Source organism: Pantoea sp. YR525 (assembly GCF_900116775.1).
In the GTDB taxonomy this organism is placed as follows: Bacteria; Pseudomonadota; Gammaproteobacteria; order Enterobacterales; family Enterobacteriaceae; genus Pantoea; species Pantoea symbiotica.
This window is the reverse complement of sequence record NZ_FPBU01000013.1, coordinates 1-115343: the sequence shown is the minus strand read 5'-3', so window position 1 is coordinate 115343 and position 115343 is coordinate 1. Positions and strand designations below refer to the sequence as shown.

Here is a 115343-nt window from a genome sequence, read left to right as displayed (position 1 = left end):
GGCCAGCCACGTCGGCACCCGCTGCGCTGAGCAACGGACGCACCGATCCGCCTTCCTGATTGAGCAATGCGCTCATCAAATGAAGGGGTTCAATGAATTGATTGTCATGTCCCAGAGCAAGGGACTGTGCATCGGCAAGTGCCAGTTGAAATTTATTAGTAAGACGATCCAGACGCATAATTCCTCCCATTACAGGTCAAAATGCTACTGGAGATTAAATGAGGTCATCCCTCAAATTTTTCAAGGTTAATGACCTGAGTTGTGAGCAAAAAATACGCTAACTGGACCGTCTTGTGGCGTAAGGTTATCTCAGCCAAATCAAAGTTGCCATACGCCCGGTGATTCCGTCGCGTCGGTAGGAGAAAAAATCATCGCGCTCATGGAAGGTACAACGCGTTGAACCACTGATGGAATGTACGCCGGCAGCTTGTAACCGCTGGCGAGCCAGCAGCCAAATATCGGCGAAGTATTTGTTACCAGCCGGGCGGAAAGCTTCTTCCGCTTGTAAATTATGCGCCATAAATGCCGTTCTGACTTCCGGGCCAACTTCAAATGCCTGTGGCCCAATTGCCGGACCAAGCCATGCATGAATGTCATGTGGCGAGCAGTGAAACTGTGACAACGTCTGTTCCAGCACGCCATTACAGAGACCACGCCAACCCGCGTGCGCTGCAGCGACTTCACTACCATCCTTGCTACAAAACAGCACCGGCAAACAATCCGCCGTCATCACTGCGCAAACAACCCTGCTTTCACGCGTGATTGCGGCATCAGCGCGTGGTAGCGGATCGCTGGCGGGTAAACGCGCAACCACTTGGCCATGGATCTGATCCAGCCATTGCGGCATTGCTGGCAGCGCCAGTTGTTCAACCAAGCGTTGACGATTCTGAGCAACATGCGCCTCAGCGTCGCCAACGTGCCCACCAAGATTCAAAGAATCCCAGGGGGCGGCGCTGACGCCGCCGTATCGCGTGGTGGAGCATGCCCGAACATGCTGCGGAGCAGGCCAATCCGGGATGATCCATTCACTCATAGCCAATCCATCTGATCGCGGAATTCAAGGGTATCGGCTTTCAGCGCATCAATTAAATCGACCATATCCTGCGGCAACGGCGCGTGCCATTCCATCTCAATACCGGTAATGGGGTGATAGAGACGTAACATCGTGGCATGTAGCGCCTGGCGATCAAAACCACGTAGCGTAGTGATGAACGCTTCTGATGCACCTTTTGGCGGACGCGGACGACCACCGTACAGCGGATCGCCCACCAGCGGATGGTTGATATGCGCCATATGCACACGAATCTGATGCGTACGACCGGTTTCGAGGCGTAAACGCAAACGCGTATGGGCACGGAAGTGCTCCATGATGCGATAATGCGTGGTGGCCGGTTTACCCATCGGATGCACCGCCATGTGTGTGCGTTTGGTTGAGTGGCGCGCCATTGGCTGATCCACAGTACCGCCTGCGGTCATGGTGCCGATCGCTACCGCTTCATATTCACGCGTAATTTCGCGCAGCTGCAGCGTTTCAACCAGGTGAGTTTGTGCAGGAACGGTTTTCGCTACCACCATCAAGCCGGTGGTATCTTTATCCAGACGATGAACAATCCCTGCGCGAGGCACGTCAGCGATCGGTGGATAGTGATAAAGCAGTGCGTTAAGCACCGTGCCATCCGGATTACCGGCGCCGGGATGCACCACCAAACCGCGAGGTTTGTTGATAACCAGAATGTCGTCATCTTCATAGACGATGTTCAGCGGGATGTTTTGCGCTTCCCAGCGTTGCTCTTCTTCGATCTCAGCATCAATCGAGACATGCTCACCGCCAAAAACTTTTTCTTTTGGTTTATCGATGATAGTGCCGTTGACGCTGACTCGGCGCTCAAGAATCCATTCTTTTATGCGAGAACGTGAATAATCAGGGAACAATTCTGCCAAAGTCTGATCTAAGCGTTGTCCAAGTTGTGCTTCGGACACCGTTGCGGTGAGTTGAACTTGTTGTGCCATATACAGCTTCTTCGTTAACGTTGGGTTTTCACGGCGATGCCGTTTAATATAATGTGCTATCGTACCTGGTCATAACTGGGAGCTATACGGACAGCTTCTGCTACAACACTTTGAGGATAATCATTTCGTCATGACGCGTATGAAACATCTGGTGGCTGCTGCCACACTGAGCCTGAGCCTGGCGCTTGTGGGTTGTTCTGGCTCATCAGATCCAGTCCCGGACAGCCCGCCGTCTGAAATTTACGCCACGGCCCAGCAAAAGCTGCAGGACGGTAACTTTAAAGCGGCGATTAAGCAACTGGAAGCACTGGATAACCGCTATCCATTTGGTCCTTACTCGCAGCAAGTACAGCTGGATTTGATCTACGCGTATTACAAAAATGCCGATCTGCCACTGGCGCAAGCCGCTATATCTCGCTTTATGCGTCTCAATCCAACCCATCCAAATATCGACTATGTCATCTATATGAAAGGTCTGACGGATATGGCGCTGGATGATTCTGCACTGCAGGGCTTCTTCGGTATCGATCGTTCCGATCGTGATCCGACGCACGCTCGTGATGCTTTCCGTGACTTCTCGCAATTACTGCGCGGTTATCCAAACAGCCAATATGCTGCGGATGCGCAGAAACGTTTGGCATTCCTGAAAGAGCGCCTGGCGAAGTATGAACTCTCGGTGGCGCAATTCTATACCAAGCGCGGTGCCTATGTCGCTGTTGTTAACCGCGTGGAAACCATGATGAAGGATTATCCGGATACTGAGGCGACGCATGAAGCGCTGCCGTTGATGGAAAATGCTTACCGCCAGCTGCAGTTGACGGCTGAAGCCGACAAAGTAGCAAAAATCATTGCGGCTAATAATCAGTCCTGATTATGACACCCACAAAAAAGCAGCCCATGAGGCTGCTTTTTTTATGTGATTTAGTAGATAACTCAACAATTTTAGAGATTTATCGCTGCGGTTATCCATTCAATCATGCGCCCTTCCGCACTCGTCTTCAAGCATTTCCGGCTACTTTCCCGGCCTTTCTCACAATTAAGCGGCATTGACAAAAAGTGACATTTCAATGTGATTTAGATCACACATTTTCTTAATATCCGCGGTATGCTGGTCCTACCCAGACGGAAATGACAGAGAGGTTTAACTATGATTCTGAACATTACCAGCAAACAAATGGAAATCACCGAGGCCATCCGTAACCACGTTGAAGAGCGTCTCGCCAAGCTGGAAAAATGGCAAACACATCTGATAAACCCTCACATTGTGTTATCGAAAGAGCCGAAGGAGTTTGTGGCTGATGCCACTATTAATACCCCTAACGGAACGCTGGTTGCCAGTGCGAAACATGATGATATGTACACGGCCATCAATGACTTGATTGCTAAGCTGGAGCGACAACTTAATAAAGCGCAACATAAACCCGAAGCACGTCGCGCCAATAGTAGTGTGAAAGATTTTCTTCCTACGGAATAAACAAACATCTTTAGTAACGCGCCTTCGGGCGCGTTTTTTATTGACAGCTTTAAATCACTGCGGTTACTCTCAAGCCACTTCATTTATGGAAACAACCATGAAACATCTGCCGTTCTTCTTCGCATTCTTTTTTACCTTCCCCTGATTGGGAGGCGATTCGTCATGTGAAAATGAATGCGAAGACGAACAACAAAGCCTCCCAAATGGGAGGCTTTTTTATTGGACATTTTACAGGTGAGCCCTATGAATCCCGAAAATCCGCTGCTGGCCTTACGCGATAAAATCAGTGCCGTTGATGAAAAACTGTTAGCGCTTTTGTCGGAGCGTCGCACACTGGCTGTTGAAGTTGCTCAAGCTAAACTGGCAACGCATCGCCCTATCCGCGACGTAGAACGTGAACGCGCACTGCTGGAAAACCTCATTTCTCTGGGTAAAAAGCATCAGCTTGATGCGCATTACATTACCCGCCTGTTCCAACTGGTGATTGAAGATTCGGTTCTTACCCAGCAAGCCCTGCTGCAAAAGAATCTCAACCATCCGCATGCTCACGCACCACGCATTGCATTCCTTGGCCCGAAAGGTTCTTACTCACATCTAGCGGCGCGTAAATATGCCACCCGACATTTTGATTCGATGGTGGAGATCGGCTGCCTGAAATTCCATGACATTATTCATCAGGTCGAGAGTGGTCAGGCGGATTACGCGGTAATGCCGATTGAAAATACCAGCTCTGGCTCGATTAACGACGTTTACGACCTGCTTCAGCAAACTACGCTATCGATCGTGGGTGAACTGACCATTCCAATTGAGCACTGTGTGCTGGTCAACGGCAGCACCGATCTACAGCAGATCGAAACGGTGTACAGCCATCCACAGCCATTCCAGCAGTGCAGCCAATTCATCAATCGCTTCCCGCAATGGAAAATCGAATACACCGAAAGCACCGCTGCAGCGATGGAGAAAGTGGCCGCGATGAATTCCCCGAAGGTTGCCGCATTGGGTAGTGAAGCGGGCGGTGAGCTGTATGGATTGCAGGTACTGGAACGCAATCTGGCCAATCAACAGCAGAACCATACGCGCTTCATCGTGCTCGCACGTAAAGCGATTGAGGTTTCCGGTCAGGTTCCGGCAAAAACTACGTTGATCATGGCGACTGGTCAGCAGGCGGGCGCATTGGTTGAAGCGCTGATGGTATTGCGCAACCACGGCCTGATCATGAGCAAACTGGAAAACCGTCCCATTAACGGCAATCCATGGGAAGAGATGTTTTATATTGATGTGCAAGGCAATCTACAATCAGAGAATATGCAGTTGGCGTTAGCGGAGTTAAGCGGCTTAACCCGTTCATTAAAAGTTCTCGGCTGCTATCCAGGCGAGAATGTGGTGCCGGTTGAGCCGCGCCTCTAAGCAAAAAGGCATCCTCGCGGATGCCTTTTGTTTTTACTGCCGGCTGTCGTTAGCCGATCGCAGCATGCTTCTGCTTTCGACCAGGAAGCGTTTCGCGTAATCACCAAACCAGTGTTCAACCCGCTCGAAGCTATCGATGAAGGCTTGCTTATCGCCTTGCTCGAGCAGTTTGATCGCATCGCCAAATCGTTGGTAGTAACGTTTGATTAGCGCCAGATTACTCTCCGAGGACATAATGATGTCCGCGTAAAGTTGTGGATCCTGCGCAAACAGACGTCCAACCATCGCCAGTTCAAGGCGGTAGATCGGGGAAGACAACGCCAACAGCTGATCCAGATTAACGTTCTCTTCCGCCAGATGCAGGCCATATGCGAAAGTCGCAAAGTGACGCAGTGCCTGAATAAACGCCATATTCTGGTCATGCTCAACGGCACTAATACGATGTAACCGCGCGCCCCAAACCTGAATCTGCTCAAGGAACCACTGATAAGCTTCCGGCTGACGTCCATCGCACCACACCACAACCTGCTTCGCCAGGCTGCCGCTGTCTGGGCCAAACATCGGATGCAAGCCCAGAACCGGTCCGGTGTGCGCGGCTAGCATCGCTTGCAGCGGGCGATTCTTCACCGAGGCCAGATCGACCAAAATGCAGTCTTCTGGCAATTTCGGCAGCTCACCGATAATTTGCTCTGTGAGATGGATTGGCACACTGATGATCACCATGCCCGCATCTTTCAGCAGCTCGTCTGAACGATCCCAATCGCCTTTATCCAGAATGCGGACCTGATAGCCAGAAAGTGTCAGCATCTTTTCAAACAGACGCCCCATCTGGCCGCGGCCACCCACAATCACCACCGGGCGCAGCGTCGGACACAGCGTTTTGAAGCCTTTGTCATTTTCATGCGCATAAGATTCACGCATTAAACGACGCAATACATCTTCAATCAAATCCGGCGATACACCGAGCGCTTCAGCTTCCTGACGGCGAGAAGCCAACATGCTGGCCTCACGCTCGGGAACATAGATCGGCAAACCGTAGCGGCTTTTAACTTCCCCTACTTCGGCTACCAGCTCCAGTCGTTTTGCCAGTAACCCAAGTAGTGCTTTATCTACTTCATCGATTTGATCGCGTAACGCGGTCAGTTCAGCCACCATGACTCATTACACCTCGTGTGACAGACGCGCCGACAGCACTCCCTGCAGATCCTGATGGATTTCACGCAGCAACATTTCAGTGGTTTCCCAGTCGATGCAAGCATCAGTGACGGATACACCGTATTTCATTTCGCTACGTGGCTGTTCAGAAGACTGGTTGCCTTCATGAATGTTGCTTTCCAACATCAGGCCAATGATGGAACGGTTTCCATCTTTAATCTGCGCGATAGCCGATTCGGCTACGCCAGGCTGGCGGCGATAGTCTTTGTTAGAATTACCATGGCTGCAATCTATCATTAAGGCCGGACGCAGTCCCGCTTTCAGCATCTCTTTTTCACACTGAGCGACATCTTCTGGACCGTAGTTTGGTGCTTTACCGCCGCGCAGAATCACATGTCCATCTGGGTTACCCTGGGTTTGCAGTAAGCAAACCTGACCGGCCTGATTGATACCTACAAAACGGTGCGGCATCGCAGCGGCGCGCATGGCGTTAATCGCGGTACCAAGGCTGCCATCCGTACCATTTTTAAAACCAACCGGCATGGAAAGGCCTGAAGCCATTTCACGGTGGGTTTGTGATTCGGTGGTACGCGCACCGATCGCTGACCAGCTAAACAGATCGCCAAGGTATTGTGGGCTATTGGGGTCCAGCGCTTCGGTCGCCAGCGGTAATCCCATCTCGACGAGATTAACCAACAGCTGACGTGCGATATGCAGGCCGGCTTCCATATCAAACGAGTTGTTCATGTAAGGATCGTTGATTAACCCTTTCCAGCCGACGGTGGTTCGAGGTTTTTCAAAATAAACGCGCATAACGATGTACAGCTGATCCTTCAACTGTGCAGAGAGAGATTGCAACTGACGGGCATAGGCAAGTGCGGCTTCGGTATCGTGAATCGAACAAGGACCACAAACCACCAACAGGCGCGGATCGCGGCCCGCAATAATGTCGGCAATGGTCTGGCGAGAAGACGCAATTTGCGCTTCCTGCGCCGCAGTGAGCGGGAATTTGGCTTTCAGCTCTTGCGGGGTAATCAAAATTTGTTCGTCGGCGATATGCACATTGTTCAGCGCGTCTTTTTGCATGATTGCGATCCTTTTGTACTCGTTTATGCGGTTTGGGATCCTCTGTGAGGATGGCGCTTACTTTACCACACCCTGTACATCTTGCAATCCACGCATGTACACTTTTATTACCACCAAAATAAAAAAGCACTCAAAAATAAATATAATTTATTAATATCATTAAGTTAAATAAAAACACCAAAGCACTAATGTGTAAATAAATAATTACACACCAATAAATCTCAGTAATGATTTTTGCCAGCAGCCGAGCTAACATTCTGTTATTCATTATTTTTCAGGGATCGGGCGATGTCCATTTCGCTTGTCACACTGCGTCCTTTCACGTTGCAGGATATCGACGCTTTTGCCCAGGCCGTCAACGAATCGCTAAGTACGCTAAAACCCTGGATGGGTTGGGCCCACGACGATTATCATCCTGATGAAGCTGCCAGCTGGATCGATTTTACGCGCATTCAACGCAGTAAAGGCGAAGCGGAAGAGTTCGCTATTGTGGATGTTGCTGGGAAGCGCCGGTATTCGTTTCGCAAAGAATCCGGGCGAAAGCAGTGCATTAGGATATTGGGTGCGCAGCGATGCTCAGCGGCAAGGCGCTGCGACGCGTGCAGTGGCGCAGTTGGTCGAATTTGGCTTCCAGTATCCACATATCAATCAGCTAGAGATTCTGGCAGCAGAAGAGAACTACGCCAGTCGCGCGGTTGCCTTACGCAGCGGCTTCACATTGGTTGATTATTGCTTTGGGCTGATCATTCTGGAGAGCGGAGCGGTGAACGCCGCTATTTATCATTTACAGCGGCCATAAAAAAAGGGGCTGGCCAAATGGCCAACCCCTTGTTTGCTATTAACTTTGAGAAGTCGCTTACGCGCCAAGACGCTCTTTGATACGAGCTGACTTACCGGTACGCTCACGCAGGTAATACAGTTTGGCTTTACGCACAGCACCACGACGTTTAACAGCAATGCTGTCAATTACTGGAGAGTGAGTCTGGAAGACACGCTCAACACCTTCGCCGTTAGAAATCTTACGAACAGTGAATGCAGAATGCAGACCGCGGTTACGAATAGCGATAACCACGCCCTCGAATGCCTGCAGACGCTTCTTAGAACCTTCTACGACCCATACTTTCACTTCCACGGAATCACCCGGACGGAATGAAGGTACGTCCTGCTTCATCTGCTCTTGTTCAAGTTGCTTGATAATGTTGCTCATAATTAAATCTCTTATCCTGGGTAAACTGATAGTGAGGGAAGATTACTCTCCCGCCTCATCGTTTTGTTGCTGCTGATGTTCACGCTGGAACTCATTTAGCAACCGTGCTTGCTCTTCAGTCAGAGCCAGGTTTTCCAGAAGTTCAGGTCTTCTTAGCCAGGTACGGCCTAACGACTGTTTCAGGCGCCAGCGGCGAATATCGGCATGGTTGCCCGACAGTAAAACTGGCGGAACTTCCATCCCTTCTAACACTTCAGGTCGGGTGTAGTGCGGGCAATCCAGCAAACCATCCGAGAACGAATCCTCATCGGCTGACGCCTGTTTCCCCAGTACGCCGGGAATAAACCGGGCGACCGAGTCAATCAACGTCATGGCTGGCAGTTCACCGCCACTGAGAACGTAATCACCGATTGACCATTCTTCATCAATCTCTGTGTGAATCACGCGCTCATCTATCCCTTCATAGCGACCGCATACCAGAATCAACTTCTGATTAGTCGCCAGTTCGCAAACGCCCTGTTGGTCCAGTTTGCGTCCCTGAGGTGAAAGATAAATCACCTTAGCGCCTTCTCCCGCCGCCGCTTTCGCTGCGGAGATGGCGTCCCGTAAGGGTTGCACCATCATCAACATTCCCGGTCCGCCGCCGTAAGGACGATCGTCCACGGTACGGTGCCGGTCATGCGTGAAGTCACGAGGACTCCAGCTTTGAATGTCGAGCAGGCCATTTTTTACTGCCCGGCCAGTTACCCCGTACTCGGTAATAGCGCGAAACATCTCTGGAAACAGGCTAATAACACCAATCCACATCGCGTTCGCCGTTACGTTACCGGATTGTCCGGAGATCAAAAACCAGGATCCCAATCTACTTCAATAAGGCCAGTAGAGAGATCGACTTTCTTGATAACCTGTTCATCAAGAAACGGAATTAACCGCTCTTGCGCACCGAATGCATCCTTCAGGTTTGCCTTAACGACGAGAACGTCGTTCGATCCGGTTTCCATCAAATCAATGACTTTGCCCATCTCGTAGCCTTCGAGGTTCACTACTTTCATACCCATAAGGTCTTTCCAGTAGTAATCACCTGCTTCCAGCGCTGGCAGCTGCGTGGAGTCGACCGTAATTTCGCAATTGGTCAATTGTGCCGCAGCGTCCCGATCGTCAATGCCTTTGACTTTGATGATCAGGTCCTGATTGTGGTGCTTCCAGCCCTCGAGTTCGACCTGCTGCCATTTACCGGCGCGCTGGATGAACCAAGGTTGGTAGTCGAAGATGCTTTCAGCGTCTTCAGTGGAGGAAAACACTTTGAGCCAACCCCGAATTCCGTAAGCCGCGCCCATTTTTCCCAATACAATCGGGTTAACGGGAGGCTGCCCGGCAGGTTTAATGCTCATGCTCACCACCGTGACAGATTAAGCTGCTTTCTTTGCTTCTTTGATCAGCGCGTTAACGCGATCAGAAAGCGTTGCGCCCTGGCCAACCCAGTGCTCAATACGGTCCAGATCCAGACGCAGACCTTCAGCCTGACCAGAAGCGATCGGGTTGAAGAAACCTACGCGCTCGATGAAACGACCGTTACGAGCATTGCGGCTGTCAGTTACGACGACCTGATAGAACGGACGCTTTTTAGCGCCGTGACGTGCCAAACGAATTGTTACCATAACATCCTCATTAGTTAATAAAGCGCTCGGGCCCCATCGAGGAACGGGGCCCGAGCGCGATATAAAAAGCCCGAAAATTTTACTCATTTTGGCGCAAAAAGCAACCTGAGTGTGTCAAATAACCGGCTTTCTGTGCGGCCGCCTTAGCGACCAGGGAATCCAGGCGGCATCATACCTTTCATGCCACGCATCATTTTGGCCATGCCGCCTTTCTTCATTTTCTTCATCATGCGCTGCATATCATCGAACTGTTTCAGCAGTCGGTTGACGTCTTGCACCTGCATGCCTGAGCCCAGCGCAATACGACGTTTGCGCGAACCCTTGATAATTTCTGGCTTTTCACGCTCTTTACGCGTCATCGAATTGATGATGGCTTCCATGCGAACCAGCACTTTGTCATCCATCTGTGATTTCACGTTGTCAGGCAGTTGTCCCATGCCCGGCAGTTTGCCCATCAGACTCGCCATGCCGCCCATGTTGCGCATCTGCTTCAACTGCTCAAGGAAGTCGTTGAGATCAAAACCGTCGCCGGTTTTCAGTTTCTTCGCCAGTTTCTCCGCCTGATCGCGGTCAACTTTGCTCTCAATATCTTCGATAAGCGACAGAACATCGCCCATGCCAAGAATGCGCGACGCGATACGCTCTGGATAGAAAGCTTCCAGCGCTTCGGTCTTCTCGCCCATCCCCATAAATTTGATTGGCTTGCCGGTAATGTGACGAATCGACAGCGCTGCACCACCGCGCGCATCACCATCGACTTTCGTCAGGATCACACCGGTCAGCGGCAGCGCTTCGTTGAAGGCTTTCGCCGTGTTGGCGGCATCCTGACCGGTCATAGCATCGACCACAAACAGGGTTTCTACCGGATTGATCGCGGCGTGGACCTGTTTGATTTCGTCCATCATCGCTTCGTCGACGTGTAAACGACCGGCGGTATCCACCAGCAGCACATCGTAGAATTGGACTTTGGCTTGTTTCAGCGCGTTCTGAACAATGTCGACCGGCTTTTGACTCAGATCTGACGGACAGAAATCAACGCCGACCTGCTCAGCCAGGGTTTCCAACTGTTTGATCGCCGCAGGGCGATAAACGTCAGCAGAAACCACCAACACTTTCTTCTTGTGCTTCTCGCGCAAGAATTTACCCAGTTTTGCCACGCTGGTAGTTTTACCGGCACCTTGCAAACCGGCCATCAGCACTACGGCTGGCGGCTGAGCATTCAGATTGAGCGCATTATTTTCAGCGCCCATCGCCGCAACCAGTTCGTTGCGCACGATTTTGATGAACTCCTGGCCTGGCGTCAGGCTTTTGTTCACATCGTGGCCAACGGCGGCCTCTTTCACGCGATTAATAAATTCACGCACCACCGGCAGCGCAACGTCAGCTTCCAGCAGCGCCATGCGAACTTCACGCAGCGTGTCTTTGATGTTGTCTTCGGTCAGCCTTCCGCGGCCGCTGATATTGCGCAGGGTTTGCGACAAACGATCGGTTAAATTATCAAACATGCTCTCTCACTTAGAACCGTAGCGAGGCCGCCATAGGCGACACAATGCGCCGGATTATAACACGAAGACGAAGCGATCTCTGCAATTGACCGTCAGATCGTTTGGAGCCTGCTGCTGCTGGCGCTATACTGCTTTTTTCCTTATCTGACCGATACCTGAAAGGATCTATGTTCGTTTTCGCGATCGTGGCGCTGTTCGCCTACTCCCTCAGTCTTGCATTGATCATTCCCAGCCTGCTTAAACGCAACGGTGGCTGGCGTCGTTTTGCTGTGCTTTCCGCCTGCGTGGCGCTGATTGCGCACGCCGTTGCCCTGCAGCAGCGCATTTTTGCTGTTGATAACGGGCAAAACCTCAGCCTGCTCAATATTGGCTCGCTGGTTAGCCTGCTGATCTGCGCCATCATGACGATTGTCGCCTCGCGTAATCGTGGTTGGCTGCTGCTGCCGATTGTTTACAGCTTTGCGTTGATTAATCTGGCCTTTGCTACCTTTGTGCCTAATGCCTTTATTACGCATCTGGAAACCACGCCGGGCATGATGGTGCACATCGGCCTGTCGCTGTTTGCCTATGCCACGCTGATCATTGCAGCACTGTATGCGCTGCAGCTGGCGTGGATCGATTACCAGTTGAAAAATAAGAAACTGGCTTTCACTCAGGATATGCCGCCGCTGCTCAGCATTGAGCGCAAAATGTTCCACATCACGCAGATTGGTGTCGTGCTGTTGACGCTGGTGCTGTGCACCGGTTTGCTCTTCATGCATAACCTGTTTAGCGCGGAGAATGTGGATAAAGCGGTTCTCTCCATCATTGCCTGGTTTGTCTACATCGTTCTGCTTTGGGGACACTATCGTGAAGGCTGGCGCGGACGCCGCGTCGTGTGGTTTAACTGTGGCGGCGCATTGCTGCTAACCATGGCCTATTTCGGCAGTCGCGTGCTTCAGCACCTGCTCACCTCTCACTAAGGATTTTGTGTTGGAACACGTTTCAACCACCACGCTGATCATTACGCTGGTCATCATGGTGCTGGTCTCTGCGTATTTCTCCGGTTCAGAGACCGGCATGATGACGCTCAATCGTTACAAACTGCGCCATAAAGCCAAAAGCGGCAATCGCGGCGCGCGTCGGGTGGAAAAACTTCTGCGTCGTCCCGATCGCCTGATCAGCCTGGTTTTAATCGGCAACAACCTCGTTAATATCCTCGCCTCCGCTCTTGGCACCATTGTCGGTATGCGCCTATATGGCGATGCCGGCGTGGCGATTGCCACCGGTATTCTGACTTTTGTGGTGCTGGTATTTGCTGAAGTGCTGCCGAAGACGGTCGCAGCACTCTATCCAGAAAAAGTCGCCTATCCCAGCAGCGTGTTACTGGCTCCGCTGCAATATGTGATGTTGCCGCTGGTGTGGCTGCTGAATACCATCACCCGCATTTTGATGCGCATGGTGGGTATTAAAACCGACGGTTCAATCAACTCGGCGTTAAGCAAAGAAGAGTTGCGCACCATCGTGCATGAATCACGTTCGCTGATGTCGCGCCGTAATCAGGATATGCTGCTGTCAGTACTCGATCTGGAGAAAGTCAGCGTGGATGACATCATGGTGCCGCGCAATGAGATCGTTGGCATCAACGTCAATGATGACTGGAAATCTATTGAGCGCCAGCTGAGTCATTCGCCGCATGGACGCATCGTCCTGTTCCGCGATTCTCTGGATGACTGTGTTGGTATGCTGCGTGTGCGTGAAGCCTGGCGCATGATGACCGAAAAGAAAGAGTTCAACAAAGATCGCCTGCTGCGTGCTGCTGATGAAATTTACTATGTGCCAGAAGGCACCCCGCTTAACGTGCAGCTGGTTAAATTTCAGCGTAATAAAAAGAAAGTCGGCATGGTGGTTGATGAATATGGCGATGTTAAAGGCTTAGTGACGATCGAAGATATTCTGGAAGAGATCGTCGGCGATTTCACCACCTCAATGTCGCCATCGCTGGCCGAAGAAGTGATGCCGCAAAACGATGGTTCGGTATTGATTGAAGGCAGCGCCAATGTGCGTGAAATCAACAAAGCCTTCAACTGGACGCTGCCGGAAGAGGATGCGCGCACCATTAATGGCATGCTGCTGGAAGCACTGGAAGAGATTCCGCTGGTTGATACCCGCGTTACCCTTGGTGCCTACGATATCGATATCCTCGATGTGCAGGACAATATGGTGAAGCAGGTGCGCATCACGCCGCACCACGCACTAAAATCCTCCATCGGCTCCTGAAGCCTGCAAACAAAAACGCCGCGATAATCGCGGCGTTTTTCATTGTGTCTCAACTAGATGTGCAGCTCTTTCAGCTTTTCAGCTGGCAGCTTCAAATCTTCGTTGCGGTTCACGCCAATGTCGTGAGCCAGCACATTGCGCGCGATCTGCTGCGCTTCATCCAGTGAGTGCAGTTTGTAGCTGCCGCACTGATATTCGTTCAGCTCTGGAATCTGGCCCTGCTCTTTGACTTTCAGAACATCTTCCATCGCGCCTTTCCAGGCTTTCGCTACACGCTGCTCGTCAGGCGTACCAATCAAACTCATGTAGAAGCCAGTACGGCAACCCATCGGAGAGATGTCGACGATTTCAACGCCGTCACCATTCAGGTGATTACGCATGAAGCCAGCAAACAGGTGCTCCAGCGTATGAATGCCACGCTCAGTCAGAATTTCAATATTCGGACGGCAAAAACGCAGGTCGAAAACGGTGATGGTATCGCCATGCGGAGTTTTCATGGTTTTTGCTACGCGTACTGCAGGTGCGCCCATGATGGTGTGATCAACAGTAAAACTATCCAGTAGTGGCATACGTCACCTCCTGTTTTGAGATTTTTTTTAAAACGATGAAACTTTTCTGTTCGTCCAGCGTCTGAATATATGAAAGACGCGCATTTGTTATCATCATCCCTGACAACAGAGATGTTTATTTTGGCCACATTGATGTGGCCATTTTCTTTTCTAGCCTTCGCGACCCGCGAGGTAGCTTTCGAAATCCAGCGTATCGCTCTGTTCCAGCTTCTCTTGTGCCTGCACCGACTCCAACGCCTGACGACTAAAGTCCTCTTCAGTCAGAATCTCTAACGACTCCTCGCATAGCAGATGACGATACTGTTCCGCCAGGGCCACGCCAGCGCCGGTCAAACCGTTTTCTTTGATCGCATGCAGAATGCGCGCCGAATAGGTTAGCTCAGGATCGTCGAAAGATGCCACCAGTTGATCGCAAACCTGTTGATATTGCGTGTTGCCGTGATTGCTGTCGAGCACTTCCGCCACGCGACGCAGATCGGCAAACAGCGCTTTACCCACTTCAACCAGCGTATGTTCGGTTTCGCTGCAACCCACAGCAATAACCTGGCCGGGTTTACGCCCTTCCATCACCACGCGGTTCCAGTTTTTACGCGTACACAGCAGCTCATCCGCGCTCATTTCCGGCGCGTCAGCCAGCGTACACCAAATCAGGAACAGATCGAGGAAGCGCGCCTGATCGGCATCTACACCAATCGCTGAGAATGGGTTGATATCCAGCGAACGCACTTCAATGTATTCAATCCCGCCGCGCAGCAGCGCATCAGATGGCGCTTCACCTGAACGCGTAACGCGTTTCGGACGAATCGGTGCATACAGCTCGTTTTCAATCTGCAGCACGTTAGTGTTCAGCTGCAACCAGTTGCCATCGGCATCTTTGGTGCCCATGGCGGCATACTCTTCCGACGGCGTTTTGATCGCCGCTTTCAGTGCCGCAACATAACCTTCCAGCGAGTTAAAGGTGATACCCAACCCGCTCTGCGATTTATTGGTGTAACCGAGGTCACTCAGGCGCAGCGAGGTGGCGTGAGGCAGCCACAGCGTGCCTTTGCCGTCAGTTTCAAACGGCAGATTGCTCTCGCGCCCTTGCAGGAACGAGGAGCAGATCGCTGGCGATGCACCGAACAGATAAGGAATGACCCAGCCAAAGCGATAGTAGTTGCGAATCAAACGCAGATAGCCGGCAGAGATGGTCTCTTTGCCGCTTTCGGCATCTTTCACATCCGCCCACTCCTGCCAGAACGACAGCGGCAGCGAGAAGTTGTAGTGCACGCCAGAGATAATCTGCATCAGCGCGCTATAGCGATTCTTCAGCCCCTGACGATACAGCGTTTTCATTTTGCCGATGTTGGAGCTGCCATACTGCGCCAGCTCGATGCTATTAACATCATCAATGAAACCAGGCATGCTGAAAGGCCACAAGCGCTCATCGCCCAACTCACGCGCCACATGGCGGTGAATATCGCGCAGGAACGCCAGTGAACGATCGATGCTTTGATCAACCGGTGTGATGAACTCCATCAGCGTTTCAGCGAAATCGGTGGTAATCCAATCATGCTTGAGCGCCGAACCGAGTGACTCAGGATGTCCTGTGGTTGCCAGGTGACCATCGGGTTTTACGCGTAACGATTCGCGCTCAATACCACGGCCGATACCCTTTAACGCGTCAGGATGCGCTTCCAGCCAGGAAAGTGCCTTAGATACGTCCGGGATCACATTAACCTCCCGCTGTGTGAATAATTTATTTTTGTTCAGCATAATGTTAACCGTAGCCTCGAATCTGTGCGAATCAATGCCACCATTGCATTGTTTGTAATGTGGCGGTCGCGATAACGATATAACGCAGCGTTTTACCGATGGCGAGGAACAGTACCGAAGGCAGCCAGGCAAAGCGCAACCATCCTGCGAGCACGCAGAGTAAGTCGCCCAGTACCGGCAGCCAGCTGAAAATCAGTGCTGCAGGTCCCAATCGGTGTAACCACGTCATTGCTGTGTCGTGCCATCGCCCTTGCCCTTTTGGCGGCATCAGGCGACCAAGAAGAATGTTGGTCAGGCCACCCAGCGTGTTTCCCACTGATGCAGCCAATAACAATCCATAAACCGAACCCTTTTGGGCGATCAGCAGTGCAACCAGCACCGCTTCCGAGCTCCCCGGTAACAGAGTCGCACTTAGGAAGCTGCTGCCGAATAACGATCCATAGGTCAGAAATTCATTCACAGTAAACGGACATCAACCACGTCCATGCCTGCTGCTTTGGCGGCTTGTACGCCGAAGTCAGCATCCTCAAACACCACACAGCGCTCGGGCGCGATGCCCATCAATTCAGCGCAGCGTAAAAAGGTATCCGGCTGCGGTTTATGACGCTGTACGTCATCCGCTCCGACAACCGCATCAAACAGGTGGTAAACGCCTAACTCTTCGAGCAGGGCTTTTGCCAGGCTGTGTTCACTGCCGGTGCCCACCGCCATCGGACGGCGACCATGATAGGCTTTGACCACGTCCATCAACGGCAGCGGACGCACGTCATCCAGCAACATCGCTTTCAGCGCAGCGGTTTTTTCCGCCGCCAGCAGATGTGGATCGTGCGTTGCATTGTTCTGCTCAAGAATGAACTGAGCCAGTTGCCAGGTTGGAGCGCCGTTGAAGCCCACCATTTTTTCTTCATCCATGGTGAAACCATAGCGGCCAAGCACCTGTTGCCAGGCTTTTCGATGTGTCGGCTCAGTATCCAGAATTGTGCCGTCCATATCGAAAATCAGGGCGTCATATTGGTCGTACATTGTCACTCCATCGAGCACCACAAAATGAGCCATTACTTTAGCGTAATGCGGTCAGGTTGTCGCCAGGCGCGCTTAACCGCAAATGCTTTGAAAGCATTAGTTTTTTTCGTTTTCGGAAAAAGGTCAGAGTGCAATACCGGGGTTAAACGCCGGTTTATTCAGCAATTTTTTTGCAAGTGGATTTGATTGGCGCAGGATTCAGAAACTGAGAGTCAAAAACAGAAAGGTAATGAAGAAGAGATGGTGCATCCAGGAGGATTCGAACCTCCGACCGCTCGGTTCGTAGCCGAGTACTCTATCCAGCTGAGCTATGGATGCATCGAGTTACTGCTGAAGTCAATTTTGAGAAGTTTGAAGAGGAATGGTGCATCCAGGAGGATTCGAACCTCCGACCGCTCGGTTCGTAGCCGAGTACTCTATCCAGCTGAGCTATGGATGCATTGAGGTTTTCTTACAATGGACTAACTGAAACAACCTGAGGATGATACGAAGAATGGTGCATCCAGGAGGATTCGAACCTCCGACCGCTCGGTTCGTAGCCGAGTACTCTATCCAGCTGAGCTATGGATGCATCGAGTTAATTCTTGTACAACGCAGGGTGCTAACAACTCACCATGAAAGGAACTGCTCGTTCACTCTTACTTCACCATTCCGAATGGTGCATCCAGGAGGATTCGAACCTCCGACCGCTCGGTTCGTAGCCGAGTACTCTATCCAGCTGAGCTATGGATGCATCGGAAATGGCGGTGAGGCGGGGATTCGAACCCCGGATGCAGCTTTTGACCGCATACTCCCTTAGCAGGGGAGCGCCTTCAGCCTCTCGGCCACCTCACCTTACGCGTTCTTCCGAACCGTGCTTCTGAACTTGTTTCTGCTCATCGGCACTGCGTGGCGCACATATTACTTTCCCGGACTTATAAGTCAAACATTTATTTCCAGCCTTTTGTTTGATTGCACAAATGACGCTCAATTCGGATGCTTTAACGACAAAAAGAGTGATTTATCAACAAAGAAAGGCTACTGGAGAACACAAATGAGGATTAAAAGACTGGAGGGATTGAGAAAGAAAAACGGGAGATGTGCGGGACTGGAGGGGAAAAACCGGTAGCGCCTCGCTCAGGAGCGAGGCGCTGAATCCGTTAGTAACTCGAGGCTTGAGTTTTTTCGGCTTGAATACGCTGATAGATCTCTTCGCGATGAACCGAAACTTCTTTAGGCGCGTTAACACCAATGCGGACCTGGTTACCTTTAACACCCAGCACCGTTACAGTCACCTCATCGCCAATCATGAGGGTTTCACCAACTCGACGAGTTAGAATAAGCATTCTTTGCTCCTTGAAAGATTAAAAGAGTCGGGCTTGTTCGGTCTCCCGGCCGTATCCATCATATAACGCTGAACAATGCCTATGACAAATACACCATTGTGCTTCGCCATGCCAATACATTCTGCTGATAGTTAGTTTAGCCGAAATACACTACATCAACCGGACTTTGTCATTACCTGGTGTGCACCGCGTTAAAAAAGCGCCAGAAAACGGGCTTCTGGCGCTTATCACAATGCGAAGTTTTATACGTTACAGTCGGTTACTGACCCATTCCTGCACGCCAGCTAGCGCGCCAGCCAGCGCCTGCGGATTTGTACCGCCGGCCTGAGCCATATCTGGGCGACCACCGCCTTTACCGCCAACTTGAGAGGCAAGTTCGCCAATCAGCTCGCCAGCTTTTACGCGGTCAGTAAGATCTTTGGTCACACCTGCAATCAGTGAAACTTTGCCATCATCAACCGTTGCCAGCACGATGATGGCAGACGTTAATTGATTTTTCAGATCGTCAACCATGGTACGCAACATTTTTGGCTCAACGTTGCTCAGTTCACTGACCAGCAACTTCGTGCCTTTAACGTCAACCGCTTTGCTACTCAATGAAGCGCTTTCCTGCGCAGCTTGCTGATCGCGCAGTTGTTGCAACTCTTTTTCCAGCGCACGCACGTGATCAACCAGTCCGCGCACCTTCTCATTCAAATTACTGCTATTGGCTTTCACCAATTGCGCCACATCCAGTAGCTGTTGGCTCTGCGCATTTACTTGTGCCAACGCACCTTCGCCGGTTACGGCTTCAATGCGGCGTACACCTGCAGCAGTACCCGATTCAGACTGAATGCGGAACAGGCCAATATCACCGGTACGCAGCGCGTGGATACCACCACAGAGTTCGGTAGAGAAATCGCCCATGGTCAACACGCGTACGCGCTGATCGTACTTCTCACCAAACAGCGCCATTGCGCCCTTCTGTTTTGCGTCATCGAGATCCATGATTTCGGTCTCAACGGCAAGGTTGCGGCGAATCTGTGCGTTAACAATATCCTCAACCTGACGGATTTCCTGCGGCTTCATGGCTTCAAAATGAGAGAAGTCGAAACGCAGATACTTATCATTAACCAGCGAGCCTTTCTGTCCTACGTGATCACCCAACACCTGACGCAGTGCGGCATGCAGCAAGTGCGTGGCGGAGTGATTCAAGCGGATGCGCGCGCGGCGGGTTTCATCAACCTGGGCATGCAAACGGTCACCAACGCGTAACTGACCGCTGCTCAGCTTACCGATATGACCAATCGCTTTACCATACTTCTGCGTGTCCTGAACGCTAAATTCAGCATTCTGCCCAGCCAGCACGCCAGTATCGCCAACCTGTCCACCTGACTCGCCGTAGAACGGCGTTTCGTCAAGCACGACCACCGCGTCCTGACCTGCGTTGATCTGCTCGACTTGCTGACCGTCGACGAACAGTGCTTCGACTGTCGCATTCAGTTCCAGATGGTCATAGCCTTTGAAGTCGGTTGCGGCATCAATGCGAATGACATTGTTATAGTCGGCACCAAAACCACTGGCCTCACGCGCACGCTGACGTTGCTGCTCCATCGCGGCTTCAAAACCGGCTTCATCAATCTTCAGATTGCGCTCGCGGCATACATCAGCAGTCAAATCCGCCGGGAAACCAAAGGTATCGTACAGACGGAACACCGTTTCGCCATCAAGCGTATCGCCCTGCAGCTTCGCCAGTTCTTCATCCAGCAGCGCAAGTCCACGCTCCAGCGTTTTAGCAAACTGCTCTTCTTCGTTCTTCAGCGCGTTTTCAACATGCTTCTGCTGACGCTTCAGATCTTCACCTGCGGCACCCATCACCTCGATCAGTGGCGCAACCAGCTTGTAGAAGAATGCCTCTTTCGCACCCAGCATATTGCCGTGACGCACTGCGCGACGAATGATGCGACGCAATACATAGCCGCGGTTTTCGTTCGATGGGATTACGCCATCGGCGATAAGGAAGGCACAAGAACGAATATGGTCAGCGATAACGCGCAGCGACTTGTTATCCAGATCGGTTGCGCCAGTTACCTGCGCAACAGACTTGATCAATTTGGCAAACAGATCGATTTCATAGTTGGAGTTAACGTGCTGCAGCACGGCAGCAATTCGCTCCAGACCCATGCCGGTATCCACTGACGGTTTCGGCAGCGGCTCCATGGTTCCGTCGGCCTGACGGTTGAACTGCATGAAGACGATGTTCCAGATCTCGATGTAACGATCGCCATCTTCTTCCGGGCTGCCCGGCGGGCCACCCCAGATATGATCGCCGTGATCGAAGAAAATTTCGGTGCATGGACCGCAAGGACCAGTGTCGCCCATCTGCCAGAAGTTATCTGAAGCATAAGCGCTGCCTTTGTTGTCACCGATACGGATAATGCGCTCGCGCGGCACACCAATATCGTTAGCCCAGATTTCGAAGGCTTCATCGTCTGTTTCATAGACGGTCACCCACAGGCGCTCTTTAGGCAGCTTAAACCACTGCTCACCCGTCAGCAGTTCCCATGCATAAGCGATCGCTTCTTTCTTGAAGTAATCACCAAAGCTGAAGTTGCCCAACATTTCAAAGAAGGTGTGGTGACGTGCCGTGTAGCCCACGTTTTCGAGGTCGTTATGCTTGCCGCCGGCACGCACACAACGCTGAGACGTCGTTGCACGCGCATAGTCGCGCTTATCCTGACCGAGGAAAACGTCTTTGAACTGGACCATCCCGGCATTGGTAAACAGCAAAGTCGGGTCGTTGTTCGGTACGAGGGAGCTGCTGGCTACAACCTGATGTCCCTTGCTATGAAAAAAGTCGAGAAACGCTTGACGGATCTCAGCAGTGCTCTTGCTCATAAAATTCCTGGAATCACGCTAACGAACGTTCCCTTTCGCTGGCAAACCCTATCCATCCGGCCTGCCGCTGACTGAGGAACAAAAAGTGGGAATAAGATAAATTTTCTTCAGTGGGAAGTAAAATCACATCGCCTTTCAGTCGTCACTATTTCTGAAAACAGCCTGAATATCTTCCATCATAAAGCCTTTCGACATCAAAAAACGCTGAACCTTGCTTTTCTCGGCCCAGGTTTGCGGTAAGGGTTCGCCAAATTTGCGTTTGGCAAGGTCGGCTGCGCACTGGCTCCAGTCCATTTCGGTATCGAACAGCGCCTGATTGATTTCATCGCGGCCAATGCCTTTTTGCTGCAACTCCATACGCACGCGCTGCGGACCATATCCCTTACGCGCACGGCTTTGAATAAAGCGTTCGGTAAAGCGCTCATCGTTGAGCCAACCGCTCTCCTGACACCAGTCGAGCACTTTTTCCAGTAACTCGTCGGGAATCAGCGTGTTTTCCTGCTGCTGCAGGTAGGCCGCGCGTTGGGAAGAGAGCTGCAACTTACGCTTCAGCTCTGCGCGGCTGTGATCGCGCTGCGAGAGGATACGCATAGCACGGTCCAGCAAACGGGAATATGTTGGCACAGGTGCCGCAGATAGTGACGATGACATAGGATTTACCTTGTTCTAACAGTCGTGCAGGGACGCAGGGTAAAGCAAGAAGGCAGAGAGGAAAAGCACTGGCGGGGAAAAGCAAAACGGGAGCATCTCTGCTCCCGTTAATATTTTAGAAATCTTCGTTGGTTTCGCTGGCTTCTTCGCGATCATCAGCGGAGATTTTCGCGGTGTCTGCAGCGGCGACTTCACCACTTAGCAGCAAGTCACGCAGCTTCTTGTCGATTTCATTCGCAATCGCCGGGTTCTCTTTAAGGAAGTTGGTGGAGTTAGCTTTACCCTGACCAATCTTCTCACCGTTGTAGCTGTACCACGCACCGGCTTTCTCAACCAGCTTGTGCTTCACGCCAAGATCCACCAGCTCGCCAAAGGTGTTGATACCTTCGCCGTACATGATTTGGAATTCAGCCTGCTTAAACGGTGCCGCAATTTTGTTCTTCACGACTTTCACGCGGGTTTCGCTACCCACCACTTCGTCGCCCTCTTTAATCGCACCGATACGGCGGATATCCAGACGAACAGAAGCGTAGAATTTCAGCGCGTTACCGCCGGTTGTGGTTTCCGGGTTACCGAACATCACACCAATCTTCATACGAATCTGGTTGATGAAGATCAGCAGCGTGTTGGACTGCTTCAGGTTACCTGCCAGCTTACGCATTGCCTGGCTCATCATACGAGCGGCCAGACCCATGTGTGAATCGCCGATCTCGCCTTCGATTTCCGCTTTCGGCGTCAGCGCCGCCACGGAGTCGACGATGATGACGTCCACCGCGCCTGAACGCGCCAGCGCATCACAAATTTCCAGTGCTTGCTCACCGGTATCCGGCTGTGAACACAGCAGGTTATCGATATCCACGCCCAGTTTTTTTGCGTATACCGGATCCAGTGCGTGCTCAGCATCGATAAAGGCACAGGTTTTACCTTTACGCTGTGCAGAAGCAATAACCTGCAGCGTCAGCGTGGTTTTACCCGAAGACTCCGGTCCGTAAATCTCAACGATACGTCCCATCGGCAAGCCACCCGCGCCCAGCGCGATGTCCAGTGACAGTGAGCCGGTAGAGATGGTTTCGACATCCATTGAGCGGTCTTCACCCAAGCGCATGATGGAGCCTTTACCAAATTGCTTCTCAATCTGGCCCAGTGCGGCAGCTAAAGCCTTCTGTTTGTTCTCGTCGATCGCCATTTCCACTCCTAATCATGCTGGGTGAGTCGACATCAAGTATGTCGCTCGTTCTGTTGCCGCTAATTATACTGTATGGTCATACAGTATCAAGTTTAATTTATCAGAAATTCATCAAGCAGCGTTTGCAGCGCCCAGACCACTGATTGACGGCGCACCGCATCACGGTCGCCAGCAAAGATCTGGCGCTGCGCTAGTACGCGCCCCTCTGGTCCCGCAATTGCAAACCACACGGTGCCCACCGGTTTATCGGGCGTGCCACCATCTGGACCGGCAATACCGCTTACGGCGATGGCGTATTCCGCCGCCGCAGCTTTAGCTGCACCGGTCGCCATCTCACGCACCGTCTGTTCACTTACGGCGCCATACTGCTGTAGCGTTGTGTCCTGTACGCCCACCATCTGCTGCTTAGCTTCATTGCTGTATGTGACGAAGCCGCGCTCAAACCAGGCGGAGCTGCCGCTGATATCGGTAAAGACTTTCGCAATCCAGCCACCGGTGCAGGATTCCGCTGCGGTCACCGTTGCCTGACGTTTCTTCAGCTGCTCGCCAATGCGGCGACTTAGCTGCTGTAACTGTTCATCGTTCATCGCCTTCTCCCGTTGTGGCGCTTCACGTTAGCAGTAAATGGTGCGCTGAAAAGCCCTTTTCAACCTTCAGCCATCATTTCTGCGTAGTGGCTTACAGATACCTCAGCCTGTTTTCACTGCAACCATAAACAGGCGCGGGAAGGCTAACAAAACCTGGCCGTTACTGCGTGCGGGGTAAGCCGGAATGAGTGCCTGATGATAGTCATGGAGAAATGCTGCCTGCTGGGTTTCATCAAGCCCCGCAAGGAAAGGACGCAGCCCAGTGGCACGCAACCAGGTAATGATGCCCTGCGCATCTGCCATCGGGTGATAATAAGTGGTGCGCCAGATATCAACCTTGCAACCCGCATCGGTCAACAAGTCGTAATAATGATCGGTAGTCAGCAGACGTTTGCGATCCGCCGCCTGAGGTGAAATCAACGCCTGCCACTTTTCATTCGCCGCCACTTCACGCATCAAGCGGTGCGACGGTTCTTCAAGATTATCGGGCATCTGAATCGCTAACGCGCCACCGATGGCCAATTGATCAACCAGATGCGGCAGCAATGTGTGATGCTCGGTCAGCCACTGCAGCGAGGCATTGGCATAGATAACCTGCTGCGGCTGTTCGGCCTGCCAGCGACGAATATCGGCCTGCTGGAAATGGCAGTTGGGCAGACGTTCGCGCGCCTGCTCTAACATTGCGGCAGAGCTGTCAATGCCGGTTATCTGCGCCTTCGGCCAGGCTTGCGCCAGTAGCTCGGTACTGTTGCCGGGTCCGCAACCAAGATCAGTGGCAAAGCGCACATCATCGAGCGGAATGCGCTCCAATAGCTCACGCGCCGGGCGGGTTCGCTCTGATTCGAATTGGCGATACAGCTGTGGATTCCAGTCTTGCATGGCAATGCTCCTGTCTTGGCTGAGGGGCTAAACACTACCTGCTTTTCTCGCCTTAATAGAAAGAGAAAAGTGCGATATCTCACCTTTTTATCCTCGCTAGCTGGTTAGCCTACGCAGATAGCATTAAGTTAAAACGATGTTTCATTTTCCAACTAAGGAGCTTGTTATGTCTGCACAACCCGCATTGCCCGGCGTATGGTGTCCGTCAGTAACGCCCTTCGACAGCAACAATAATCTGGATATTGATGCGCTTAGCCGCCATTTTTCGCGCCTGAATCAATCAGGCATTGATACCTTGCTGTTGATGGGCAGCATTGGCGAGTTTGCCTCGCTCTCGCAGCAGGAGCGCCTGTTACTGATCCGCGAGGCGCGCCAACTCTCACCACTGAGCATGGTGGCAAACGTCTCCAGCACCTGTATTGCGGATATGCTGCAGCTGGCGGATGCGGCCTGGCAGAACGGATTTGATGCTGTGATGGTGCTGCCTCCCTACTATTACGGGCAGACACATAAACAGCTGCTGAGCTATTTCAAAGCGCTTGATACACAGTTGGGCGGCAAATGGTTTGCCTATAATTTCCCCGCGCGTACCGGCTGCGATTTAACGCCTGCACTGGTCGCAGAACTGGCGGCAGAGTTACCCAACTTTGTTGGCATCAAAGACACCATGGATTGTTTGTCGCACAACCGCGCGATGATTGAAGAAACGAAGAAAGTGCGCAGCGATTTCACCGTGCTTTCCGGTTATGACGAATATCTACTGCCCAATCTGCTGGCTGGCGGTTCAGGTGTGATTTCCGGCTTAAACAATATTGTGCCGGAGCTATTTGCTCGTGCGATGCAGGCCTGGCGAGCGGGCGATTTAGCGCAGCTCAGTGAGATTCAGCAACGCATTGGTAAACTGATGGCGATTTACACCATTGGCGATGATTTTGTTACCACCATAAAAACGGCCGTTGCACGCCGATTTGATTCAATGCGCAGCTACTCGCGCAATTATGGTGGCGAGCTAACAGCGGAACAGTGCGAGGAAGTGGATCGTTTGCTGAATTGAAACAAGCAGGACGGCGCCGAGCCGTCCTGTGATTAGTTCTTTTTGACGAACTCAGATTTGAGTTTCATCTGACCAAAGCCATCAATCTTGCAATCAATGTTGTGATCGCCTTCGACCAGGCGAATGCTTTTGACTTTGGTACCAATTTTCAACGTGGAAGAGCTGCCTTTAACCTTGAGATCTTTCACGACAGTTACGCTGTCGCCATCCGCTAGCAGGTTGCCGTTGGCATCACGTACCATTAAACCGTCAGCTGCTTCATCGGCGCTTCCCGTCCAGATGTGGCCGCAAGATGGGCAATTCAGGTTCTCGCCATCTTGCCAGGTGTAATCGGCCTGGCATACAGGACAGGCAGGTAAGGTACTCATAAGCGCTCCTCAGAAGTCGGATGCGGTGAAGATGGCACCGCAAAAGGGGCGCCATCTTATACCCTCACACTTTATATGGACAGCATTAAAACATGCCGCCCTGACGTGCTTTAGCCACGGCTTCACCCAACTGCCACACCGCCATTGCATAGTGGGTGCTGTGGTTGTAGCGCGTAATGGCGTAGAAGTTGGGCAGTCCGTACCAATATTGATAACTGGTGCCGAGATCCAAACGCAGCAAGCTTACCTGAGAGTTACCATCCAGCGATCCCTGTGGCGTTAAACCACTCGCGGCTAAGGTGCTTACCGGGTACTTGGTTTTAAAGCCATTCTCCAACGCTGGAGCCTGACCGCTGGCTGGCACTGCAACGTTTTCGCCCGCACGCCAGCCGTGTTCTTTGAAGTAGTTGGCTACGCTGCCAATTGCATCAACCGGATCCCAAAGGTTGATATGACCATCGCCATTAAAATCGACCGCATATTGCTTATATGAGGATGGCATGAACTGTCCATAACCCATCGCACCGGCAAAGGAGCCGCGCAGATCCAGCGGATCGTCTTGCTCTGTACGCGCCATCAGCAGGAAGGTCTCCAGCTCACCGCTGAAGTAAGCTGCACGACGCGGGTAGCTAAATGACAAGGTTGCCAGTGCATCCAACAAGCGCGTTTTGCCCATTACCCTGCCCCAGCGCGTTTCAACGCCGATAATGCCAACAATGATTTCCGGCGGCACACCGTAAACTTGCTGCGCACGTTGCAGCGCATCCTGATACTGATTCCAGAATGCCACGCCATTCTGCACGTTATCCGGCGTAATGAACTTATTGCGATAGCGAATCCATGCACCGTTCGGTCCGGTTGGCGGCGTATAGCTCGGCGCTTGCTGGTCCATCAGGCGAAGTACGTAATCCAGACGCTTCGCCTGGCCAATCACCGCGTGCAACTGTTCACGGTTAAAACCGTGTTTGGCCACCATTTGATCAATGAACTGTTCAGCGGCAGGGTTACCCGCAAAATCGCCAAACATCGGTTGAACCGCGTGTGAAGGTTCCAGCAAAAAACCGCCTTTAGGTACAGGCACAACGGCGGGCTGCTGGTGGGATGCAGGCTTACTGCTGCAGGCAGCAAGCAGAGTAATAAGCGGAAGAAGAGCAACCTTAAAACGCATTGGATATCCATAAGCCAGGTGAAACCGTAAGCACTCATGGTAATCGTTCATCGGAGTGACATACAGAGCAATATCTTAAAATTTAACCGTTTCTCGCCAGTTTCAGCCGGTTACAACGTGAATTTGCGAAACGGCTCCACACTTTACCTTTTTCATTAAATTTTGCTTTTTACCGTTTGCAGCAATTTGTTATGTTCGGCAGCCATAAAGCCCTGCTGGCGGATGAAGGTCCGGTGGCAAAAATGGTAATATCCCGCTTTCGTTATCCATCCACACGATAACGACACTTCCGGGCTGCATTGACCCAGCCTCAGGTAATTAAAAGAATGAACGTTGAGTGAGAATGAGATGAAAGGAGCAGAGCAAATGGACTTTAGTGGCCATACGCCGATGATGCAGCAATACCTGCGCCTGAAGGCCGATCATCCTGACATCCTGCTGTTTTACCGCATGGGCGACTTCTACGAGCTGTTTTACGATGACGCGAAACGCGCCTCGCAACTGCTGGAGATCTCCCTGACTAAACGCGGTGCTTCTGCCGGTGAACCGATTCCGATGGCGGGCGTGCCTTACCATGCAGTTGAAGGCTATCTGGCGAAACTGGTCCAGCTCGGCGAATCGGTGGCGATCTGTGAACAGATTGGCGATCCAGCCTTGAGTAAAGGCCCGGTTGAGCGAAAAGTGGTGCGTATCGTTACACCCGGCACCATCAGCGATGAAGCCCTGCTGCAAGAGCGCCAGGATAACTTGCTCGCCGCTATCTTTCAGAGCCAACGTGGTTTTGGATATGCAACGCTGGACATCAGTTCTGGCCGCTTCCGCCTGAGTGAACCCGGCGATCTGGAGACGATGGCAGCAGAACTGCAGCGCACCAACCCGGCTGAACTGCTCTATCCTGAAGATTTCCAGGCAATGACGTTGATCGATCAACGCCGTGGCCTGCGTCGCCGTCCGCTGTGGGAATATGAAATCGATACGGCGCGCCAGCAGCTTAATCTGCAATTTGGCACCCGCGACTTAAGTGGTTTTGGCGTTGAGCAGGCGCATCTGGCGCTGCGCGCTGCAGGATGCCTGCTGCAATATGTCAAAGACACGCAACGTACTTCGCTGCCGCATATTCGCTCGCTGAGCATGGAGCGCCAGCAGGATAGCGTGATCATGGATGCTGCTACGCGCCGCAACCTGGAAATTACGCAGAATCTGGCTGGCGGCATTGAAAACACGCTGGCGGCGATACTGGATAAAACCGTTACGCCTATGGGCAGCCGTATGCTGAAACGCTGGCTTCACATGCCGCTGCGTGATGTCACAACCATCGCGCGTCGTCAGGAGTCTATTGCCGAACTGCAATCGCTCAGTCAGGAGCTGCAGCCGGTACTGCGTCAGGTGGGCGATCTTGAGCGTATCCTGGCGCGACTGGCACTGCGCACCGCGCGCCCACGCGATTTGGCACGTATGCGCCATGCCTTCCAGCAGTTGCCAGAGTTGAACCAGCAACTGGAAGGCGTTGAAGCTACCCAATTAATCAATCTGCGATCGCAAATGGGCGAATTCAACGAGCTGCGAGAGTTGCTGGAACACGCGATCATTGAGTCGCCACCGGTGCTGGTACGTGACGGTGGCGTGATCGCTCCCGGATACAACGCTGAACTCGACGAATGGCGTGCGCTGGCTGATGGCGCCACCGATTATCTTGATCGTCTGGAAATCCGTGAACGCGAGAAACTCGGGCTGGATACGCTGAAAGTTGGCTTTAACGCGATTCACGGCTACTACATTCAGGTCAGTCGTGGTCAAAGCCATCTTGTGCCGATTCACTATGTTCGCCGCCAGACGCTGAAGAATGCTGAACGCTATATCATTCCTGAACTGAAAGAGTATGAAGATAAGGTTCTGACCTCGAAAGGCAAAGCGCTGGCACTGGAGAAAGGTCTTTACGATGAGCTGTTTGACCGCCTGCTACCGCATCTTGAAGCCCTGCAAATCAGTGCGGCAGCACTCTCTGAACTGGACGTGTTAGCGAACCTGGCCGAACGCGCCTGGACGCTGAACTATTGCCGTCCTGTGCTGCAAGAAAAAGCGGGCATCCGTATTACTGCGGGCCGCCATCCGGTGGTCGAACAGGTATTGAAAGAGCCGTTTATCGCTAACCCGCTTTCACTTTCACCGCAGCGGCGCATGCTGATTATCACTGGCCCCAATATGGGCGGTAAAAGTACCTATATGCGTCAGACAGCGTTGATTGCATTGATGGCGTGGATTGGCAGCTATGTGCCAGCGGAAGAGACGGTCATTGGCCCAATTGATCGCATCTTCACGCGCGTCGGTGCTGCTGATGATCTGGCTTCCGGACGCTCAACCTTTATGGTGGAGATGACGGAAACCGCCAACATCCTGCATAACGCCACCGAAAACAGTCTGGTACTGATGGATGAAATCGGACGCGGCACCTCAACTTATGATGGTTTGTCGCTGGCATGGGCCTGCGCTGAAAGTCTGGCGAATCGCATTAAAGCCATGACGCTGTTCGCCACCCACTATTTCGAGCTGACCACGCTGCCGGAAAAGATGGAAGGCGTCGTGAATGTGCATTTGGATGCGGTCGAACACGGAGACACCATCGCATTTATGCACAGCGTGCAGGATGGCGCTGCAAGCAAGAGCTATGGTCTCGCGGTGGCGGCACTGGCGGGCGTGCCGAAGGACGTGATTAAGCGCGCGCGTAATAAATTGAAGGAACTTGAAGCGTTATCTGGCAGCTCTGCCGCATCCACGGTGGAAGGTTCGCAAATGCAGTTGCTGGTGGCAGAAAGCTCACCGGCGGTTGATGCTCTCGAGGCTCTGGACCCAGATAGCTTAACGCCCAAACAAGCGCTGGAGTGGATCTATCGCTTGAAAACGCTGGTGTAGTCAATCGCCCGCCCATACTTCAAATTCTGGGCGGGCGATTTTTCTGTATTACAATTCCCTGGTGTTAAGCAATATCAGCAGGCTCATCCCAATCAACTCGCCCCGCTTTAAATCACGCTATATCCCCCATCGATCACTAAATTCTCACCATTGACCATGGCCGCTTCATTGCTGCTGAGATACAGCACCGTGCTAGCAACTTCGTCAGGCGTGGCAAAACGTCGTGCAGGGATTTTTGATTTCATCTGCTCGGCTCGCTCCCCATGCCAGTAACGCTTACCTAATTCCGTCTCAACCACCGTGGGTGAAATGGCATTGGCGGTAATACCAAACGGCCCCAATTCTGCTGCCAGCACACGCGTAAAAGAAACCATGCCTGATTTGCTGGTGCAGTATGCCGCGTGCTCATTGAGCGCGATGACGCTGGCCTGTGAGGAGATATTAATCAAGCGGCCAAAACCTTGTTCCTTCATATAGCGGGCACAATGCTGAGCGAGGAAGAATGGCGTGGTCATGTTAATCAACATCGTTGTATTCCAACTGGCGAGTTGCACTTCACCCACGGCTTCCAGCATGCCAATACCGGCGTTATTGACCAGAATATCGATACGGCCAAAATCCTGGTGAATTTGCTCTACCAACTCGCCAAGCGCCTCGACGTTAGCCAGATCGAAAACGTAACCTCGCGCAGGTTTGTCCATCTTGCTGGCAACCGATTTGACCTCTTCTGCGCGATCAATCATCGCAACTTGCGCGCCGGCAGCACTTAAGCAGCGAGCAATAGCGTAACCAATTCCCGATGCGGCGCCGGTGACAATGGCGACTTTATTTTTCAGTGAAAAGAGTGTTGTCATGTTGTTGTCCTTTAAATTGAAGGTAGTTATTCGGGTTCGGTAGCGGTTATCTTCAATGGCGTGTTACGCTCTATCTTTGGTTGGGGATTACGAATAAAGAATGTCATGACGCCGCCGGCAAAATAGAGCAGAGAGAAAGTAATAATCACGTGCTCTATTTCAAATGACAGACCGAACATCAGTGCGGCAACCGCCGGGCCAATAAGATTGCCGAAACCGCCGCCCAGATTTTGTACCGAGACAGCCGCACCTTTATGTTGCGGCGCCAGCATCGGGAATATCGCCCCCATCGGCACAAAGGATGTGAGTGTTAAAGCTAATAACAGCGCGCAGACGATGGCCAAAGCCAGATTACCAGGGAAAAGCGAGGGTAAATAATAGAAAGCGGCAGTGGTAATCGTGCATCCGAAGAAACCAAACCAGCGCATTTGAAAAATCCAGCCAATGCGATCACCAATAATGCCCCAAAGTACATTGGTTATCGGTTGCACGAGGAAAAATACGCCCCAAATAGTCGCCCACTCTTTAGTAGAAAAACCTAATTCACGGGTAAAATAAATCGGCATAAAAACCGGCAAACCAAATAATGCCACATTACATAAGATGCGCGTTATCAGTGCAAAGAACATACTGCGATCTTCAAAGACTAAGGTTATTCCACGTGATATTTCACGTAATTTCTCTTTGCGGCTAACGCCTTCACTATTTAGATTCTCTTCACTCTGATTTTTAACCGTGAGGAATATAATCAAGCCGCCCATCGCAGCAAACAGCAGTGAAAGCCAAAGCGTATTAATGAAGCCAATTTCAGGTACCAGAAGGCCGGAAAGGAAGGACGCCGTGATGCCATAACCAATGGTAAACATCGACCATATCCAGCCGGTAGCAGAGGCAAGCCGATGCTCAGGCGTGCGCTGCACCACTAATACGTAGAAACCATAAAAGAACAGCGGATAAGCGAAGCCACGCAGCGTATAACTGACCAACATCCAGATAAAGTTATTTTCACTCACACCGAAGTAAACAAATACGGCATGTAGCACCATCCACCAAATAGCGCCGGTGAGCATAATTTTCTTAGGACCATAAATTTCACTGACCGCACCAGAAAGCCAACTTGAGACCGCAGCAGTTAATGCATAAACGGTGAAAACTAATGAGACTTGTTTTTCTCCATAGCCAAGATCGTAGAGATATCGGGAAAGATGAGCCAGTTCAATCCCATCACCGGTCATGAAGATGGCCATCGCAATATATCCCCATAGCAGAGATATTGGCATCCCGAAAACCACTCTGGAGTATTGTGACTTTGTACTGCTGCTTTGCACACTCATTGTTCTTCTCACTCCCTTTTAATTATTCATTACCTGAATATCCTGGTGATACAGCGAGCAAGAAAATGGCATAGCATCGAGCTAAAAACTTTTATGGGAGTGACACAAATAAAGGAATAATGGCAATATCGCAAAGAAAGTCGTGCGCAGCATTACAATTTATTAAATGAGAGCAAGATAAAAATCGCATTTATTAGATGTTTAATTAACATCTACTGCGTTTAATTTACGTTTATCTTTATATTACGTAGGAAAGGGATTACGTGATGGCGTTAAAATTTTTCATAATGAGATAACAGAATCAGTGTATTTATTTTTATCCAATAAAAAAGCGATGGTTTTCACCACCGCTTCTTGTGTTACCCACGTATTCTGTTATTCGCGAAACAGTGCTTCGATGTTCAAACCTTGTGTCTGCAGAATCTCACGCAGACGACGCAGTCCTTCCACCTGAATCTGACGTACGCGTTCACGGGTCAACCCGATTTCACGGCCTACATCTTCCAGCGTTGCCGCTTCATAGCCTAACAGGCCGAAACGACGTGCCAGCACTTCACGCTGCTTGGCATTCAGTTCAAACAACCACTTGACGATGCTCTGTTTCATATCATCGTCTTGCGTGGTGTCTTCCGGACCGTTGTCTTTCTCATCGGCCAGGATATCCAGCAGCGCTTTTTCGGAATCGCCACCCAAAGGTGTATCGACCGAGGTAATGCGCTCATTGAGACGCAGCATACGGCTCACGTCATCAACAGGCTTGTCTAGCTGCTCGGCAATCTCTTCGGCACTTGGCTCATGATCGAGCTTGTGCGAAAGTTCACGCGCGGTACGCAGGTAAACATTTAACTCTTTAACGATGTGGATGGGCAGACGGATGGTACGGGTTTGATTCATGATCGCCCGTTCAATTGTCTGACGAATCCACCACGTGGCGTAAGTTGAGAAACGGAACCCACGTTCTGGGTCAAACTTCTCTACGGCGCGAATCAAGCCGAGATTACCCTCTTCAATCAGATCCAGCAGCGCCAGACCACGATTGCTGTAACGACGGGCAATCTTTACTACCAAGCGTAAGTTACTTTCAATCATGCGGCGACGAGAAGGAATGTCACCCCGCAGTGCACGGCGCGCAAAGAAGACTTCTTCTTCTGCCGTCAGCAGCGGTGAATAACCAATCTCGCCGAGGTAAAGCTGCGTCGCATCCAAAACGCGTTGCGTCGCACCCTGTGACAACAGCTCTTCTTCCGCTACGTCGTTGTTATCACCAGGTTCGTTCTCAACGAGAGCCTTCTCATCAAAAACCTCAGCTCCGTTGTTTTCCTCGAATTCCGCATCTTCATGTAAATCGTTAACTTTCAGCGTATTCTGGTTCATTAGCGGCTCCTACCCGTGATCCAAGGGCAGAACCAAGGTTCTGCCGGATTATCGCTGCGGTAAATAACGCAACGGGTTTACGGATTTCCCCTTGTAACGAATTTCAAAGTGCAATCGTACTGAACTGGTACCGGTGCTACCCATGGTAGCGATTTTTTGCCCCGCCTTAACTTCCTGTTGTTCCCGGACCAGCATAGAGTCGTTGTGGGCGTAGGCGCTCAGGTAGTCATCATTGTGTTTGATGATGATTAAATTACCGTACCCACGGAGCGCGTTGCCTGCGTACACCACTCTTCCCGAAGCTGTGGCGACAACAGGTTGTCCACGCGAACCGGCGATATCGATCCCTTTGTTTCCGCCTTCCGCAGCGGAGAAGTTATCGATGATCTTCCCATCAGTCGGCCAACGCCAGCTTCCCACTGGAGTTGTGCTGTTAGTCGTGCTGCTGACTGTAGGTGGTGCGACAACCGGAGCTGTGGTCGTTGCCACATTATTTGCTCCTTTCGACGGCAGCAATTTGCTACCCGACGAATTACCCGAATCATCAGAATACGTAATAACAGGTTGCTGTGCAACAGGGGTGGATTTAATTTGCGTCTGGCTCGGGGTAACTGGCACGCCGCCCTGAGTTGCATCAGCTACGGTGATAGCGTTTCCACCGGTGATGGTTTGGCCGTTGCCGTTGCCCACCTGCAGCGTTTGCCCGGCATTCAAGCCATACGGGGCTGCGATGTTGTTGCGCTGTGCCAAATCGCGGAAATCGTTGCCGGTAATCCAGGCAATATAGAACAAGGTATCGCCACGTTTTACGGTATAGGTTTCGCCGCCATAGCTACCTTTAGGAATATTCCCATAATTGCGATTGTACACAATGCGACCATTTTCTGTGGCCACATTATTATTGTCACTTACCATTCCACCTGACGGTTGTGTCGATGGTGTGCCGCCGCTTAACATTCCGCCATGCGGCATCGCTGGCACAGTGCTGTTTTGCGAAGAGATCATGCCGCCACTTGGGGCTGAAGCCATACCGCTATCACCGCTGTTACCACCAATCTGGCTAATAGGTGCCTGTGTATTATCACCAGAACTACAGCCCGCCAGCCAAAAACCTACCAAAGAAAGTGCCGCCAAACGGCGTAATTGAAATGCTGTGCTTCCCATGCTAACTGATCCCCCGTGATGGCAACCCTGAATATAAATGTGTAACGGCGTTAACCGCATTATCCACTGCGCGTAACGTTAAAAACGGTTTTTAGCATTGATAAACAAGGATAGTAACAATATCAACTGTGCCGTGCCATGTAACAGTTGTGAAGAATTGCGTAAGGGTGGCTTAGGCCAGATCGCCCTGAACCAACGGCACAAAGCGCACGGGCTCGATGATTTCTTCAATCAACTCATCGCCCTGACGACGCAAACGCTTCAACACCTGCTGATCCTCGCCAACCGGTAGCACCATTTTGCCGCCGTCACCTAATTGCGCTATCAGCAAAGTCGGAATTTCAGGTGGTGCGGCGGTCACGATAATGGCATCAAACGGGCCACGCGTCGCCCAGCCCTGCCAGCCATCGCCATGTCGGGTAGAAATATTGTGCAGATCGAGTTGCTTGAGGCGGCGCTTCGCCTGCCACTGCAAGCCTTTGATGCGTTCAACGGAATAAACATGATTAACCAGATGCGCCAGAATAGCGGTCTGATAGCCAGAACCGGTGCCGATTTCCAGCACGCGCGATTCCGGCGTCAGCTCTAACAAGGCGGTCATGCGCGCTACCATGTAAGGCTGAGAGATGGTCTGGCCGTTGCCAATTGGCAGCGCGACGTTTTCCCAGGCTTTATGTTCAAACGCCTCATCGATAAAACGCTCGCGCGGCACATCAGCAATGGCTTTCAGCAGGTGTTCATCATGAATGCCCTGCGCGCGCAGTTGCTCCAAAAGCGTTTCGATGCGGCGATTTACCATGCGAGTTTCACCTCAGCCTGGATCAGCCAGTCACTTAATACGCCTTGTGCTGCATGCGCGGTCAAGTCCACATGCAGCGCGGTCAGCGAAACATAGCCCGCATCCACCGCAGCGAAATCGGTATCCGGGCCTGCATCCAGCTTTTGCCCCGGCGGGCCAATCCAGTAGAGCGGCTGGCCGCGCGGATCTTCGGTGCAGATAACCTGATCGGCGGGATGACGGCTGCCGCAGCGGGTAACGCGGAAACCTTTGATCTCCGCTAACGGCAAATCAGGCACATTGATATTGAGAATGCGGCCAGTACGCAGCGGAGCACGCGACAGCGCGCGCAACAGCGTACAGGTGATGGATGCGGCGGTGTCGTAATGCTGATGTCCGTTGAGCGAAACGGCAAGCGCAGGCAAGCCCAGATGGCGCCCTTCCATCGCCGCAGCGACGGTACCGGAGTAAATCACATCGTCGCCAAGATTTGGACCGGCATTGATGCCGGACACCACGATGTCGGGACGTGGCTGCATCAGCTTGTTAACGCCGAGGAACACACAGTCAGTCGGCGTGCCCATCTGCACCGCAATATCACCGTTTTCGTGCGTAAAAGTACGCAGCGGCGTTTCCAGCGTTAACGAATTTGATGCGCCGCTACGATTGCGATCGGGCGCTACAACCTGCACCTCGGCAAACTCACGTAAAGCACGCGCCAGCGTCTGAATACCCGGCGCATGAATTCCATCATCGTTACTCAGCAATATCCGCATCGTTACCTTCTTGTTGGAGAAGCTCACGCACCACGCTGGTGGCAAAACTGCCGGCGGGCAGCCAGAACTGCATCTCCAGCGTCACATCATCCCACCATTCCCAGCGCAGATCCTTTGGCACCACCAGCATTGCACGGCGTGCGGCATCAACGCGCTCGCGCTCAAGCAGTGTAATCAATTCTTCTGCGCCTGCCAGGCTCTGCTGCTCAAAAAGCAGCGCATCGCCTTGTGGACCCGGATCGCCGCGACCCGGCAGCGGCGCAGTGATGCGTAGTTGATGATTATCAACGCGCTGCTGCACGTCAGGCAACTCTTCCGCCTGCGCCACAAACCAGCTGCCGCGTCCGGCCAGCTGCACCGCATCGCCTACCTGCACCACATTCAGAGCGCCATCACGCTGCAAACGCGCGCTGGTCACCTGATTAAACAGATGACTGCGGGTCGCTGACAACAGCAAACCTTTCATATTGCGATCGCGCGGACGGAATGTCTCTTTCGCCCACTGTTTCGCCTGCGTCAGGTTGTTGCCGCCGCGACCAAAGCGCTGCTCACCAAAGTAGTTCGGCACGCCGCGCTGTTGAATCTGCTGCAAGCGTGCGTCGACTTCATGGCGATCGGAAATCTGACGCACCACTAAGCGGAACGCATTGCCCGCCAGCGCGCCGGTACGCAGTTTACGTTTGTGACGAATCACCTGCAGGATTTCAACGCCTTCCAGCTGGAAACCCGCCAGATTCGGCATGCCATTGCCGGGCACGCGGAAACAGAGCGTTTGCTCGGTGACCGCATGACGATCTTTCATGCCGGCATAGCTGAGATCGCGCACCGGCACGCCGAGAAACTTGGCAATGGCTTCGGCGACAAAGCGCGTATTGCAGCCAATTTTACGGATGCGCACCAACAGCTGCTCGCCTTCGCCATCGTAGGGATAGCCGAGATCTTCAATCACCACAAAATCTTCGGGATTGGCTTTGATAACGCCGGTGGCAGTGGGCACGCCGTGCAGGTAATGCAACTCACTCATACCTGATCGGCCTTTATCAGCAGCGCGACCGCTTCACAGGCAATGCCTTCGCCACGACCGGTAAAGCCCAGTTTTTCGGTGGTGGTGGCTTTGACGTTAACGTCGTCCATATGGCATCCGAGATCTTCGGCGATATTGACGCGCATCTGCGGCACATGCGGCAACATTTTCGGTGCCTGCGCAATGATGGTCACATCGACGTTACCGATGCGATAGCCTTTCAGCTGAATACGACGCCAGGCTTCACGCAGCAAACCGCGGCTGTCAGCGCCTTTAAACGCCGGATCGGTATCCGGAAATAATTTGCCGATATCGCCCATCGCTACCGCGCCGAGCAAAGCGTCTGTCAATGCATGCAGCGCCACGTCACCATCAGAATGGGCAATAAAACCGTGTTCGAAGGGAATACGCACCCCGCCAATCACTAACGGACCTTCGCCGCCAAAAGCGTGAACGTCAAAACCGTGACCGATACGCATCATGCGCTCTCCTGTAACTGAATCTGGGTAAGATAGAAGGCCGCCAGCGCCAGATCTTCTGGCCGCGTCACCTTAATATTGTCGCTACGTCCGCTCACCAACACCGGGTGATAACCGCAATACTCCAGCGCCGACGCTTCATCGGTAATGGTAGCGCCTTCATGGAGTGCACGCGTCAGGCAAGCAGTGAGTAGTTGATGCGGGAAAAATTGCGGCGTTAACGCGTGCCATAAATCCTCGCGTTCAACGGTGCGAGCAATGGCGGTTTTTCCGGGTTCGGCGCGCTTCATGGTGTCGCGCACCGGCGCGGCCAGAATCCCGCCAACCTTGCTGTATTCACGTACCGCTAACAGGCGCGCTAAATCGTCCGGATGCAGGCAAGGACGCGCGGCGTCATGCACCAGCACCCATTCGCTGTGTTGAATAGCGTTTAAACCCGCCAGCACCGATTCGGCGCGCGTGTCGCCACCGGTCACTCTGAGAATGCGGGAATCCTGCGCCAGCGGCAGCGAGTCGAACCAGCCATCGTCATTGCTGACCGGCACAATCACCTGTTTTACCGCAGGATGTGCCAGCAGACGTGCGACGCTGTGTTCAAGAAGGGTGAATTGACCAATGGTCAGATACTGTTTTGGGCAGGCAGCCTGCATACGGCTGCCCACACCTGCGGCGGGCACCACGGCAATCACATCCGCAAGGATCGGGCGCTTGTTCATGGCTTATCGTTGTTGATTTTGCGCAGCTTGTTGCGCGTTACGTTTGTTCTGGTCTGGCACCAGACGATAGAAAGTCTCACCGGGCTTAATCATGCCCAGTTCATTACGTGCGCGTTCTTCGATCGCTTCCGAGCCGCCATTGAGATCGTCAATTTCGGCGAATAGCTGATCGTTACGCGCTTTAAGCTTGGCGTTATTCGCCTGTTGTGACGCGACGTCTTCGTTGACGCGCGTATAGTCATGAATACCGTTCTTACCCAGCCACAGGGAATATTGAAGCCATCCCAGCAACACGAGTAGCAGTAACGTCAGTTTTCCCATCCCCGCCCCCTGAAAAACGGCCCAATCATCCCATAACTTGACGCTGGACTCCACAGCGGCGGCGAAAATGCCGCGCACGGGCATTTAGCCGGACAAATAATGCCAGAGTAGGAGGTGAGACGGCAGGTAAAGTTTTGTAACCTGCCGATGCGTTTGCACATCAGCTGGGCGTTACCAACCAGAGAGAAATGAGAACAGCAGCCAGAACAGACATATCACCACCATCGCCGTGGCGATACCGCTCCAGAATAAGTGAGTGCGGATCATCAGGCTGAGCACGATGCCAATCAGCACCGAAACCGGCAGCAGCGCGAGGAAGAATGGCCAGGTGTAGAGGAAGAAGAACAGCGTGTTGGAGCCGTAGAGCATGAACGGAATCGCCAGCGCGCACCAGTACGAGAGAAAGCCAAACACGCCGCCCGGCAGTGACGAGCGAGGCTCATCCGGGGTGCGTTCATCTTTACGGGCTAGCATGGGCGTTACGTTCTGCATAGAGGTCCTGTTGACGCTAAGCGCGGCAAACCCAGAGGGATTTGCCGCTGTCGGTTCAGGATCTGATGATATCGCGGTGACGCAGCAGGTCTAACAATTGGCCGGCGAGTTTTGTAACCAATTGTTCGCCATCAAGGTGGATTTCCGGGGCGTCTGGCGCCTCGTAAACGCTATCGATACCGGTGAAATTACGCAGCTCACCGGCGCGGGCTTTTTTGTACAAACCTTTGGGATCGCGCGCTTCGCACACCGCCAACGGCGTATCGACAAACACTTCGATAAACTGCCCTTCCGCGAGCAGATCGCGCACCATGTTACGTTCCGCGCGATGCGGCGAGATAAAGGCGGTCAACACCACTAAACCAGCATCGACCATCAGCTTCGCCACTTCGCCGACGCGGCGAATGTTCTCTTTACGATCGTCATCGCTGAAGCCGAGGTCACGGCACAGGCCGTGACGTACGTTGTCGCCATCCAGCAGATAGGTATTCACCCCCGCCCGATGCAGCGCCTGCTCCAGCGCGCCGGCCACGGTAGATTTCCCCGAGCCGGACAGCCCGGTGAACCACAGCACCACGCCTTGATGGCCGTGCTGCTGTTCGCGCTCCTCGCGCGTTACCGGATGATCGTGCCACACCACGTTTTCATCGTGCTGCGCCATTACTTGCCACCCAGCAGATCGCGCGCGTTCCAGTGTGGGAAGTGACGACGTACCAGCGCGTTCAGTTCCAGCTCGAAATCGCTGAACTGGCCCGCTTGTGCACGCACATCGGTTAGCGGCTGATTGATCATGCCCGCGCCAACCGTCACGTTGCTTAGGCGATCGATAAAGATCATGCCGCCGGTCACCGGATTCTGGCGATAAGCGTCCAGCACCATCGGTTCGTCAAAGGTCAGCTCGACCAAACCGATACCGTTAAGCGGCAGGCTGTCCACCGTGCGCTTCTCCAGCGAATTGATCTCCACCTGATGGATCACTTTCTCAACGCGTGCGCGGGTTTTCTTACCGGCGATCTTCACTTCGTAACTTTGGCCCGGCTGCAGCGGCTGTTCCGCCATCCATACCACGTCAACGTTGGCGGATTGCACCGCCTGCAGTTCGGCTTCCGCATCCACCAGCAGATCGCCACGGCTGATATCGATCTCATCTTTCAGCACCAGCGTAATCGCTTCACCGGCGCCCGCTTCAGGCAGGTCGCCATCAAAGGTGACGATGCGCGAAACGGTGGATTCCACGCCTGAAGGCAGCACTTTCACGCGCTGACCGACTTTCACCACGCCCGAAGCCAGCGTACCGGCATAACCACGGAAATCGAGATTCGGACGGTTGACATACTGCACCGGGAAACGCATCGGCTGATGATCCACCACGCGGTTCAGTTCAACGGTTTCTAATACGTCGAGCAGCGTTGGGCCGCTGTACCACGGCATGGTGACGCTTGGCGTTGCCACGTTATCGCCTTCCAGCGCCGACATCGGCACAAAGCGAATATCGAGGTCTTCCGGCAGTTGCGCGGCGAAATCGAGGTAATCTTGTTTGATCTGCTCGAAGGTCTCTTGCTTGTACTCCACCAGATCCATCTTATTGATGGCGACCACCAGATGCTTGATGCCCAGCAGCGTGGAGATAAAGCTGTGACGACGCGTCTGATCCAGCACGCCTTTACGCGCATCGATCAGCAGGATCGCCAAATCGCAGGTCGATGCACCGGTCGCCATGTTGCGGGTGTACTGCTCGTGTCCCGGCGTGTCGGCAATAATAAATTTGCGCTTCTCGGTCGAGAAGTAGCGATACGCCACATCAATAGTGATGCCCTGCTCGCGCTCGGCCTGCAAGCCATCGACCAGTAATGCCAGATCCAGCTTCTCGCCTTGGGTGCCGTGACGTTTGCTGTCGTTGTGCAGCGAGGAGAGCTGATCTTCATAAATTTGACGCGTGTCGTGCAGCAGGCGACCAATCAAGGTACTTTTGCCGTCGTCGACGCTACCGCAGGTGAGGAAACGCAGCAGGCTTTTATGTTGTTGCGCGGTCAGCCAGGCTTCTACGCCGCCCTGATCGGCAATCTGTTGTGCAATAACGGTGTTCATCTGCGTCTCCTTAGAAATAACCCTGACGTTTCTTCATTTCCATCGAACCGGCCTGGTCGCGGTCAATCACGCGGCCCTGGCGTTCACTGGTGGTGGAGACCAGCATCTCTTCAATAATTTCCGGCAGCGTCTGCGCTTCTGATTCCACCGCGCCGGTCAGCGGCCAGCAGCCGAGGGTACGGAAACGCACCATGCGCTGTTTGATCACTTCGCCTGGCTGCAGATCGATACGGTCGTCATCGATCATCATCAGCATGCCATCACGCTCCAGCACCGGACGCGGCGCAGCGAGATACAGCGGCACGATCTCGATATTCTCGAGGAAGATGTACTGCCAGATATCCAGCTCGGTCCAGTTGGAGAGCGGGAACACGCGAATGCTTTCGCCTTTGTTAATCTGGCCGTTGTAGTTGTGCCACAGCTCAGGACGCTGATTTTTTGGGTCCCAGCGGTGGAAGCGATCGCGGAAGGAGTAGATACGCTCTTTCGCGCGCGACTTCTCTTCATCACGACGCGCGCCGCCAAAGGCCGCATCAAAGCCGTATTTGTTCAGCGCCTGCTTCAGGCCTTCGGTTTTCATGATGTCGGTGTGCTTGGCGCTGCCGTGTACGAACGGGTTGATGCCCATCGCCACGCCTTCCGGGTTGCGATGCACCAGCAGCTCCGCGCCCATCGCTTTCACGGTGCGATCGCGGAACTCGTACATTTCACGGAATTTCCAGCCGGTATCAACATGCAGCAGCGGAAACGGCAGCGTGCCCGGATAGAAGGCTTTGCGCGCCAGATGCAGCATGACCGAGGAGTCTTTACCGATGGAGTACATCATCACCGGATTGCTGAACTCGGCCGCCACCTCGCGGATGATATGGATACTCTCTGCCTCCAGCTGGCGCAGATGAGTAAGTCGATTTTGGTCCATAATTTTTCCTCAAGCCAAATTGACAACGGCGGACTCGCGAGCCCCCTGCTGTGCCGAATGTTGGAACCAGGCCAATTGCCCGTGCAAATTCACTACTTCGCCAATTACTAACAGTGCTGGCGTGGGCGCGGCGGCTGCCAGCGCTTCCAGTTGATCTAAGGTTCCGGTCAGCACCTGCTGATCCTGACGCGTACCGCGCCCGATCACCGCAACGGGTGTGGAGGCCGCGCGGCCATGTTTGATAAGCCCGGCGGCGATTTCCGCTGCTTTCACCGTGCCCATATAAATCGCTAAGGTTTGACGTGCGCGCGCCAGCGACGGCCAATCAATGCCGTCGCCATCAGCGCGGCAGTGACCGGTAATAAACAGCACGCTCTGCGCGTGGTCGCGATGGGTCAGCGGGATACCGGCATAGGCGGTTGCGCCGGCTGCTGCGGTAATGCCCGGCACCACCTGGAACGGAATGCCTGCCGCCTGCGCCGCCTGCAACTCTTCGCCACCGCGGCCAAAGATAAACGGATCGCCGCCTTTCAAGCGCACCACGCGTTTGCCCTGTTTAGCCAGCGTCACCAGCATCTGATTGGTCTCTTCCTGCGGCACCGAATGCGCACCGGCGCGTTTGCCGACGCAGATGCGGTCGGCATCACGGCGCACCAGCTCAAGCACTTCGTCGCTGACCAGATGGTCATACAGCACCACATCGGCCAACTGCATCACCTGCAAGCCACGTAGCGTCAGCAAACCGCTGTCGCCCGGACCGGCGCCTACCAGTGTGATTTCACCCTGATTGTCGCTGTCGTTCTCCAGTTCGTGATCCAGCGTGCGCCGCGCTTCATTGACGTTGCCCGCCGCCATCTGGCTGGCGAACCGACCATTAAAGGCGCGTTCCCAGAAACGACGGCGTTCAGACATGCGGTGATAGCGCTGCTTCACCTTATCGCGCCACTGGCCAGCCACTTCCGCCATCTGTCCGAGATTGGCCGGCAGTAAAGCTTCAATTTTTTCACGTAGCAAACGCGCTAATACCGGCGCGGTGCCGCTGGAGGAGATCGCCACCACCAGCGGTGAACGGTCAACAATCGACGGGAAGATAAAGCTGCATTTCGGCTGATCGTCCACCACGTTCACCAGCTTGTGGCGCGCGTTGGCAGCATCGAACACCTGCGCGTTAAGCGCGTTGTCATCGGTAGCGGCAATCACAAGGAACACGCCATCCAGCTGAGCCGGATCGAAGCTGTGGGCGATCCATTCAATCGCCTCAATTTCCAGCAGCGCCTGCAGCTCATGGCCGAGTTCGCGCGCGGCGACCAGCACGCGCGCGCCGGCACGCCGCAGCAGTTCTATTTTGCGCGCAGCGATTTCGCCACCGCCGACAACCAGCACCGGACGGCTTTTGAGATCGGCAAAGAGAGGCAGATAATCCACGTTAACCTTGCTAGTTTTACAATAAGTTAACGCGACTATACGTCCCGCCCTTCGGACAGATGAAATTACGAATTGGAATGAGTAGTTACCGAATGGAATAACGACCCAGGATTGCTGATAACATTTTGTGCTTAACAAATGATATTGCTGGTGTTTCGGAGCAAATCAAATTGTGCAAGCGTCATCACAGTTTCATACTATCTCGGAATTTTTTTAGCATCACTGGATGTCAGAAAAGGACTATCACTATGTTTGCCACTTTCCGCCGCTGCGTGCTGGCAGCACTGCTTGCGGGCGGTTTGCCTTTCTTAGCTCAGGCTGCGAGCACTTCTACCGCGCCGGGGCATTTTGCCGAACAGCAATTACGCCATATCGCCACCTATTTTCCCGGCCGCTTGAGCGGCAGCCCGGCCGAGTTGCTGACTGCCGATTATCTGCAACAGCAGTTCAGCCAGTTGGGATATCAGAGTAATACCCGCCAGTTTAAAACCAGCTATAACTGGCTGGAGAAAAAGGGCGAGAGCCGCACGCACAAAGTGACTGCCACCTCGGTGATTGCCGCGCGTGCCGGTGAAGTGCCGCAGGAGATTCTGATCGTCACGCATCTGGATACCTGGACGCCGCTCAGCCGCCATGAAGCGGATAACAATCTTGGCGGCCTGCGTTTGCAGGGCGTGGATGACAATGCCTCCGGGCTGGGCGTGATGCTGGAGCTGGCGCAGGCACTGAGTAAGACGCCGCTGCATTACGGCGTGCGCTTTGTGGCGCTGAGCGCCGGTGAAGCCGGTTTGCACGGCATGGATGATTATCTGGCGCGCATGAGCGTGCAAGAGAAGAAGAACACGCTGCTGGTGATCGATCTGAATAGCCTGATCGTCGGCGATCATCTCTACTTTAATAGCGGCATCAATACGCCATCGGCGGTACGCAAGCAGACCAGCGCGCGCGCCGTGCAGCTGGCGCACCGCTACGGCATCTCAGCGGCCAGCCACGCGATGACCGCACGCGATTATCCCGGCGTGAACCCGTTCGATAAAGCTGGCATGCCATTGCTGGATGTCACCGCCGCCAACTGGGCGCTGGGCAACAAAGATGGGCAGCAACAGCGCGCGCGCTCCAGCCACTTCCCGGCAGGCAACGTGCGCCATCAAACCGAGCGCGATAACCTCAACTATCTCGATCACTGGCTGCCAGGCCGCATCACGCAACGCACGCGTGACAGCGTGAAGATTTTGCTGCCGCTGCTAACCGAGCTCGCTAATCCGACAACCTGAGGATTCACTATGTACGTGGTATATCTGAACTATTTTCGTCCGGTAGAAGAAGTGGAAGCGTTACTCGACCCACATGTTGCGTGGCTTAATCGCTATTTTGACAGCGGCGTCTTTATTGCGGCGGGACGTAAAGATCCGCGCACCGGCGGCGTGCTGCTGGTGAAGGATATTGATCGTGCGCGGCTGGACACTATCCTGGCGGAAGATCCGTTTGTGGCAGTGGCGCATTATGAAGTTACAAAAGTGAATGTGACGCGTGCGGCGGAAGAGTTTGCAGTGTTGAAAGGGATTTGATTGTGCTGGCTGTCCCCCATCCCGGCCTTCCCCCGCGAGCGGGGGAAGGAGATGCTGCCACATGCAGCTTCAGAATTAACATATGGCAGCATCTTCCTCCCCCATTCATGGGGGAGGACCGAGGAGGGGGAAAGCGAGCACCAACCGAGGTGGGGGACAGCCAGCACTTACCAATCAACCCTCATGCAACCCGCACTCGCGCTTCAGGCCGAAGAAGCGTGTCTCTTCTTCTGCCATGCCCGGTTCCCACTTTTTGGTGGTATGCGTATCGCCCACTGACAGATAACCTTCATCCCACAGCGGATGGTATTTCAATCCGTGTTGGGTCAGATATTGATGCACCTGACGGTTATCCCAATCAATGATCGGCAGAATCTTGAACACGCCGCGCTGCACCGCCAGCACCGGCAAGCTGGCGCGACTGCCAGATTGATCGCGGCGCAAGCCAGCAAACCAGGTTTGCGCGCCCAGCGTTTCCAGCGCGCGGTTCATCGGTTCCACTTTGTTGATCTGGTTGTACTGCTCAATCCCTTCGACGCCCTGCTCCCACAGTTTGCCGTAACGTGCTTCCTGCCATGCCGCTGAGGTATCAGCACGGAAAATCTGCAGGTTGAGATTGAGCTTATCAGTCAGCTCATCAATGAAGCGATAGGTTTCCGGGAACAGATAACCGGTATCGGTCAGGATCACCGGAATGTCCGGCTTCTGCTGCGTCACCATATGCAGCAAAACCGCCGCCTGAATACCAAAGCTGGATGACAGCACAAATGCGCCTGGCAGCTGTTCTAATGCCCAGCCCACACGTTGTTCAGCGGAGAGTTTCTCCAGCTGCACGTTGCTTTCAGCCAGCGCCATAATGCGGTCAACTTTTGATGAACCATTCAGTGCTGCGAGATCGAGTACCGTCATACTGCCTCCGAGTCCCAGAAATCACGGGCGGGATCAACCACGGCTTTAATGATGCCGGTGCGAATCACGAAGTCGCCGAAGCCTTCATCAGCCTGACGCTCGGTTGCCCAGCGCGCCACTAGCTCATCAATGCTGGCAAGGATTTCACCTTCGTTGATGTTCTCGCGGTACATGCGTGGGATGCGCGTGCCTTCGCGGTTGCCGCCAATATGTAAGTTGTAACGGCCCGGCGCTTTGCCCACCAGACCTAACTCCGCCAGCAAAGCACGGCCACAACCATTTGGGCAACCGGTAACGCGTAACACTATGTGCTCTTCGCCGACGCCGTGCTTGTGCATGATCTCTTCCACTTTGGTGACGAACGACGGCAGGAAGCGCTCGGCTTCTGCCATCGCCAGCGGACAAGTCGGGAACGCCACACACGCCATGGAGTTTTCACGCTGCGGCGTGACCGCTTCCATCAAACCGTGTTCACGAGCGATGGCTTCGATCTGCGCTTTTTGCTTCTCCGGCACGCCAGCCACAATCAGATTCTGGTTGGCGGTCAGGCGGAAATCGCCCTGATGCACTTTCGCGATTTCAGCGATGCCGCGTTTCAGCGGACGGCCAGGATAATCCAGCAGACGGCCGTTCTCGATAAACAGCGTCAGGTGCCACTTCTTATCGATGCCTTTCACCCAGCCAATACGGTCGCCGCGCGAAGTAAACGCATACGGACGAATCGGTTCGAATGTCAGACCGGCACGCTTTTCCACTTCCGCTTTGAAGGTCTCAACGCCGACGCGTTCCAGCGTGTACTTGGTCTTGGCATTTTTACGATCGGTACGGTTACCCCAATCGCGCTGCGTGGTGACCACCGCAGCCGCCACGTCGAGGATCTTCTCAACCGGCAGGAAACCAAACTCGCTCGCGGTGCGCGCGTAGGTCGCTTTGTTGCCGTGATCAATCGACAAGCCGCCGCCAACCAGCAGGTTAAAGCCAATCAGCTTGCCCTTCTCGGCGATGGCGATGAAGTTCAGGTCATTGGCGTGCAGATCGACATCGTTATGCGGCGGCACCACAACCGTGGTTTTGAATTTACGCGGCAGATAGGTTTCCCCAAGAATCGGCTCTTTGTCTGTGGTCGCGACCTTCTCTTTGTCCCACCAGATTTCAGCGTAAGCGCGGGTTTGCGGCAGCAGATGCTCTGACAGCTTTTTCGCCCATTCGTACGCTTCCTGATGCAGCTCTGATTCCACCGGATTCGAGGTGCACAGTACGTTGCGGTTAACGTCGTTGGCGGTCGCCAGCGCATCCAGCCCGACTTCGTGCAGCATCTGGTGCGTCGGCTTCACGTTCTTCTTCAGAATGCCGTGAAACTGGAAAGTCTGACGGTTAGTCAAACGGATGCTGCCGTAAATGGTTTTATCGGTGGCGAATTTATCAATCGCCAGCCACTGCGTTGGCGTGATAATTCCGCCCGGCAAACGGCAGCGCAGCATCATGGCGTGACGCGGTTCGAGTTTCTGCGCTGCGCGCTCGGCACGAATGTCGCGGTCATCCTGCTGGTACATGCCGTGGAAACGGATTAGCAGGAAGTTGTCGCCGGTGAAGCCGCCGGTCAGACCATCGTCGAGATCGTCGAGGATGGTGCCGCGCAGGTAGTTGCTCTGTTTTTTCAGACGCTCAGCGTCGACCAGCTTGCCTTCAACGACCAGCGGTCCAGGATGTTTTTCGCTCATTAGTAAACGTCTCGCTGATAACGGCGCTCAATGCGCAGCTCACTTAAAAATTCGTCAGCCGTTTCACGATCCATGCCGCCGTGTTCGACCACCACATCCAGTAATGCCTGCTCAACGTCTTTTGCCATACGATTGGCGTCGCCGCAGACGTAAAGGTGCGCGCCTTCCTGTAACCAGCTCCACACCTCCGCACCTTTGGCGCGGATTTTATCTTGTACGTAAACTTTCTCGGTCTGATCGCGTGACCATGCCAGATCGATATTGGTCAGCAGGCCATCTTTGACGTACTTCTGCCACTCCACCTGATAGAGGAAATCATCGGTGAAGTGCGGGTTGCCGAAGAACAGCCAGTTTTTGCCGCCTGCGCCATCGTTGTCACGCTGCTGCATAAAGGAGCGGAACGGCGCGATGCCGGTGCCCGGACCAATCATGATCACTGGCGTTTCCGGATTAGCCGGTAAGCGGAAGTTATCGTTGTGCTCGATGAAGACGCGAATTTCGCCATCCTCTTCGATACGATCCGCTAACCAGGTTGAGGCGCCGCCGCCGCGCTGGCGACCGTCAATTTCAAAGCGCACCGCACCCACGGTGATGTGCACTTCGGTTTCGTTCTCCGCCTGTGATGAGGCGATGGAGTACAGGCGCGGCGTCAGCGGACGCAGTAGGCCAGTTAATTGTTCGGCATTTAGTTCTGTCGGTGCCTGACGCACCATATCGACAATCGGGAAGCTCTGCGCATAGCTCTGCAGCTTCGGCTTGTCACCGGCCAGCGCCAGCAACGCGTCATTGCGGGACAGCGCCGCATACTGCTCAACGATTTGTGGCGTGTTGACCGTCAGCTCGAAATGCGTTTTCAGCGCTTCGGCCAGCGGCAAGGTTTTGCCCTGCACCTCTACCGGCTCGTCACCTTTCAGCCACACCAGCTGCAGCAGTTCCTGCACCAGCTCGTCATCGTTTTCAAACCACACGCCCAGCGCATCGCCCGGCTGGTAGCGCAGGCCAGAATCGCCAAGGTCGATCTCAATGTGACGTACATCTTTATCAGAATCGCGTCCGGTGATCTTCTGGTTAGCCGCAAAGCTGGCCACCAGCGGCTCTTCTTTGGTGTACGGACTGCTGTCGACCAGATTGACGCTGCCCGCCGCAGTAACGGCGGCCTGGGCTGGCGATTGGCTCGGCACACGCGCTTTCAGAATCTCGGTGATCTGCTGACGCCACGCGTTCGCCTGATCTTTGTATTCAACATCAGCATCCACACGATCCAGCAGACGTTCTGCACCCAGCTCAGCCAGACGCTCATCAAAGTCTTTGCCGGCTTTGCTGAAAAACTCATAAGAGGTATCGCCAAGACCGAACACCGCAAACGCGGTACCCTCAAACTTCGGCGCTTTCTTCGACAGCAGGAACTTGTGCAGCGCCACGGCTTCTTCCGGTGGCTCGCCCTCGCCTTGCGTGGAGGTGACAACCACCAGAAGCTTTTCCTGACCGATCTGCTTGAATTTGTAATCGCCGGCGTTAACCAGATTGACGCTCAGCTTGGCGGCCAACAGGTCATCACGCAGCTGCTCAGCCAGGCGACGCGCGTTACCGGTCTGCGAGGCGGAGATCAGCGTAATGGTCGGGGTTTCTGCCTGAACCGGCGCTGGCGCGGCAACCGCACCCGGCGTCTGATTGACCATGCCCCAGAAATAGCCGGAGAGCCAGGCCATCTGAGTGGTGTTGAAATCCGTGGTCGCCGCCTGTAAGCGCGCGAGTTGCTCCGGTGATAACGGAAGCAGTGAACCTGGTGCCTGAGTCGTCATTGCGTTAAAAATTCCAGTGTCAGAAGTCCGGATCAATATGTTGCGAAAGAATGCGTAGGTTACCGGGCTGTATATTAACGATTAAATAAGCCTTCGACATATTAAATAACCAAAATGACTAAGTGGTTTTTCGGGTAAAGTTAACCAGCAAAAGTGGTAAATGAAGGCGATATGATTCAATGAGTTAATTAAGCGTTTGACTTGAGATGCCGCAAAATGCCCTTTTCGTTGCCAGCGGGTGCGAAAAATCTGCAATTCAGGTAGACTTCAGCGGTTTTTAAGTCTGAGAGCCATTATGTCTACCACGTTATTTAAAGAGTTCCAGTTCGAATCTGCCCACCGCTTACCTCACGTGCCGGAAGGCCACAAATGTGGGCGTTTGCACGGCCATTCGTTCCTGGTGCGATTAGAAATTACCGGCGAAGTGGATGCGCATACCGGTTGGGTAATGGATTTTGCCGAACTGAAGGCGAAGTTTAAGCCACTGTATGAACGCCTTGATCATCACTATCTGAATGACATTCCGGGTTTAGAAAACCCTACCAGTGAAGTGCTGGCAAAATGGATTTGGGATCAGATGAAGCCGATTCTGCCGGAATTAAGCGCGGTGATGATTAAAGAGACCTGCACCGCCGGTTGTAACTACAAAGGTTAATTGTGTTTTCGGGCTGCGTTAGTGCAGCCTGACTTTCCTGCTATACGCTTCTTTACTTACCTTTCATCCCACTGTCATCTGTCGCCTCTACGTTGTTGTCTCCTTCATTAAAGATCAAGAGAATCAACAATGAACCTGGTAAAACGCCTTTCCCTGATTGCAGTTTTTGTTTCCGCCTCTGCCGCCGTTCAGGCGCAAAATATTCTCGATTTTCCACAACCGGATAAAGTGCCGGATGAGTTCTTTGCCGTAACCGAAATTCCAGCGGGTGGCATGATCAAATATGAAACCGACGCCAAAACCGGCTTTATTTTTGCAGACCGTTTTCAGTCAATGCCGGTTGCCTATCCTGCAAACTATGGCTCACTGACGCAGTCGCTGGCGGGAGATGGTGATCCGCTGGATGTGATTTTCTATACCCGCGCGCCGCTGCAACCGGGCACGCTGATCAAACTCCGTCCGATTGGCGTGCTGAAAATGATTGATGGTGGCGAAAAGGACGACAAAATCGTCGCGGTGCCAACCAGCAAAATCGACCCGACCTACGACGACATTAAAGAGATGAGCGACCTGCCGAAGATCGAGCAGGAACGTTTGCAGGCATTCTTCCGCGTGTATAAGCAGTTGCCGGATGGCCGGAAGAAAGTTGAGCTGAACGGTTTTGAAGATGCGGCGAAAGCCAAAACTGAAATCAAACAGGCGTTTGATGCTTATAAAGCGAAGCAGTAAAGGTTGCGGTCGCCATGAATGGCGACCCTACATGTTAGGTGCGCATTAATGCGCACCGCGCCAACTCAGGCGATATTCAGATATTTGTGCGTCTGCATCGAAAGCCGCCAGTTGCGGGCGATGCAGGTTTCAATACAGAGTTTGGTGGCCGCATCGCCACGGCTGATCGGTTGCAGCGCCACAATGCGCTTTTTATCGTCGTGCAATCCCGCCAGCAATTCGTCTAACGCTTCCACATCACGCTCACGCGCCACCGGATGCTTGATTTCATCTGCGCGCTGCAATGCCTGCGGCAATACGTCGTAGCCACCACGCATATTCACCTTGGGTGAAACCGTCACCCAGGTTGCGTCAGAACACTGCACTTCGTGCGTGCCGCTGGTTTCGATCTGGCAGGCAAAACCCGCCGCTTCTAATTGTTCCGTCAAAGGGCGCAGATCAAAAATCGCCGGTTCGCCGCCGGTGATCACCACATGACGTGCAGTCCAGCCCTGACGTTGAATGGTGTCGATCAGCATCGCCGCATCGGCGCTGCCCCACGCATCGCTTTCCACGGTTTTAACCAGAATATCGCCGAGCGAGGTCTCCCGATCCGCCCGCTTTTCCCAGGTATGTTTGGTATCACACCAGCTACAGCCCACCGGACATCCTTGTAAGCGGATGAACAGCGCCGGAACACCGGTGTAAAAACCTTCGCCCTGCAGCGTCTGGAACATTTCGTTAATCGGGTAGAACATTTTTCACTCACGTCTAAAATTTGAGGCGCAGATTATGGCAGATCTTGCGCGCTGAGTAACAGCTGCTTCGTGCCAAATAAAAGCAAAAGCCCCGCACAAGGCGGGGCTCTATTCAGACGATGCCGCCCGCAGGCAGCATACTCAGACGATTACGCCTGGCCTTTAACTTCTTTCAGACCGTTGAACGGTGCTTTGCTGCCCAGTGCTTCTTCGATACGAATCAGCTGGTTGTACTTAGCAACACGGTCAGAACGGCTCATAGAACCGGTTTTGATCTGGCCAGCTGCAGTACCTACCGCCAGGTCAGCGATGGTTGCATCTTCGGTTTCACCTGAACGGTGTGAAATCACCGCAGTGTAACCCGCATCTTTCGCCATCTTGATTGCAGCCAGAGTTTCGGTCAGTGAACCGATCTGGTTGAATTTGATCAGGATGGAGTTAGCGATGCCTTTATCGATACCTTCTTTCAGGATCTTGGTGTTGGTTACGAACAAGTCGTCACCTACCAGCTGGAGTTTGTCGCCCAGCACTTTGGTCTGGTATGCGAAACCAGCCCAGTCAGATTCGTCCAGACCATCTTCGATAGAAACGATTGGATACTGATTAGCCAGATCTTCCAGGAAGTGCGTGAACTCTTCAGAAGTGAAGGCTTTGTTGCCTTCGCCAGCCAGCACATATTTGCCGTCTTTGTAGAATTCAGATGCTGCGCAGTCCATCGCCAGGGTGATGTCTTTGCCCAGCTCGTAGCCTGCTGCTTTTACCGCTTCAGCGATAACAGCCAGTGCTTCGGCGTTAGAACCCAGGTTTGGCGCGTAGCCACCTTCGTCACCTACAGCAGTGCTCATGCCTTTCGACTTCAGCACTTTCGCCAGGTGATGGAAGACTTCAGAACCCATGCGAATTGCTTCTTTCAGGGTTGGCGCGCCAACTGGCTGAATCATGAATTCCTGGATGTCGACGTTGTTGTCGGCGTGCTCACCACCGTTGATGATGTTCATCATTGGCAGCGGCATAGAGTATTTGCCTGGGGTGCCGTTCAGTTCAGCGATGTGTGCGTACAGCGGCAGGCCTTTAGAGGCAGCAGCAGCTTTAGCAGCAGCCAGTGAAACCGCCAGAATGGCGTTAGCACCGAAGTTAGATTTGTTCTCAGTACCGTCCAGCTCGATCATGATCTTATCGATGTTCGCCTGGTCTTTGGCATCTTTACCGGTTACCGCGTTAGCGATTGGACCGTTAACAGCCGCAACCGCTTTGGTTACGCCTTTGCCCAGGAAACGAGATTTGTCACCGTCACGCAGCTCCAGTGCTTCGCGAGAACCGGTTGATGCACCTGATGGCGCAGCAGCCAGACCAACGAAACCGCCTTCCAGATGCACTTCTGCTTCTACAGTTGGGTTGCCACGGGAGTCGATGATTTCGCGACCGATGACTTTTACGATTTTGGACATTCGATTTTCCTCAGTACAAGTTAGTCAATCCTAAGACAAACAACGCGCGAAAAGTTCGCGCGTTGTTCGTGAAACTTACTTCGCTAAACGCTTCTGGTGTTCCTGCGCGGCTTTCACAAAGCCAGCGAACAGCGGATGACCATCGCGTGGGGTCGACGTGAATTCCGGGTGGAACTGACAGGCAACAAACCACGGATGGTTCGGGATCTCAATGATCTCAACCAGCTGATCGTCGCCAGAACGACCGGCAATATGCAGACCCGCCGCTTCAATCGGCTTCAGCAACATATTGTTTACTTCGTAACGATGACGGTGGCGCTCGGTAATGATTTCAGAGCCGTACAACTGACGCACTTTGCTTTCCGGCGTCAACTGGCACTGCTGGCTGCCCAGACGCATGGTGCCGCCCAGATCGCTCTGCTCAGTACGCTGCTCAACGTTGCCCTCTTCGTCACGCCATTCGGTGATAAGCGCAACCACCGGATACTTACAGTCTGGCACAAATTCCGTAGAGTTCGCGCCTTCCATACCGGCAACGTTGCGGGCAAATTCCATCAGCGCAACCTGCATGCCCAGGCAAATCCCCAGGTAAGGCACGTTGTTCTCACGGGCGTATTGCGCCGTCATCATTTTGCCTTCCACACCGCGGTAGCCGAAGCCGCCAGGGATCAGAATAGCATCCAGATCTTTCAGTAATTCGACACCGCGCGTTTCAACATCCTGCGAGTCGATCAGTTTGATGTTCACGGTAACGCGATTTTTCAGGCCGCCGTGTTTCAACGCTTCAATCACTGACTTGTATGCATCCGGCAGTTCGACATATTTGCCGACCATACCGATGGTCACTTCGCCGCCCGGATTGGCTTCTTCGTAAATTACCTGTTCCCATTCGGCCAGGTTCGCTTCCGGTGCGTTCAGATTGAAACGCTTGCAGATGTAATCATCCAGACCTTGCGATTTCAGCATGCCTGGAATCTTGTAGATGGAATCCACATCTTTCAGGGAAATAACCGCTTTTTCTGGCACGTTACAGAACAGCGCGATTTTAGCGCGTTCGTTCGCAGGCACAGCGCGGTCAGAACGGCAGATCAGCACGTCTGGCTGAATCCCGATCGACAGCAGCTCTTTCACTGAATGCTGGGTTGGCTTGGTTTTCACTTCGCCTGCGGCCGCCATATACGGCACCAGCGTCAGGTGCATATACATGGTGTGTTCACGACCGACATCGACCGCCATCTGGCGAATCGCTTCGAGGAACGGCAGAGATTCGATATCACCCACGGTACCGCCGATCTCAACCAGAACGACGTCATGACCTTCGCCGCCTTCAATGATGCGCTCTTTGATGGCGTTGGTGATGTGTGGGATAACCTGAATCGTGGCGCCCAGATAGTCACCGCGACGCTCTTTGCGCAGCACTTCTGAGTAGATACGACCGGTAGTAAAGTTGTTGCGGCGCGACATTTTAGTGCGGATGAAGCGCTCGTAGTGACCTAAATCCAGATCGGTTTCGGCCCCATCATCGGTAACAAATACTTCACCGTGCTGCGTTGGGCTCATGGTACCCGGATCGACGTTGATGTACGGATCGAGTTTCATGATGGTCACATTCAGACCACGTGCTTCAAGGATAGCTGCGAGGGAGGCTGCGGCAATGCCTTTGCCCAGAGAGGAAACGACCCCGCCGGTCACAAAAATATAATTCGTTGTCATGCTGAACCTGAGAGTTTAGGTTTAAAGACGGTGGAATAACCAAGACGGGAAAATAGTATACTTGAAGTCGTCTTAAGCCACAATTGATGAATCACACCATCATCCTCCACAGGTAAGCCGGTAACATAGCGGATAGCATGGTATGAAATGTTGATGTACGTCACAAAGTCGCCGCAAGGCTGAATCGAGTAAGCTCAAGCGGCGAATTTATGCGCAGTGATGGAATAATCGTCAGATTTGCTTACTGCTTGTTCTCCAACACTTTCACCTGCTGCCAGGCCTCTTCCATTTGATCCAGGGTGGCATCGCTCATCGCTAAACCTTGTGAGGCGATAATGGCTTCAACCTGACGGAAGCGGCGCTCAAACTTATCGTTGGCTTTCTGTAACGCGACTTCCGCTTTGCTGCCTAAATGGCGTGATAAATTGACGGTCGCGAACAACAAATCACCAATCTCCTCTTCCAGCTTGTCGTTATCCACCACCGCTTGCTGCGCTTCGTGCATCACTTCGTCGATCTCTTCATGCACTTTATCCAGCACCGGACCGAGATTATTCCAGTCAAAGCCCACTGTGCTGCAACGCTTCTGAATTTTGTGCGCGCGCATCAATGCCGGCAGCGCTTTAGGGATGTCATCTAACGCAGAGTGCTGCGATTTTTCCGCGCGCTCGCTGTGTTTGATCGCTTCCCAGTTTTTCAGCACTTCTTCGCTGGTTTCGGCCTGAACATCACCAAAAATGTGTGGATGACGGCGCTCAAGTTTGTCGCTGATGGCGTTGCAGACGTCGTCAAAGTTAAAGCGCTGCTGCTCATCGGCCATCTGTGCGTAGAACACCACCTGAAACAGCAGATCGCCAAGTTCACCGCGCAGATCGGCAAAATCTTCGCGCTGAATGGCATCGATCACTTCGTAGGTTTCTTCCAGTGTGTAAGGCGCGATCGAGGCGAAGGTTTGCTGACGATCCCACGGGCAGCCGCGCTCCGGGTCGCGCAAGGTTTGCATGATGTTGAGCAGGCGGTTTAAGGGCGTCATGAGAGGATCCTTTGGGGCTGATATGTAAAAAGGTCGCCATGAATGGCGACCCTACGGCGTAATTTGTCGGGTCGGCATTTATGCCGACCTGAAAATCAGTGCAAACGGCGCGCGTCGATAATGTCCGGCACCTGATTAAGGCGTGCCAGCACGCGGCCAAGCACTTGCTGGTTATAGATCTCAATATCCATATCAATGGTCGCCAGCTGTTTTTTGGTGTCGCTGCGGCTAGAGACGCCGAGCACGTTGACCTTTTCGTTAGCCAGAATGGTGGTGATATCGCGCAGCAGGCCGCTACGATCGTTGGCGGTGACGCGCACCACCAGCGAGTAACCGCTGGAGTAATCCTCGCCCCACACCGCATCAACAATACGTTCCGGTGCGTGCGAAATCAGCTCGGTTAACTGGTCGCAGTCGGCGCGGTGAATCGAGATGCCGCGCCCCTGGGTGATAAAGCCCACGATATCGTCGCCAGGAATCGGCTGGCAGCAGCGGGCGATGTGGTGCAGCAGATTGCCCACACCTTCCACCACCACGCGACCGCTCTCTTTACGCGCCGAAGGTGCATGTGACTTTTGCGTCAGCAGGCGCAGCGCCTCGCGATCTTCCTCTTCGGCGCTCGGCTTGTTGAGCTTGCCTTGCAGGAAATTGACCATCTGATTGAGGCGAATATCGCCGCCGCCAATCATCGCCAGCAGCTCATCCTGCGAACTGACGTTATAGCGCGGCAGCAGCAGTTTCTCCGCTTCGCGCATGCTGATATCCATCTGATTCAGCTCGTTTTCGAGGATCTGACGGCCAGCGATAATATTTTTGTCGCGATCCTGTTTACGGAACCAGGCGTGAATTTTCGAGCGTCCGCGGCTGGTGGTGATATAGCCGAGGTTCGGATTCAGCCAATCGCGGCTTGGATTCGGCTGCTTCTGGGTGATCACTTCAATCTGATCGCCCATCTGCAACTGATAGGTAAACGGCACGATGCGCCCGCTGATTTTGGCGCCAATGCAGCGGTGACCGATATCGCTGTGAATATGATAAGCGAAGTCGAGCGGCGTTGAACCCGCCGGCAGATCGACCACGTCGCCTTTCGGGGTAAACACATACACGCGATCGTCGAATACCTGGCTGCGCACCTCTTCCAGCATCTCGCCGGAATCGGCCATCTCTTCCTGCCAGGTAATCAGCTTACGCAGCCAGGCGATTCGTCCTTCATGTCCTGCCGCGCCACGCGCATTGCTGGAGGTTGGACCTTCTTTGTACTTCCAGTGTGCGGCGACGCCCAGCTCGGCGTCTTCGTGCATCTGGCGCGTACGGATCTGGATTTCCACCGTTTTGCCTTGCGGCCCCAGCACCACGGTATGAATCGATTGATAGCCGTTGGGCTTGGGATTGGCAACGTAGTCGTCAAACTCACTCGGCAGATGGCGAAACAGCGTATGTACCGTTCCGAGCGCGCCGTAGCAATCCTGCAAGCGTTCAGCCACGATGCGCACCGCGCGCACGTCAAACAGCTCATCGAACGCTAACGACTTCTTCTGCATCTTGCGCCAGATGCTGTAGATGTGTTTTGGACGGCCATATACTTCGGCACGCACGCCCTCTTTCTGCATCTCGGCGCGCAGGTTGGCGACGAAGCTTTCGATGTAGCCTTCGCGATCGATACGGCGTTCGTGCAGTAGCTTAGCAATACGTTTGTATTCATCGGGATGCAGATAGCGGAAGCAGTAATCTTCCAGCTCCCATTTGAGCTGGCCGATACCAAGACGGTTCGCCAGCGGCGCGTAGATATTGGTGCTCTCTTTCGCCGCGAGCACGCGCTCATCTTCTGGCGCGTCTTTCATTTCACGCAGATGGGCGATACGTTCCGCCAGCTTGATGACCACGCAGCGGAAATCTTCCACCATCGCCAGCAGCATGCGGCGCACGTTATCCACTTGCTCAGAGGCCATCGAATCGTTGTGAATCGCTTTCAGCTGACGAATGGCATCCATGTCGCGCACGCCGTGCACCAACATCACAATCTCTTTGCCAAAGGCTTTTTCGAGATCCTCTTCGCTTACCACATCGGCGTTAGCGAGCGGGAACAGCAGCGCCGCGCGCAGGCTGTCGATGTCCATGCTGAGCATGGTGAGGATTTCCACCATCTCAATACCGCGCCACAGCAGCAGAGCTTGATCAGGATGGTTGTGCGTTTCGGCTTCACAGTAGCGCCACGCATCCGCCAGTCGCTGACAGGATTGCGGATTGTTGATACTTAAACTGGCGATCCACTGGTCGAGGGCAAATTCGCCCGCCGTATTTAAATGCGCACTTCTAACCGCAACCATATCCTCTCCTGCCACAGCGATGTGGACATCGCTTATGCTTTGCTAAACAGCACCATGGATTCGAGATGACTGGTATGAGGGAACATATCCAGCATCGCGACCCTTTCCAAATGGTAGCCCGCTGACAGCAATGTCTGACTGTCACGCGCCAGCGTTGTAGGGTTACAGGAAACATAGACCACACGTTCTGGCGCAAGTTTAACCACATGCGTCATCACGCCCGCGGCCCCAGCACGCGCTGGATCCAGTAACACCTTGTTAAATCCCTGCGTCGCCCACGGCTGACGCGATACATCTTCCTCCAGGTTATGCTGGAAGAAGCGAACATTCTCAAGATTATTCTGGGCTGCATTATACGCTGCCTGCTGCACTAATGCTGCAACGCCCTCCACACCTACAGCATTTTGTACGAACTTTCCTAGAGGCAAAGTAAAGTTTCCCATGCCACAGAACAAATCCAGCACACGATCCTCTGGCTGCAAATCCAGCCATTCGATGGCTTTGGCCACCATCTGCTGATTCACAGCATCGTTGACCTGAATAAAATTCTGCGGGCTAAAGGTTAGCGGCAAATTCAACGAGTGATAAAAAGGTTCACGCGCATTCAGCGCCTGCAAACTTTCACTGCCATCAGCCAGATAGAGCGACAGTTGCTGCTCATGCGAAAAACGTTCCAGTTTTGCGTGATCGCCTGCAGAGAGTGCATCAAGATGGCGCAGCACCATCAGCGGGCCATTGTCCGCCAGCACCAACTCAACGTGGCCCAGCCGTTTAACCGCCTGTAAATCGCTGAGACACTGGTGCAACGGCTGCAGTAACGCCTCAAGTTCGGGCACCAAAACCGGGCATTGCTTCAGCTCAACCAGATCGTTGCTGGCGGCCTGGCGGAAACCCATTTGCAGGCGCTGCTGTTTTGGCTGCCACTGCAACCCTAAACGCGCCCGACGACGATAGCCCCACGCGCTGCCGCTGATGATCTCATCGACCTTCACCGGCAGCGGCGCTTCGCGGCTTAGCATGCGGCTTAAGGCGCGCGCTTTACTCTCCTGCTGCAAAGCCACCGACGCATGCTGCTGCTGGCAGCCGCCGCATATGCCGAAATGGACGCAGCGTGGTTTTTCCCGCTGTGGGCCAGGATTGAGGATCTTGTTGGCTTTGGCGCGCGCGTATTTGCTTTTATCCTCGAACACCGTCACTTCCGCCTGTTCACCGGGCAGCGCGCCGCTGACAAACATCGCCTTGCCTTTATGGCGCGCAACACCCTGTCCAAAAGGATCGAGGTCTTCAATGGTGACGGATATGCGAGCCTTAGTCGTCACACGCTGTTTTGCGGAGTAAAATTGCGCCATAGTATTGTGAAATCTCTACTTTAATTGGGTGTGCAGCCATTAACCGCGCTTGCACAGGGATAAAAATGCCAGGAATCGCCAGGCCACAATTATGACCAAATACAGCCTGCGGGCGCGAATGATGATTTTGATACTGGCGCCAACGCTGATGATTGGCCTGCTGCTCAGTACCTTCTTTGTGGTGCACCGCTACAACGAATTACAGCATCAGGTGCACGACGCGGGGGCGAACATCATCGAACCGCTGGCGGTCTCCAGTGAATACGGCATGACGTGGCACAACCGCGATGCGATTCGCGAATTAGTCAGCCTGCTGCATCGCCGCCACTCCAATATTGTCCGTGCCATCACCATTTTCGACAACAACAATCACGTCTACGTCACCTCGAATAACAACCAAAACCTCTCGTTATTACAGAAAGAGGACATCTCAACGCTGGAAGATGGCGTCTCGGTGGAACGGCAAGGCAATGTGATGATTTTGCGCACGCCAATCATCTCCGAACGCTATTCGGTGGATGAGCTGCCGGGCGAGGATGCCAAACCCGCCGGGAATCCGCTGGGTTATGTGGCAATCGAGCTGGATCTGCAATCGGTGCGGCTCGAGCAGTACAAAGAGGTGTTTGTTGCCACGCTGCTGCTGCTGTTCTGCCTGTGCATCGCCATGCTGTTTGCCTATCGCCTGATGCGCGACGTCACCGGCCCGATTCGCAACATGGTCACCACCGTGGACCGCATTCGCCGCGGCCAGCTGGACAGTCGCGTGGATGGCTACATGCTGGGCGAGCTGAGCATTCTGAAAAACGGCATCAACGCCATGGCGATGTCGCTCACCGCCTATCACGAAGAGATGCAGCAGAACATCGATCAGGCGACTTACGATCTGCGTGAAACGCTGGAACAGCTGGAGATTCAGAACGTGGAGCTGGATCTGGCGAAGAAGCGCGCGCAGGAAGCGGCGCGTATCAAATCGGAGTTCCTCGCCAACATGTCGCACGAGCTGCGAACGCCGCTGAACGGCGTAATTGGCTTTACCCGTCAGATGCTGAAAACCGGGCTGAGCACCAACCAGCGCGACTACATGAGCACCATCGAGCGCTCGGCGAATAACCTGCTGAGCATCATTAACGACGTGCTTGATTTCTCGAAACTCGAAGCCGGAAAGCTGGTGCTGGAGTCGATCCCGTTCCCGCTGCGCGCCACGCTGGATGAAACGCTGGTGCTGCTGGCGCCGTCCGCCCACGACAAAGGGCTGGAGATTACCGTGTGCCTGGAAAAACAGGTGCCTGACAATGTGATAGGCGATCCGCTGCGCCTGCAGCAGATCATGATCAACCTGATTGGCAACGCGATTAAATTCACCGAGCACGGACATATCGATCTGCGCGTCGAGCTACGCAGCATCAGCAACACGCGTGCTGAGCTGGAGATTCAGGTGCATGACACCGGCATCGGTATCTCTGAACAGCAGCAGTCGCAGCTGTTCCAGGCGTTTCGCCAGGCCGATGCCAGTATTTCACGTCGTCATGGCGGCACCGGTTTAGGGTTGGTGATCACGCAGAAACTGGTGAGCGAAATGGGCGGCGAAATTGCCTTCCACAGCCGTCAAAATCAGGGCTCGACCTTCTGGGTGCATATTCATCTCGATCTCAATCCGAACGCACCGGCCATTCCGCGCATGCTGGATGATTTGCGTGCCACGCCGCTGGCTTATATCGAGCCGCATCCGGCGGTGGCGAAAGCGGTGCAGGAGATGCTAAGCATCACACCGTTGCAGGTGCAGCACTTCTCCAGCCTGGAAGAGATGCCCGATACGCACTTCCCGCTGCTGCTGATGGGCTTGCCGGTAACCGAACCGCATCCTGCGACGCTGTCGGATGCGTTGATTACTCGTCTGCATGCGCATGCCGATTCGGTGCTGCTAGCGCTGCCGAGTGAAATGATGCTGTTTGCCGACGACTTGCGGGCGCGCGGCATTGCCGGTTGTATCGCCAAACCGGTTTCGTTAACGCGCTTGCTGCCAATGCTGCTCGACTTACATGACTGGCAAAGCGATGTGCTGCCGCGTGGCGCACGTCAGCCATTGACGGTAATGGCGGTAGATGACAATCCCGCCAATCTGAAACTGATTGGCGCGCTGCTGGAGGAGCAGGTGCAGCACATCATTCTGTGTGATAACGCCGAGCAGGCGATTCGCCAGGCGCGCCTACACAAGCTGGACGTGATTCTGATGGACATTCAGATGCCAGATATCGATGGCATCCGCGCCAGCGAAATCATCCGCAGCCTGCCGCTGCACGCCACCACACCGATTGTCGCCGTAACCGCGCATGCGTTGGATGGCGAACGTGCGCAGCTCATCAACGCTGGCATGAATGACTATCTGGCGAAGCCGATTGACGAGGACAAACTGAGCCAGTTGCTGCAGCGTTACGCGCCGAACCGAATCGCGCCGCAACCACAACCGCCGGAAGTTGCGCCGTCGCTGGATTGGACGCTAGCACTGCGTCAGGCCGCCAATAAACCTGACTTAGCCCGCGATCTGCTGCAAATGCTGCTCGATTTCCTGCCAGAAGTGGAAGAGCGCGTTGAGAGTGCGATGGCGAGTAATGATGTGGTGGGATTGCGCGAGATTATTCACAAGCTGCACGGCAGCGCCAGCTACAGCGGCGTGCCGCGCCTGAAACAGCTGTGTCAGCAGCTGGAGAAGAGTTTGCATCAGGAGAGCGATATCGACGCGCTTGAGCCGGAGCTGCTGGAATTGAGCGATGAGATGGCGAACGTAGCGCGAGAGGCGAGGAAGCTGTTGGCGTTGGGTTAGAGCCGTGCGGTGATGGACCAGGTCGGCATAAATGCCGACCCTACGACGGCTATGCGTGCGCATTTGTAGGGTCGCCATTCATGGCGACCAGGCTTACAGCGCTTTACCCACCTTAATCACCGCCGCGACATTGCGCGCCGTCAAACGCACGTTCTGCGCCGCATTGGCCAGCGCGTCTTCCAGCGAACAAATGCTAAACAGCACGCTGAACACCGCATCCAGCCCATGTTGATGCACCACGCCGACATCCGCAGTTAGACTTCCGGCAATGCCAATCACCGGCTTATTAAACTGCTTCGCGACTTTTGCCACACCAATCGGAACCTTGCCGTTGATGCTTTGACTATCAATGCGCCCTTCGCCGGTAATCACCAGATCGGCATCTTTCACCTGCTCAGCCAGGCCTAAGGCTTCGGTGACAATCTCAATACCGCTGCGCAACTCAGCCTGGCAAAACGCATGCAGCGCCGCGCCCATGCCGCCGGCCGCGCCGCCGCCATCAATGTGTAAAACATCAATATCCAGATCGCGATGAATCAGAGTAGCGTAATGTTCCAGCGCCTTGTCCAGCTGCTGCACCAGCTGCGGCGTCGCGCCTTTTTGCGGACCAAAGATCGCCGACGCGCCCTTTTCACCGGTAAGCGGATTACTGACATCGCAGGCCACTTCAAAGCGGCACTCTTTAATACGCGCATCCAGCTGTGCGATATCAATGTGTGCCAGTTGCGGCAATGCACCGCCGCCATAGGCAATTTCCTTGCCGTGCTCATCCAGCAGCTGCGCGCCCAGAGCCTGCATCATGCCGGAACCACCATCATTGGTGGCGCTGCCGCCAATGCCGATGATGATGTGATCGACACCACGATCGAGCGCATCTTTGATCAGCTCGCCGGTGCCGAATGAGGTGGTAATCAGCGGATCGCGCTGTGCGGCGGGTACTAACTCCAGCCCGCTGGCCGCCGCCATTTCGATAAACGCGGTGCGCTCATCGCCTGACAAACCGTAGAACGCTTCCACTGGCTTGCCGAGCGGTCCAGTAACCGTCAGCCGGACAATGTTTCCCTGCGTTGCCGCCACCATCGCTTCAACCGTGCCTTCGCCACCGTCGGCAACCGGTATTTTCACGTAGTCAGCTTCAGGAAAGATCTCGCGGAATCCCGCTTCAATCGCCGAAGCCACTTCCAGGGCGGATAAACTCTCTTTATATGAATCCGGTGCGATGACAATTTTCATAGGCAATCCAGCGCGGTTGATGACGGACATCCGTCCTGCGAAGGCAGCGAGCCGCCCGGCATCCGCAGACGCCGGACGATTGCACTACCGGGTGATCTCAACTTTCGCTAATTTTTCATAATAGCAGGCCAGTGCGCTATGGTCGGAAGTGCCCTGTCCGTCCACCTTGAGCGCCTGCATCATCTCCATTACCGCAGCGGTCAGCGGCAGATGCGCGCCAATCTCGTGCGAAGTATCCAGCGCGTTAGCCAGATCTTTGATGTGCAGATCGATACGGAAGCCCGGCTTGAAGTTACGATCCAGCACCATCGGCGCTTTGGCATCCAGCACGGTGCTGCCCGCCAGGCCACCACGAATCGCCTGATAAACCAGCTCAGGATTAACGCCCGCTTTGGTCGCCAGCGACAGCGCTTCTGACATCGCCGCGATGTTGAGCGCCACGATTACCTGATTCGCCAGCTTGGTGACGTTACCCGCACCAATGTCGCCGGTGTGCACCACCGAACCCGCCATCGCTTTCATGATGTCGTAGCACTGATCGAACACCGCTTTATCACCGCCGACCATCACCGACAGTGTGCCTTCAATCGCTTTCGGCTCGCCGCCACTCACCGGCGCATCGAGCATTTTGATGCCTTTCGCCGCCAGCGCATCATGCACTTCACGGCTGGCTAACGGCGCAATGGAACTCATGTCGATCACGATCAGACCCGGCTTCGCGCCTTCGATGATGCCGTTAGCGCCGAGGCACACCTCTTTAACCTGCGGCGAGTTCGGAACCATGGTGATCAACACATCCACCTGTTCTGCTACCTCTTTTGGCGTCTTCGCCACGGTGGCGCCTAGCTCCACCAGCTCTGCTTCGTTGCCGACATTATGGTCGCGCACCACCAGCGAATAACCGGCTTTCACCAGGTTTTTACTCATCGGTTTGCCCATGATGCCGAGGCCGATAAATCCAATTTTCATTGCCTTTCCTCTCAGTCAGTTATTTTTTAAATTTGTCACACAGCGCCTGCGTGGCGTTACGGAACACGCCCAGATCGCTGCCAACCGCCACAAAGCTGGCGCCCCACTCCAGATAGCGGCGCGCATCGGCTTCCACCGGCGCCAGAATCCCGCTCGGTTTCCCCGCCGCTTTGGCGCGTTCGAATACGTGTTTAATCACTTTCAATACTTCGGGATGCGCAGGCTGGCCGAGATAGCCGAGCGCTGCCGAGAGATCGCCTGGCCCCACGAAGATGCCATCGACACCATCGACTGCGGCAATAGCATCAATGTTGTCCACCGCCTGTTGCGTTTCGATCTGCACCAGCAACGTGATGTTATCGTTGATGGTGCTGTTGTAGTCCGGCAGCGTGCCGTACATGTTGCTGCGGTGCGAAACCGAGACACCGCGAATACCCGCCGGTGGATAGCGAGTAGATGCCACCGCGCGGATCGCCTCTTCCTCGGTTTCCACAAACGGCACCAGGAAGTTGTAGAAGCCGATATCCAGCAAGCGCTTGATGATGATCGGTTCGTTGCACGGCGGACGCACCACCGGCGCGCTGTGGCTGCCCTTCAGCGCCATCAGCTGCGGCACAAAGGTGGTGATGTCATTTGGCGCGTGTTCGCCATCCAGTACCAGCCAGTCAAAGCCCGCCAGGCCCAGCACTTCGGTGGTTAATGGATTAGCCAGCGCGCACCAGCTGCCAATCAGGGTTTCTCCTGCCAGCAAACGGCGACGAAAAGGGTTCGGCCAGGCATTGCTCATTGTCTTCACTCCTGTCGGTTACAGCAGGCTCCCGCGCGGGGAGCCGGAAAAGTTAGCGCACCAGGCACGGACGCTTGTTATCAAAGGTCCAGTTCGGTACGAGGAACTGCATGGCTTGCGCATCATCGCGCGCGCCCAAACCGTGTTTCTGATACAGCGCGTTGGCCTGCATCACCTGATCCATATCCAGCTCGACGCCGAGGCCCGGCTTTTGCGGCACCTGCACCATGCCGCCTTTAATCTGGAACGGCTCTTTGGTCAGGCGCTGATTGCCTTCCTGCCAAATCCAGTGGGTATCGATGGCAGTAATCGCGCCCGGTGCGGCGGCGGCAACATGGGTAAACATCGCCAGCGAGATGTCGAAATGGTTGTTAGAGTGCGAGCCCCACGTCAGGCCGAAGTCGTGGCACATCTGCGCTACGCGCACCGAACCCTGCATCGTCCAGAAGTGCGGATCGGCCAGCGGGATATCGACCGATTGCAGCGACAGCGTGTGGCCCATTTGACGCCAGTCGGTAGCGATCATGTTGGTGGCGGTTGGCATGCCGGTGGCGCGGCGGAACTCCGCCATCACTTCGCGACCGGAATAGCCTTGCTCGGCACCGCACGGATCTTCCGCATAGGCCAGCACGCCTTTCAGCTGCTTACCGAGCAGAATCGCCTCGTTCAGCGACCAGGCACCGTTAGGATCGAGCGTCACACGCGCCTGCGGGAAACGCTTCGCCAGCGCCGTTACCGCTTCAGCCTCTTCACCGCCGCGTAGCACGCCGCCTTTCAGTTTGAAATCGTTGAAACCATATTTTTCATAGGCCGCTTCCGCCAGGCGCACCACCGTATCCGGCGTCAGCGCTTCTTCGTGGCGCAGGCGATACCAATCGCATTTGTCATTTTCCTGGCTCTGATACGGCAGCGAGGTTTTCTTGCGGTCACCGACATAGAACAGGTAGCCGAGCATTTCCACACGATCGCGCTGCTGACCATCGCCGAGCAGCGAGGCGACGTTCACGCCCAGGTGCTGCCCCAGCAGATCGAGCAGCGCCGCTTCAATGCCGGTCACCACGTGAATGGTGGTACGCAAATCAAAGGTTTGGTTGCCGCGCCCGCTGGAATCGCGGTCGGCAAAGGTGCTGCGCACCAGGTTGAGGATGTTTTTGTATTCGCCAACGGTTTTCTGCACCACCAGCGCCGCCGCATCTTCCAGCGTCTGACGAATCTTTTCGCCGCCCGGAATCTCACCCACGCCGGTATGTCCAGCATTGTCTTTAATAATGACGATATTGCGGGTGAAAAACGGTGAATGCGCGCCGCTCAGGTTGAGCAACATGCTGTCGTAACCGGCCACCGGAATGACCTGCAGCGATGTAATTTTCGGTGTCTGACTCATTTCCTGCTCCTTAGACTTAGCCGCGACCAAATGCTGGACGCTTGCGGTCGAATGACCAATTGGGAACCAGATACTGCATAGCGGTGGCGTCATTACGTGCGCCCGCCGGCAGCGATTTGTACAAAGCGTTGGCCTGATGCAGACGATCCCAATCCAGCTCGACGCCGAGGCCCGGCTTATCCGGCACGGCGATTTTGCCGTTGCGGATCTGCAGTGGCTCTTTGGTCAGGCGCTGATCGCCCTCCTGCCAAATCCAGTGCGTATCAATGGCGGTGGGTTTGCCCGGTGCAGCCGCGCCAACGTGGGTGAACATCGCCAGCGAAATATCGAAGTGGTTATTGGAGTGACAGCCCCAGGTTAATCCCCAGTCGTCACACAGCTGCGCCACGCGCACCGCGCCGCTCAGCGTCCAGAAGTGCGGATCGGCCAGTGGAATATCGACGGAATTGAGCATCACCGCGTGGTTCATTTCGCGCCAGTTGGTAGCAATCATGTTGGTGGCGACCGGCAAGCCCGTCGCGCGGCGGAATTCGGCCATCACTTCGCGACCGGAGTAGCCCTGCTCAGCACCGCACGGATCTTCGGCGTAGGTCAGCACATCGCCCATGCCTTTACACAAGCGAATGGCTTCATCGAGCGTCCAGGCACCGTTGGGATCGACGGTGATACGCGCATCGGGAAAGCGTTTTTTCAGCGCCGCCGCCGATTCAATTTCCTGCTCGCCCGGCAGCACGCCGCCTTTGAGTTTGAAATCTTTGAAGCCGTATTTGTCCTGCGCCGCTTCCGCCAGCCGCACCACAGATTCCGGCGTTAGCGCCTCCTGATGGCGCAAGTGATACCAATCGTGGCTGGCATTTTCGCCGGTCAGATAGGGCAAATCGGTTTTGCGACGGTCGCCGAGATAAAACAGATAACCCAGCACCGTGACTTCATCGCGCTGCTGGCCTGGACCGAGCAGTTCCGCCACCGGCACGCCGAGGCATTGGCCGAGCAGATCGAGCAGCGCGGCTTCCAGCGCGGCCACCGCATTGACGCGCAGCTCGAAGGTCCACGCGCCTTTGCCGAAGGTATCGAAATCCGCCGACTGATTGCCTTTGTGCACCTGCTGCACCAGACGATTCATGCGCGCAACCTGCTGACCTTTCACCTGCGGAATCGCCTCAACCAGCGTTTGGTAGATGGTTTCACCGCCCGGCGCTTCACCGACGCCGGTATGTCCGGCGCTGTCAGTCAGCACCACGATATTGCGGGTGAAGCAGGCGCTGTGCGCGCCACCGATGTTGAGCAGCATACTGTCGTAACCGGCAACCGGAATCACCTGCATGTCGGTGATGACCGGCGTACTTTGCGTAGTCATATTCCGTCCTTATGGCCTGGTTTTCAGTTCGACGCGTTTGATATCGCCGGCAATCACCAGGAAGCTAAATGCGGCGACAAAGGCATGGATACCGACATAAATCAGCGCGCCTTCGAAGGAACCGCTGGTGGCGATGATGTAACCGATAGCGATTGGCGTGACGATGCCGGAGAAGTTACCGAACATGTTGAACAGACCGCCGCTCAAACCGCTGATCTCTTTCGGTGCAGTATCTGCCATCACCGCCCAGCCCAGCGCGCCAATGCCTTTGCCGAAGAACGCCAGCGCCATGAAGAACACCACCACCCATTCGGTGTCGGTGTAGTTACACATCACCATCGAAATGGAAAGCAGCATGCCAAGCACAATCGGCGTTTTACGCGCGATATTCAGCGAACCGGTTTTGCGCATCAGGTAATCGGAAATCACCCCGCCCAATACGCCGCCAAGGAAGCCGCATACCGCTGGGATCGAGGCAATAAAGCCCGCCTTCAGAATCGACATACCGCGCGCCTGCACCAGATAAACCGGGAACCAGGTGATAAAGAAGTAGGTTAAGGCGTTGACGCAGTATTGGCCGAGATAGATGCCCAGCATCATGCGGGAAGTCAGCAGCTGTTTGATCTGGAACCACTTCTCGCTCCAGCTCACTTTGCGATCGTCCTTTTTGACGTCCATGTTGATCAGCGCGCCGCCCTGCTCCATGTACTCCAGCTCGGCTTTGTTAACGCCCGGATGATCGGTGGGATCGTGGATTACTTTCAGCCAGATGAAGCTGAGGATGATGCCCAATCCGCCCATGAACCAGAACACGTGCGCCCAGCCCACTTCGGATACCAGCCAACCCATGATCGGCGCGAAGATCACCGTGGCGAAGTATTGCGCCGAGTTGAAGATTGCTACTGCGGTGCCGCGCTCCTGCGCCGGGAACCAGGCCGCAACGATGCGGCTGTTGCCGGGGAAGGATGGCGCTTCAGCCAGGCCGACCAGGAAGCGCAATAGGAACAGCGAAATGATAATGCCAAAGCCGCTGAACAGATCGACGAAGCCCTGCAGCAAGGTGAACAGCGACCAGAGGAAGATGCTCCAGAAGTAGACGCGTTTTGAGCCGAAGCGGTCGAGCAGCCAGCCACCCGGAATCTGCCCAATAACGTACGCCCACGAGAAGGCGGAGAAGATGTAGCCCAGGCCGACCGAATCAAGGCCGATATCTTTGGACATCGCCGAACCGGCAATCGAAATGGTTGCGCGGTCACCGTAGTTGAACGAGGTGACGATAAATAACATCACCACAATCCAGTAACGGGCATTGGTGCGCTTCTGCACCGCTTCCGCTGTCTGGCTGAAACTATTCATGATGCACTCCTGAAATATAGCGAACGCTACATCCACTCTGACTGCATACACATCGCGTTGGGTATCAGAATGATGTTGGGTTAAACACGGCGATTTTTATATTTGGCAATACGATGATGCGTCGTGACGAATAACCTAACGTTGAAGAACGAGAATCAGTATAGGAACAGCCTGGAGGCGAAACACTGGAAGAACGCATGAGGATTAAGGGTGAATAAGAATGATTTTATGGCATCTGCACATAACGCTGCGGCGTGGCTCACGGAACGCTTTTTTCCACCGCGATTTTGCCTGGTAAACGTACAGGCCAATAGCAGTTTGTGAGTCAATTCACTTGCGTTTGGATAAACGAACCAAAATCCTCTGATAAATCTCCTTAAAGCCAGTCAGTTGCACAATGCATCCGGCAAATACCCCTGCATATACTGAGGCTGGCAAAAAACGATGACGTGATGGACGTATTTTAAACCGCGCTGCTAAGTACAGTGCGACGAACTGGAAGGTGAGCAATGAACCGTCCTCTGACAGAAAAACCGCTCTATATCAAAGTGCACGATGCCGATAATGTGGCGATCGTGGTCAACAATCAGGGATTGCCGTCCGGGACCCGTTTCGACGACGGGCTGCAACTGACGGAGCATGTGCCGCAGGGACATAAAGTCGCGCTGAGTGACATTCCGCAAGCGGGCGCAATCCTGCGCTACGGTGAAGTGATTGGCTACGCGCTGCGTCCGATCCCACAAGGTAGCTGGATTGAAGAATCACTGGTGGCGCTGCCCGAAGCGCCACCGCTCAACAGTTTGCCGCTGGCAAACAATGTGCCGCCCGCGCTACCGCCGCTGGAAGGTTATACCTTCGAAGGCTATCGCAACGCGGATGGCAGCGTTGGCACGCGTAACCTGCTCGGTATCACCACCAGCGTCCACTGCGTGGCAGGCGTGGTGGATTATGTGGTGCAAATCATCGAGCGTGATTTGCTGCCGCGCTATCCCAATGTCGATGGCGTGGTGGCGCTGAATCATCTGTATGGCTGCGGCGTGGCAATCAATGCGCCCGCCGCGGTGGTGCCGATTCGCACCATTCATAACCTGGCACTGAATCCTAATTTCGGTGGCGAAGTGATGATCGTCAGCCTCGGCTGCGAGAAATTACAGCCGGAACGTCTGCTGACCGGTACACCGGACGTGCAGGCAATTTCGCTGGATGACAACGACATTGTGCGTTTGCAGGATGAGCGGCTGGTCGGCTTTGGCGCGATGGTGGATGAAATCCTGCAGGTCGCTGAACGCCATCTGAAAAAGCTCAATCAACGCCAGCGCGAAACCTGTCCGGCATCAGAATTGGTGATTGGCACACAATGCGGCGGCAGCGATGCTTTCTCGGGCGTAACGGCGAACCCCGCCGTGGGATTTGCTTCCGACTTGCTGGTGCGCTGCGGTGCAACTGTGATGTTCTCGGAAGTGACCGAGGTGCGTGATGCCATTCATCTGCTGACGCCGCGCGTGGTAGATGAAGCAGTCGGCAAACGGCTGCTGGAAGAGATGGCGTGGTATGACGATTATCTCAGCCAGGGCCAAACCGATCGCAGCGCCAATCCCTCGCCGGGCAATAAAAAAGGCGGGCTGGCGAATGTGGTGGAGAAAGCGCTAGGTTCGATTGCGAAGTCAGGTCGCAGCCCAATTGTTGAAGTGTTATCGCCAGGTCAGCGCCCTACTAAACGCGGGCTAATTTATGCAGCAACACCAGCCAGCGATTTCGTGTGTGGCACGCAGCAGATGGCATCGGGCATTACCTTGCAGGTGTTCACCACCGGGCGCGGCACGCCTTACGGTTTAGCCGCCATTCCGGTGATTAAGATGGCAACGCGCAATGCGCTGGCCGAACGCTGGCATGATTTGATGGATATTAATGCCGGAACTATTGCGACGGGCGAAGAAAGTATTGAACAGGTCGGTTGGCGACTGTTTGAGTTGATTCTGGATATTGCCAGCGGGCGCAAACAGACGTGGTCGGATCGTTGGGGGATTCGTAATCAGCTGGCGGTATTTAATCCGGCGCCGGTGACGTGATGGTTGTTGCCCTCACCCTAGCCCTCTCCCACTTCGCGGGAGAGGGAACAAACCGTGCGGGCTGTACCACCTAAATATTCCCTCTCCCGCTGGCGGGAGAGGGTTAGGGTGAGGGAAAAGTCATTACAGCAACTTACCCCAGCTCTCAACCCAAGGTGACGTCACTGATTCTGGCTCCGGATCTTCCGTCGCATCCACCAGCAGCACCTCGCCGATACGCTGTGCGCTCTGCTCCTGCAAAGTGGCATCGAAGGTTTTACCGGCACCGCAGAAATTGTCATAGCTGCTATCACCCAAGCCAATCACGCCGTAACGCAATTCGGGTTGATAACCCAGCTCATCACGCACCTTAACATACAGGCGGGCAATGTTATCCGGGAAGTCGCCCTGGCCGGTAGTTGAGGTGACAATCAGCACCACCTCTTTGCTGTATGCCTGCCAATCCGCCATCGACGGATCTTCAAACACCTTCACCTCGTGGCCCTGCTCTTCCAGCACCGTCTGTGCTTCTTCAGCCACCAGCAGCGCATTGCCGTAAACCGTACCTGTAAAAATGCCAATCTTTGCCATCTTGCCGCTCCTTTATTCTGTTGGCTTATCCTGGACTGCATCAATGGCAAACTCAACCCTGGGAACATCAGGGATCTGATCCTGCCAGCCAAATTGCTCAAGCATCTGCTGCCAGACGCTATCCAACCCGGCGCGAATCACTAAGGGCTCGCCGGTGACGGGATGAGTAAAGCTGAGCGCGCTGGCGTGCAGCATCAGGCGATTTAGGCCAAAGTGTGCCGCCGCACCACGATTCTGGCGCAAATCTCCGTGCGCGCTGTCGCCAATAATCGGATGACGCAGATGCACCATGTGGCGGCGCAGTTGATGTTTACGGCCGGTGTGCGGTGCCATCTCCACCAGCGTATAGCGCGCGGTGTTATAACGGCTGATAGCGACCGGCATCTCAACGTGTGCCAGCGCCTGGTAATCCGTTACTGCCGGTTGGGCAACAGGCTCCTGAGTGGCGAATTTGTCAGCAATCTTATCCAGCTCTTCCACCAGCGGATAATCCAGCGTCGCGCCGCCTTCCAGCCAGCCGCGCAGTACCGCATGATAGGTTTTCTGCATCTGATGCTGTTCAAACTGCTGCGCCAGTAAATGGGCGACTTCACTCGATAAGGCCATCAGCAACACGCCAGAGGTTGGGCGATCGAGGCGGTGCACGGTGAAGACATGCTGACCAATCTGGTCGCGCACCGTTTGCATCACCACCACTTTTTCGTTGCGATCGAGCCAGCTGCGATGCACCAGCCAACCGGCTGGCTTATTCACGGCGACCAGCCACTCATCTTGATAAAGGATTTCGAGCATCAGGCGGAAGGTTCCTGGAACAGCGCATCAAACTTGTTGAGCGTCAGCAATAACGCCGCATAGCCCGCGGTGTCGGCTGGCAATGCAACTTCATAATAAGGTGTGATAGCGAAATTCTGCGGTAACGGCGCGCCACTTTCGAGCAGCGCATAAAAGCGCGGCATCAATACCCATTGCAGCCATTGCAGCGGCTCCATGGTATCGAGACAGAAAGGTTCGGTACTGGTGAAGGCGCTCGCCTCGGGGGATTGTGACTGCCAATGGCCGTGTTCGCGCATCACCGCTTCGACCTGCTGCAGGCGCTGAAAAATCATTTGCGACGACATGCGCCACCTCCAGAGAAAAATTGGGCGGCAAGCATACCATCAGTCACGCCCGGCGCAAAAATGGCATAAAAAAAGGGAGCACTGTGATTACAGTGCTCCCGGTTTTCGTTTGCAGCATTCCAGCTACTGCTGTGCTCCCTGCTCATCCATGACAACTTTTCCTGCGCTTTCCGTCGCTTGTCATCATGACATTGGTCCTTAGCATCCTGGCCCGCCACATTCCGCGTGGCTCTCATTCTCCGTCCTGGAGGTGTCCCTGACTCAATCCTGAGTGTCCTGCTTCATCCTGAAGCCTTCCTTGTGCCGTAAACTCCGTTACGTTCCTGCCTCATGGCTGACATTCTCCTGAACGTCTCTTAATCCCCAGCATCCTGCCAGTGGTGACTATTCTCCCAGAAACCATCGCAATAACAAGCCAGTAAGAAGCGTTAATGGATTAAGCCCTGTCTTAATTTTCAGATTGATGCCATAAGTTCATGATTCACAATATTTTTACATTTACGGCTTCCAGAAGTCTGCACGATGATCTAGCGATCTCTCACACGAGACGTGAGAGATCTCTCACAAAGCGCAGCCTGAAAATCTGCAAATCACTGAGTAACCGGTTGTAAAGCATTAAGAAATGTCTTAACGGATGGCGCCAACACTTCACGCTTTTTAGTGCCAGGCTCCTCCAGAATGACCTCACCGGTAAGATTGCATAGCGCAATCACATCATTCTCTGAATCGGTGGTAGCGATAAACAAGGTCGGTGCTTGTCTTAAGCGGCGCTTCATAACCAGATGGCCAATCAGGTTCTCTTGCAGGCGGGTGAAATCCGCTTCACTCCATACCTGCAGCAGGGTAATTGGTCGCTGTTCTAAGGTTGCCGTCATATCGCCGGCAAATTGCGTGGTGTAAAACGCACTGATTTCCGGTTGCAGTTGCAGATCCAGTGCACGCTCTACCGCTTCAAGCGTGGCCGGTAACGTAAACGGCTGCGGCTGCCACAACACGCGGTCATCCAGCGTGCTGATGATGCAGTCGGAGGGAACGCCAAGCAGATCGGCGCTGGCGGGAAAATGTCCGGTTTGTTGCTGCCAATGTTCAACGTAGCGGGCGGTAAACTCACGCAGAGCATCTACGGTTTGCTGCATCATTCATATTCTCGCAGGTGTTAGGTTACACTTAACCACTTTGATGAAATTTAGTGGTAACCGTTATGTCTTCTGAAAACCGGGATCAGGCATTAAGCGGCCTGACCTTAGGTAAGCCCACGGCTTATGTCGATCGTTACGATAACACGCTGTTGCAATCCGTGCCGCGCAGCCTGAACCGTGAGCCGCTTGGGCTGTATCCCGATAATCTGCCTTTTACTGGCGCAGATATCTGGACGCTATACGAACTCTCCTGGCTCAACAGTAAAGGCGTTCCGCAGGTGGCGGTGGGCGAAGTAGTGCTGCGCGCCGATAGCCAAAACCTGATCGAGTCGAAGAGTTTCAAGCTCTATCTTAACAGTTTTAATCAGACAGTTTTCGCCGACTGGGGCGAAGTGCGCCAGACGCTGGAGCGCGATCTCAGCGCCTGCGCGAAGGGTCAGGTCAGCGTGGCCCTGTTTCGTCTCAGCGAAGTGGAAGGCCAGCCGATCGGCCACTTCACTGGCGAAGTGATTGATGAGCAGGATATCGAAATCCACGATTACGCCTTCAACGCAGATTATCTGGCGCAGGCTGCTGGCCGCGAGGTGGTTGAAGAAACGCTGGTTAGCCATCTGCTGAAATCAAACTGTTTAATCACCAATCAGCCCGATTGGGGATCCGTAATGATTCGCTACAAAGGCCCGCGTATCGATCGTGAAGCGCTGCTGCGATATCTCATCTCATTCCGTCAGCACAATGAGTTTCATGAGCAGTGCGTTGAACGCATTTTCAACGATGTTCAGCGCTTTTGTCAGCCAGAAGCATTAACCGTTTATGCACGTTACACGCGGCGCGGCGGTCTGGATATTAATCCGTGGCGCAGTAACGTGCCCTTCTCTCCCGGTTTTTCCCGCCTGGTTCGCCAGTAGCAGATTGCGAGACGCCTCGCAGGCCGCTGCACGGATGCGCGGTTCCTCTTGAGCATTCACGGCGGACAACGTTACTCTGTTGAAGGCGCGATTGAAGCATGCGCGACCAGGGATTTTCGTCGCTGCGTTAATAAGTTAAGCGCAGCGTCATCAGCCACGCATTTGCGTGTAAAGGAGTTCTCTTGATTACACATATCAGCCCGCTTGGCTCGATGGACCTGCTCTCCCAGCTTGAAGTCGACATGCTGAAGCGCACCGCCAGCAGCGACCTTTATCAGCTGTTTCGTAACTGCTCACTTGCGGTACTCAACTCGGGTAGCCAAACCGACAGCAGCCAGGAATTACTTTCCCGTTTCGAAAACTTTGATATCAACGTGTTGCGCCGTGAACGCGGTGTGAAACTTGAACTCATCAACCCGCCGGAAGAGGCGTTTGTTGATGGCCGTATTATTCGTTCGCTACAGGCGAACCTGTTTGCCGTGCTGCGCGATATTCTGTTTGTGAACGGTCAACTGGCGGCGACCGAACGCTGCCAGAATGATGAACCGGAAGACTCTGCGCATATCACCAATCAGGTGTTTTCGATTCTGCGTAACGCGCGTGCGCTGCATATTGGTGAATACCCGAATACCGTGGTGTGTTGGGGCGGTCACTCGATCAATGCGGTGGAATACCAATATTGCCGCAACGTCGGCACGCAAATGGGCCTGCGTGAACTCAACATCTGTACCGGTTGCGGGCCGGGCGTGATGGAAGCCCCGATGAAAGGTGCCGCCGTTGGCCATGCGCAGCAGCGTTACCATGACAGCCGTTTTATCGGCCTGACCGAACCCTCAATCATTGCCGCAGAGCCACCGAATCCGCTGGTCAATGAGCTGATCATCATGCCGGATATCGAAAAACGTCTCGAAGCCTTTGTGCGTATCGCTCACGGCATTGTGATCTTCCCTGGCGGCGTGGGCACGGCAGAAGAGCTGCTCTATCTGTTGGGTATTTTGATGAATCCACATAACAGCGATCAGGTACTTCCGCTGATTCTGACCGGACCCAAAGAGAGCGCCGACTACTTCCGCGTGCTGGATGATTTCATCGTCAACACGCTGGGCGAAGCCGCACGCAAGCACTATAAAATCATCATTGATGATGCCGCTGAAGTGGCGCGTCTGATGAAGAAAGCGATGCCGCAGGTGAAAGAATATCGTCGCGAAACCGGCGATGCCTACAGCTTCAACTGGTCGATTCGTATCGCACCCGAATTGCAGGTGCCCTTCCTGCCGACGCACGAGAATATGGCAAACCTGAAGCTGTTTCCGGATCAACCTGCCGAGCTGTTGGCAGCCGATCTGCGTCGCGCTTTCTCCGGCATTGTCGCGGGTAACGTTAAAGAGATCGGGATTCGTGAAATTCGCGAGAAAGGTCCATACAAGCTGCACGGCGATGCCAATCTCATGCACCGCATGGATGAGCTGTTGCAAGGCTTTGTCGCACAGCAGCGCATGAAGCTACCGGGCAGCGCCTACACGCCTTGCTACGAAATCATCAAATAACCCACCAGGAAGGCAGCCTGCGGGCTGCCGCTATCGCTATGTCGTTTCATCTTCTTATCATTGATGCACTCAATCTGATTCGCCGTCTGCACGCCGTTCAGGGATCGCCCTGCCGCGACAGCTGCGTTGCCGCCTTGCATCAGTTATTAGGACATACCCAGCCCACGCATGTGGTGGCGGTTTTTGATAGCCATGAGCGTCAACCTGGCTGGCGCCATCAACTTTTGCCTGATTACAAAGCGGGCCGCCCGCCAATGCCGGAAGATCTGCATCTGGAGATGCCCGCGCTACAGGACGCCTTCCGCGTCGCTGGCGTCAGCTGTTGGGTGGCCGATTTAGACGAAGCCGACGATCTCGCCGCCACGCTGGCGGTGAAAATGGCTGACGCCGGTCATCAGGCAACGATTGTTTCTACCGATAAAGGTTATTGCCAGCTGCTGGCTCCCAACATTCGCATTCGCGATTATTTCCAGAAGCGCTGGCTGGATGTGCCTTTTATCGAGCAAGAGTTTGGCGTTTCGCCCACGCAGTTGCCCGATTACTGGGGATTGTGCGGTATCAGCAGCAGTAAAATTCCTGGCGTGCCCGGCATTGGCCCAAAAAGTGCCCGTGAGCTGTTAATGCAGTTTGGTTCGCTGGATGCGATTTATCAGCAATGGGATCAGGTGCCGAGCAAGTGGCAGGGGAAATTGCAGGAACAGCGGGAAATGGCGGAAATTTGTCGGAAAGTCTCGACGTTAAAACGGGATTTGGTATTGCTAGGCAATCTCAATACATTGAGATATAAGGCGTTGTAGGGTGCGCATTCATGCGCACCAGGTCACCATAAATGGCGACCCTACAAAACACAGCATATCCTGCGAAATAATTTGTGCTACAGCAAGGCGGCAAGTGCGCGAGTTCCCGGGAGCATACATCAGTATGTGACCGGGGCGAGCAAACGCAGCCAACGCCGTTGTAGCGCAAAGTATGAAGCAGGCATCCTGCGTAATAATTTGTGCTACAGCAAGGCGGCAAGTGCGCGAGTCCCCGGGAGCATACATCAGTATGTGACCGGTGCGAGCAAGCGCAGCCAACGCCGCTGTAGTGCAAAGTATGAAGCAGGATTAACGCTCGTCGCGACGGCCGCCAACTGCCGCCCACAACCGGCGTACGTGAACGGTCACTTCTTCGCGGTCGTGATACAGCTGACGCGCCTGAATCTGGGCATTAATGCCCTGCGCTTTCAGCGCGTCATCAATCATCGCCAGGTTCTGCGTCACTTCTTCGTAGCGCCTTTTCATGGGCAGCTTGAGGTTGAAGATCGCTTCACGGCACCAGCCATTAACCAGCCATTCAGTCATCAGGCTCGCTACGCGCACCGGTTTTTCCACCATGTCGCACACCAGCCAGCTAATATTGGTACGCGGCGGACGGAATTTAAAACCATCTTCGCGGCAGTGCGTGACTTGTCCGGTATCCATCAGGCTTGGCGCCATCGGACCATTATCCACCGCAAATACCCACATGCTGCGTTTCACCAGCTGATAGGTCCAGCCGCCGGGGCAAGCGCCGAGATCGACGGCGTACATGCCGCTGGCTAAACGCTCATCCCACTCATCCGCAGGCACAAACACGTGGAAGGCCTCTTCCAGCTTGAGCGTGGAACGGCTCGGCGCATCGGACGGGAACTTCAGGCGCGGAATACCCATGTAGAACGGCGAGTTGTTTTCCGGCAGCGAATAGCCAACGTAGCAGGTGCCCGGCGCAATAAAGAACACATGCACCACCGGACGCTTCGGCGTTTCGTAATTAAGCAGGATTTTGCTTTCCCGCAGGCTGGCACGCAGCGGCACGGTTAATTTACGGCAGAACTTGGTGAGCTCTTTAGCTTCATTGGTATCCGGCACTTCAACCCGCAGTTCTCCGCCCTTCTCCACCACACCGGTCAGCATGCCGACAATCGGCGTGATGCGATCTTCTGGCGGCAAATCGCGCATCAGCTCTCCCACCACCAGCATCTGACGCGCAAAGATCAGCTCGGCAAACGGCAGCGTTTGGATCAGCTTTTCAGCGTCTTCCTGCTGATAGCACTCATACAGCACGTAACCCGAGTCATCTTTGACGCGCGGGAAACCGTAAATCTCGCGCTCAGCTGCTTTCGCGCTGATTTCTGCCGCGCACTCTTTCTCAAATCCCGGACGGCAATAGAGTAAAACTTTATTCATGGCGATCTGCCTTTCGTTTCAGACGCAGTGCGCCAATCAACATCAAGAACCAGCCAATAAGGAAGCACAAGCCGCCCACTGGCGTAACAAAAACCCAAAACTTCATGTGCGACAGCGCCAGACAATAGAGGCTGCCACTGAACAACACGGTACCCAGCGCCATCGCGGCGCTACTCCAGTAAAACCAGATATTGGCGCGGCGCAGCATGGCGGCACCCAAGCCGATCACCGCCAGCGTGTGATACGCCTGATATTCGAGGCCGGTATGTATCCACGCCATTTCGGCCGGGCCAAGCGATTTGCTCAGCACATGCGCCCCGAAAGCACCAAACGCCACCAGTAAAAATCCACTGATAGCAGCAAAAACAAACATGGCACGACTGGACATCAAAGAATCCTCAAGGTAGTGCGCACATCACTGTGCAGCCATCGATGCATTAGTGATCGTAGCGAAAACGGAATTTTTCTTGTTCATTGGCCGCTTTTTCCAGGATCCACTGACGAAAGGCGGCTATTTTACCCAGTTCTGCCTGGCTGTCATGACAAACCAGATAAAAAGCATTTTTACTGACTAATACGTCATTAAAAGGACACACCAGGCGACCGGCTTCAATCTCACTCTGCGCCATCACATTATTCGCCAGCGCCACGCCCTGACCATGAATCGCCGCCTGCAATACCATGGCGCTGTGACTGAAGATCGGGCCCTGTTGCACATTAATGTGCTGCAAACCCAGCTGGCGCGTATAGGATTGCCAGTCGCGGCGCGATGCATCATGCAGTAGCGTGCAGTGCGCCAAATCAGCCGGTGACTTGAGCGGATTGTCGCCGGTCAGCAACATTGGTGAGCAGACCGGCAGCAAATATTCGGCATACAATTTCTCAACCCGCAGGCCTGGCCAATTGCCGCGACCGTAGAAAATCGCCACGTCGACGTCGTCCGCCAATTTCTCCTCATCACGGTCCACCGCCTGGATACGCACGTCGATGCCCGGATAAGCCATATTAAAGCTGGAAAGGCGAGGCACCAGCCACTGAATGGCGAAACTCGGCAGCAAACTGACGGTGAGCGCACCTTTGGCGCTGCGCGCCTGCAACTTGCGCGTGGCATCGTTCAGGGCGGAGAAAATCTCCTTGATGTCTAAGTAGTAGCTTTGACCTTCTTCTGTCAGTAAAAGCGAACGATTCCTCCGGCGAAACAGCTTTAAACCTAAGAAATCTTCCAGAGATTTGATCTGATGGCTGACAGCAGCCTGGGTAACAAACAGCTCTTCAGCGGCTTTGGTGAAGCTCAAATGACGGGCAGCAGCATCGAAGACGCGTAAAGCATTAAGCGGCGGAAGGCGTTTAGACATGGTTTTCCGTATCCGGATTGACAAGGTAATACTTCAACTTATACAAAGTCGCTACGTATTAGTTTTTTTAATCCGAGACATTATAATTTGTCCGTTGAGGAAGCTCCAGCAAATACCTATAGTTGCCGCACTTCCTGAGCCGGAACGAAAAGATTTCTGGAAACGTGCGAGAGATCGCAGACTTTTGGAGAACTTTTGGCTTGTGGTCGTGATGTTGTGTTTGCATTTTGATCTGACGCTTGCAGATCAAGCTTTTAATTCCTGTAGATTTACCCTGTCTGTCCATAGTGATTTTAAATAGCACCGCAAATTGCGGTGCTTTTTTTTATCTCTTACTGCCGTTTACTGCCCCATCTCTACCATCTCTTTGACGTCAGAGCGGTTAATCTGCTGCTTGTTGCCATTGGCATCCTGATAGCTGATCATACCGGTTTCGTCATCAACTTTAGGTTTGCCATCGGCGACGATAGTGCGACCATCGTTAGTGTGCATCACGTAATTGCTGGAACATGCGGACAGGGTAAAGGCCAGAGTACATACGGCCAGCACTGCGGTGAGTTTATTCATCTTCTATCTCCTTGCAGATTGATTGCATTAAACCACCCGCATGCGCTCACCAAAGGTAGCGCCAGTGAAATCGACTGTGAATAGCGATGCGTTATGCGGGTTTCGGTTCAAACCTTGCAATAAATAGCATAACGCGCTTTTCCAGCTTTGCCAGGCAACGGACCAGCTTTCAGCCTGGTCCTAATATGATTAACAGTGGGCTGAGTATGACCATTTTTTCCCCAGGCGCCTTCCGCCAGCAGTTCCCCGCAATGAGCGATGCCGGTATCTACCTCGATAGCGCCGCCACTGCGCTCAAGCCGCAGGCAGTGATCGACGCAACCGCACAGTTCTACAGCTTAAGCGCAGGCACCGTGCATCGTAGCCAGTTCGCTGCCGCTCGCGCGCTGACGGAAAAATACGAACAGGCGCGCGGTTTAGTGGCGCGCTGGCTCAATGCTGTGGACGATCGGCAGATTGTCTGGACGCGCGGCACCACCGAAGCGATCAATCTGGTGGCGAACAGCTGGCTGGCACCGCGACTGCAAGCTGGCGATGAAATTGTGGTTAGCGAAGCCGAACATCACGCCAATCTGGTGCCGTGGTTGATAGTGGCAAAAGCGGCGGGCGCGAAAGTGGTGAAATGGACGCTGGGCGCCGATCGTTTGCCGGATATCGCACAGTTGCCGGCGTTGCTCAATTCACGCACCCGATTGCTAGCCGTTGGCCAGATGTCGAACGTCACCGGCGGCTGTCCGGATCTGGCGCAGGCGATCCGTTTAGCCCATGACGTCGGCGCCAAAGTGATGGTTGATGGTGCACAAGGCGTGGTGCATTGTCCGCCGGATGTGCAGGCGCTGGATATTGATTTCTATGCTTTTTCCGGCCATAAACTTTACGGCCCGATGGGCATTGGCGTGCTGTATGGCAAGGCGGAATTGCTGGAGGCGATGGATCCATGGCAAGGCGGCGGCAAAATGCTGACGCAGGTCGATTTTAACGGTTTCACGCCGCAGCCGGTGCCGTGGCGTTTTGAGGCCGGAACGCCAAACGTTGCGGGCGTGGTGGGTTTGAGTGCCGCGCTGGAGTGGCTGGCGCAACATGATGGCAAAAAAGCCGAAATGTGGAGCCAGCAGCTGGCGAGTCTGGCCGAAGAGCAATTGAGCGAGATCCCCGGTTTCCGCAGCTTCCGCTGTGGCAATGCCAGCCTGCTGGCGTTTGATATTGCCGGTATTCATCACAGCGACATCGTCACGCTGCTCGCCGAGCACGGCATCGCGTTACGCGCCGGACAGCACTGCGCGCAGCCGCTGATGGCGGCGCTTGGCGTAACCGGCACGCTGCGTGTCTCGTTCGCCCCCTATAATAATTTGCAGGACGTGGATGCGCTGGTGCGCGCCATGCGCCATGCCGTCGACTTACTGAGTGAATAAGCCCATGACATCAACTCTGCTCGCCCCGCATCCGTTCGGCGATCTGATTACCGCAGCCAGCCTGACGGAAAAATTCACCCATTTTCATCAGTGGGAAGATCGCTATCGTCAGTTGATCCAGCTTAGCCGCCAGCTGCCTGCGTTAGTGGAGGAGTTGAAAACGCCGGATATCGAGCTCACGGGCTGTGAAAATCGCGTGTGGCTCAGCAGCCAGCTGTTGAACAACGGCACACTGCATTTTTATGGCGACAGTGAAGGACGCATCGTGCGCGGATTGCTGGCGGTGTTGCTGACGGCGGTGGAAGGCAAAACGCCAGCCGACTTGCTGCAGCAAGATCCGCTGGCGTTGTTTGATATCTTAGGTCTGCGTGCGCAGCTTAGTGCGTCGCGCAGCAGCGGCTTACAGGCGCTGGCGGATGCGGTGCAACGCGCTGCACGTCAGCATACTCAGGCCGTTTGACGCGCCGCTTTCGCCAGAAACTTCTTCAACGCGTGGGAAACCGCCACAAACCCAAAAGTGGCGGTCACCATGGTCGCCGCGCCGAATCCGGCGGCACAATCCATCCGTTTCGGGCCTTCTGCGGTGGAGCGTGAAGTACACACGCTGCCGTCCGGCTGCGGATACATCAGCGCTTCCGTTGAAAATACGCAGTCTATGCCGAGCTTGCCTTTGCTGTTCTTCACCACGCCGAAATCCCCTTTCAATCTCTCACGCAGCTTAGCCGCCAGCGGATCCTGAATGGTTTTCGCCAGATCGCTAACCTGGATCTGTGTGGGATCGATCTGGCCGCCCGCGCCGCCGGTGGTAATCAGCGGGATCTTGTTGCGACGACACCAGGCAATCAACGCGGCTTTGGGGCGCACGCTATCAATCGCATCAATCACGAAGTCGAACCCCGCCGATAACAGTTCGGCGGTATTTTCCGGCGTGATGAAGTCATCGATACAGATCACTTCGCATTCCGGATTGATAGCGCGCATACGTTCCGCCATCACTTCGGTCTTCGCCTGGCCCACTTTGCCCTGCAGCGCGTGGATCTGGCGGTTGGTATTGGTGATACAGACATCGTCCATATCAATCAGGGTGATTTTACCGATGCCGGTGCGCACCAGCGCTTCCGCCGCCCATGAACCTACGCCACCAATACCAATCACGCAAAAATGCGCGTCGGCAAAACGCTGTAGCGCGTCCTGCCCATAGAGACGCGCCGTGCCGCCAAAACGTTGTCGCCAGGCGTCGCTTACTACTGTCATAACCAAACCTTTTCGCTAAAACGGGACATTAATTAGAACCTAACAGCAGCGAACCGTTGTTGCCATTTTGTGGGTTGCTGAACACCGGCTGACCGGTGCCCGGCGCGGCTTTCAGCACCCAGACGCGACCATAATGGTTGTAGAAACCGGCCAGATGCGCCGCATCCGGGCCAACGCCCTGATAGATATCGAAGTGCTGGCCTTTAATCGCGCCGCCCACGTCCAACGCCACCATCAGGCGCATCTCATATTTGCCATTGAACTTGCCCTTCTCGTTCAGCTGCGGTACTTCGGCTAACAGCACGGTTCCGGCTGGAATCAGTGAACGATCGGAAGCAACAGAGGCCTTGGCAATCAGCGGTACCGCGCTGGCACCGCGTACCGGCACATACTCTTCCGGCTTAAAGAAGACGAAGGATTGGTTGGTTTCCAGCACCGAACGCACTTCCTGTGGCGAATGCTCTTGCGCCCACTGACGAATCGCCTGCATCGACATATCTTCACGCTTCACTTCACCGCGATCGATCAACTCTTTACCAACGCTGTGGTAAGCCCAGCCATTTTTGCCGCCGTAACCAAAGAAGCGCAGCGGACGACCATCACCAAAATCAACGTAGCCGCTGCCCTGCACATCCATCATGAAGTTATCGATCAGCGAGTTGCTGTAGGCAATGATGTAGCGATCGTCGAGCCCACCACTATATATAGAAGCGCGGCTCGGCAGCTTCTGTCCGCGCGGACGCGGCGGCATACGATAAATCGGATACTGGAACTCGCCCTGACGGGTATAACGCGCTTCCACGACCGGCGTGTAGTAGCCGGTGAATTGCACGTTACCGTAATTGTCGGTGCCTTCCATCTGGTAGGCATTCAAACCAAACTGATTAAGCTGACGCGTATCGGCGCCGGACAGCAGCCAGTTTTGCACTGCGCTGTAGGTGCCGTTGTTGCGCCCAAACAGGCCAGACGAGGCAGTTTGAATCTGCACCACCTGATCGCCAAAGTCTTTGCCGTTCACCGGACGCCCTTTGGCGTTCGGCTGATTGACCAGCCCGAGCGGTTGCTCCAGCTTGCCATCTATATATTGTTGACCGCGATCGGTCGGTTTAGAACTACAGCCCGCTAACAGCGCGATAAATGCGCCAGTAAGTGCATACTTCGCCCAATGTCCTTTCATAACCTTCTCTTTTTATCGATTGTTTGCCCGGCGAAGATAGCAAAGGGACAGAGAGATTGAAATCTGCCCTAAGCGGTCACGCTCACATCTGTACAATAATTCACCCGATGGCGAGTTTATTCATCAACTGACTGTAAATTTGGCGTTTTGTCTCAAAAAGGGGTTGCATCGCCGCGCGTCCAGAGTATAGTGCGCATCCACGGACGCGGGGTGGAGCAGCCTGGTAGCTCGTCGGGCTCATAACCCGAAGGTCGTCGGTTCAAATCCGGCCCCCGCAACCAATTCTTCTTAAATGAAGAGACAATGTGAAGTGTGTGTACGCGTCAAACGGACGCGGGGTGGAGCAGCCTGGTAGCTCGTCGGGCTCATAACCCGAAGGTCGTCGGTTCAAATCCGGCCCCCGCAACCAATTGTCTTAAGAAGAATACAATGTGAAAAGTCGCTTAATGCGACAGACGGACGCGGGGTGGAGCAGCCTGGTAGCTCGTCGGGCTCATAACCCGAAGGTCGTCGGTTCGAATCCGGCCCCCGCAACCAATCATTTAAACACCTTAACGGGTGTTTTTTTGTTTTTAAGAATGCCCTTCATCATCCTCAACACTCCTCTTTTTCTCTTTCTTCAGTTCACTCCAACACGTTTATTATCCTGAAAATTTCTTAAACACTCTGATCTGTTTAATTAAAAACAACATTCTAAACATTTTAGTTAATTTTTATCGGGACAAATCTCAATCTCTCCAGCCTGAATAATTTACATACTGCTGGCATAGATAACACAAAGTGTGTTGTCATGACACAGTGAGAAATAAAAATGGCTTATACTAATGGATACAAATATTCCGGTTATTATCAAACACAGTTCGGTTGGAAGCCATATATTCCAAACGGTACAGTCTATCTTGATGACATTAGCCATAAAGTAGACTCACTATGGTCATCTATTAACCCTGGTGCAGTTGATAACACCGGTACATTATCATTGTCAGGATTTGCCAATGGATATAAAAAAATTGAAATTTATGACAACGGTAAGTTAATCAAAACCGTTGAATCAAACAAGTTAGGCGTGTGGGTTGCTGATTTGTCAGATGTGCTTAATGCTGGATCTCACAACTTCACCATTAAGCAAGAAGGTTTCGGTTTTTCAGGCGGAGAACCTATTCACATTGTGGTTCAGGGAAACAATGGTCCTATTCCCGTTGAAATCACTCAAGTTTATGATGATGTCGGCATTCATAAAGGTATCATTGAGCAAGGTAAAACCACCGATGATTCGCATCCAACCTTTAGCGGAAAAGGTCCTGCAAACTCGCTGGTAACGCTTGTCAATGAAAGCAACAATGTTATTGCCCATGGCTACAGTGATAACTATGGCAACTGGAAGATCACACCAGAATTTGATATTGCTGATGGCAGTCATAATATCCGCGCATTCGTTAATGGCAAATTTAGCTCAGATTTCAATATCACCATTGATACCGCGCCTGCTCAATATCCTGTAACGTTCACGGGTGCCTTTGATTATTTAACAGCAAGCACTATTCCTGAGAATGGTGTCACCAGCGATTCACGCCCAGGTTTTTCAGGTGAAGCATCTCCTAACTCTTATGTTTATTTATTCATTGAAGGCAGTAATGAGCCTATTGGTGGTTCGGTCACTAACGGCTTTGGCAAATGGACCATTACACCATTTAAAGATCTGGCTGCAGGCACACACACTTTTGAAGTTCGAGTGAATGGTGAAACCGCTAAATATACATTGACCATCGGTGCAGATTCTTCAATTGAGCAACCGCTGGTGATTGATCATCTCATTGACGGTCAATCATTCGATATCATCCCTGAGAATGGTCAGTCTTCAGATACCACTCCATGGATCAGTGGTAAAAGTGAGCCTTTCGCGAATGTTGTCTTATTAGAAGGTTCAAAATTCATTGGTTATGCGCAGGCTGATGCCAGCGGTAAATGGATTTATGAAATAAGCAGTGAGCTTGAAGCGGGCCAACATCTCCTGACCGCACACTCAAATAACCAGGTTAGCGAGCCATTCGCCTTCAGCATCGCGGCACCGCAGGCATCCGGTGGTTACTGGGGTTGGGGCAGCTTTAGCGTTAATGCGGTTACCGATGTTTATGACACTAATGACCAGCCAGAAATCGCTGCCGGTAAAGCATTCAACCAATTCTCTCTGAATGAATTGTTGATCAACGAAGAGGCATCGCTCTTCGCCGAGATCAGCGAGCAGCAAGAAGCACCAGCACTGATTCTGACCCAGGCAGAGTTGAGCACAGAAAGCCTTTCTACCGGCGTAGAACTTAACTCAGATTCCTTCACATCATCAATCACGGAAGAACCGCAGTACGCGCAATACGCGTAAGTCCCGGTTTGAATGAAACTCAACGGATGGCATATGCCATCCGTTTTTTTATTATCTATGCGCCAGCGCCGCACCCTTATCAAAATACGCCTTAATACCATGCAGAATCGCCTCAGCCACCTGATGCTGATAGCGCGATGTGCGCAACTTGCGCTCCTCTTCCACATTACTGATAAACGCGGTTTCCACCAGAATCGAGGGAATATCCGGCGCTTTCAGTACGGCAAATCCGGCTTGATCGACTGTGGGCTTGTGCAGGTGATTGATATGCCCCATGCGCGACAGCACCTCTTTGCCAAACTTCAGGCTGTCGCTAATGGTTTGCCGCTGCACCATGTCGAACATGGTGTGGTCGAGATAGCGATCGCCGCTCATGCTGACGCCGCCAATCAAATCGGCCTCATTCTGCGTTTGCGCGAGGAAGCGCGCCGCTGCAGAGGTAGCGCCGCTGGTTGAGAGCGCAAACACCGATGAACCGCGTGCGGCTCGGCTGGTGAAGGCATCGGCGTGGATCGAGATAAACAGATCCGCGCGCTGCTTACGCGCTTTTGCTACGCGGACACGCAGCGGGATGAACACATCCTCATTCCGCGTCATATAGGCTTTCATGTTGCGCTCTTTATCGATCAGCGCCTTCAGATAGCGACCAATCTTCAACACGATATCTTTCTCACGCGTTTTGTATTTGCCATGCGCGCCAGGATCTTCACCGCCATGTCCGGGATCGATCATGATGATAATCGGGCGATCGTGCCCCGCTTTCCCCGGCAGCGCCGCCTGCACCGGCTGATCGCGCTCCAGATCGCCCTGATTGTAATCCTGCAGTAATGCCAGTAGCGGATCCTCTTCCCGTGATTGCTGATTAGGATAGAGATCGACCACTAAGCGGTGCTTGATGCCCGCCACCGGCGCCAGGGTGAAAGTCTTAGGTGCCGTGCTGCGCTTCAGTTCCAGCACCAGTCGCACCGTGTTGGCATCAAACTGGCCGACGCGTGCAGTTTTGATGAAAGGATCGTCCACGCGCACCAGTTTATCGACCCCTTTCAGGACCGGATTGATGTGCATATTTTCAATATCAATAACCAGACGATCGGGATTACTCAGCGTGAACTGCTTGTACTTGAGGGGAACGTTGGATTCCAGTGTAACGCGGGAGTAAGTCGATGATGGCCAGATGCGCACCGCCACAATATGCTGGCTGGCAGCCAGCCCGGTGCGTGTGACGCTCAGCATTAATAGTGCGCCTGCGCCCTGTAATAATCGTCGTCGTGTGAAAGCTTCGGACATGCCGCTCCAACTGCTGTGTTATGTCTAAAAAATCGTCACTTGATGGCAAGAAAGTGAAAACTTTGTTCGATGAGAATTGTCTTGTCTTGCCGGAAAAACCAGATAATGCAGGCTGTTAGCGCGTGTTGCATCAGGAAAATCGTAAAGTAACGTCAGGCCCGGCGCTTGCAATAAGGGGCAAAAGAGCATAAAAATACGAAAATTACGAATAAACATGCACAGAGGGCTTTGCCGTGAAGGAACGCAGTACAGAACTGGTTCAGGGTTTTCGCCATACCGTTCCCTATATAAATACCCATCGTGACAAGACCTTTGTCATCATGTTGGGTGGCGAGGCCATCGAGCATGAGAACTTCTCAAGCATCGTTAATGACATCGGTCTGCTGCATAGCCTCGGCATTCGCTTAGTGGTGGTTTACGGTGCGCGTCCGCAAATTGACGCCAGCATGGCCCAGCAACAGCTGGAACCGATTTACCACAAACACACCCGCGTGACCGATGCGCAGTCACTTGAGTTGGTGAAGCAAGCCGCAGGTCGTTTACAGCTGGATATCACCGCGCGTCTGTCGATGAGCCTCAACAACACGCCGCTGCAAGGTGCGCACATTAATGTGGTGAGCGGCAATTTCATCATCGCGCAGCCGCTGGGCGTGGACGATGGCGTTGATTACTGCCACAGCGGCCGTATTCGTCGTATTGATGAGGAAGCGATTCATCGTCAGCTGGACAACGACGCGATTGTGCTGCTCGGTCCGGTGGCGGTTTCTGTTACTGGCGAGAGTTTCAACCTGACGTCTGAAGAAGTGGCGACGCAGCTGGCGATCAAATTGAAAGCCGAGAAGATGATTGGTTTCTGCTCTGAACAGGGCGTGACCAATCGCGAAGGCGCGATTATTTCTGAACTGTTCCCGAACGAAGCCCAGGCGCGCATCGATGAGATGGAAAGCGATGGCGATTTCCTTTCAGGCACCGTGCGTTTCTTACGTGGCGCGGTAAAAGCCTGCCGCAGCGGCGTGCGTCGCAGCCATCTGATCAGCTATCAGGAAGATGGTGCGTTGCTGCAAGAACTGTTCTCGCGCGACGGTATCGGTACCCAGATTGTGATGGAGTCAGCCGAGCAGATTCGTCGCGCCAACATCAACGATATCGGCGGCATTCTTGAGCTGATTCGCCCGCTGGAGCAGCAAGGTATTCTGGTGCGTCGTTCCCGCGAGCAGCTGGAGATGGAGATTGATAAGTTCACCATTATTCAGCGCGACAACCTGACCATCGCCTGTGCCGCGCTCTATCCGTTCCCGGATGAGCAGATTGGTGAAATGGCTTGTGTGGCGGTGCATCCGGATTATCGCAGCTCGTCGCGTGGCGAACTGTTGCTGGATCGCGTGGCGTTGCAGGCGCGTCAGATGGGGCTGAAGAAGCTGTTTGTGTTAACCACGCGCAGCATTCACTGGTTCCAGGAGCGTGGCTTTACGCCGGTGGATATTGAGTCGCTGCCTGAGAGCAAGAAGCAGATGTATAACTATCAGCGCCGTTCAAAAGTGTTGATGGCGGATTTGGGTTAAGTGCGGTTGGTATGATTGGTCGCCATAAATGGCGACCCTACGAAAAACCATTCACCCGTAGGGTCGGCATTCATGCCGACCTGGTCAATTACCGCACTATTCATGCCGACCTTGTCCATCACCGCACCACATTTACTCCCCCGCTCAACCGCTCCAGTAATCCACTGCGTCGCTGGGTACGCAACTGCACAGCGCGACGGAACACGCTGTCATCGCTATACAACGTCAGCTGCTTACGTGCGCGGGTAATCGCGGTATAAATCAGTTCGCGCGTTAACACCGGCAGAAACTGTGCCGGCATCACCAGCGCCGTGTGATCAAACTCCGAACCCTGCGATTTATGCACCGTCATCGCCCACGCGGTATCGTGGGTCGGCAATCGGCTCGGCTGCACTGCTTTAATGCTGCCATCCGGCAACGGGAAGAACACTTTCAGCAGACCTTCCTCGTCAAACAGTGTGATGCCAATATCGCCGTTAAACAGACCCAACGCACTGTCGTTGCGCGTCACCATTACCGGACGCCCCTGATACCAGCGACTGCCGCCGGTTGGACGACGAATCAGCTGCAGCTGCATCAGCTTCTGCTCAATACGCTGGTTCAATCCCTGCACGCCAAACGGCCCTTCACGCAGCGCACACAGCAGCTGATAACGGCCAAATGCTGCGATAATCTCTGCAGGATCAGCACGCTTGCTTATGAGTTTCAGGAACGGCTGATAACCGGCGGCAATCTCCGTCAGCATCGCCTGATACGCATCCGCATCCTGCAGAGGTTTACGGCTGATATCGCTGAACCCTGCCTGGAATGCCGCTTCAACCGCCTTTGCATCACCGGCATTAACCGCTGCGGCCAGTTGACCAATGCCGGAGTTGGCGTCAAAGCGGTAGCTTTTGCGCAGCAGGCAAATCGCATCGCGCACGGCGGGCGCGCGGATGTCATCAATGCCGGCGACCTCGCTGCCGGTGAGCGCGCTCAGTTGCGCAGCACGCATCGGGCTGTATCCGGCTTCGGCACAGCGACAGATATCACCGAGCACCGCGCCCGCTTCCACCGACGCCAGCTGATCGCGATCGCCAAGGAACACCACGCGCGCCTGCGCTGGCAATGCGGCAATCAGATTCGCCATCATGCCGAGATCGACCATAGAGGCTTCATCCACCACCAGCACATCCAAATGCAGCGGATTTCCGGCGTGATACCGCAGGCGTTGCGTTTCCGGCTGCGCGCCCAACAAGCGGTGCAGCGTGGTGGCATCGGCTGGAAAGCGCTGCCGCTCCGCCTCACTCACCGGCAGCTTTTGCAGCGCCTTGCCCAGCGATTCGGTAAGACGCGCCGCCGCTTTGCCGGTTGGTGCAGCCAACTGAATACGTAACGCGCCTTCACTGAGACGGATCAGCGCCGCCAGCAGTTTTGCTACCGTGGTGGTTTTACCGGTGCCAGGACCGCCCGAAATCACTGCAGTTTTCTGCGTCAGCGCTACCGCAGCGGCAATCTTCTGCCAGTTATCCGGCTCGTTGCCAAACAGCTGATCCAGCACTTGCCGCACCCGCTCAGCCGCAAAAGGTTGCGCTGTCGACGGTGACTGAAAAAAGCGTGCCACCTGCCCTTCGTTGTGCCAAAGGCGATGCAGATAGAGACGGTCTTCGCTCAGCACGATGGGCGCTGCTTGCTCGCTATTACTCAGCGCCGACCAGCCGCTTAAAATTGCAGGCCAATCCTGTGGTTCGCCTGCCGCTTGCCAGATGGCCTGCGCCAGCTCCGCATGACGCCCTTTAAACAGGTTGTCGCAGCTCAGCTGTGATAACGGCAAACAGACATGCCCATCTCCCGCTTCCGCGCTCAGGCACGCTGCCAGCAGCAAACGCGCCGGTTGCTCGTCATCGGCCAGCAGTTGAGCGAACTGGACATCCAGCGAACGCAGTAAACGCAGCTCAGCCGCCTGTGCTAAAAGCGCGGTCATACCGCTCATGCTGTCGCTCCCGGCCCGCGAAACAGGCTATCCAGTTGTGAAACAAAATCGAAAGTCGGGCGGGTGTGGAACACGCCGTTGTCTGGCGAACTGCCGTCCATGCCACGCAGGAACAGATAAAATACGCCGCCGAAATGCTGCTCATAATCGTAATCCGGCACGCGATGTTGTAAATAGCGGTGCAGCGCCAGCGTATAGAGCTGGTACTGCAAATCGTAGCGGTGGTCGATCATCGCCTGCGCCATTGCCTGCGGCGTGTAAGCTTCATGGCTGTCGCCAAGCCAGTTGGATTTGTAATCCAGCAGGTAATATTTGCCCTGCCAGCGGAACACCAGATCGATAAAGCCTTTCAGCATGCCCTGCACCTGACGGAAATCGAGCGGCGGAGCCTGTGCCGATAACGCATCCTGAGAAATTAACGCGCTCAATTCACGCGCGGTCAGCACGTTGTCAATTGGCAGATAGAACGCCATCTCCACCAAACGGTCGCTGCTCTGCACCTGCGCCAGATGAATGCCCTGCGCGTTGAGCGGCGTGCTCAATACGCGCGTAATCCACGTGCTGAGCATCGGCTGCCAGTGCAGCGGATAGCCGTTTTGCTGCAGATGTTGCGCCAGCATCTCTTCAGAAGGCGGCTGCGGGAAATCCAGTGATTCGAACAACTCATGTAAAAACGTTCCCGGCGCAGCACCGCGCGGGAAGTGATGTGGCGTTAGCGCCGCTTCCCCTTCCTCTTCACGATCCTCTTCGCCTGCCGCTTCGACATCAAAATTCGGCATCACCTCAAGCAGACGATGAGAACTGTGCTGCTGCAAACCGGAATAACTGGTGACGCGCCACGGTTCGGCCAGCACGCGCGTTACGCATCGCGCACCCAATTCGCTATCGGCGATAGCCTCAACCTGCCAGCGCTCGGCTTGCATATCTTCTGCCAGCACCACATCGGTGCCTGCCGCGTCCATGTCATGCAGTAACGCACCGAGCTGTTCGGCCGTCGCCGCTTCGCCGCGTTGCAACAGAAAACCGAGCGCGCTTTTATGCAAATCGCTCTCGCCCTCTTTCTTGCGCGTGCCGCGAAACAGCGGTGCCACGCCGACGCTGCAGTGATAGATCGAACGGGTTAACGCCACGTAGAGCAGGCGTAAATCCTCTGCCAGACGCTCCTGTTCGGCCAGCGCCAGACTCTCCTCGTCGGCTTGCAGATCCAGAATCGCGTCAAAGTTCTCACGATCATGATAGAGCGCAGTATCCGCCTCGCGGAAACCGGCGGCGAACGGCAGCCACACTAACGGATATTGCAGCCCTTTGGATTTGTGGATGGTGACAATCTGCACCAGATGGCGATCGCTCTCGAGACGCAGCTGCTGGCTGGCAGACTGGCTGTCCGGACGCGCGATCTGCTGTGCCAGATGGCGTACCAGCGCATGCGGGCTGTCCAGTTGTGCAGCCGCTTCCTGCAGCAGTTCGCCCAAATGCAGTAAATCCGTCAGACGACGCTCGCCGTTCTCCGAGGCCAGCAGATTTTCCGCCAGCTGGCGCTCTAGCATCATCTCGCGCAGCATCGGCAAGACGCCACGCTGCTGCCAAACCAGTTGCCAGCTGGCAAAGGTATCCACCAGTTCGTCCCAGCCGCGCGCATCCTGATCCAGCGCATCCAGCTGCGAGGCATCAAAGGCAAACAGCGAGGTTGCCAGCGCGGTGCGCAGCATACGCTCCTGCTCCGGCGCCAGTACCGCCTGCAACAGCCATAACAGCTCGCGCGCTTCCGGCGTGGTGTAAACGCTATCGCGATTCGACAGGTAAACCGATGGAATCCCCAGCAGATTCAGCGCTTCGCGAATCAGGTTGGCTTCGTTACGGCTGCGCACCAGCACGGTGATGTCAGAGGCTTGAACCGGCCGCAAATTGGGCGCTTTGCCCAACATCGCGCGCTGCTGCTGCCCGGCCTGCAGCCAGCGACTTATATCAGCCGCACACTGCTGCGCCATACGTTGTTGATAATCCCCAACGCTGCAGCCTTCGCCCGGCTGCAGCCAGAAGCGTAACGCCGCTTGCTCAACCTGATCGATGCTAAGAGACAACGGCTGGTTCGGTGGCGCGAACTGCACCGGCAAAAACGGGATCTCGGCGAACAGGAAGGGCGCGTCGAGGCGTGCAAACAGCTGGTTGACGCTATTGACCATCGCTGGCGACGAGCGCCAGTTGGTGTCCAGCGTGTAGTGCGCACTGACTTCACTGCGCGCGCGTATGTAGGTAAAAATATCCGCGCCACGAAATGCGTAAATCGCTTGTTTGGGATCGCCAATCAACAGCAGCGCATGCGCTGGCTGATTGATGTATAGCGTACGGAAGATGCGGTATTGCAGCGGATCGGTGTCCTGAAACTCATCTATCAATGCCACCGGGAAACGCTGGCGAATCGCCTGAGCCAGCTGCTCACCGCTCGGCTGTTGCAGTGCTTCGTCGAGGCGGCTCAGCAGGTCATCAAAACCCAACAGTGCCTGCTGACGTTTCTCTTTGCGCACCGCAGCGCGCACCTCGACCAGCGCGCGCGCAATCACCAGATCGCGCAGCGACAGCGGTTGGGCAAGGAACGTGTCGATGGCGTCAAACAAGGTGTGATGCGGCGGATTGCCCTTTTTGGTCTTCTCTTCAAGCATGCGCTGACCGAAGCGCGCCAGTTCGGCAGGCACCTGATAATCACGCGTTTCGCTCTGCGCCCAGAAGCTGACTTTGTTGACCCAAACCGGCAAATTTTTGCTGCTGTAGCTGCGCTTATCCACATCGGATTGCCCCACCAGCGTCAGCACCTCTTCACCCACCGCCAGCCATTGCGCTTTCATCGCGGCGATACGCGCCAGATTTTCGCAGTGGCGCGAAGCCAGAGTTTCACTGTCGGCAGGCGGCAGACGCAGGCTGGGCGATTCGCCCTGCAACCACGGACGCAAAGTGGAAAGTAACTGCTCCGGGCCGCTCCATTCGCTGACAATCACCCGCGCGACATCCAGCGTCAGCGGATAGCAGTGACGACGCCAGAAATCGGCGGTCGCCTGGCGCAGCAGCAGCTGTTCATCCTCAATCAGCTGTTGTTCAAACAGCATGCCGGACTCAAAGGCGTTGAGATTCAGCATGCGCTGGCAGAAGCCGTGGATGGTGAATATGGCGGCTTCATCCATCTGGCGTTCCGCGGCCAGCAGCAGCGAAGCGGCATCGGCGGGTTGCGGGATCTCCTGCAGTAGCTGCATCAGCATCGGGTTGCTGCTGACGCCGCGCAGGCAGGCCAGCCGCAGCTCGTGGATGTTGGCGCGAATACGCCCGCGCAGCTCAGCGGTAGCGGCCTCGGTAAAGGTCACCACCAGAATCTCTTCTACCGACAGCGGACGCGAATAAGCATGTTGTCCGCCCAATCCCAGTAACAGCCGCAGATAGAGCAGTCCGATGGTAAAGGTTTTACCGGTTCCGGCTGAGGCCTCAATCAGACGCTCACCGCGCAGCGGCAGCGTCAGAGGATTGAGCGATTCAGGTAGCAGACTCATTGCGCGTCACTCTTCACGGGCAACGATTGCTGCAGCTTCTGGACCTCATCCCATGTGGTCCAGCCCGGCAGTTGCGCGTAGTCATCTTTGGTCGCGCCATCATGGCTGCCGCCAATCTGCGAAATCATCGCCATGCCTGTTTGTGCTAAGACCGCCTGATGGAAGAAGTCGGCCAGACCGGCTGGCGTCAGTTGCTGAATTTGCTCAATCGCTTTTTCACGCGTATCGAAGGCAAAGTTCTGACGTTTAAAGTCACGGTTAAAGCGGTTCGCCTCTTCATCCAGCGTTTGCGGGCGCTGCTTCATATCGTTGATTAGCGCCTGCTGATACTGGGCAAAATCTTCCGCTTTCATGCTGCGCAGACGCTGTTCAGCCTGCGGATAAAACGCCTGGAAGCGTTGCAGTAAAAACGCCGGCTGCTTGCTGTTACTTTGCAGCAGGAAACCGATGCCCCATTGGCGTCCAATCGGCATCTGATACGCAAACACCGCATAACCGAGCTGCTCTTCGGTGCGCAATTGGTTGTAGAACCAGGGTTGAACGATCTGGCTCAGCATGGTGCTGTTAGCCATGCTTTGATATTCGCTGTAGCCCAACGGCACATATAGCGCGGCCAGCGCCGAATCAGTGCTGCTGCCGGCTTTTTGCAGATTGGCCTTCATCGCTTTATCCACCGTCACATAATCACTGTGCCAGTAGCCGTGACCATCGCTCTGCAACTGCTGCTGCAGCTCATCGCCGAGCTTTTTCACGCGATCGGCAGAGAGATTGCCCACCACCATCATCTCTGGCGTTGCATGATGAATCAGCGCATCGCGGTAATCGGTGACCTCTTTCAGCGTGATGTCCTTCACCAGTTTGCGGCGCGTTTCACGCTGGGTGTAAGGCAGCTGCGACAACATCTGCATCGGCTGAATCGCCTGCTCAAACGCTTTGCCCTTCTCTGCTGCTTCCAGTCGATCCAGATACCAGGATTTGGCCTGCTCCAGCTGCTGCTGATCCGGCGTAAAGGTGGCGTAACCTTCCACCAGCTTCTTCAGCAATTCCGGCAGACGTTGGGTAAAACCACTGGCGCTAAACACGATGCCATCATCTTCTCCGGTGGAGAAACTGATGCCGCCAACCGAGGCCTGCGAATTTAGTTCATCCAACGCCAGGCTGGAGAGATAGTCATTCAAGCCAAACAGCACCTGCTGGCGCGCATCGCTAATCGCGGATTTGTTGCGCAGCGCCAGGGTGATAGCGGCTTTCGGTTCGCTGGCAAACATCTGACTTGGCATCCAGTAAATACGCATGCTGTCGCCATTGGTCAGTGCTACCGGATGATCGTAGGTTTTGCCATCGGAGGGAATGATGGAGAAATCCGACGGAATGTAGGGATTCAGCGTGGGCATCGATAGCTGGAGCTGTGCGGCGCGTTGCTGCCAGTCGCTGAACTGGGCGTCGCTGATTTTGTCCACCTGATAGGGCGCATTCACAAAGTAGGCCTCTTTGTTATGCGGCTCCTGCGGGCTGATATACCAGATACGCGCGTTCTGCGGCGTCATTTCATCAAGACGCGTTTTTATTGCGGCGGGATCGAACTGATCGGCCAGATAAGGCGCATCCAGCGTATGTTCAACCGGCACCCGCAGCATGGTATCCACCAGCCATTCGATGTAATCCATATCGCGTGTAATTGATGGATAACGGAAATCCAGCGCCAGCACGTGGGAGACTTCATCAAAGTACTCTTTGCTGATGCCTTTGCTGCGCAGCATATCGAGGTAATTAAACACTGCAGCGACCACTTCATCGCGCTGCGCCAGACCTTTGTCGGTTAACGAGACGCTGATAGCAAAGACGCCGCTATTTCGCTCGGTCATTGGGTCAGCACCGGCACTGACGCCATCCGCCAGCCCCTGCTTTTGCAGCCAGTCGTTCAGGGTGTTTTTACTGCGATTGCCGAGAATGTAGCTGATCAGCGTATCGGTTTTGCTGCGGAACTGGCCGCTGTTGTTCGGGATGCGGAACTCAATTTTTAACTGCTTGCGCGGCTGGGCGGGCACGTAATGGATAATGATGCCCTTCTGCGCGTCGGTCACCACCGGCACGTCAATCTCTGGCACGGTGGTCTGATGATTAGCCACTCGACCAAAGGTTTTCGCCGCAATATCGGCCATCTCGGGCAGCGGCTTGTTACTGTAGATCACCGCCTTCATCAGATTGGCGGAGTAGTGACTGTGATAAAAGTCGGTCAGCGCCTGATGTAATTTGCTGTCCGGCTTGTCACTTAACGTATCGAGGTTGCCGCCGGAATAGCGCGAACCCGGATGCGCAGGGTTAAGGGTTTCAGCGCCCACCTGCGCCATGCGCAAGCCATCGCGTGAGCGAGCCATGGTCAGTTCTGCGTTGACCGCATGACGCTCACGATCGGCATTAACCGGATCGAGCAGCGGTTCAGCAATCGCATCGGCCAGTCGGTCTACCGCTGGCTGCAGCGCACTGTTTTCCACTTCCAGATAGAACGCCGTGCGATACGACGCGGTGCTGGCATTGTGGCTGCCGCCATTTTTTTTCAGGAATTCGGCGAGATTATCAGGCTGCGGATAACGCTTTGAACCCATCAACACCATGTGTTCGAGATAGTGCGCCAGACCCAGTTGCTGATTAGGATCGTCCAGCGAACCGATCGGCAAGGTCAGCGCCGCCAATGATTTAGGCGCTTCGGCATCCGAGACTAGCAGCACGGTCATGCCGTTGTTTAACGTAATCGCCTGGTAACTGCGTGGATCGTGATCGCTTTTACGAATGGTGTCATTGATGGGTTGCCAGCCGCGATCGGTATCGGCAAAGGCATTCAGCGCTAACGTGCTCAGCAGCAGCGCTCCAATCCAGCGTGCGTAAATCCGCATTTAAACCCCTTACGTTACCCTTTTCCGCTGGCTGTGTGCCCAGCGGTGAAATAGACAAACTTTCTTATCGTGTCAGGAACAACCTCAAACGAGGCCGTATTCCCTTGCTATTCATCATTTTGATGCGCCAGGCGCACCGGCAAATACCATTGGCGTGCGGCGGCAGTTATCGCCTGCACGGCATCATCATCCAATGAGCGACTCAGGCGTTGCAGATAGGGATCGCTGCCCTCGCCTTCGACCTGGAAACCACCCTGCCAGGCTTGCAGCAATTTGTTAAGTGCCTTTTTCTGCGTTGCTTCGTCCTCCAGCAACTGCTGCGACTTGCTATCAAAGCTGGCTTCCAGCCAGGCGCCGCCGGATTTATTCAGCAGCATCAGCGGCTGGACTAATCCAGCCTGATAACCCGCAACATACTCATTCAGCAGCGACAGCGCCTGTTCAGCAGGCAGCGCCGCGAAGCGCCAGTGACTCTGTTTACGGCCGTACATGCGGCTTTCACCGCTGCCGCCCAACGCGCAATACACCAGATGTTCCAGCCATAACAGCAGACCATCATTCATGTTCAGCACGCCCGGACGCCAGCGCAGCAGGCCATCAGCTTGCACCTGCGTTAGCCAGCCGGTCAATTGCACTGCGCCGAGCGCCAGATTGATTTCCCAACTTTCGGCGGGCTGGCGTTGACCACTCACCTCGGCGGCCACTTCCTGCATCTCTTCGGTCTGGCTCTGCCAGAAAAGTTCCCCGAATGCGCCATAAGGCAGATTACCTGCAGCGCGGTTACGCGCATACAGCTGCGCCGGATCGTCACCGTTGACCAGCGTATTCAGTAATTGGGCGTTGATTTGGTAGCGTTCGAGGCTGTCAGGCGCGAACGGTTCGCTGTCGGGCAATTCGCTCTCTTCCATCCAGAAAGCCACACCCAAGCGCTGCTGGAACCAGGCGCGCACCGGATGACGCCAGAAACGCAGCAGTTGCTCCAGCGACAAGGTTTCTAACGGTGCAGGCAGCAAGGGCTGCACAAAATCAGGTTGTGCCACGCCGCTGCCGCTGGCAGCTGGCAGCCACTCCGCAGCAAAGCTTTGCCCGGGTGCGCCCGGTTGGAAGTTTTCTGCGGCAAACGGCATGCGGCTATGCAGCTTTTGCAGATGTTCGCGCACGCGTTGCTCGCTGATATCGGGTTCAAGTGCCTCATCACCCGGCAGACGGAAGCTTTGTCCCAGATAATCTACCAGCTCGCTCACTAATACCGATGGATAGCGCTCGGTGTTATCCTGAATCGCCCGGCCAATGTAGCTGATATAGAGCTGCTGCTGCGCCGAGATCAACGCTTCGAGGAACAGATAGCGGTCATCATCGCGGCGGCTGCGGTCGCCTTTGCGCATCTGTTGCTGCATCAGGTCGAAACCAAGCGGTGCTAAGGTGCGTGGATAGACGCCATCGTTCATGCCCAGCAAACACACCACTTTGAAGGGAATCGAACGCATCGGCATCAGCGTACAGAAGTTAATAGGACCGGCAAGAAAACGCTGGCTGATACGCTGTTGATCGAGGCGCGAACGCAGCTCATCGCGCAGCAGCGTAACCGGAATTGGCTGTTGATACGCCGCCTGCATGCCCTGTTCGATAATCTGTTTCCACTGGGTTTCCACCAGCAGCAGCGCGGCTTCACTTTCAGCGTCTCCGCTAAAGAAGCACTCAATCAGCTCACGACACAGCGGCTGCCACTCTGACAGTGTGCGTTCTTCTGCCAGACGCGCACGCCACTCTTCCAGTCGCGATAGCAATTCGGCCAGATGACCCGCCAGCTCAGCGATCAAACCGCTGGATTCGTCATACGGCAGAATCCCTTGCCAGTCGCCGTTGCGGCTCTCCAGCGCATAACCGAGCAGCATGCGCTGTAGGCCGAAGCGCCAGGTGTGTTGTCCAGTTACCGGCAGCGCCAGTGCTTCCACGCTGGCATCATCCAATCCCCAGCGAATGCCGGATTCCATCACCCAACGGCGCAGCAGGCGCAGCCCGCTTTCATCCACCGAGAAGCGCTGCGCCAATGCAGGAACCTCAAGCAGCGCCAGCACATCTTCGGAGGCAAAGCGACTTTCAGGCAGCGACAGCAAGCTGAGCAGCGCCAGAATCGCCGGGTGCGCCTGACTAGCGCGACGGTCGGAGATGGCGAAAGGCAAATAGCGTTCGCTCGGCGCGCTGGCAAAAGCGGCCTGAATAAAAGGGGCGTAGCTGTCGATATCCGCCACCATCACGATGATGTCGCGCGGCTTGAGTTCGGGGTTGGCTTCCATCAGCGTGAGCAGATGATCCTGCAGCACTTCAACTTCACGCTGAGCGCTATGACACACCTGCAGCGTGATCGAGCGATCGTCAGGATCAAGCAGGCGTTTCTCGGCGCTGTTCGCCAGCTCACCGGCGTTGAGGCCAATGACCGCTCTATCGTCCAGATTGAGCAGATCTGCTTGCAAGCTGTGCAGCAGATTGTCTTGTGGCATCTCAACGAAGGCATCAATGTCGTTGGCAGCGGATTCCATTTGGCTCAGCAGAAACAGGTTATCGCGCCCCAGTTTGCCCCATGACGCCAGCAGCGGATTGGTCAGCTGCTGCTCGCCGATGTCGTTAAACAATGCCGGTGCGCTAGCCGGATCGCGGAACAGCGGCTGCAGCTCATCCGATTGTATGCGGCGGCGCTGGCGGCTTTGCAGCTTCGCCAGGAAGGCATAATCCTGAATGTCGCCCCAATAATGACGGCAGGGATTGGTGAACAGCAGATGGATATCAATGTGCCGACCCAGCGCTTCCAGCGCCTGCAGATAGACCGGCGGCAGCGCGGAAATACCGCAAATAAACACGCGCTGTGGCAAACCCGGCGGCGGCGTTTGCGCCTGTTCCAGCTTTTGGATGAAACGCGCATAGAGATTGGCGCGATGCCACATCGGCTGACCCAGGCTTTCGGTAAAGTTGACCAGATCGCACCACAGCGGCGCCTGCCACTGCTGCGATTCGCCCAAGCCATCAATCATTTCACCGCGCTCCCAGCTGTTGAGCCAGTCCGAGCGGTACACCAGATATTGGTCAAACAGGTCAGCAACGCGGGCGCTGAGCTGATACAGCTTGCGTTTATCGTCGTCATCATTGAGGTAGTGACGCAGCGGCTGGAATGCATCCTGCTCCAGCAAAGTTGGCAAGCGATGCATCAGCTTCCAGCTCATGCTGGCTTTAGTGAAGGCGCTCTCTTCAGGAATATCGGGCAGCACCTTAACGAACATGTTCCAGATGAAGCTGGCAGGCAGCGGGAAATCGATGTTGGCGGCAATGCCAAAACTGTTAGCCAGCTCCATTTGCAGCCACTGCGCCATACCTGGGCTTTGTACCAGCACCTGCTCAGCCGCCAGCGGATCGGCCAGCGGTTGATTTTCAATCAGAATTCCTGCCAGATTCTTCAACAGATCAAGCTGATTTGAGTGATAGACCCGGAACATATTTCTCCTAAACACAAGACAACAACGCAGCCGAGCCACTCTACCGTTTATCACCTGCAATGCCTACCGCTAGTGGCAATTGAGCTGCGCCAGTGAGGCGGAACGCTGCTGTGGACCCGTAACCTTAATGCGCTCTAGCGTACAGCCGCCCGCCAGGCTCTGCTGCTGGCGCTGACTCTGCCATCCCTCAACTTCACGTCCAAGCAACGCCTGACCGGCAACACGCCACGCCTGACGCTGTTGCCACTGCTGGCTAAAACCCAGCGCCAGCGCACGATGATATTGCAGCAATGTGCTGATGGTCATCGCCAGCAACAGCATCGCCACCAACGTTTCTGCGAGGCTAAAGCCCTGCTGCTTCTGGCTGGCACAGCGCCGGCTGCGACAGCGGACAGTAATCGATCCAGCCATGCGCTTGCCGCTGTGGTTGCGTGTTGGGGATTGATACCCAACGATAGAGCCACAGCCCGCGCCCTTCTCCATGTCCCGATAGCAACGCATTGTCATCCTCCATTCGTAGCAGGCAGCTTTGCCACTGTTCTGCTGTCCATTGCTGACATTGCCAGCCGGTGGCCTGCGGCCAGTGTTGCACGCTGCCCCACTCTAACGCCGCCTGCGCCTGCCAGAAATCCTGACTGTGCAGCTGCTCGTCAGCCACTAATACCATGCTTTGCGAAAGCTGAGTCCGCGTGGCGTGTAGCGTCAATCCGCCCATCAGCAACATCATCAGCACCATGCCCAGCGTGCTATTGCCGCGCTGCTTCACAGATTGATTCCTTCAATCCAGTTTTCCAGCTCCACGCTTTGGCTGTTGGCGTGTCCCGCCAGTTGCAGCACCAGACGCGTTCCTTGTCGTTCAATCTTGAAGGCATCGATGGTGAGAAATGCCGGATCGGAGAGTTTCTCCCAACCGCTGCTGTTGCACTCATCCACGCCACGCTGCATTTCAAGCTGTCCACTGCGCAGCCGATAGCCGTAATAGTCACTTTCGCTGTGGCCCACGCCTTCCCAGCGCCCGTTGCTGTTCTCATCCCAGCGCAGTAAAACGCAGCTGCCGTTGGCGGCAAGTGTCAGCGCCGAACCGCTACACTGGCCGTGGCAGTAGCCGGCACGGCGCAACGCTTTTTGCAGCGTATTGGCGATCTGCTGCAGCTCCTGCTGCAACTGCACGCGCTGTTGCAGGCGCAGATTTTGCTCCAAAAGCAGCGGTAAAAACCGCCCGACGCTGACCATCAGTACCGCGCCTATCGCCATGGCAATCAGCATCTCCAGCAGGCTAAATCCACTTTGCGCTATTCGCATCCTTTCTCTCCCGGCTGACAGGCACGAATGCGTGCTCTGGCGGAGATGATTAAGCGCCAGCGCCCCGCCGCACTGGCGAGATCGATGCTGCCGGGACGTGCGACATCACGCCGACCGTAAAAACCAACGTCACCGGTGATGGCGACAATGCGCACACTGTCGTGCGGTGGTTTAAATAACCAGCGCGAGGGCAATGCGCAGCCCTCTGCCGGTTTGGCTCCCGCGCCCAGACAACCGTTTTCACCGCTTTGTAGCCACAGCGTGAGATCGCGATTGTGCCAGTTTGCGTGGGCGCGCAGTCGCAGCAGAAACCCCTGCAGTTGCAGTACGCTGTCGCGCAGCTGTTGATATTGCTGCCAGCGCTGCCAGCCTTGCAGCGCGCCAACGCTAAGTATGCCGGCGATCACCATCACCAATAACAGTTCGGGCAAGGTGAAGCCGTGGTTATCGTTTCTGTTCATGGCGGGTAATGTCCCCAGCGGCATGAGGTTGAACAAGCAAGGGAAATCAGCGTTGGGAAACGTTGCGCAGGGAATCGATTGAGGTGTGCAGTGGGATACAGCGTTTTGTGAGGCGGATTCAGGATTGGGGTGCGGTTTGGGGAGTGCGATGAGTTGAGGATTGAGGTGCGGGTGAGTAGAGGTCGCCATGAATGGCGACCTCTACGAGAGTGGCGTTAAATTGCGACGGGCGCTTTAATCGCTGGATGCGGATCGTAGCCTTCAATCTCGAAATCATCGAACTGATAATCGAAGATAGAGGCTGGTTTACGCTTGATCACCAGCTTCGGCAACGGACGCGGTTCGCGCGTCAACTGCAGGCGTGCTTGCTCTAAATGGTTGCTGTACAGATGGGTATCGCCACCGGTCCAGACAAAGTCGCCCACCTCGAGATCGCACTGCTGCGCCACCATATGCACCAGCAGCGCGTAGCTGGCGATATTGAATGGCAGACCAAGGAAGATATCGCACGAACGCTGATACAGCTGGCAAGAGAGCTTGCCGTTCGCCACGTAGAACTGGAAGAAGGCGTGGCAAGGTGCCAGCGCCATTTGATCCAGCTCGCCCACGTTCCACGCCGAGACGATGATGCGGCGCGAATCCGGGTCACGCTTCAACTGCTCAATCACTTTACTGATTTGATCAATCTCTTCGCCCGAAGCGCTGCCCCAGCTGCGCCACTGCTTACCATACACCGGACCAAGATCGCCATTCTCATCTGCCCATTCGTCCCAGATGGTGACCTTGTTCTCTTTCAGGTAACCGATGTTGGTCTCACCTTTGAGGAACCACAGCAGCTCATGAATGATGGAGCGCAGATGCACTTTCTTGGTGGTGACCAGCGGAAAACCGTCCTGCAAATTGAAACGCATCTGGTGGCCAAAGATGGAGATCGTGCCGGTGCCGGTACGGTCGGCCTTTTCTGCGCCTTCATTCAGCACATGTTGCATTAGGTCCAGATACTGTTTCATTTTACCTCACGAGTTTGTTGCTGCGGGCGACGACGATACGCCCAGATCATCATAATCACACCGGCCAGAATCATCGGGATCGACAGAATCTGTCCCATGCTGACGCCGCCTTCAAACAGGCCAAGCTGCGCATCCGGCTGACGGAAGAACTCCACGATGATGCGGAATGCGCCGTAACCAATCAGGAACAGGCCCGAGACGCTGCCCATTGGGCGCGGCTTGCGGATAAACAGGTTGAGAATGATGAACAGCACGATGCCTTCGAGGCACAGTTCATACAGCTGCGATGCATGACGCGGCAACACGCCGTAGGTGTTCAGCAACTCCTGGTACTGCGGATTATTGGCCGCCAGCGCGATATCTTCGCTGCGTGAACCCGGGAACAACATCGCGTATTTGAAATCGGGCGCCACGCGGCCCCACAGTTCGCCGTTGATGAAGTTACCGAGACGACCGGCACCCAAACCAAACGGGATCAGCGGTGCAATGAAATCCGCCACCTGGAAGAAGGTGCGCTTGGTGCGGCGTGCGAAGATCAGCATCACCACAATCACACCAATCAGGCCGCCGTGGAACGACATGCCGCCATCCCAGACCTTAAACAGATACAGCGGATTTTCCAGGAACAGCGGCAGGTTGTAGAACAACACATAGCCGATACGTCCACCGAGGAATACGCCGAGGAAGCCCGCATACAGCAGGTTTTCCACTTCCTCTTTTTTCCAGCCGCTGCCAGGTTTGTTGGCGCGTCGCGTCGCCAGCCACATGGCAAATACAAAGCCCACCAGATACATCAAGCCGTACCAGTGAAGCGAAACCGGTCCGATAGAGAAAATTACCGGATCGAATTGGGGAAACGAAATGTAGCCGTCAGTCATCTTTCACCACTGTTTTTTCTGCCCTGAAACGGGTCTGGCTAAGGGTTCACATAATAAAAGGCCGCGCATAATAGCACAGCCACGTTTAACACAGGTCGCGAAGATGTAACCGTTAACGCCCGCCGCGAATCAAACCGCCTAAACCACGGCGCTCCATAAAGGTGGAGACCAGATGGCGCACTTCCGAGGCGGTATGCGCAGCAAGTCCATGCTCGCTGAGCTTCTGCGCCTCTTCAAAGTCGAGGTGACGCAGCAGATATTTCACACGCGGCACGTTCTTGCCGTTCATGCTGAGATGGTGATATCCCATGCCCACTAACAGCGCGACACACATGGGATCGCCGGCCATTTCACCACACAAGCAGAGCTCCAGTTTGGCCTGGCGGGCTTCGCTGGCGATGGTGTGCAGCGCCCGCAGCATCGCCGGATGCAGCGAATCATACAGGTTCGCCACGCGTGTGTTGTTACGATCGACCGCCAGCAAATATTGCGTCAAATCGTTGGTGCCGACGGAGACAAAATCCACGCGATCCGCCAGATGCGGGATCATAAACAGCATCGACGGCACTTCAATCATGATGCCAATGCGCGGCTTAGGAATCACATAGCCGAGCATCTCTTCCACTTCACGGCCAGCGCGGTCGATCAGACGACGCGCATCATCGATTTCGTCGATATGGCTGATCATCGGCAGCAAAATGCTCAGATTGCCAGACGCCACGTTGGCGCGCAGCATGGCGCGCACCTGCACCAGGAAGATTTCAGGCTGATCAAGCGTTAAGCGAATGCCACGCCAGCCAAGGCACGGATTCTCTTCGCTGATTGGCATATACGGCAGCTGTTTATCCGCGCCGACATCCAGCGTACGCAGCGTCACCGGTTTGTCGTAGAACAGCTGCAGCATGCCCTGATATTGCGCCACCTGCTCCTCTTCGGACGGGAAGCCATTGTGCAGCATGAACGGAATTTCGGTGCGGTACAGACCGATGCCATCCACCCAGTTATCCAGCGCCTGCTCGTGTTCCGGGCTGAGACCGGCATTCAGCATCACCTGAATGCGCTCACCGCTTTTCAGCTCGCCGGGCTGCTCGACCACGCCTTCGGCCATTTTGCTCAGCGCGTTCTCTTCGCTGATTAAGCGCTGATACTCCTGCACCAGCACCGGTTCGGGATCGATCAGCACTTCGCCGCGATAGCCATCAACAATCAGCAAGCGTTTGTTGAGCTGCGCCGGCAGGATATCCGCGCCCATCACGGTGGGAATGCCCATTGCGCGCGTCAAAATCGCCGCATGCGAGTTGGCGGCACCGTCGCGCACGACCACGCCCGCCAGACGCTCCTGCGGCAATTCAGCCAGCGTGGTGGCGGTGAGTTCATCGGCGACTAACACGAAGCGTTCCGGCCAGGCATTGGTGCCGACCAGTGAATCATCGAGGTGGAACAGCAGACGTTGGCCGAGCACGCGCAGATCGCCGGCGCGTTCGCGTAAATATTGATCCTGCAAGTTGGCGAACTGCTCGGCGAACTTCTCGATCACCGTTTTAACCGCCCACTCCGCTACCGATCCGCGCTCGATCTCATCAAACAGATCTTTTTTCAGGCGCGCATCGGTGAGCAGGTGCGAATAGAGATCGAAGATCGCCGCGCTCTCTTTCTGCACGCTGGCAGCAAAGCGTTTACTGAAGCGGCGGAATTCGTTGCCGGCCTCGCCCATCGCCAGCACCAGACGCTCGCGTTCGCGCTGCACGTCAAGCGTAGAGGCAGCAGAAACCTGGTCGAGCAGCGGCTGGGTTTCATCCACCCAACCGGGCGCAACCGCCACGCCAGGCGCAGCGGCAATGGCTTTTACCCGTGTCTGACGGAATTGACCGAACAGTTGGCCGAGCTGCGACTGCGACAGCAAGCCCGCCATTTGCGTGGCGAGCGTGACGAGGAAAGACTCTTCGCTTTCATCAAACTGACGGTGTTCGCGCTGCTGGATAACCAGCACGCCAAGCAGCTGGCGACGGCTGATGATCGGGACGCCGAGGAAGGAGCGATAGCGCTCCTCTTTAACAGAAGGAATGTATTTGAAGCTGGGATGACTTTGCGCGTCGGCGAGGTTGATCGGCTCGGCTAAGCGTCCAACGAGGCCAACAATGCCTTCATCAAACGCCAGCGTGACCGTACGACCACGCGGCTTTTTTAGCCCGCGTGTCGCCATCAGGTAGTAGCAACGACGATCGTGATCGGCGAGATAAACCGAGCAAACCTCGGTTTCCATCGCAAGGCAAATTTCGTTTACCAGAATGTCGAGTGCTTCATTCAGACGTGGAGCACTCGCCACTTTCTCTACAATTTCGCGTAACTGAGTGAGCATAAAGGGCGTGGCCTATCCTCTTTTACGTCGTTGGGCGGCATTATTACGCTGCCCCGCACTCTCCTGCATAGACATCACTACGCCCGCGAATTCTTTCATTACGCGGCGATACACATCGCGCTTGAAAGAGACCACCTGACGTACCGGATACCAGAAGCTAACCCAGCGCCAACCATCAAACTCCGGCGTGCTGCTGTGCTGCACATTGATTTCCGCGTCACTACACATCAACTGCAGAAGAAACCACTTTTGTTTCTGGCCGATACACACCGGCTTTGTGTCCCAACGCACCAAACGTTTTGGCAACTTGTAGCGTAACCAGTTTCGGGTTGAAGCAAGTATTCGAACATCTTTGCGGTGTAAACCCACTTCTTCGAACAGTTCGCGATACATCGCCTGTTCAGCAGTTTCACCCGGATTGATGCCTCCCTGGGGAAATTGCCAGGAGTGCTGTCCAAAGCGCCTGGCCCACAACACTTGTCCTTGCCTGTTACAGATTACGATACCAACATTCGGGCGGTAGCCATCATCATCGATCACTGGACTACCTCAAAGCTAAATTTGAATAGCCTGATTGTTTCACACTCCTTACAGGCGGTAAACCACTGGATAGCGGGCCGCGGGCGGAATAAAAACAGGATAACTCACAGAGATTAGCTAAGTTATAAACAGACGACCCCATTTATCGGCGATCTTATTCACGTTTTCTGTGGATAGCTTTGTGCAGAACACGGGAATGAGTTGAATAACCACTTCGGATAAATCTCATCAGTCAGCATGATAACGGCGACAAATGCGATATTTTTCATTGATATAAAACTTATTAACCGTTAAATCACTATCAGGATCAATGGTTATCCTCCGCTCGGTTTTTTCGATCGGTCAAAGATCCATCATCGACGTTTTTATCCACAGAGAATGCCCTAAACCTGGTCAAAGAAAGGAAAAAAAGCGTTCAAAACACGAAAGTCAAGGCTGTAAATGGAAACAGGGGTGCGAACAAAGGGGTGTTACCCCACTTTTCTGTGGATAACTAGGTTCAACACCTGTTCATTGTCGATAACAAGCTGGGATAACCTGGCCATATCATCGGATGTACTCATTCCATTGGAATAAAAAAGCATGCTGAATCATGCTATTATCACAGTTATTCAACTAACTGCCATGTGGACAAACCCGGCCCGCGTTTACTGTTCACTCTTCAACCAATGTGAGTTTTAGCATGCACTCCTCACCGTTATTATCGTCGCCACCTGAAAACGAAGCGGAATTACTGCAGCGCGCACAACAACTGGCGGGACAGACCTTTGCCGCGCTGGCGGCGCAGATTAATCTGCCGATCCCGGCGGATTTGAAACGCGACAAAGGTTGGGTTGGCATGTTGTTAGAGCTGCATTTGGGCGCCAGCGCCGGCAGCAAAGCTGAGCAGGATTTCGCCCATCTCGGTATTGAGCTGAAAACCATTCCGGTGGATGCGCAGGGCAAACCGCTGGAAACCACCTTCGTGTGCGTCGCGCCATTAACTGGCAATAGCGGTGTGACCTGGCAAACCAGCCATGTGCGACACAAACTGGCGCGGGTGCTGTGGATCCCGATCGAAGGCGATCGTACCTTGCCTTTGGCCGAGCGCCGTGTCGGTTCGCCGCTGCTGTGGCATCCGAGTGCAGAAGAGGAGCAACAGCTGCGCGAAGACTGGGAAGAGTTGATGGATATGATTGTGCTCGGCCAGGTGGAGCGCATCACCGCACGTCACGGTGCCTGGCTGCAAATCCGTCCTAAAGCCGCCAACAGCAAAGCGTTGACCGAAGCCATCGGCGAACACGGCGAGCCAATCATGACGCTGCCGCGCGGCTTTTATCTGAAGAAAAGCTTCACCGGTCCGCTTTTAGCGCGACATTTTTTACTGTAAATGCATATTGCTGCCGATAATTTTAGGAATGATGCGATTACTCCTAACGACGAAAGCATTTATTACTACACTTTTGCTGTTGAAGTCGCGAGAAGGAGATAAGAATGAAAGGGTTGGTGAGTGCAGTGGGTTTAGCGTTGGTTGCCGTGTTACTTAGCGGTTGTAGCAGTGATTACGTCATGGCGACCAAAGATGGCCGCATGATCATGACAGATGGCAAACCTGCCATCGATAAAGAGACCGGATTGGTACAGTACACCGATGAGAAAGGCCATCAGATGCAGATCAATGGTGATGAGGTTTCAACCATCATTGAGCGTTAAGTGCCAAATTGCCCTGCCTGCACGCGTTTTCCCTTTGTGCAGGCGATTTCCCGAACTTTCCCCTCTTCCTTCCGCGCCGCTTCACACGCTATAGTCCCAAAGGACACAACATTCCCTTTCATAATGAAAAAAGGATGCCGGCAAATGCACTATCACCGTATTCCCCATAGCACGCTGGAAGTGAGTCAGCTGGGGCTTGGAACCATGACGTTTGGTGAGCAGAACAGCGAAGCCGACGCCCACGCACAGCTTGATTACGCGGTTAGCAGTGGTATTAACCTGATTGATACCGCGGAAATGTATCCGGTGCCGCCGCGCCCGGAAACTCAGGGATTAACCGAACAATACATTGGTAGCTGGCTGAAGAAGCGCGGCAGCCGTGACAAAATCATCCTCGCCAGCAAAGTGGCCGGCCCGGTACGCGGTGCGGATGCATCAATTCGCCCGAACCAGGCGCTGGATCGTAAAAACATCCGCGAAGCGCTGGATGCCAGCCTGAAACGCCTGAACACCGATTATCTCGATCTTTATCAGCTGCACTGGCCGCAGCGTCAGACCAACTATTTCGGCAAGCTGGGTTATCAATACACCGATTCCAGCGTGCCGGTCACGCTGCTGGAAACGCTGGAAGCGCTGACCGAACAAGTGCGCGCCGGGAAGATTCGCTACATTGGCGTGTCGAACGAAACCGCGTGGGGCGTGATGCGTTACCTGCAGCTGGCTGAAAAGCATGAGCTGCCGCGTATCGTCACCATTCAGAACCCGTACAGCCTGCTGAACCGCAGCTTCGAGGTTGGTTTAGCGGAGATCAGTCAGCATGAAGGCGTCGAGCTGCTGGCGTATTCCAGCCTGGCATTCGGTACCTTGAGCGGTAAATACCTGAACGGTGCGAAACCTGCCGGTGCGCGCAATACGCTGTTTAGCCGCTTCACCCGTTACAGCGGCGATCAGTCAAATCAGGCGATTGCTGCCTATGTTGAGCTGGCTAAGAAGCACAATATGGATCCGTCGCAGATGGCGCTGGCGTATGTGCGTCAACAGCCGTTTGTCGCCAGTACTTTGCTGGGCGCCACCACGCTGGAGCAACTGAAGATTAACGTTGAGAGTTTCAATCTGACGCTGAATGCTGATGTGTTAGAGGAACTGGAAGCGATTCATCGCCAGTTTACCTATCCAGCCCCGTAAAACCGTAGGGTCGCCATTCATGGCGACCAGGTGCGCATAAATGCGCACCCTACAATATTCTGCCGTAGGGTCGCCATTCATGGCGACCTTTTCAATTCCCGCCCAATCTACCGCCGCCCTTTCCACCACAATACCGCAATCGCCACGGCGAAAATCGCGCCGAATCCGACGCCGGTCGCCACCGCAGGCGCGCCCAGCTTAATCGCCACGGTATACAATCCCAGCATCAGCAGCATCGCGGTATTTTCACCGAGATTCTGCACCGCAATCGCGTTGCCTGAACCCACGGACTCCTTGCCGCGCTCCTGCAGCAGCGCATTCAGCGGCACCACAAAGAAACCACCCAGCGCACCAATCAACATCAGCACCAGATAGGCATTCAGCAAGCTGGTTTGCAACGCGAACACCACCACCATCACGCCAATCAGCACACCGGCAGGCATGCAGCGACGCACGGTTTGCAGCGTCACCAGTTTTGCCGCCGCAGCCGCGCCAATCACGATGCCAATCGCCACCATTGCATTCAGCGTGGTTGGGGTTTTGTTGTCGCTGATGCCCAGCGCCACCGGCACCCACAGCACCAGCAGGAAACGCAGCGTCACGCCCGCGCCCCAAAACAAGCTGGTGCCGAGCAGCGAGAAACGCGTCTCGCCGTTACGCCACAGCAGCTTGGTGGCCGCGACAAAACTGCGCAGCATGGCAGCAAAATGCCAGCTCTGGCCCGGACGCGCCGCCGTCAGGCGCGGAATAAAGATATTCGCCACCACCGCCATCGCATAGGTCATGGCACACACCACCAGCGCGGCCACCAGGTTCCAGTCCGCCAGCATCCCGCCCGCCACCGAACCCAGCAGAATCGCTGCAATGGTCGAGCCTTCCATCAAGCCGTTGGCTTTGACCAGACGTTCACCGCTAGTGATCTCCGTCAGAATGCCGTACTTGGCTGGCGAATAGGATGCCGCGCCAATCCCTACCAGCGTGTAGCCAAGGAACGGGTTGAAGCCGAAGCAGATGGTCAGCGCGCCCAGCAGCTTGAGGCTGTTGGCGAACATCATCACCCGACCTTTGGCGAAGCTATCCGCCATCTGCCCGACGAACGGCGCGAGCAGAATGTAAGTGGCGACAAACAGCATTTGCAGGATTGGCTGACTCCAGTCCGGATAGAACTGATTTTTCAGCACCGCCAGCGTAACGAACAACAGCGCGTTGTCGCCAAATGCTGAGAAGAACTGCGCCACGATCACTGCCAGCATGTTGCGTGACATTAGCGGTGCATCGTTATTTAACGCCTGGCTCATGCCTGCTCCTGTTCCGCCAGCTGTTTGAGGCTGACATAGTCCGGTTTGCCGCTGCCCAGCATCGGCAGCTGTTTCATCACGCGAATATCGCGCGGTACCGCCAGTTCTGGTGCGCCAATTTCACGCGCCGCTTTCAGCAAGGTATCGCGCCCCAGTTCGCTGTCGGTAGTAAACAGCACCAGAGCTTCACCACGATTACCGTCCGGGCGCAGCGATGCCGCATGCTGCTTCTCGTTGGAGGCTTTCAGCGCAATCTGCTCCACAATCTCCAGCGACACCATCTCACCGGCAATTTTGGCAAAGCGTTTCGCACGCCCCTGAATCTGGCAGAAACCACCTTCATCAAAGCTGACGATATCGCCGGTATCGTACCAGCCTGCTTCCATCTCGCCTTCGCCGTTATCGGCGACCGGCACTTCCAACACACCCGGATTCTCCACGCGCAGATAACCGTTCATCACGTTCGGACCGCGCAGCTGCAGGCGACCGCCCTGCTCAATGCCCGGCACCGAAATCAGACGCGAATCCATGCCCGGCAAAATGCGGCCCACGGTGTGATTTTTCGCCGCCATCGGCACGTTAATCGCCACCACCGGCGCACACTCCGTTACGCCGTAGCCTTCGAGAATACGGATGCCGTATCTCTCCATGTAGACCTGACGTGTCGCTTCCTGCAATTTCTCCGCGCCTGCCACCACATAGCGCAGACGCGCAAAATCGTAAGGGCTGGCGAAACGTGCGTAGTTGCCGAGAAACGTTGAAGTACCAAACAGCACGGTGCAGTTACGGTCGTAAACCAGCTCCGGCACGATGCGGTAATGCAGCGGGCTCGGATAGAGAAACACCTGCGCGCCGGTCAGCAGCGGCGTGAACAAACCAACGGTTAAACCGAAGGCATGGAACAGCGGCAGCGCCGACATAAAGCGGTCGCGCGGGGTGAAATCCGCCACGGTACGAATCTGCTCAACGTTCGCCAGCAGGCTTTTATGCGAATGCACCACGCCTTTGGGATTGCCTTCCGAACCGGAGGTAAACAGCACCATCGCTGCATCTTCCGGCTGCTGCGCAACCTGCGCACGGCGCGGCATCAGCAGATGCGCCACGATCCACAATTTGTCCTGCAACGTAACGGTATCTTTCAGATCTTCCAGATAGATCCACTGCACTTCGTTGAGTCCCTGCGGCAAGTGCCACAGGTTGCCTTTTTCGAGGAACTGACGCGAAGTAAAGACGGTTTTCACCTGCGAAGCGGTCAAGGCCGCACGCATGCCATTTACGCCTGCGGTGTAGTTGAGCATCGCCGGAATGCGGCCGCGCAGCGAGGCACCAAGAATCGCCGCCGCCGTCACCGTGGCGTTCGGCAGCAGCAGACCAACGTATTCACCTTGCTGGCTGTAGCGCTCAAGAATGCGGCCCACGCCGAGCGCTTTCTTCAGCAACCCGGTGTAGCTATCCGGCTTGAAGTTGATGTCTTCGATGCACGGCTTCATCGCGCCATAGCGCTGACGCGCATTGAGGAAAGCTTCGAACAGCGTTTCACGCGGACGCACCGCCATGCGGGCTTCCATCATCACATGGTGCAAGTGTTCGCCCGCCAGCGTACGGCGATCGCGCGCACGCTTGGCTTCAGGCATCGGAATCACCGTTGGCGGCAGCACCGTCATGGTGATGCGTGGGAACAGGCGTCGTTTAAACACGCCCGCCAGACGACCGAACGGCGTATATTCCGCGCCTTCGATACGCATCGGCACCACGGTGGCACCGGATTTCGCCGCCACAAAGCCCGCGCCGCTGTAGATCTTCATCAGCGATCCGGTCACGGTAATGCGTCCTTCCGGGAAAATCACCACCGGACGGCCCTGATTGATCATGCGCACCAGATGTTTGATCGACATCGGCTTGGTGGGATCGAGCGGAACGAAGTCGATAATCGGCTTCAGCAGGCGCATAAACCATTGGTCGCTGATCGACGAATAGACCGCGAACACCGGTTTGATCGGCAGAAACAGCGCTACCAATACGCCATCGAGAAATGACATATGGTTGGGGGTGATCAGCACTTTCTCTTTATGCAGTGCCGCGAGGTCGCCGCGCAGTTCCACACGCCACAGCAGGCGGAACAGGAAACGGAAAAAAGTGAGTAGCATGCCAGCTCCTTAGCAGTCGTAAAAATGGCTCTTACGATGCAGGATCTGGGGATTTTCGACAAGTGGCGCGGTGATTTAAACGCAATTGCGGTCGTAGGGTCGCCATTCATGCCGTAGTACCTATCGGTTAAGCACAGAGCGACTTTCGTTCGCCTCGTGCTGAGGCAGTTGCAGCACCTTCGTGCGGCGACCGAGCAGAGGACGCCTGGCTGCACTGAACCCCAAAACCTGGACACATTTTACATCTCTTTTGATGCCCGGTATTCCACCGGGCTCA

General features: G+C 54.6%; 101 protein-coding genes, 8 tRNA genes, 1 pseudogene and 1 other annotated feature (1 of these 111 running past the window's edge). Of the genes and pseudogenes, 28 read left to right on the top strand and 82 right to left on the bottom strand.

Features of this window, described 5'->3' with window-relative positions; all coding sequences use genetic code 11:
- The 3 genes from clpB to rluD all read right to left on the bottom strand — a co-directional run.
- Window positions 1-178, bottom strand: the 5' portion of a protein-coding gene (clpB, locus tag BM323_RS22225; protein ID WP_008109017.1) for an ATP-dependent chaperone ClpB. 2396 nt of this gene lie to the left of the window's left edge; the window shows 178 of its 2574 coding nt (coding positions 1-178); it begins with the start codon at window positions 176-178; its stop codon lies off the left edge, out of view.
- A 126-nt stretch (window positions 179-304) separates the two neighbouring features.
- On the bottom strand, window positions 305-1033 hold the full coding sequence (yfiH, locus tag BM323_RS22220; protein WP_008109015.1) for a purine nucleoside phosphorylase YfiH: 729 nt from the start codon (window positions 1031-1033) through the stop codon (window positions 305-307).
- Window positions 1030-2010, bottom strand: coding sequence for a 23S rRNA pseudouridine(1911/1915/1917) synthase RluD (gene rluD / locus BM323_RS22215; RefSeq protein ID WP_008109013.1), 981 nt, complete (start codon window positions 2008-2010; stop codon window positions 1030-1032). Before rluD ends, yfiH begins: the two co-directional genes overlap by 4 nt.
- A 130-nt stretch (window positions 2011-2140) precedes the next feature.
- Here rluD and bamD point away from each other — a divergent pair, with 130 nt between their 5' ends.
- The 4 genes from bamD to pheA all read left to right on the top strand — a co-directional run bounded on the left by bamD (window position 2141) and on the right by pheA (window position 4891).
- The gene (gene bamD, locus BM323_RS22210; RefSeq protein WP_008109011.1) at window positions 2141-2881 is read left to right on the top strand and encodes an outer membrane protein assembly factor BamD; all 741 of its coding nucleotides are present in this window, start codon (window positions 2141-2143) and stop codon (window positions 2879-2881) included.
- Window positions 2882-3157: 276 nt separating this feature from the next.
- Window positions 3158-3484, top strand: a complete 327-nt coding sequence (gene raiA, locus BM323_RS22205; RefSeq protein ID WP_008109009.1) for a ribosome-associated translation inhibitor RaiA — start codon at window positions 3158-3160, stop codon at window positions 3482-3484.
- Between the two features lie 96 nt (window positions 3485-3580).
- Window positions 3581-3705: a sequence feature (Phe leader region), on the top strand.
- On the top strand, window positions 3582-3629 hold the full coding sequence (pheL, locus tag BM323_RS24415) for a pheA operon leader peptide PheL (RefSeq protein ID WP_100703679.1): 48 nt from the start codon (window positions 3582-3584) through the stop codon (window positions 3627-3629). Its footprint overlaps the feature before it by 48 nt.
- A gap of 22 nt (window positions 3706-3727) precedes the next feature.
- A complete protein-coding gene (pheA, locus tag BM323_RS22195) occupies window positions 3728-4891 on the top strand; it encodes a bifunctional chorismate mutase/prephenate dehydratase (protein ID WP_008109007.1) in 1164 nt (387 codons plus the stop codon).
- A 33-nt stretch (window positions 4892-4924) separates the two neighbouring features.
- Here the strand turns inward: pheA and tyrA are convergent, their stop codons facing one another.
- Together tyrA and BM323_RS22185 are read right to left on the bottom strand one after the other, a co-directional pair.
- Window positions 4925-6046: a bifunctional chorismate mutase/prephenate dehydrogenase gene (gene tyrA, locus BM323_RS22190; RefSeq protein ID WP_008109005.1), complete on the bottom strand. Its 1122-nt coding sequence runs from the start codon at window positions 6044-6046 to the stop codon at window positions 4925-4927.
- A gap of 6 nt (window positions 6047-6052) precedes the next feature.
- A complete protein-coding gene (locus tag BM323_RS22185) occupies window positions 6053-7132 on the bottom strand; it encodes a 3-deoxy-7-phosphoheptulonate synthase (RefSeq protein WP_008109004.1) in 1080 nt (359 codons plus the stop codon).
- A 288-nt stretch (window positions 7133-7420) separates the two neighbouring features.
- On the opposite strand from BM323_RS22185, the pseudogene BM323_RS22180 reads away from it, so the two are divergent.
- A pseudogene (locus BM323_RS22180) lies at window positions 7421-7931 on the top strand (GNAT family N-acetyltransferase).
- 57 nt (window positions 7932-7988) lie between these two features.
- On the opposite strand, the gene rplS reads toward BM323_RS22180, so the two are convergent.
- The 5 genes from rplS to ffh form a co-directional block, all read right to left on the bottom strand.
- Complete coding sequence (gene rplS / locus BM323_RS22175) at window positions 7989-8339, bottom strand: 50S ribosomal protein L19 (protein ID WP_007893316.1); 351 nt, start codon at window positions 8337-8339, stop codon at window positions 7989-7991.
- A 42-nt stretch (window positions 8340-8381) separates the two neighbouring features.
- Window positions 8382-9146, bottom strand: coding sequence for a tRNA (guanosine(37)-N1)-methyltransferase TrmD (gene trmD, locus BM323_RS22170; protein WP_036649673.1), 765 nt, complete (start codon window positions 9144-9146; stop codon window positions 8382-8384).
- A 35-nt stretch (window positions 9147-9181) separates the two neighbouring features.
- Entirely contained in the window at window positions 9182-9730 is a 549-nt protein-coding gene (gene rimM, locus BM323_RS22165) for a ribosome maturation factor RimM (protein ID WP_008108998.1), read from the bottom strand.
- An 18-nt stretch (window positions 9731-9748) separates the two neighbouring features.
- Window positions 9749-9997, bottom strand: coding sequence for a 30S ribosomal protein S16 (gene rpsP, locus BM323_RS22160; protein WP_007893313.1), 249 nt, complete (start codon window positions 9995-9997; stop codon window positions 9749-9751).
- A gap of 143 nt (window positions 9998-10140) precedes the next feature.
- A complete protein-coding gene (gene ffh, locus BM323_RS22155) occupies window positions 10141-11502 on the bottom strand; it encodes a signal recognition particle protein (protein WP_008108995.1) in 1362 nt (453 codons plus the stop codon).
- Between the two features lie 167 nt (window positions 11503-11669).
- Between ffh and BM323_RS22150 the strand changes: the two genes are divergently transcribed.
- Both BM323_RS22150 and BM323_RS22145 read left to right on the top strand, forming a co-directional pair.
- Window positions 11670-12464, top strand: coding sequence for a cytochrome C assembly family protein (locus BM323_RS22150; RefSeq protein ID WP_008108993.1), 795 nt, complete (start codon window positions 11670-11672; stop codon window positions 12462-12464).
- A gap of 10 nt (window positions 12465-12474) precedes the next feature.
- Window positions 12475-13761: an HlyC/CorC family transporter gene (locus tag BM323_RS22145; protein WP_008108991.1), complete on the top strand. Its 1287-nt coding sequence runs from the start codon at window positions 12475-12477 to the stop codon at window positions 13759-13761.
- A gap of 53 nt (window positions 13762-13814) precedes the next feature.
- Here the strand turns inward: BM323_RS22145 and luxS are convergent, their stop codons facing one another.
- The 15 genes from luxS to tam form a co-directional block, all read right to left on the bottom strand.
- The gene (gene luxS, locus BM323_RS22140) at window positions 13815-14330 is read right to left on the bottom strand and encodes an S-ribosylhomocysteine lyase (RefSeq protein WP_007893307.1); all 516 of its coding nucleotides are present in this window, start codon (window positions 14328-14330) and stop codon (window positions 13815-13817) included.
- A 150-nt stretch (window positions 14331-14480) separates the two neighbouring features.
- Complete coding sequence (gene gshA, locus BM323_RS22135) at window positions 14481-16085, bottom strand: glutamate--cysteine ligase (protein WP_008108989.1); 1605 nt, start codon at window positions 16083-16085, stop codon at window positions 14481-14483.
- Between the two features lie 31 nt (window positions 16086-16116).
- Entirely contained in the window at window positions 16117-16545 is a 429-nt protein-coding gene (locus tag BM323_RS22130) for a YqaA family protein (protein WP_008108987.1), read from the bottom strand.
- Window positions 16542-17108, bottom strand: a complete 567-nt coding sequence (gene yqaB / locus BM323_RS22125) for a fructose-1-phosphate/6-phosphogluconate phosphatase (protein WP_008108985.1) — start codon at window positions 17106-17108, stop codon at window positions 16542-16544. Before yqaB ends, BM323_RS22130 begins: the two co-directional genes overlap by 4 nt.
- Window positions 17109-17349: 241 nt before the next feature.
- Window positions 17350-17426, bottom strand: a tRNA-Arg gene (locus BM323_RS22120).
- Window positions 17427-17470: 44 nt separating this feature from the next.
- Window positions 17471-17547: transfer RNA gene (locus tag BM323_RS22115), tRNA-Arg, on the bottom strand.
- 55 nt (window positions 17548-17602) lie between these two features.
- Window positions 17603-17679 (bottom strand) — tRNA-Arg (locus BM323_RS22110).
- An 85-nt stretch (window positions 17680-17764) separates the two neighbouring features.
- A tRNA-Arg gene (locus BM323_RS22105) sits at window positions 17765-17841 on the bottom strand.
- Window positions 17842-17849: 8 nt separating this feature from the next.
- A tRNA-Ser gene (locus BM323_RS22100) sits at window positions 17850-17942 on the bottom strand.
- Window positions 17943-18247: 305 nt separating this feature from the next.
- Window positions 18248-18433, bottom strand: coding sequence for a carbon storage regulator CsrA (gene csrA / locus BM323_RS22095; RefSeq protein ID WP_008104508.1), 186 nt, complete (start codon window positions 18431-18433; stop codon window positions 18248-18250).
- Window positions 18434-18682: 249 nt separating this feature from the next.
- The gene (alaS, locus tag BM323_RS22090) at window positions 18683-21310 is read right to left on the bottom strand and encodes an alanine--tRNA ligase (RefSeq protein WP_008104511.1); all 2628 of its coding nucleotides are present in this window, start codon (window positions 21308-21310) and stop codon (window positions 18683-18685) included.
- 135 nt (window positions 21311-21445) lie between these two features.
- On the bottom strand, window positions 21446-21901 hold the full coding sequence (locus BM323_RS22085; protein WP_008104512.1) for a regulatory protein RecX: 456 nt from the start codon (window positions 21899-21901) through the stop codon (window positions 21446-21448).
- Window positions 21902-22076: 175 nt separating this feature from the next.
- Entirely contained in the window at window positions 22077-23147 is a 1071-nt protein-coding gene (gene recA, locus BM323_RS22080; RefSeq protein WP_008104515.1) for a recombinase RecA, read from the bottom strand.
- Between the two features lie 92 nt (window positions 23148-23239).
- Window positions 23240-23734, bottom strand: a complete 495-nt coding sequence (pncC, locus tag BM323_RS22075) for a nicotinamide-nucleotide amidase (protein ID WP_008104517.1) — start codon at window positions 23732-23734, stop codon at window positions 23240-23242.
- A gap of 102 nt (window positions 23735-23836) precedes the next feature.
- Window positions 23837-24613 (bottom strand): trans-aconitate 2-methyltransferase, encoded by a 777-nt coding sequence (gene tam, locus BM323_RS22070; RefSeq protein WP_008104518.1) that lies wholly within the window; start codon window positions 24611-24613, stop codon window positions 23837-23839.
- A gap of 166 nt (window positions 24614-24779) precedes the next feature.
- On the opposite strand from tam, the gene BM323_RS22065 reads away from it, so the two are divergent.
- Complete coding sequence (locus tag BM323_RS22065) at window positions 24780-25667, top strand: dihydrodipicolinate synthase family protein (protein WP_008104520.1); 888 nt, start codon at window positions 24780-24782, stop codon at window positions 25665-25667.
- Window positions 25668-25699: 32 nt separating this feature from the next.
- Here BM323_RS22065 and BM323_RS22060 read toward each other — a convergent pair whose 3' ends face one another.
- The gene (locus BM323_RS22060) at window positions 25700-26035 is read right to left on the bottom strand and encodes a zinc ribbon domain-containing protein YjdM (protein WP_008104522.1); all 336 of its coding nucleotides are present in this window, start codon (window positions 26033-26035) and stop codon (window positions 25700-25702) included.
- A gap of 85 nt (window positions 26036-26120) precedes the next feature.
- Entirely contained in the window at window positions 26121-27203 is a 1083-nt protein-coding gene (gene mltB, locus BM323_RS22055; protein WP_008104523.1) for a lytic murein transglycosylase B, read from the bottom strand.
- A 366-nt stretch (window positions 27204-27569) separates the two neighbouring features.
- On the opposite strand from mltB, the gene mutS reads away from it, so the two are divergent.
- The gene (mutS, locus tag BM323_RS22050; protein ID WP_008104525.1) at window positions 27570-30113 is read left to right on the top strand and encodes a DNA mismatch repair protein MutS; all 2544 of its coding nucleotides are present in this window, start codon (window positions 27570-27572) and stop codon (window positions 30111-30113) included.
- A 107-nt stretch (window positions 30114-30220) separates the two neighbouring features.
- Here mutS and BM323_RS22045 read toward each other — a convergent pair whose 3' ends face one another.
- From BM323_RS22045 to cysG, 15 genes are all read right to left on the bottom strand, one after another.
- A complete protein-coding gene (locus tag BM323_RS22045; protein WP_008104527.1) occupies window positions 30221-30967 on the bottom strand; it encodes a GolD/DthD family dehydrogenase in 747 nt (248 codons plus the stop codon).
- A 26-nt stretch (window positions 30968-30993) separates the two neighbouring features.
- Window positions 30994-32301, bottom strand: coding sequence for an MFS transporter (locus tag BM323_RS22040; RefSeq protein WP_008104529.1), 1308 nt, complete (start codon window positions 32299-32301; stop codon window positions 30994-30996).
- 375 nt (window positions 32302-32676) lie between these two features.
- Window positions 32677-33675 carry an RNA polymerase sigma factor RpoS gene (rpoS, locus tag BM323_RS22035; RefSeq protein WP_007893257.1) on the bottom strand — a complete coding sequence of 333 codons (999 nt, stop codon included), beginning with the start codon at window positions 33673-33675 and terminating at the stop codon, window positions 32677-32679.
- Window positions 33676-33723: 48 nt separating this feature from the next.
- Entirely contained in the window at window positions 33724-34839 is a 1116-nt protein-coding gene (nlpD, locus tag BM323_RS22030) for a murein hydrolase activator NlpD (RefSeq protein WP_008104532.1), read from the bottom strand.
- A gap of 172 nt (window positions 34840-35011) precedes the next feature.
- Window positions 35012-35638, bottom strand: a complete 627-nt coding sequence (locus tag BM323_RS22025; RefSeq protein WP_008104533.1) for a protein-L-isoaspartate(D-aspartate) O-methyltransferase — start codon at window positions 35636-35638, stop codon at window positions 35012-35014.
- Window positions 35632-36393, bottom strand: coding sequence for a 5'/3'-nucleotidase SurE (gene surE / locus BM323_RS22020; protein WP_008104535.1), 762 nt, complete (start codon window positions 36391-36393; stop codon window positions 35632-35634). Before surE ends, BM323_RS22025 begins: the two co-directional genes overlap by 7 nt.
- Window positions 36374-37417, bottom strand: a complete 1044-nt coding sequence (gene truD / locus BM323_RS22015; RefSeq protein ID WP_008104538.1) for a tRNA pseudouridine(13) synthase TruD — start codon at window positions 37415-37417, stop codon at window positions 36374-36376. Before truD ends, surE begins: the two co-directional genes overlap by 20 nt.
- A complete protein-coding gene (ispF, locus tag BM323_RS22010; RefSeq protein ID WP_036648403.1) occupies window positions 37414-37896 on the bottom strand; it encodes a 2-C-methyl-D-erythritol 2,4-cyclodiphosphate synthase in 483 nt (160 codons plus the stop codon). Before ispF ends, truD begins: the two co-directional genes overlap by 4 nt.
- Entirely contained in the window at window positions 37896-38612 is a 717-nt protein-coding gene (gene ispD, locus BM323_RS22005; RefSeq protein WP_008104542.1) for a 2-C-methyl-D-erythritol 4-phosphate cytidylyltransferase, read from the bottom strand. The genes ispF and ispD overlap by 1 nt, the downstream gene beginning before the upstream one ends.
- 3 nt (window positions 38613-38615) lie before the next feature.
- Window positions 38616-38933 carry a cell division protein FtsB gene (ftsB, locus tag BM323_RS22000; protein WP_007893240.1) on the bottom strand — a complete coding sequence of 106 codons (318 nt, stop codon included), beginning with the start codon at window positions 38931-38933 and terminating at the stop codon, window positions 38616-38618.
- A gap of 171 nt (window positions 38934-39104) precedes the next feature.
- The gene (locus BM323_RS21995) at window positions 39105-39425 is read right to left on the bottom strand and encodes a DUF3561 family protein (RefSeq protein WP_008104547.1); all 321 of its coding nucleotides are present in this window, start codon (window positions 39423-39425) and stop codon (window positions 39105-39107) included.
- A 55-nt stretch (window positions 39426-39480) separates the two neighbouring features.
- Complete coding sequence (gene cysC, locus BM323_RS21990) at window positions 39481-40086, bottom strand: adenylyl-sulfate kinase (protein WP_008104549.1); 606 nt, start codon at window positions 40084-40086, stop codon at window positions 39481-39483.
- On the bottom strand, window positions 40086-41513 hold the full coding sequence (gene cysN / locus BM323_RS21985; protein WP_008104551.1) for a sulfate adenylyltransferase subunit CysN: 1428 nt from the start codon (window positions 41511-41513) through the stop codon (window positions 40086-40088). The genes cysC and cysN overlap by 1 nt, the downstream gene beginning before the upstream one ends.
- A gap of 10 nt (window positions 41514-41523) precedes the next feature.
- Window positions 41524-42432 carry a sulfate adenylyltransferase subunit CysD gene (gene cysD, locus BM323_RS21980; RefSeq protein ID WP_007893231.1) on the bottom strand — a complete coding sequence of 303 codons (909 nt, stop codon included), beginning with the start codon at window positions 42430-42432 and terminating at the stop codon, window positions 41524-41526.
- Window positions 42433-42441: 9 nt separating this feature from the next.
- A complete protein-coding gene (gene cysG, locus BM323_RS21975; RefSeq protein ID WP_008104552.1) occupies window positions 42442-43857 on the bottom strand; it encodes a siroheme synthase CysG in 1416 nt (471 codons plus the stop codon).
- Between the two features lie 248 nt (window positions 43858-44105).
- Between cysG and BM323_RS21970 the strand changes: the two genes are divergently transcribed.
- Entirely contained in the window at window positions 44106-45131 is a 1026-nt protein-coding gene (locus BM323_RS21970; protein WP_091004313.1) for an aminopeptidase, read from the top strand.
- Window positions 45132-45140: 9 nt separating this feature from the next.
- Window positions 45141-45425 (top strand): YciI family protein, encoded by a 285-nt coding sequence (locus BM323_RS21965; protein ID WP_008104557.1) that lies wholly within the window; start codon window positions 45141-45143, stop codon window positions 45423-45425.
- 174 nt (window positions 45426-45599) lie between these two features.
- Here BM323_RS21965 and BM323_RS21960 read toward each other — a convergent pair whose 3' ends face one another.
- Genes BM323_RS21960 through cysJ form a run of 3 tightly spaced genes read right to left on the bottom strand, consistent with a single transcriptional unit; the run spans window position 45600 to window position 49857 of the window.
- The gene (locus tag BM323_RS21960; RefSeq protein ID WP_008104559.1) at window positions 45600-46334 is read right to left on the bottom strand and encodes a phosphoadenylyl-sulfate reductase; all 735 of its coding nucleotides are present in this window, start codon (window positions 46332-46334) and stop codon (window positions 45600-45602) included.
- Complete coding sequence (cysI, locus tag BM323_RS21955) at window positions 46331-48055, bottom strand: assimilatory sulfite reductase (NADPH) hemoprotein subunit (RefSeq protein ID WP_008104561.1); 1725 nt, start codon at window positions 48053-48055, stop codon at window positions 46331-46333. The genes BM323_RS21960 and cysI overlap by 4 nt, the downstream gene beginning before the upstream one ends.
- The gene (gene cysJ, locus BM323_RS21950; RefSeq protein WP_008104563.1) at window positions 48055-49857 is read right to left on the bottom strand and encodes an NADPH-dependent assimilatory sulfite reductase flavoprotein subunit; all 1803 of its coding nucleotides are present in this window, start codon (window positions 49855-49857) and stop codon (window positions 48055-48057) included. The genes cysI and cysJ overlap by 1 nt, the downstream gene beginning before the upstream one ends.
- A gap of 292 nt (window positions 49858-50149) precedes the next feature.
- Between cysJ and queD the strand changes: the two genes are divergently transcribed.
- Together queD and BM323_RS21940 are read left to right on the top strand one after the other, a co-directional pair.
- Window positions 50150-50512, top strand: coding sequence for a 6-carboxytetrahydropterin synthase QueD (gene queD, locus BM323_RS21945; RefSeq protein WP_085982351.1), 363 nt, complete (start codon window positions 50150-50152; stop codon window positions 50510-50512).
- Between the two features lie 129 nt (window positions 50513-50641).
- Window positions 50642-51241: an inorganic diphosphatase gene (locus BM323_RS21940; protein ID WP_008104567.1), complete on the top strand. Its 600-nt coding sequence runs from the start codon at window positions 50642-50644 to the stop codon at window positions 51239-51241.
- Between the two features lie 65 nt (window positions 51242-51306).
- On the opposite strand, the gene queE is transcribed toward BM323_RS21940, so the two are convergent.
- From queE to rlmD, 6 genes are all read right to left on the bottom strand, one after another.
- Complete coding sequence (gene queE, locus BM323_RS21935; protein ID WP_008104569.1) at window positions 51307-51978, bottom strand: 7-carboxy-7-deazaguanine synthase QueE; 672 nt, start codon at window positions 51976-51978, stop codon at window positions 51307-51309.
- A 149-nt stretch (window positions 51979-52127) separates the two neighbouring features.
- Entirely contained in the window at window positions 52128-53426 is a 1299-nt protein-coding gene (eno, locus tag BM323_RS21930; RefSeq protein WP_008104571.1) for a phosphopyruvate hydratase, read from the bottom strand.
- A 75-nt stretch (window positions 53427-53501) separates the two neighbouring features.
- Window positions 53502-55139, bottom strand: a complete 1638-nt coding sequence (gene pyrG / locus BM323_RS21925) for a glutamine hydrolyzing CTP synthase (protein WP_007891723.1) — start codon at window positions 55137-55139, stop codon at window positions 53502-53504.
- A gap of 241 nt (window positions 55140-55380) precedes the next feature.
- A complete protein-coding gene (gene mazG / locus BM323_RS21920) occupies window positions 55381-56172 on the bottom strand; it encodes a nucleoside triphosphate pyrophosphohydrolase (RefSeq protein ID WP_008104574.1) in 792 nt (263 codons plus the stop codon).
- Window positions 56173-56267: 95 nt separating this feature from the next.
- Complete coding sequence (gene relA / locus BM323_RS21915; RefSeq protein WP_008104575.1) at window positions 56268-58499, bottom strand: GTP diphosphokinase; 2232 nt, start codon at window positions 58497-58499, stop codon at window positions 56268-56270.
- Window positions 58500-58531: 32 nt separating this feature from the next.
- A complete protein-coding gene (gene rlmD, locus BM323_RS21910; protein WP_008104578.1) occupies window positions 58532-59848 on the bottom strand; it encodes a 23S rRNA (uracil(1939)-C(5))-methyltransferase RlmD in 1317 nt (438 codons plus the stop codon).
- A gap of 91 nt (window positions 59849-59939) precedes the next feature.
- Between rlmD and barA the strand changes: the two genes are divergently transcribed.
- The gene (barA, locus tag BM323_RS21905) at window positions 59940-62669 is read left to right on the top strand and encodes a two-component sensor histidine kinase BarA (protein ID WP_008104580.1); all 2730 of its coding nucleotides are present in this window, start codon (window positions 59940-59942) and stop codon (window positions 62667-62669) included.
- Between the two features lie 93 nt (window positions 62670-62762).
- On the opposite strand, the gene BM323_RS21900 is transcribed toward barA, so the two are convergent.
- The 6 genes from BM323_RS21900 to BM323_RS21875 form a co-directional block, all read right to left on the bottom strand.
- A complete protein-coding gene (locus BM323_RS21900) occupies window positions 62763-63902 on the bottom strand; it encodes a glycerate kinase (RefSeq protein ID WP_008101400.1) in 1140 nt (379 codons plus the stop codon).
- A gap of 84 nt (window positions 63903-63986) precedes the next feature.
- The gene (gene garR / locus BM323_RS21895; protein ID WP_008101398.1) at window positions 63987-64871 is read right to left on the bottom strand and encodes a 2-hydroxy-3-oxopropionate reductase; all 885 of its coding nucleotides are present in this window, start codon (window positions 64869-64871) and stop codon (window positions 63987-63989) included.
- Between the two features lie 19 nt (window positions 64872-64890).
- Window positions 64891-65658 (bottom strand): 2-dehydro-3-deoxyglucarate aldolase, encoded by a 768-nt coding sequence (garL, locus tag BM323_RS21890; RefSeq protein ID WP_008101396.1) that lies wholly within the window; start codon window positions 65656-65658, stop codon window positions 64891-64893.
- A 52-nt stretch (window positions 65659-65710) separates the two neighbouring features.
- Window positions 65711-67042, bottom strand: coding sequence for a glucarate dehydratase (gene gudD / locus BM323_RS21885; RefSeq protein WP_008101394.1), 1332 nt, complete (start codon window positions 67040-67042; stop codon window positions 65711-65713).
- Between the two features lie 16 nt (window positions 67043-67058).
- The gene (locus tag BM323_RS21880; protein WP_008101392.1) at window positions 67059-68399 is read right to left on the bottom strand and encodes an enolase C-terminal domain-like protein; all 1341 of its coding nucleotides are present in this window, start codon (window positions 68397-68399) and stop codon (window positions 67059-67061) included.
- A gap of 9 nt (window positions 68400-68408) precedes the next feature.
- Window positions 68409-69755, bottom strand: a complete 1347-nt coding sequence (locus BM323_RS21875) for an MFS transporter (RefSeq protein WP_008101389.1) — start codon at window positions 69753-69755, stop codon at window positions 68409-68411.
- 509 nt (window positions 69756-70264) lie between these two features.
- On the opposite strand from BM323_RS21875, the gene garD reads away from it, so the two are divergent.
- A complete protein-coding gene (gene garD / locus BM323_RS21870; protein ID WP_008101386.1) occupies window positions 70265-71824 on the top strand; it encodes a galactarate dehydratase in 1560 nt (519 codons plus the stop codon).
- Between the two features lie 123 nt (window positions 71825-71947).
- On the opposite strand, the gene BM323_RS21865 is transcribed toward garD, so the two are convergent.
- The 4 genes from BM323_RS21865 to syd form a co-directional block, all read right to left on the bottom strand.
- On the bottom strand, window positions 71948-72394 hold the full coding sequence (locus BM323_RS21865; protein ID WP_008101384.1) for a flavodoxin: 447 nt from the start codon (window positions 72392-72394) through the stop codon (window positions 71948-71950).
- A 12-nt stretch (window positions 72395-72406) separates the two neighbouring features.
- Window positions 72407-73186, bottom strand: a complete 780-nt coding sequence (truC, locus tag BM323_RS21860; protein ID WP_008101382.1) for a tRNA pseudouridine(65) synthase TruC — start codon at window positions 73184-73186, stop codon at window positions 72407-72409.
- Complete coding sequence (locus BM323_RS21855) at window positions 73186-73512, bottom strand: YqcC family protein (RefSeq protein ID WP_008101381.1); 327 nt, start codon at window positions 73510-73512, stop codon at window positions 73186-73188. Before BM323_RS21855 ends, truC begins: the two co-directional genes overlap by 1 nt.
- Window positions 73513-74102: 590 nt before the next feature.
- The gene (syd, locus tag BM323_RS21845; RefSeq protein ID WP_008101379.1) at window positions 74103-74651 is read right to left on the bottom strand and encodes a SecY-interacting protein; all 549 of its coding nucleotides are present in this window, start codon (window positions 74649-74651) and stop codon (window positions 74103-74105) included.
- 62 nt (window positions 74652-74713) lie between these two features.
- Between syd and queF the strand changes: the two genes are divergently transcribed.
- From queF to xni, 3 genes are all read left to right on the top strand, one after another.
- Window positions 74714-75559: an NADPH-dependent 7-cyano-7-deazaguanine reductase QueF gene (gene queF, locus BM323_RS21840; RefSeq protein ID WP_008101377.1), complete on the top strand. Its 846-nt coding sequence runs from the start codon at window positions 74714-74716 to the stop codon at window positions 75557-75559.
- Window positions 75560-75741: 182 nt separating this feature from the next.
- Window positions 75742-77106 (top strand): nucleotide 5'-monophosphate nucleosidase PpnN, encoded by a 1365-nt coding sequence (ppnN, locus tag BM323_RS21835; protein ID WP_008101375.1) that lies wholly within the window; start codon window positions 75742-75744, stop codon window positions 77104-77106.
- Window positions 77107-77144: 38 nt separating this feature from the next.
- Window positions 77145-77903: a flap endonuclease Xni gene (gene xni, locus BM323_RS21830; RefSeq protein WP_008101373.1), complete on the top strand. Its 759-nt coding sequence runs from the start codon at window positions 77145-77147 to the stop codon at window positions 77901-77903.
- A 309-nt stretch (window positions 77904-78212) separates the two neighbouring features.
- Here the strand turns inward: xni and rlmM are convergent, their stop codons facing one another.
- From rlmM to BM323_RS21805, 4 genes are all read right to left on the bottom strand, one after another.
- On the bottom strand, window positions 78213-79313 hold the full coding sequence (gene rlmM, locus BM323_RS21825; RefSeq protein ID WP_008109569.1) for a 23S rRNA (cytidine(2498)-2'-O)-methyltransferase RlmM: 1101 nt from the start codon (window positions 79311-79313) through the stop codon (window positions 78213-78215).
- Complete coding sequence (locus tag BM323_RS21820; protein ID WP_008109570.1) at window positions 79306-79701, bottom strand: DUF423 domain-containing protein; 396 nt, start codon at window positions 79699-79701, stop codon at window positions 79306-79308. The genes rlmM and BM323_RS21820 overlap by 8 nt, the downstream gene beginning before the upstream one ends.
- Before the next feature lie 49 nt (window positions 79702-79750).
- Complete coding sequence (locus BM323_RS21815; protein ID WP_008109573.1) at window positions 79751-80668, bottom strand: transcriptional regulator GcvA; 918 nt, start codon at window positions 80666-80668, stop codon at window positions 79751-79753.
- A 342-nt stretch (window positions 80669-81010) separates the two neighbouring features.
- Window positions 81011-81235: a YgdI/YgdR family lipoprotein gene (locus tag BM323_RS21805; protein ID WP_008109575.1), complete on the bottom strand. Its 225-nt coding sequence runs from the start codon at window positions 81233-81235 to the stop codon at window positions 81011-81013.
- 206 nt (window positions 81236-81441) lie between these two features.
- On the opposite strand from BM323_RS21805, the gene csdA reads away from it, so the two are divergent.
- The gene (gene csdA, locus BM323_RS21800; RefSeq protein WP_036649890.1) at window positions 81442-82647 is read left to right on the top strand and encodes a cysteine desulfurase CsdA; all 1206 of its coding nucleotides are present in this window, start codon (window positions 81442-81444) and stop codon (window positions 82645-82647) included.
- 4 nt (window positions 82648-82651) lie between these two features.
- Entirely contained in the window at window positions 82652-83107 is a 456-nt protein-coding gene (csdE, locus tag BM323_RS21795) for a cysteine desulfurase sulfur acceptor subunit CsdE (RefSeq protein ID WP_008109578.1), read from the top strand.
- On the opposite strand, the gene tcdA is transcribed toward csdE, so the two are convergent.
- Window positions 83095-83901, bottom strand: a complete 807-nt coding sequence (tcdA, locus tag BM323_RS21790; RefSeq protein WP_008109579.1) for a tRNA cyclic N6-threonylcarbamoyladenosine(37) synthase TcdA — start codon at window positions 83899-83901, stop codon at window positions 83095-83097. The two genes, csdE and tcdA, sit on opposite strands and share 13 nt — an antisense overlap.
- A gap of 28 nt (window positions 83902-83929) precedes the next feature.
- The gene (gene mltA, locus BM323_RS21785; RefSeq protein ID WP_008109581.1) at window positions 83930-85078 is read right to left on the bottom strand and encodes a murein transglycosylase A; all 1149 of its coding nucleotides are present in this window, start codon (window positions 85076-85078) and stop codon (window positions 83930-83932) included.
- Between the two features lie 204 nt (window positions 85079-85282).
- Between mltA and BM323_RS21780 the strand changes: the two genes are divergently transcribed.
- The 4 genes from BM323_RS21780 to BM323_RS21765 all read left to right on the top strand — a co-directional run bounded on the left by BM323_RS21780 (window position 85283) and on the right by BM323_RS21765 (window position 87455).
- Window positions 85283-85359: transfer RNA gene (locus BM323_RS21780), tRNA-Met, on the top strand.
- Window positions 85360-85410: 51 nt separating this feature from the next.
- Window positions 85411-85487: transfer RNA gene (locus tag BM323_RS21775), tRNA-Met, on the top strand.
- Between the two features lie 51 nt (window positions 85488-85538).
- A tRNA-Met gene (locus tag BM323_RS21770) sits at window positions 85539-85615 on the top strand.
- Window positions 85616-85889: 274 nt separating this feature from the next.
- On the top strand, window positions 85890-87455 hold the full coding sequence (locus BM323_RS21765; RefSeq protein ID WP_008110342.1) for an Ig-like domain-containing protein: 1566 nt from the start codon (window positions 85890-85892) through the stop codon (window positions 87453-87455).
- Window positions 87456-87506: 51 nt separating this feature from the next.
- Here the strand turns inward: BM323_RS21765 and amiC are convergent, their stop codons facing one another.
- The gene (gene amiC / locus BM323_RS21760; protein WP_139221445.1) at window positions 87507-88742 is read right to left on the bottom strand and encodes an N-acetylmuramoyl-L-alanine amidase AmiC; all 1236 of its coding nucleotides are present in this window, start codon (window positions 88740-88742) and stop codon (window positions 87507-87509) included.
- A 233-nt stretch (window positions 88743-88975) separates the two neighbouring features.
- Here amiC and argA point away from each other — a divergent pair, with 233 nt between their 5' ends.
- Window positions 88976-90304 (top strand): amino-acid N-acetyltransferase, encoded by a 1329-nt coding sequence (gene argA, locus BM323_RS21755; protein WP_007891884.1) that lies wholly within the window; start codon window positions 88976-88978, stop codon window positions 90302-90304.
- 118 nt (window positions 90305-90422) lie between these two features.
- On the opposite strand, the gene recD is transcribed toward argA, so the two are convergent.
- The 12 genes from recD to rppH all read right to left on the bottom strand — a co-directional run bounded on the left by recD (window position 90423) and on the right by rppH (window position 108744).
- Window positions 90423-92276 (bottom strand): exodeoxyribonuclease V subunit alpha, encoded by a 1854-nt coding sequence (recD, locus tag BM323_RS21750; RefSeq protein ID WP_008109283.1) that lies wholly within the window; start codon window positions 92274-92276, stop codon window positions 90423-90425.
- Complete coding sequence (gene recB / locus BM323_RS21745) at window positions 92273-95812, bottom strand: exodeoxyribonuclease V subunit beta (protein WP_008109280.1); 3540 nt, start codon at window positions 95810-95812, stop codon at window positions 92273-92275. The genes recD and recB overlap by 4 nt, the downstream gene beginning before the upstream one ends.
- A complete protein-coding gene (ptrA, locus tag BM323_RS21740; protein WP_091004310.1) occupies window positions 95809-98706 on the bottom strand; it encodes a pitrilysin in 2898 nt (965 codons plus the stop codon). The genes recB and ptrA overlap by 4 nt, the downstream gene beginning before the upstream one ends.
- Before the next feature lie 107 nt (window positions 98707-98813).
- Entirely contained in the window at window positions 98814-102194 is a 3381-nt protein-coding gene (recC, locus tag BM323_RS21735; protein ID WP_008109276.1) for an exodeoxyribonuclease V subunit gamma, read from the bottom strand.
- Between the two features lie 69 nt (window positions 102195-102263).
- On the bottom strand, window positions 102264-102521 hold the full coding sequence (locus BM323_RS21730) for a prepilin-type N-terminal cleavage/methylation domain-containing protein (protein WP_238541751.1): 258 nt from the start codon (window positions 102519-102521) through the stop codon (window positions 102264-102266).
- 16 nt (window positions 102522-102537) lie between these two features.
- Window positions 102538-102960 carry a DUF2509 family protein gene (locus tag BM323_RS21725; protein WP_008109271.1) on the bottom strand — a complete coding sequence of 141 codons (423 nt, stop codon included), beginning with the start codon at window positions 102958-102960 and terminating at the stop codon, window positions 102538-102540.
- Entirely contained in the window at window positions 102957-103496 is a 540-nt protein-coding gene (locus BM323_RS21720) for a prepilin peptidase-dependent protein (RefSeq protein ID WP_008109269.1), read from the bottom strand. Before BM323_RS21720 ends, BM323_RS21725 begins: the two co-directional genes overlap by 4 nt.
- Window positions 103487-103957 carry a prepilin peptidase-dependent protein gene (locus BM323_RS21715; RefSeq protein ID WP_036649761.1) on the bottom strand — a complete coding sequence of 157 codons (471 nt, stop codon included), beginning with the start codon at window positions 103955-103957 and terminating at the stop codon, window positions 103487-103489. The genes BM323_RS21720 and BM323_RS21715 overlap by 10 nt, the downstream gene beginning before the upstream one ends.
- Before the next feature lie 215 nt (window positions 103958-104172).
- Window positions 104173-104967 (bottom strand): thymidylate synthase, encoded by a 795-nt coding sequence (gene thyA / locus BM323_RS21710; RefSeq protein ID WP_008109264.1) that lies wholly within the window; start codon window positions 104965-104967, stop codon window positions 104173-104175.
- Window positions 104964-105845, bottom strand: a complete 882-nt coding sequence (gene lgt, locus BM323_RS21705) for a prolipoprotein diacylglyceryl transferase (protein ID WP_008109262.1) — start codon at window positions 105843-105845, stop codon at window positions 104964-104966. Before lgt ends, thyA begins: the two co-directional genes overlap by 4 nt.
- A 112-nt stretch (window positions 105846-105957) precedes the next feature.
- Entirely contained in the window at window positions 105958-108204 is a 2247-nt protein-coding gene (gene ptsP, locus BM323_RS21700) for a phosphoenolpyruvate--protein phosphotransferase (RefSeq protein WP_008109260.1), read from the bottom strand.
- Window positions 108205-108216: 12 nt separating this feature from the next.
- On the bottom strand, window positions 108217-108744 hold the full coding sequence (rppH, locus tag BM323_RS21695) for an RNA pyrophosphohydrolase (RefSeq protein ID WP_007890933.1): 528 nt from the start codon (window positions 108742-108744) through the stop codon (window positions 108217-108219).
- 682 nt (window positions 108745-109426) lie between these two features.
- On the opposite strand from rppH, the gene mutH reads away from it, so the two are divergent.
- The 3 genes from mutH to BM323_RS21680 all read left to right on the top strand — a co-directional run bounded on the left by mutH (window position 109427) and on the right by BM323_RS21680 (window position 111621).
- Window positions 109427-110113, top strand: a complete 687-nt coding sequence (gene mutH / locus BM323_RS21690; protein ID WP_008109258.1) for a DNA mismatch repair endonuclease MutH — start codon at window positions 109427-109429, stop codon at window positions 110111-110113.
- Window positions 110114-110217: 104 nt separating this feature from the next.
- Entirely contained in the window at window positions 110218-110436 is a 219-nt protein-coding gene (locus BM323_RS21685) for a YgdI/YgdR family lipoprotein (protein WP_007890930.1), read from the top strand.
- Between the two features lie 144 nt (window positions 110437-110580).
- Window positions 110581-111621 carry an NADP(H)-dependent aldo-keto reductase gene (locus tag BM323_RS21680; RefSeq protein ID WP_008109256.1) on the top strand — a complete coding sequence of 347 codons (1041 nt, stop codon included), beginning with the start codon at window positions 110581-110583 and terminating at the stop codon, window positions 111619-111621.
- 107 nt (window positions 111622-111728) lie between these two features.
- Here BM323_RS21680 and lplT read toward each other — a convergent pair whose 3' ends face one another.
- Together lplT and aas are read right to left on the bottom strand one after the other, a co-directional pair.
- The gene (gene lplT / locus BM323_RS21675) at window positions 111729-112919 is read right to left on the bottom strand and encodes a lysophospholipid transporter LplT (RefSeq protein WP_008109254.1); all 1191 of its coding nucleotides are present in this window, start codon (window positions 112917-112919) and stop codon (window positions 111729-111731) included.
- The gene (gene aas / locus BM323_RS21670; RefSeq protein WP_008109252.1) at window positions 112916-115066 is read right to left on the bottom strand and encodes a bifunctional acyl-ACP--phospholipid O-acyltransferase/long-chain-fatty-acid--ACP ligase; all 2151 of its coding nucleotides are present in this window, start codon (window positions 115064-115066) and stop codon (window positions 112916-112918) included. The genes lplT and aas overlap by 4 nt, the downstream gene beginning before the upstream one ends.
- Window positions 115067-115343: the final 277 nt, after the last annotated feature.

Coding starts and splice junctions, on each gene's coding strand:
- garD (WP_008101386.1), top strand. CDS start 70,265: ATGAACCGTCCTCTGACAGAAAAACCGCTCTATATCAAAGTGCACGAT.
- BM323_RS22040 (WP_008104529.1), bottom strand. CDS start 32,301: ATGAGTGTGCAAAGCAGCAGTACAAAGTCACAATACTCCAGAGTGGTT.
- ptsP (WP_008109260.1), bottom strand. CDS start 108,204: ATGCTCACTCAGTTACGCGAAATTGTAGAGAAAGTGGCGAGTGCTCCA.
- surE (WP_008104535.1), bottom strand. CDS start 36,393: ATGCGGATATTGCTGAGTAACGATGATGGAATTCATGCGCCGGGTATT.
- mutH (WP_008109258.1), top strand. CDS start 109,427: ATGCACTCCTCACCGTTATTATCGTCGCCACCTGAAAACGAAGCGGAA.
- rplS (WP_007893316.1), bottom strand. CDS start 8,339: ATGAGCAACATTATCAAGCAACTTGAACAAGAGCAGATGAAGCAGGAC.
- truD (WP_008104538.1), bottom strand. CDS start 37,417: ATGAGTGAGTTGCATTACCTGCACGGCGTGCCCACTGCCACCGGCGTT.
- yqaB (WP_008108985.1), bottom strand. CDS start 17,108: ATGTACGACCAATATGACGCCCTGATTTTCGATATGGACGGCACAATT.
- lgt (WP_008109262.1), bottom strand. CDS start 105,845: ATGACTGACGGCTACATTTCGTTTCCCCAATTCGATCCGGTAATTTTC.
- cysN (WP_008104551.1), bottom strand. CDS start 41,513: ATGAACACCGTTATTGCACAACAGATTGCCGATCAGGGCGGCGTAGAA.
- rpsP (WP_007893313.1), bottom strand. CDS start 9,997: ATGGTAACAATTCGTTTGGCACGTCACGGCGCTAAAAAGCGTCCGTTC.
- cysI (WP_008104561.1), bottom strand. CDS start 48,055: ATGAGCGAAAAACATCCTGGACCGCTGGTCGTTGAAGGCAAGCTGGTC.
- tcdA (WP_008109579.1), bottom strand. CDS start 83,901: ATGACAGTAGTAAGCGACGCCTGGCGACAACGTTTTGGCGGCACGGCG.
- BM323_RS22060 (WP_008104522.1), bottom strand. CDS start 26,035: ATGAGTACCTTACCTGCCTGTCCTGTATGCCAGGCCGATTACACCTGG.
- BM323_RS22185 (WP_008109004.1), bottom strand. CDS start 7,132: ATGCAAAAAGACGCGCTGAACAATGTGCATATCGCCGACGAACAAATT.
- mltB (WP_008104523.1), bottom strand. CDS start 27,203: ATGCGTTTTAAGGTTGCTCTTCTTCCGCTTATTACTCTGCTTGCTGCC.
- BM323_RS21940 (WP_008104567.1), top strand. CDS start 50,642: ATGAACCTGGTAAAACGCCTTTCCCTGATTGCAGTTTTTGTTTCCGCC.
- amiC (WP_139221445.1), bottom strand. CDS start 88,742: ATGTCCGAAGCTTTCACACGACGACGATTATTACAGGGCGCAGGCGCA.
- BM323_RS21880 (WP_008101392.1), bottom strand. CDS start 68,399: ATGACTACGCAAAGTACGCCGGTCATCACCGACATGCAGGTGATTCCG.
- alaS (WP_008104511.1), bottom strand. CDS start 21,310: ATGAGCAAGAGCACTGCTGAGATCCGTCAAGCGTTTCTCGACTTTTTT.
- recC (WP_008109276.1), bottom strand. CDS start 102,194: ATGTTCCGGGTCTATCACTCAAATCAGCTTGATCTGTTGAAGAATCTG.
- ffh (WP_008108995.1), bottom strand. CDS start 11,502: ATGTTTGATAATTTAACCGATCGTTTGTCGCAAACCCTGCGCAATATC.
- gshA (WP_008108989.1), bottom strand. CDS start 16,085: ATGCTGAACAAAAATAAATTATTCACACAGCGGGAGGTTAATGTGATC.
- recB (WP_008109280.1), bottom strand. CDS start 95,812: ATGAGTCTGCTACCTGAATCGCTCAATCCTCTGACGCTGCCGCTGCGC.
- rpoS (WP_007893257.1), bottom strand. CDS start 33,675: ATGAACCAGAATACGCTGAAAGTTAACGATTTACATGAAGATGCGGAA.
- BM323_RS22025 (WP_008104533.1), bottom strand. CDS start 35,638: ATGGTAAATCGCCGCATCGAAACGCTTTTGGAGCAACTGCGCGCGCAG.
- BM323_RS21900 (WP_008101400.1), bottom strand. CDS start 63,902: ATGAAAATTGTCATCGCACCGGATTCATATAAAGAGAGTTTATCCGCC.
- cysD (WP_007893231.1), bottom strand. CDS start 42,432: ATGGACCAAAATCGACTTACTCATCTGCGCCAGCTGGAGGCAGAGAGT.
- csrA (WP_008104508.1), bottom strand. CDS start 18,433: ATGCTTATTCTAACTCGTCGAGTTGGTGAAACCCTCATGATTGGCGAT.
- mutS (WP_008104525.1), top strand. CDS start 27,570: ATGGACTTTAGTGGCCATACGCCGATGATGCAGCAATACCTGCGCCTG.
- barA (WP_008104580.1), top strand. CDS start 59,940: ATGACCAAATACAGCCTGCGGGCGCGAATGATGATTTTGATACTGGCG.
- luxS (WP_007893307.1), bottom strand. CDS start 14,330: ATGCCACTACTGGATAGTTTTACTGTTGATCACACCATCATGGGCGCA.
- syd (WP_008101379.1), bottom strand. CDS start 74,651: ATGATGCAGCAAACCGTAGATGCTCTGCGTGAGTTTACCGCCCGCTAC.
- csdA (WP_036649890.1), top strand. CDS start 81,442: ATGACCATTTTTTCCCCAGGCGCCTTCCGCCAGCAGTTCCCCGCAATG.
- lplT (WP_008109254.1), bottom strand. CDS start 112,919: ATGAGCCAGGCGTTAAATAACGATGCACCGCTAATGTCACGCAACATG.
- BM323_RS21765 (WP_008110342.1), top strand. CDS start 85,890: ATGGCTTATACTAATGGATACAAATATTCCGGTTATTATCAAACACAG.
- BM323_RS21820 (WP_008109570.1), bottom strand. CDS start 79,701: ATGTCCAGTCGTGCCATGTTTGTTTTTGCTGCTATCAGTGGATTTTTA.
- BM323_RS22045 (WP_008104527.1), bottom strand. CDS start 30,967: ATGACAACACTCTTTTCACTGAAAAATAAAGTCGCCATTGTCACCGGC.
- BM323_RS21715 (WP_036649761.1), bottom strand. CDS start 103,957: ATGAACAGAAACGATAACCACGGCTTCACCTTGCCCGAACTGTTATTG.
- BM323_RS22065 (WP_008104520.1), top strand. CDS start 24,780: ATGTCTGCACAACCCGCATTGCCCGGCGTATGGTGTCCGTCAGTAACG.
- rimM (WP_008108998.1), bottom strand. CDS start 9,730: ATGAGCATTAAACCTGCCGGGCAGCCTCCCGTTAACCCGATTGTATTG.
- BM323_RS21720 (WP_008109269.1), bottom strand. CDS start 103,496: ATGCGAATAGCGCAAAGTGGATTTAGCCTGCTGGAGATGCTGATTGCC.
- csdE (WP_008109578.1), top strand. CDS start 82,652: ATGACATCAACTCTGCTCGCCCCGCATCCGTTCGGCGATCTGATTACC.
- rluD (WP_008109013.1), bottom strand. CDS start 2,010: ATGGCACAACAAGTTCAACTCACCGCAACGGTGTCCGAAGCACAACTT.
- trmD (WP_036649673.1), bottom strand. CDS start 9,146: ATGTGGATTGGTGTTATTAGCCTGTTTCCAGAGATGTTTCGCGCTATT.
- eno (WP_008104571.1), bottom strand. CDS start 53,426: ATGTCCAAAATCGTAAAAGTCATCGGTCGCGAAATCATCGACTCCCGT.
- BM323_RS21960 (WP_008104559.1), bottom strand. CDS start 46,334: ATGACGGTACTCGATCTCGCAGCACTGAATGGTTCATCAAAAGTTGAC.
- ispF (WP_036648403.1), bottom strand. CDS start 37,896: ATGCGTATCGGTCACGGTTTTGACGTTCACGCTTTTGGCGGCGAAGGT.
- relA (WP_008104575.1), bottom strand. CDS start 58,499: ATGGTTGCGGTTAGAAGTGCGCATTTAAATACGGCGGGCGAATTTGCC.
- recA (WP_008104515.1), bottom strand. CDS start 23,147: ATGGCGATCGACGAGAACAAACAGAAGGCTTTAGCTGCCGCACTGGGC.
- cysJ (WP_008104563.1), bottom strand. CDS start 49,857: ATGACGACTCAGGCACCAGGTTCACTGCTTCCGTTATCACCGGAGCAA.
- BM323_RS21970 (WP_091004313.1), top strand. CDS start 44,106: ATGTTTGCCACTTTCCGCCGCTGCGTGCTGGCAGCACTGCTTGCGGGC.
- queF (WP_008101377.1), top strand. CDS start 74,714: ATGTCTTCTGAAAACCGGGATCAGGCATTAAGCGGCCTGACCTTAGGT.
- mazG (WP_008104574.1), bottom strand. CDS start 56,172: ATGACGCCCTTAAACCGCCTGCTCAACATCATGCAAACCTTGCGCGAC.
- cysC (WP_008104549.1), bottom strand. CDS start 40,086: ATGGCGCAGCACGATGAAAACGTGGTGTGGCACGATCATCCGGTAACG.
- BM323_RS21805 (WP_008109575.1), bottom strand. CDS start 81,235: ATGAATAAACTCACCGCAGTGCTGGCCGTATGTACTCTGGCCTTTACC.
- pncC (WP_008104517.1), bottom strand. CDS start 23,734: ATGAACGATGAACAGTTACAGCAGCTAAGTCGCCGCATTGGCGAGCAG.
- BM323_RS21865 (WP_008101384.1), bottom strand. CDS start 72,394: ATGGCAAAGATTGGCATTTTTACAGGTACGGTTTACGGCAATGCGCTG.
- tam (WP_008104518.1), bottom strand. CDS start 24,613: ATGCAAGACTGGAATCCACAGCTGTATCGCCAATTCGAATCAGAGCGA.
- ispD (WP_008104542.1), bottom strand. CDS start 38,612: ATGAACAAGCGCCCGATCCTTGCGGATGTGATTGCCGTGGTGCCCGCC.
- raiA (WP_008109009.1), top strand. CDS start 3,158: ATGATTCTGAACATTACCAGCAAACAAATGGAAATCACCGAGGCCATC.
- yfiH (WP_008109015.1), bottom strand. CDS start 1,033: ATGAGTGAATGGATCATCCCGGATTGGCCTGCTCCGCAGCATGTTCGG.
- tyrA (WP_008109005.1), bottom strand. CDS start 6,046: ATGGTGGCTGAACTGACCGCGTTACGCGATCAAATCGATGAAGTAGAT.
- BM323_RS21995 (WP_008104547.1), bottom strand. CDS start 39,425: ATGCAGAACGTAACGCCCATGCTAGCCCGTAAAGATGAACGCACCCCG.
- truC (WP_008101382.1), bottom strand. CDS start 73,186: ATGCTCGAAATCCTTTATCAAGATGAGTGGCTGGTCGCCGTGAATAAG.
- thyA (WP_008109264.1), bottom strand. CDS start 104,967: ATGAAACAGTATCTGGACCTAATGCAACATGTGCTGAATGAAGGCGCA.
- BM323_RS21680 (WP_008109256.1), top strand. CDS start 110,581: ATGCACTATCACCGTATTCCCCATAGCACGCTGGAAGTGAGTCAGCTG.
- recD (WP_008109283.1), bottom strand. CDS start 92,276: ATGAGCGGTATGACCGCGCTTTTAGCACAGGCGGCTGAGCTGCGTTTA.
- nlpD (WP_008104532.1), bottom strand. CDS start 34,839: ATGGGAAGCACAGCATTTCAATTACGCCGTTTGGCGGCACTTTCTTTG.
- garL (WP_008101396.1), bottom strand. CDS start 65,658: ATGAGCAATGCCTGGCCGAACCCTTTTCGTCGCCGTTTGCTGGCAGGA.
- pheA (WP_008109007.1), top strand. CDS start 3,728: ATGAATCCCGAAAATCCGCTGCTGGCCTTACGCGATAAAATCAGTGCC.
- queE (WP_008104569.1), bottom strand. CDS start 51,978: ATGTTCTACCCGATTAACGAAATGTTCCAGACGCTGCAGGGCGAAGGT.
- aas (WP_008109252.1), bottom strand. CDS start 115,066: ATGCTACTCACTTTTTTCCGTTTCCTGTTCCGCCTGCTGTGGCGTGTG.
- rlmD (WP_008104578.1), bottom strand. CDS start 59,848: ATGGCGCAATTTTACTCCGCAAAACAGCGTGTGACGACTAAGGCTCGC.
- xni (WP_008101373.1), top strand. CDS start 77,145: ATGTCGTTTCATCTTCTTATCATTGATGCACTCAATCTGATTCGCCGT.
- garR (WP_008101398.1), bottom strand. CDS start 64,871: ATGAAAATTGGATTTATCGGCCTCGGCATCATGGGCAAACCGATGAGT.
- BM323_RS21855 (WP_008101381.1), bottom strand. CDS start 73,512: ATGTCGTCGCAAATGATTTTTCAGCGCCTGCAGCAGGTCGAAGCGGTG.
- BM323_RS22150 (WP_008108993.1), top strand. CDS start 11,670: ATGTTCGTTTTCGCGATCGTGGCGCTGTTCGCCTACTCCCTCAGTCTT.
- BM323_RS21815 (WP_008109573.1), bottom strand. CDS start 80,668: ATGTCTAAACGCCTTCCGCCGCTTAATGCTTTACGCGTCTTCGATGCT.
- rlmM (WP_008109569.1), bottom strand. CDS start 79,313: ATGAATAAAGTTTTACTCTATTGCCGTCCGGGATTTGAGAAAGAGTGC.
- pyrG (WP_007891723.1), bottom strand. CDS start 55,139: ATGACAACGAATTATATTTTTGTGACCGGCGGGGTCGTTTCCTCTCTG.
- BM323_RS21965 (WP_008104557.1), top strand. CDS start 45,141: ATGTACGTGGTATATCTGAACTATTTTCGTCCGGTAGAAGAAGTGGAA.
- mltA (WP_008109581.1), bottom strand. CDS start 85,078: ATGAAAGGACATTGGGCGAAGTATGCACTTACTGGCGCATTTATCGCG.
- BM323_RS22085 (WP_008104512.1), bottom strand. CDS start 21,901: ATGCGTATCCTCTCGCAGCGCGATCACAGCCGCGCAGAGCTGAAGCGT.
- BM323_RS21875 (WP_008101389.1), bottom strand. CDS start 69,755: ATGAATAGTTTCAGCCAGACAGCGGAAGCGGTGCAGAAGCGCACCAAT.
- bamD (WP_008109011.1), top strand. CDS start 2,141: ATGACGCGTATGAAACATCTGGTGGCTGCTGCCACACTGAGCCTGAGC.
- BM323_RS21685 (WP_007890930.1), top strand. CDS start 110,218: ATGAAAGGGTTGGTGAGTGCAGTGGGTTTAGCGTTGGTTGCCGTGTTA.
- gudD (WP_008101394.1), bottom strand. CDS start 67,042: ATGAGTCAGACACCGAAAATTACATCGCTGCAGGTCATTCCGGTGGCC.
- ftsB (WP_007893240.1), bottom strand. CDS start 38,933: ATGGGAAAACTGACGTTACTGCTACTCGTGTTGCTGGGATGGCTTCAA.
- ptrA (WP_091004310.1), bottom strand. CDS start 98,706: ATGCGGATTTACGCACGCTGGATTGGAGCGCTGCTGCTGAGCACGTTA.